The organism is Hydrogenophaga borbori, assembly GCF_003417535.1.
GTDB lineage: Bacteria > Pseudomonadota > Gammaproteobacteria > Burkholderiales > Burkholderiaceae_C > Hydrogenophaga > Hydrogenophaga borbori.
Map to the genome: position 1 here is coordinate 161260 of NZ_QVLS01000007.1, position 110394 is coordinate 271653.

At 69.9% G+C, this 110394-nt stretch carries 108 protein-coding genes (2 of these 108 cut by a window edge); 56 read left to right on the plus strand and 52 right to left on the minus strand.

The features are described 5' to 3' along the window. The 6 genes from urtA to DY262_RS13130 form a co-directional block, all read left to right on the plus strand. On the plus strand, positions 1–136 hold the end of the coding sequence (gene urtA, locus DY262_RS13105) for an urea ABC transporter substrate-binding protein (protein ID WP_116959497.1). It extends 1172 nt beyond the left edge of the window; only the last 136 of its 1308 coding nucleotides appear in the window; its start codon lies off the left edge, out of view; its stop codon occupies positions 134–136. 18 nt (positions 137–154) lie between these two features. Then, positions 155–1753 carry an urea ABC transporter permease subunit UrtB gene (gene urtB / locus DY262_RS13110; protein ID WP_181936494.1) on the plus strand — a complete coding sequence of 533 codons (1599 nt, stop codon included), beginning with the start codon at positions 155–157 and terminating at the stop codon, positions 1751–1753. Continuing rightward, positions 1750–2874: an urea ABC transporter permease subunit UrtC gene (gene urtC, locus DY262_RS13115; protein ID WP_425459294.1), complete on the plus strand. Its 1125-nt coding sequence runs from the start codon at positions 1750–1752 to the stop codon at positions 2872–2874. Before urtB ends, urtC begins: the two co-directional genes overlap by 4 nt. Continuing rightward, entirely contained in the window at positions 2871–3746 is an 876-nt protein-coding gene (gene urtD / locus DY262_RS13120) for an urea ABC transporter ATP-binding protein UrtD (RefSeq protein WP_116959499.1), read from the plus strand. The genes urtC and urtD overlap by 4 nt, the downstream gene beginning before the upstream one ends. A gap of 10 nt (positions 3747–3756) precedes the next feature. Next, entirely contained in the window at positions 3757–4461 is a 705-nt protein-coding gene (gene urtE / locus DY262_RS13125; protein WP_116959500.1) for an urea ABC transporter ATP-binding subunit UrtE, read from the plus strand. Between the two features lie 218 nt (positions 4462–4679). Then, positions 4680–4880, plus strand: coding sequence for a hypothetical protein (locus DY262_RS13130; protein WP_116959501.1), 201 nt, complete (start codon positions 4680–4682; stop codon positions 4878–4880). Positions 4881–4889: 9 nt separating this feature from the next. On the opposite strand, the gene DY262_RS13135 is transcribed toward DY262_RS13130, so the two are convergent. Genes DY262_RS13135 through DY262_RS13145 form a run of 3 tightly spaced genes read right to left on the minus strand, consistent with a single transcriptional unit; the run spans position 4890 to position 9653 of the window. Further along, entirely contained in the window at positions 4890–5858 is a 969-nt protein-coding gene (locus tag DY262_RS13135; protein ID WP_116959502.1) for a tripartite tricarboxylate transporter substrate binding protein, read from the minus strand. 41 nt (positions 5859–5899) lie between these two features. Further along, positions 5900–7486 carry an indolepyruvate oxidoreductase subunit beta family protein gene (locus DY262_RS13140; RefSeq protein ID WP_116959503.1) on the minus strand — a complete coding sequence of 529 codons (1587 nt, stop codon included), beginning with the start codon at positions 7484–7486 and terminating at the stop codon, positions 5900–5902. A 7-nt stretch (positions 7487–7493) separates the two neighbouring features. After that, positions 7494–9653, minus strand: coding sequence for a thiamine pyrophosphate-dependent enzyme (locus DY262_RS13145; protein ID WP_116959504.1), 2160 nt, complete (start codon positions 9651–9653; stop codon positions 7494–7496). A gap of 98 nt (positions 9654–9751) precedes the next feature. On the opposite strand from DY262_RS13145, the gene DY262_RS13150 reads away from it, so the two are divergent. Next, a complete protein-coding gene (locus DY262_RS13150) occupies positions 9752–10660 on the plus strand; it encodes a LysR family transcriptional regulator (RefSeq protein ID WP_181936495.1) in 909 nt (302 codons plus the stop codon). Between the two features lie 29 nt (positions 10661–10689). Here DY262_RS13150 and DY262_RS13155 read toward each other — a convergent pair whose 3' ends face one another. The 6 genes from DY262_RS13155 to DY262_RS13180 all read right to left on the minus strand — a co-directional run bounded on the left by DY262_RS13155 (position 10690) and on the right by DY262_RS13180 (position 18857). After that, a complete protein-coding gene (locus DY262_RS13155) occupies positions 10690–12360 on the minus strand; it encodes a response regulator (protein WP_116959505.1) in 1671 nt (556 codons plus the stop codon). A gap of 206 nt (positions 12361–12566) precedes the next feature. Then, positions 12567–13397: an urease accessory protein UreD gene (locus DY262_RS13160; protein WP_116959506.1), complete on the minus strand. Its 831-nt coding sequence runs from the start codon at positions 13395–13397 to the stop codon at positions 12567–12569. 166 nt (positions 13398–13563) lie between these two features. Further along, entirely contained in the window at positions 13564–14340 is a 777-nt protein-coding gene (locus tag DY262_RS13165; RefSeq protein WP_116959507.1) for an ABC transporter permease, read from the minus strand. Positions 14341–14347: 7 nt separating this feature from the next. Beyond that, positions 14348–15184 carry an ABC transporter ATP-binding protein gene (locus DY262_RS13170; protein ID WP_116959508.1) on the minus strand — a complete coding sequence of 279 codons (837 nt, stop codon included), beginning with the start codon at positions 15182–15184 and terminating at the stop codon, positions 14348–14350. Positions 15185–15247: 63 nt separating this feature from the next. Continuing rightward, positions 15248–16282: an ABC transporter substrate-binding protein gene (locus DY262_RS13175; RefSeq protein WP_116959509.1), complete on the minus strand. Its 1035-nt coding sequence runs from the start codon at positions 16280–16282 to the stop codon at positions 15248–15250. 298 nt (positions 16283–16580) lie between these two features. Further along, positions 16581–18857, minus strand: a complete 2277-nt coding sequence (locus DY262_RS13180; protein ID WP_116959510.1) for an NADP-dependent malic enzyme — start codon at positions 18855–18857, stop codon at positions 16581–16583. Positions 18858–19087: 230 nt separating this feature from the next. Between DY262_RS13180 and DY262_RS13185 the strand changes: the two genes are divergently transcribed. Further along, entirely contained in the window at positions 19088–19999 is a 912-nt protein-coding gene (locus tag DY262_RS13185) for a hypothetical protein (RefSeq protein WP_181936496.1), read from the plus strand. 2 nt (positions 20000–20001) lie between these two features. Beyond that, positions 20002–21372, plus strand: coding sequence for a hypothetical protein (locus DY262_RS13190; RefSeq protein ID WP_147326231.1), 1371 nt, complete (start codon positions 20002–20004; stop codon positions 21370–21372). 67 nt (positions 21373–21439) lie between these two features. Here the strand turns inward: DY262_RS13190 and DY262_RS13195 are convergent, their stop codons facing one another. The 4 genes from DY262_RS13195 to DY262_RS13210 are packed head-to-tail and all read right to left on the minus strand — an operon-like array spanning position 21440 to position 26106. Continuing rightward, positions 21440–22687, minus strand: a complete 1248-nt coding sequence (locus tag DY262_RS13195) for a M20 family metallopeptidase (protein ID WP_116959513.1) — start codon at positions 22685–22687, stop codon at positions 21440–21442. 2 nt (positions 22688–22689) lie between these two features. Next, the gene (gene uraD, locus DY262_RS13200; RefSeq protein ID WP_116959514.1) at positions 22690–24471 is read right to left on the minus strand and encodes a 2-oxo-4-hydroxy-4-carboxy-5-ureidoimidazoline decarboxylase; all 1782 of its coding nucleotides are present in this window, start codon (positions 24469–24471) and stop codon (positions 22690–22692) included. Positions 24472–24475: 4 nt separating this feature from the next. After that, positions 24476–25423, minus strand: coding sequence for an allantoinase PuuE (gene puuE, locus DY262_RS13205; protein ID WP_116959515.1), 948 nt, complete (start codon positions 25421–25423; stop codon positions 24476–24478). 8 nt (positions 25424–25431) lie between these two features. Further along, positions 25432–26106: a GntR family transcriptional regulator gene (locus tag DY262_RS13210; RefSeq protein ID WP_116959516.1), complete on the minus strand. Its 675-nt coding sequence runs from the start codon at positions 26104–26106 to the stop codon at positions 25432–25434. Between the two features lie 65 nt (positions 26107–26171). Between DY262_RS13210 and uraH the strand changes: the two genes are divergently transcribed. Beyond that, positions 26172–26525, plus strand: coding sequence for a hydroxyisourate hydrolase (gene uraH / locus DY262_RS13215; RefSeq protein WP_116959517.1), 354 nt, complete (start codon positions 26172–26174; stop codon positions 26523–26525). Positions 26526–26611: 86 nt separating this feature from the next. Here the strand turns inward: uraH and DY262_RS13220 are convergent, their stop codons facing one another. Further along, complete coding sequence (locus DY262_RS13220; RefSeq protein WP_245980973.1) at positions 26612–27166, minus strand: hypothetical protein; 555 nt, start codon at positions 27164–27166, stop codon at positions 26612–26614. Positions 27167–27319: 153 nt separating this feature from the next. Between DY262_RS13220 and xdhC the strand changes: the two genes are divergently transcribed. The 7 genes from xdhC (at position 27320) to DY262_RS13260 (ending at position 33579) form a co-directional block, all read left to right on the plus strand. Next, complete coding sequence (gene xdhC, locus DY262_RS13230) at positions 27320–28147, plus strand: xanthine dehydrogenase accessory protein XdhC (protein ID WP_116959627.1); 828 nt, start codon at positions 27320–27322, stop codon at positions 28145–28147. Positions 28148–28288: 141 nt separating this feature from the next. Then, the gene (locus tag DY262_RS13235) at positions 28289–29485 is read left to right on the plus strand and encodes a urate hydroxylase PuuD (RefSeq protein ID WP_116959519.1); all 1197 of its coding nucleotides are present in this window, start codon (positions 28289–28291) and stop codon (positions 29483–29485) included. A 98-nt stretch (positions 29486–29583) separates the two neighbouring features. Then, positions 29584–30690, plus strand: coding sequence for an S-(hydroxymethyl)glutathione dehydrogenase/class III alcohol dehydrogenase (locus DY262_RS13240; protein ID WP_116959520.1), 1107 nt, complete (start codon positions 29584–29586; stop codon positions 30688–30690). Next, the gene (gene fghA, locus DY262_RS13245) at positions 30690–31538 is read left to right on the plus strand and encodes an S-formylglutathione hydrolase (protein ID WP_116959521.1); all 849 of its coding nucleotides are present in this window, start codon (positions 30690–30692) and stop codon (positions 31536–31538) included. The genes DY262_RS13240 and fghA overlap by 1 nt, the downstream gene beginning before the upstream one ends. Positions 31539–31541: 3 nt before the next feature. After that, the gene (locus tag DY262_RS13250) at positions 31542–32198 is read left to right on the plus strand and encodes an HAD family hydrolase (RefSeq protein ID WP_116959522.1); all 657 of its coding nucleotides are present in this window, start codon (positions 31542–31544) and stop codon (positions 32196–32198) included. A gap of 12 nt (positions 32199–32210) precedes the next feature. Then, positions 32211–32591, plus strand: coding sequence for a Rieske (2Fe-2S) protein (locus tag DY262_RS13255; protein WP_116959523.1), 381 nt, complete (start codon positions 32211–32213; stop codon positions 32589–32591). Next, positions 32539–33579, plus strand: a complete 1041-nt coding sequence (locus tag DY262_RS13260; protein ID WP_116959524.1) for a S49 family peptidase — start codon at positions 32539–32541, stop codon at positions 33577–33579. The genes DY262_RS13255 and DY262_RS13260 overlap by 53 nt, the downstream gene beginning before the upstream one ends. Here the strand turns inward: DY262_RS13260 and galE are convergent. Both galE and DY262_RS13270 read right to left on the minus strand, forming a co-directional pair. Further along, a complete protein-coding gene (galE, locus tag DY262_RS13265) occupies positions 33567–34598 on the minus strand; it encodes a UDP-glucose 4-epimerase GalE (RefSeq protein WP_116959525.1) in 1032 nt (343 codons plus the stop codon). The two genes, DY262_RS13260 and galE, sit on opposite strands and share 13 nt — an antisense overlap. A gap of 8 nt (positions 34599–34606) precedes the next feature. After that, complete coding sequence (locus DY262_RS13270) at positions 34607–36037, minus strand: mannose-1-phosphate guanylyltransferase/mannose-6-phosphate isomerase (protein WP_116959526.1); 1431 nt, start codon at positions 36035–36037, stop codon at positions 34607–34609. A 121-nt stretch (positions 36038–36158) separates the two neighbouring features. Between DY262_RS13270 and galU the strand changes: the two genes are divergently transcribed. Beyond that, positions 36159–37046, plus strand: a complete 888-nt coding sequence (gene galU / locus DY262_RS13275; RefSeq protein ID WP_116959527.1) for a UTP--glucose-1-phosphate uridylyltransferase GalU — start codon at positions 36159–36161, stop codon at positions 37044–37046. A 14-nt stretch (positions 37047–37060) separates the two neighbouring features. Here galU and DY262_RS13280 read toward each other — a convergent pair whose 3' ends face one another. Then, complete coding sequence (locus DY262_RS13280) at positions 37061–37834, minus strand: SAM-dependent methyltransferase (protein WP_116959528.1); 774 nt, start codon at positions 37832–37834, stop codon at positions 37061–37063. Beyond that, positions 37831–38430 carry a Maf family nucleotide pyrophosphatase gene (locus tag DY262_RS13285; RefSeq protein WP_116959529.1) on the minus strand — a complete coding sequence of 200 codons (600 nt, stop codon included), beginning with the start codon at positions 38428–38430 and terminating at the stop codon, positions 37831–37833. Before DY262_RS13285 ends, DY262_RS13280 begins: the two co-directional genes overlap by 4 nt. 34 nt (positions 38431–38464) lie before the next feature. On the opposite strand from DY262_RS13285, the gene DY262_RS13290 reads away from it, so the two are divergent. The 22 genes from DY262_RS13290 (at position 38465) to nagZ (ending at position 57889) form a co-directional block, all read left to right on the plus strand. After that, on the plus strand, positions 38465–39031 hold the full coding sequence (locus tag DY262_RS13290) for a YceD family protein (protein WP_116959530.1): 567 nt from the start codon (positions 38465–38467) through the stop codon (positions 39029–39031). A 150-nt stretch (positions 39032–39181) separates the two neighbouring features. Further along, complete coding sequence (gene rpmF, locus DY262_RS13295; RefSeq protein WP_009518787.1) at positions 39182–39364, plus strand: 50S ribosomal protein L32; 183 nt, start codon at positions 39182–39184, stop codon at positions 39362–39364. A gap of 128 nt (positions 39365–39492) precedes the next feature. Then, the gene (gene plsX, locus DY262_RS13300) at positions 39493–40554 is read left to right on the plus strand and encodes a phosphate acyltransferase PlsX (RefSeq protein WP_116959531.1); all 1062 of its coding nucleotides are present in this window, start codon (positions 39493–39495) and stop codon (positions 40552–40554) included. A 9-nt stretch (positions 40555–40563) separates the two neighbouring features. Further along, positions 40564–41541 (plus strand): beta-ketoacyl-ACP synthase III, encoded by a 978-nt coding sequence (locus DY262_RS13305; RefSeq protein WP_116959532.1) that lies wholly within the window; start codon positions 40564–40566, stop codon positions 41539–41541. Positions 41542–41587: 46 nt separating this feature from the next. Further along, the gene (fabD, locus tag DY262_RS13310) at positions 41588–42538 is read left to right on the plus strand and encodes an ACP S-malonyltransferase (RefSeq protein ID WP_116959533.1); all 951 of its coding nucleotides are present in this window, start codon (positions 41588–41590) and stop codon (positions 42536–42538) included. 29 nt (positions 42539–42567) lie between these two features. Continuing rightward, entirely contained in the window at positions 42568–43329 is a 762-nt protein-coding gene (gene fabG / locus DY262_RS13315) for a 3-oxoacyl-ACP reductase FabG (protein WP_070397518.1), read from the plus strand. Between the two features lie 75 nt (positions 43330–43404). After that, positions 43405–43644: an acyl carrier protein gene (acpP, locus tag DY262_RS13320; RefSeq protein WP_070397519.1), complete on the plus strand. Its 240-nt coding sequence runs from the start codon at positions 43405–43407 to the stop codon at positions 43642–43644. A 7-nt stretch (positions 43645–43651) separates the two neighbouring features. Next, entirely contained in the window at positions 43652–44896 is a 1245-nt protein-coding gene (fabF, locus tag DY262_RS13325) for a beta-ketoacyl-ACP synthase II (RefSeq protein WP_116959534.1), read from the plus strand. 4 nt (positions 44897–44900) lie between these two features. Continuing rightward, complete coding sequence (locus DY262_RS13330; protein WP_147326232.1) at positions 44901–45350, plus strand: hypothetical protein; 450 nt, start codon at positions 44901–44903, stop codon at positions 45348–45350. Between the two features lie 54 nt (positions 45351–45404). Next, entirely contained in the window at positions 45405–46046 is a 642-nt protein-coding gene (rpoE, locus tag DY262_RS13335) for an RNA polymerase sigma factor RpoE (protein ID WP_070397522.1), read from the plus strand. Between the two features lie 27 nt (positions 46047–46073). Further along, positions 46074–46736 (plus strand): sigma-E factor negative regulatory protein, encoded by a 663-nt coding sequence (locus tag DY262_RS13340; protein ID WP_116959536.1) that lies wholly within the window; start codon positions 46074–46076, stop codon positions 46734–46736. Positions 46737–46747: 11 nt separating this feature from the next. Then, positions 46748–47824, plus strand: coding sequence for a MucB/RseB C-terminal domain-containing protein (locus DY262_RS13345; RefSeq protein WP_245980974.1), 1077 nt, complete (start codon positions 46748–46750; stop codon positions 47822–47824). Between the two features lie 35 nt (positions 47825–47859). Further along, complete coding sequence (locus tag DY262_RS13350) at positions 47860–49347, plus strand: DegQ family serine endoprotease (protein ID WP_116959538.1); 1488 nt, start codon at positions 47860–47862, stop codon at positions 49345–49347. A gap of 533 nt (positions 49348–49880) precedes the next feature. Next, a complete protein-coding gene (gene lepA, locus DY262_RS13355; RefSeq protein ID WP_116959539.1) occupies positions 49881–51689 on the plus strand; it encodes a translation elongation factor 4 in 1809 nt (602 codons plus the stop codon). Further along, entirely contained in the window at positions 51689–52666 is a 978-nt protein-coding gene (lepB, locus tag DY262_RS13360) for a signal peptidase I (RefSeq protein ID WP_416186967.1), read from the plus strand. The genes lepA and lepB overlap by 1 nt, the downstream gene beginning before the upstream one ends. Before the next feature lie 23 nt (positions 52667–52689). Next, on the plus strand, positions 52690–53037 hold the full coding sequence (locus DY262_RS13365) for a DUF4845 domain-containing protein (protein ID WP_116959540.1): 348 nt from the start codon (positions 52690–52692) through the stop codon (positions 53035–53037). 19 nt (positions 53038–53056) lie between these two features. Next, positions 53057–53740, plus strand: coding sequence for a ribonuclease III (rnc, locus tag DY262_RS13370; protein ID WP_116959541.1), 684 nt, complete (start codon positions 53057–53059; stop codon positions 53738–53740). 11 nt (positions 53741–53751) lie between these two features. Beyond that, positions 53752–54750, plus strand: a complete 999-nt coding sequence (gene era, locus DY262_RS13375; RefSeq protein ID WP_116959542.1) for a GTPase Era — start codon at positions 53752–53754, stop codon at positions 54748–54750. Positions 54751–54840: 90 nt separating this feature from the next. After that, positions 54841–55638, plus strand: a complete 798-nt coding sequence (gene recO / locus DY262_RS13380) for a DNA repair protein RecO (protein ID WP_116959543.1) — start codon at positions 54841–54843, stop codon at positions 55636–55638. Between the two features lie 12 nt (positions 55639–55650). Beyond that, positions 55651–56406, plus strand: a complete 756-nt coding sequence (locus DY262_RS13385; protein WP_116959544.1) for a pyridoxine 5'-phosphate synthase — start codon at positions 55651–55653, stop codon at positions 56404–56406. Next, positions 56403–56813 (plus strand): holo-ACP synthase, encoded by a 411-nt coding sequence (gene acpS, locus DY262_RS13390; RefSeq protein ID WP_116959545.1) that lies wholly within the window; start codon positions 56403–56405, stop codon positions 56811–56813. The genes DY262_RS13385 and acpS overlap by 4 nt, the downstream gene beginning before the upstream one ends. Beyond that, entirely contained in the window at positions 56810–57889 is a 1080-nt protein-coding gene (gene nagZ, locus DY262_RS13395) for a beta-N-acetylhexosaminidase (protein WP_116959546.1), read from the plus strand. Before acpS ends, nagZ begins: the two co-directional genes overlap by 4 nt. Positions 57890–57907: 18 nt before the next feature. Here the strand turns inward: nagZ and DY262_RS13400 are convergent, their stop codons facing one another. The 19 genes from DY262_RS13400 to DY262_RS13490 all read right to left on the minus strand — a co-directional run bounded on the left by DY262_RS13400 (position 57908) and on the right by DY262_RS13490 (position 76814). After that, positions 57908–58588 carry an LON peptidase substrate-binding domain-containing protein gene (locus DY262_RS13400; RefSeq protein WP_116959547.1) on the minus strand — a complete coding sequence of 227 codons (681 nt, stop codon included), beginning with the start codon at positions 58586–58588 and terminating at the stop codon, positions 57908–57910. Beyond that, the gene (gene accD / locus DY262_RS13405) at positions 58585–59463 is read right to left on the minus strand and encodes an acetyl-CoA carboxylase, carboxyltransferase subunit beta (protein ID WP_070397536.1); all 879 of its coding nucleotides are present in this window, start codon (positions 59461–59463) and stop codon (positions 58585–58587) included. Before accD ends, DY262_RS13400 begins: the two co-directional genes overlap by 4 nt. A gap of 38 nt (positions 59464–59501) precedes the next feature. Continuing rightward, complete coding sequence (gene trpA, locus DY262_RS13410; protein WP_116959548.1) at positions 59502–60311, minus strand: tryptophan synthase subunit alpha; 810 nt, start codon at positions 60309–60311, stop codon at positions 59502–59504. Beyond that, positions 60308–61579: a tryptophan synthase subunit beta gene (gene trpB, locus DY262_RS13415; RefSeq protein ID WP_116959549.1), complete on the minus strand. Its 1272-nt coding sequence runs from the start codon at positions 61577–61579 to the stop codon at positions 60308–60310. The genes trpA and trpB overlap by 4 nt, the downstream gene beginning before the upstream one ends. A 46-nt stretch (positions 61580–61625) precedes the next feature. Next, on the minus strand, positions 61626–62312 hold the full coding sequence (locus DY262_RS13420) for a phosphoribosylanthranilate isomerase (protein ID WP_116959550.1): 687 nt from the start codon (positions 62310–62312) through the stop codon (positions 61626–61628). 11 nt (positions 62313–62323) lie between these two features. Further along, positions 62324–63112, minus strand: coding sequence for a tRNA pseudouridine(38-40) synthase TruA (truA, locus tag DY262_RS13425; protein WP_116959551.1), 789 nt, complete (start codon positions 63110–63112; stop codon positions 62324–62326). Positions 63113–63163: 51 nt separating this feature from the next. Then, a complete protein-coding gene (locus DY262_RS13430) occupies positions 63164–65788 on the minus strand; it encodes a FimV/HubP family polar landmark protein (RefSeq protein ID WP_245980976.1) in 2625 nt (874 codons plus the stop codon). A 214-nt stretch (positions 65789–66002) separates the two neighbouring features. After that, the gene (gene asd, locus DY262_RS13435) at positions 66003–67133 is read right to left on the minus strand and encodes an aspartate-semialdehyde dehydrogenase (protein WP_116959552.1); all 1131 of its coding nucleotides are present in this window, start codon (positions 67131–67133) and stop codon (positions 66003–66005) included. Positions 67134–67378: 245 nt separating this feature from the next. Next, complete coding sequence (gene leuB / locus DY262_RS13440) at positions 67379–68449, minus strand: 3-isopropylmalate dehydrogenase (protein ID WP_116959553.1); 1071 nt, start codon at positions 68447–68449, stop codon at positions 67379–67381. A 10-nt stretch (positions 68450–68459) separates the two neighbouring features. Further along, positions 68460–69110: a 3-isopropylmalate dehydratase small subunit gene (gene leuD, locus DY262_RS13445; protein WP_116959554.1), complete on the minus strand. Its 651-nt coding sequence runs from the start codon at positions 69108–69110 to the stop codon at positions 68460–68462. An 11-nt stretch (positions 69111–69121) separates the two neighbouring features. Beyond that, positions 69122–69316 carry an entericidin EcnAB gene (locus DY262_RS13450; RefSeq protein ID WP_116959555.1) on the minus strand — a complete coding sequence of 65 codons (195 nt, stop codon included), beginning with the start codon at positions 69314–69316 and terminating at the stop codon, positions 69122–69124. A gap of 25 nt (positions 69317–69341) precedes the next feature. After that, on the minus strand, positions 69342–70763 hold the full coding sequence (gene leuC / locus DY262_RS13455) for a 3-isopropylmalate dehydratase large subunit (protein WP_116959556.1): 1422 nt from the start codon (positions 70761–70763) through the stop codon (positions 69342–69344). A gap of 124 nt (positions 70764–70887) precedes the next feature. Then, entirely contained in the window at positions 70888–72195 is a 1308-nt protein-coding gene (locus DY262_RS13460; RefSeq protein WP_116959557.1) for a citrate synthase, read from the minus strand. Further along, positions 72192–72503 (minus strand): FAD assembly factor SdhE, encoded by a 312-nt coding sequence (locus DY262_RS13465; protein ID WP_116959558.1) that lies wholly within the window; start codon positions 72501–72503, stop codon positions 72192–72194. The genes DY262_RS13460 and DY262_RS13465 overlap by 4 nt, the downstream gene beginning before the upstream one ends. A 23-nt stretch (positions 72504–72526) precedes the next feature. Continuing rightward, positions 72527–73228, minus strand: a complete 702-nt coding sequence (locus DY262_RS13470; RefSeq protein WP_116959559.1) for a succinate dehydrogenase iron-sulfur subunit — start codon at positions 73226–73228, stop codon at positions 72527–72529. A 22-nt stretch (positions 73229–73250) separates the two neighbouring features. Beyond that, positions 73251–75056 carry a succinate dehydrogenase flavoprotein subunit gene (gene sdhA / locus DY262_RS13475; protein ID WP_116959560.1) on the minus strand — a complete coding sequence of 602 codons (1806 nt, stop codon included), beginning with the start codon at positions 75054–75056 and terminating at the stop codon, positions 73251–73253. Between the two features lie 4 nt (positions 75057–75060). Further along, on the minus strand, positions 75061–75426 hold the full coding sequence (gene sdhD, locus DY262_RS13480) for a succinate dehydrogenase, hydrophobic membrane anchor protein (protein ID WP_116959561.1): 366 nt from the start codon (positions 75424–75426) through the stop codon (positions 75061–75063). Positions 75427–75446: 20 nt separating this feature from the next. Further along, positions 75447–75878, minus strand: coding sequence for a succinate dehydrogenase, cytochrome b556 subunit (sdhC, locus tag DY262_RS13485; RefSeq protein ID WP_116959562.1), 432 nt, complete (start codon positions 75876–75878; stop codon positions 75447–75449). A gap of 159 nt (positions 75879–76037) precedes the next feature. Next, positions 76038–76814 carry a GntR family transcriptional regulator gene (locus DY262_RS13490; RefSeq protein ID WP_116959563.1) on the minus strand — a complete coding sequence of 259 codons (777 nt, stop codon included), beginning with the start codon at positions 76812–76814 and terminating at the stop codon, positions 76038–76040. Positions 76815–77012: 198 nt separating this feature from the next. Here DY262_RS13490 and DY262_RS13495 point away from each other — a divergent pair, with 198 nt between their 5' ends. The 4 genes from DY262_RS13495 to acnB are packed head-to-tail and all read left to right on the plus strand — an operon-like array spanning position 77013 to position 82399. Beyond that, positions 77013–77999, plus strand: a complete 987-nt coding sequence (locus DY262_RS13495; RefSeq protein WP_070397552.1) for a malate dehydrogenase — start codon at positions 77013–77015, stop codon at positions 77997–77999. A gap of 15 nt (positions 78000–78014) precedes the next feature. Next, positions 78015–78791, plus strand: coding sequence for a trans-aconitate 2-methyltransferase (gene tam / locus DY262_RS13500; RefSeq protein WP_116959564.1), 777 nt, complete (start codon positions 78015–78017; stop codon positions 78789–78791). Further along, positions 78788–79765 carry an HpcH/HpaI aldolase/citrate lyase family protein gene (locus DY262_RS13505; RefSeq protein WP_116959565.1) on the plus strand — a complete coding sequence of 326 codons (978 nt, stop codon included), beginning with the start codon at positions 78788–78790 and terminating at the stop codon, positions 79763–79765. The genes tam and DY262_RS13505 overlap by 4 nt, the downstream gene beginning before the upstream one ends. Positions 79766–79798: 33 nt before the next feature. After that, positions 79799–82399, plus strand: coding sequence for a bifunctional aconitate hydratase 2/2-methylisocitrate dehydratase (gene acnB / locus DY262_RS13510; protein WP_116959566.1), 2601 nt, complete (start codon positions 79799–79801; stop codon positions 82397–82399). Between the two features lie 120 nt (positions 82400–82519). Here acnB and DY262_RS21620 read toward each other — a convergent pair whose 3' ends face one another. The 4 genes from DY262_RS21620 to DY262_RS13525 form a co-directional block, all read right to left on the minus strand. Then, on the minus strand, positions 82520–84169 hold the full coding sequence (locus tag DY262_RS21620; protein WP_147326233.1) for a hypothetical protein: 1650 nt from the start codon (positions 84167–84169) through the stop codon (positions 82520–82522). 49 nt (positions 84170–84218) lie between these two features. Continuing rightward, positions 84219–84683, minus strand: a complete 465-nt coding sequence (locus tag DY262_RS13520; protein WP_116959568.1) for a type III secretion system chaperone family protein — start codon at positions 84681–84683, stop codon at positions 84219–84221. 98 nt (positions 84684–84781) lie between these two features. Further along, positions 84782–85711, minus strand: coding sequence for a hypothetical protein (locus DY262_RS21625; RefSeq protein ID WP_147326234.1), 930 nt, complete (start codon positions 85709–85711; stop codon positions 84782–84784). Between the two features lie 192 nt (positions 85712–85903). Then, positions 85904–86731 carry a helix-turn-helix domain-containing protein gene (locus DY262_RS13525; protein ID WP_181936497.1) on the minus strand — a complete coding sequence of 276 codons (828 nt, stop codon included), beginning with the start codon at positions 86729–86731 and terminating at the stop codon, positions 85904–85906. A gap of 111 nt (positions 86732–86842) precedes the next feature. On the opposite strand from DY262_RS13525, the gene DY262_RS13530 reads away from it, so the two are divergent. The 6 genes from DY262_RS13530 to DY262_RS13555 all read left to right on the plus strand — a co-directional run bounded on the left by DY262_RS13530 (position 86843) and on the right by DY262_RS13555 (position 94278). After that, the gene (locus tag DY262_RS13530; RefSeq protein ID WP_116959570.1) at positions 86843–87256 is read left to right on the plus strand and encodes a hypothetical protein; all 414 of its coding nucleotides are present in this window, start codon (positions 86843–86845) and stop codon (positions 87254–87256) included. A gap of 105 nt (positions 87257–87361) precedes the next feature. Then, positions 87362–90088, plus strand: a complete 2727-nt coding sequence (gene acnA, locus DY262_RS13535) for an aconitate hydratase AcnA (protein ID WP_116959571.1) — start codon at positions 87362–87364, stop codon at positions 90086–90088. A 56-nt stretch (positions 90089–90144) separates the two neighbouring features. After that, a complete protein-coding gene (locus tag DY262_RS13540; RefSeq protein ID WP_116959572.1) occupies positions 90145–91071 on the plus strand; it encodes a S1C family serine protease in 927 nt (308 codons plus the stop codon). A gap of 28 nt (positions 91072–91099) precedes the next feature. Next, positions 91100–92101 (plus strand): AAA family ATPase, encoded by a 1002-nt coding sequence (locus tag DY262_RS13545; RefSeq protein WP_116959573.1) that lies wholly within the window; start codon positions 91100–91102, stop codon positions 92099–92101. Between the two features lies 1 nt (position 92102). Then, on the plus strand, positions 92103–93143 hold the full coding sequence (locus tag DY262_RS13550) for a DUF58 domain-containing protein (protein ID WP_116959574.1): 1041 nt from the start codon (positions 92103–92105) through the stop codon (positions 93141–93143). A gap of 79 nt (positions 93144–93222) precedes the next feature. Next, complete coding sequence (locus tag DY262_RS13555) at positions 93223–94278, plus strand: VWA domain-containing protein (RefSeq protein WP_116959630.1); 1056 nt, start codon at positions 93223–93225, stop codon at positions 94276–94278. 27 nt (positions 94279–94305) lie between these two features. Here the strand turns inward: DY262_RS13555 and DY262_RS13560 are convergent, their stop codons facing one another. Together DY262_RS13560 and DY262_RS13565 are read right to left on the minus strand one after the other, a co-directional pair. Beyond that, positions 94306–96285 (minus strand): hypothetical protein, encoded by a 1980-nt coding sequence (locus DY262_RS13560; protein ID WP_116959575.1) that lies wholly within the window; start codon positions 96283–96285, stop codon positions 94306–94308. 27 nt (positions 96286–96312) lie between these two features. Then, positions 96313–96783 carry a type III secretion system chaperone gene (locus DY262_RS13565; RefSeq protein WP_116959576.1) on the minus strand — a complete coding sequence of 157 codons (471 nt, stop codon included), beginning with the start codon at positions 96781–96783 and terminating at the stop codon, positions 96313–96315. Positions 96784–96907: 124 nt separating this feature from the next. On the opposite strand from DY262_RS13565, the gene DY262_RS13570 reads away from it, so the two are divergent. Both DY262_RS13570 and DY262_RS13575 read left to right on the plus strand, forming a co-directional pair. After that, a complete protein-coding gene (locus DY262_RS13570) occupies positions 96908–98122 on the plus strand; it encodes an FAD-dependent monooxygenase (protein WP_116959577.1) in 1215 nt (404 codons plus the stop codon). Between the two features lie 18 nt (positions 98123–98140). After that, the gene (locus tag DY262_RS13575) at positions 98141–99127 is read left to right on the plus strand and encodes a Bug family tripartite tricarboxylate transporter substrate binding protein (protein WP_116959578.1); all 987 of its coding nucleotides are present in this window, start codon (positions 98141–98143) and stop codon (positions 99125–99127) included. 48 nt (positions 99128–99175) lie between these two features. Here DY262_RS13575 and DY262_RS13580 read toward each other — a convergent pair whose 3' ends face one another. Together DY262_RS13580 and DY262_RS13585 are read right to left on the minus strand one after the other, a co-directional pair. Further along, positions 99176–100699 carry a hypothetical protein gene (locus DY262_RS13580; RefSeq protein ID WP_147326235.1) on the minus strand — a complete coding sequence of 508 codons (1524 nt, stop codon included), beginning with the start codon at positions 100697–100699 and terminating at the stop codon, positions 99176–99178. Between the two features lie 48 nt (positions 100700–100747). Beyond that, entirely contained in the window at positions 100748–101206 is a 459-nt protein-coding gene (locus DY262_RS13585; RefSeq protein ID WP_116959580.1) for a hypothetical protein, read from the minus strand. Positions 101207–101395: 189 nt separating this feature from the next. Here DY262_RS13585 and DY262_RS13590 point away from each other — a divergent pair, with 189 nt between their 5' ends. Continuing rightward, positions 101396–102082 (plus strand): hypothetical protein, encoded by a 687-nt coding sequence (locus DY262_RS13590; RefSeq protein WP_116959581.1) that lies wholly within the window; start codon positions 101396–101398, stop codon positions 102080–102082. A 6-nt stretch (positions 102083–102088) separates the two neighbouring features. Here DY262_RS13590 and kynA read toward each other — a convergent pair whose 3' ends face one another. From kynA to DY262_RS13620, 6 genes are all read right to left on the minus strand, one after another. Then, positions 102089–102940: a tryptophan 2,3-dioxygenase gene (gene kynA, locus DY262_RS13595; protein ID WP_181936498.1), complete on the minus strand. Its 852-nt coding sequence runs from the start codon at positions 102938–102940 to the stop codon at positions 102089–102091. 21 nt (positions 102941–102961) lie between these two features. Next, positions 102962–104326 carry a kynureninase gene (gene kynU / locus DY262_RS13600; RefSeq protein ID WP_116959583.1) on the minus strand — a complete coding sequence of 455 codons (1365 nt, stop codon included), beginning with the start codon at positions 104324–104326 and terminating at the stop codon, positions 102962–102964. A 50-nt stretch (positions 104327–104376) separates the two neighbouring features. After that, on the minus strand, positions 104377–105003 hold the full coding sequence (gene kynB / locus DY262_RS13605; protein WP_116959584.1) for an arylformamidase: 627 nt from the start codon (positions 105001–105003) through the stop codon (positions 104377–104379). Positions 105004–105097: 94 nt separating this feature from the next. Next, on the minus strand, positions 105098–105412 hold the full coding sequence (locus DY262_RS13610; protein ID WP_116959585.1) for a YkgJ family cysteine cluster protein: 315 nt from the start codon (positions 105410–105412) through the stop codon (positions 105098–105100). A 4-nt stretch (positions 105413–105416) separates the two neighbouring features. Then, positions 105417–106370 carry an ornithine carbamoyltransferase gene (argF, locus tag DY262_RS13615; protein WP_116959586.1) on the minus strand — a complete coding sequence of 318 codons (954 nt, stop codon included), beginning with the start codon at positions 106368–106370 and terminating at the stop codon, positions 105417–105419. An 8-nt stretch (positions 106371–106378) separates the two neighbouring features. Further along, a complete protein-coding gene (locus tag DY262_RS13620; RefSeq protein ID WP_116959587.1) occupies positions 106379–107578 on the minus strand; it encodes an aspartate aminotransferase family protein in 1200 nt (399 codons plus the stop codon). A gap of 271 nt (positions 107579–107849) precedes the next feature. Between DY262_RS13620 and DY262_RS13625 the strand changes: the two genes are divergently transcribed. Next, a complete protein-coding gene (locus tag DY262_RS13625; protein WP_116959588.1) occupies positions 107850–108170 on the plus strand; it encodes a DUF3579 domain-containing protein in 321 nt (106 codons plus the stop codon). 110 nt (positions 108171–108280) lie between these two features. On the opposite strand, the gene rpsT is transcribed toward DY262_RS13625, so the two are convergent. Then, positions 108281–108577 (minus strand): 30S ribosomal protein S20, encoded by a 297-nt coding sequence (gene rpsT, locus DY262_RS13630; protein WP_070397575.1) that lies wholly within the window; start codon positions 108575–108577, stop codon positions 108281–108283. A 120-nt stretch (positions 108578–108697) separates the two neighbouring features. On the opposite strand from rpsT, the gene murJ reads away from it, so the two are divergent. Both murJ and DY262_RS13640 read left to right on the plus strand, forming a co-directional pair. After that, complete coding sequence (murJ, locus tag DY262_RS13635; protein ID WP_116959589.1) at positions 108698–110263, plus strand: murein biosynthesis integral membrane protein MurJ; 1566 nt, start codon at positions 108698–108700, stop codon at positions 110261–110263. A 28-nt stretch (positions 110264–110291) separates the two neighbouring features. Beyond that, positions 110292–110394, plus strand: the start of a protein-coding gene (locus DY262_RS13640; RefSeq protein ID WP_116959590.1) for a SirB1 family protein. The gene runs 755 nt beyond the window's last position; only the first 103 of its 858 coding nucleotides appear in the window; the start codon lies at positions 110292–110294; its stop codon lies beyond the right edge, outside the window.

The window sequence follows — 110394 nt, forward strand, 5'->3', positions numbered from 1 at the left end:
GCGCGCCGACGGCCAGTTCAACGTGGTGTGGAAGACCCCGGGCCCGGTGGTGGCCGACCCCTGGAGCGACTACATCCCCGAGAACAAGGGCAAGAAGAACGTGCCCAGCAAGGCCGCCAAGGTGGCGTCCAAGTAAGCCGGTGGTGGAGGCCCGATGCGCGGTGTGATCGTCCGTTGCTGTGCCGCGCTGCTGGCCTGGTGCTGCCTGGCGGGACCCGTCCAGGCGCTGAGCGCGGCCGACGCGCTCGCGGTGGCGCGGGGCGACACGGACGACCGCATCGCCGCCATCCACCGCCTCGCCGGCTCGGCCGACGATCGCGCCACGGCCCTGCTGCGCGCGCTCGCCGCCGAGTCGCTGAAGTTCAGCGACTCCCAGGTCTTCATCGTCGAGGGCGAGCGCGCCCTCGACGCCCTCAGCGGCCAGCCCGCGGCGCTGCCCGACGCGGCCGAGGACGCGATGCTCAACAACCGCCTGCGCGGCGCGCTCGACACCGCCCTGGCCGGCATCGAGCTGTTCACTGCCGGTCCCGAGCGCCAACGCGAGGCCGCGCGCAGCCTGCAGCGCAACGCCTTCAACGACCCCGACCCCGAAGGCCTGCCCCTGATCGAGAAAGCCCTGGCCACCGGGCTGGACGCGGGGGCGCGCCAGTCGCTGGAGCTCGCGCAGGCGGCCCTGCAGCTCGCCAGCGCGGACCAGGCCCAGCGCCTGGCCGCCGCCCTCAAGCTGGGCGAGGCGCGCCAGCCCATCGTGCGCCCCTTGATCGAAGAGCGCCTGAAGAACGAGGCGAGTGCCGAGGTCCAGACCGCGCTGGCGGCGTCGCTCGCGGCCATCGACCGCCGCGTCGCCCTGGCCAGCGGCCTGGGCCAGGCGTTCACCGGCATCAGCCTGGGCAGCATCCTGCTGCTCGCGGCCCTGGGCCTGGCCATCACCTACGGGCTCATGGGTGTGATCAACATGGCCCATGGCGAGCTGATCATGATCGGCGCCTACGCCACCTGGCTGGTGCAGGGCCTGTTCCGCCAGTACCTGCCGGACTGGTTCGACTTCTACCTGCTGCTGGCGCTGCCCGCGGCCTTCGCCGCCTCGGCCCTGGTGGGCGCGGTGATGGAGCGCACCGTGATCCGTTTCCTCTATGGCCGCCCGCTGGAGACCCTGCTGGCCACCTGGGGCATCTCCCTGGTGCTCATGCAGCTGGTGCGCAGCCTGTTCGGCGCGCAGAACGTGGCGGTGGAAAACCCCAGTTGGATGAGTGGCGGCATCACCGTGCTGGGCAGCCTGAGCCTGCCGTGGAACCGGCTCATCATCCTGGCCTTCGCGGCGGCGGTGCTGATCGGCGTGTCGCTGCTCATCGCACGCACCCGGCTGGGGCTGTTCGTGCGCGGCGTGACCCAGAACCGGCCCATCGCGGCCTGCATGGGCGTGAACACCGCGCGCATCGACACCTGGGCCTTCGCGCTGGGCTCGGGCATCGCGGGCCTGGCGGGCTGCGCGCTCTCGCAGATCGGCAACGTCGGCCCCGACCTCGGCCAGGCCTACATCGTCGATTCCTTCATGGTGGTGGTGCTGGGCGGCGTCGGCCAGCTGGCGGGCACCGTCTATGCGGCGCTGGGCCTGGGCCTGATCAACAAGTTCATCGAAGGCTGGGCCGGCGCGGTGCTCGCCAAGATCGCGGTGCTGGTGTTCATCATCGTGTTCATCCAGAAACGCCCGCAAGGCATCTTCGCCCTCAAGGGCAGGAGCGTGGAAGCATGAGCCGGATGCCATCGCCGACCACCGTGGTGCTGCCCGCGCGCGCGCCGCTGCTCACGCGCGCGGGCTGGAGCGCCTTCCTGGCCGCGCTGCTCGCCGTGTGCGCGCTGGCGCCGGTGCTCAACCTGCTGCTGCCCGCGGGCCACCCGCTGCACCTGAGCGACTACATGGTGAGCCTGGTCGGCAAGATCATGTGCTACGCCATCTGCGCGCTGGCCATGGACCTGATCTGGGGCTACAGCGGCATCCTCTCGCTGGGCCATGGGCTGTTCTTCGCGCTGGGCGGCTACATGATGGGCATGTACCTCATGCGCCAGATCGGTCGCGACGGCCAGTACCAGAGCGAGCTGCCGGACTTCATGGTCTTCCTGGACTGGAAGGAGCTGCCCTGGCACTGGGCGCTGTCGGACAGCTTCCTCGCCACGCTCGCGCTCATCGTGCTGGTGCCGGGCGGCGTGGCCTTCGTGTTCGGCTACTTCGCCTTCCGCTCGCGCATCAAGGGCGTGTACTTCTCCATCATCACGCAGGCCCTGACCTACGCCGCGCTGCTGCTGTTCTTCCGCAACGAGACCGGTTTCGGCGGCAACAACGGCTTCACCGACTTCAAGCGCATCCTGGGTGTTCCCATCGCCACGCCGTCCACGCGCATGGTGCTGTTCGTGCTCACGGGCCTCACGCTGCTGGGCTGCTTTCTGCTGGCGCGCTGGCTGGTGCGCAGCCAGTACGGCCGCGTGCTGCAGGCCATCCGCGACGCCGAGAGCCGCACCATGTTCTGCGGCTACGACCCGCTGCCCTACAAGCTGAGCGTCTGGACGCTGTCGGCCGTGATGTGCGGCATCGCCGGCGCCCTGTACGTGCCGCAGGTGGGCATCATCAACCCCAGCGAGATGACGCCGGCCAACAGCATCGAGATCGCCGTCTGGGCGGCCGTGGGCGGGCGCGGCACGCTGATCGGGCCCATCGTCGGCGCCTTCCTGGTCAACGGCGCCAAGAGCTGGCTGACCGTGACCTTCCCCGAGTTCTGGCTCTACGTGCTGGGCGGCCTGTTCATCGCGGTGACGCTGTTCCTGCCGCAGGGGGTGGTGGGCCTGGTGAAGAAGCTGCGCCGGGGAGGCTCGGCATGACGCCCGACCTGATGCAGGCCGGCGCCGAGCGCATGCAGCGGTTCGCGGGCGTCCTGCCCTCGGGCAACACCGCCTCGGGCGGCCGCGCGGCAGGCTTCGCGCGCCCCCTGGTGCCGGGCGAGGTGGACGTCACGCACGGCCGCATCCTGTACCTGGAGGACGTGCACGTCGCCTTCGACGGCTTCAAGGCCATCAACGGTTTGTCTCTGGACATCGCGCCCGGCGAGCTGCGCTGCATCATCGGCCCCAACGGCGCGGGCAAGACCACGATGATGGACATCATCACCGGCAAGACGCGGCCGGACCGGGGCACGGTGTTCTTCGGCTCCACCATCGATCTGCTGCGCCACCGCGAGGCCGAGATCGCCACGCTGGGCATCGGCCGCAAGTTCCAGAAGCCCACGGTGTTCGAGCGGCTCAGCGTCTACGAGAACCTGGAACTCGCGCTGGCGACCCACAAGCGCGTCTGGCCGTCCCTGCGCTTCCAGCCCAATGGCGAGCAGCGCGACCGCCTGGCCGAGGTGCTGACGACCATCCATCTGGTTGAACACGTGGCGCGCACCGCCGGCGAGCTGAGCCACGGCCAGAAGCAGTGGCTGGAGATCGGCATGCTGCTGATGCAAGACCCCAAGCTGCTGCTGCTCGACGAACCCGTGGCCGGCATGACCGACGAAGAGACCGAGCGCACCGCGCAGCTCTTCCTCTCGCTCAAGGGCCGGCACTCGCTGATGGTGGTGGAGCACGACATGGCCTTCGTGCGCGCCATCGCCGCCACGGTGACGGTGCTGTGCGATGGCGCCGTGCTCGCCGAAGGCACGCTCGACGAGGTGCAGGCCGACGAGCGCGTGATTGAGGTCTACCTGGGCCGCTGAAGGACTCCCCATGCTCGACGCGAGAGACATTCACCAGGCCTACGGCGGCAGCCACATCCTGCGCGGCGTGAACCTGCAGGCCCGCGCGGGCGAGGTGACGGTGGTGCTGGGCCGCAATGGCGTGGGCAAGACGACGCTGCTCAAGTGCCTGATGGGCCTGGTGCCCCTCAAGAGCGGCGAGGTGGTGTTCGACGGCCGCTCCGTGCGCGCGGCGCCGCCGTACGCGCGGGCCCGCCTGGGCATGGGCTACGTGCCGCAGGGGCGCGAGATCTTCGCGCGCCTGACGGTGCAGGAGAACCTGCAGATGGGCCTGGCCACGCGCCCCCTGGGCACGCCCGTGCCGCCGCAGCTGTTCGAGCTGTTCCCCGTGCTCAAGCAGATGCTGGGCCGCCGCGGCGGCGACCTCTCGGGCGGCCAGCAGCAGCAGCTGGCCATTGCGCGCGCCCTGGCGAGCCGGCCCAAGCTGTTGATCTTGGACGAGCCCACCGAAGGCATACAGCCCAACATCATCAAGGACATCGGCCGCGTGATCCGCCAGCTCGCCACGCGGGGCCTGGACGGCGAGCCCATGGCCATCGTGCTGGTGGAGCAGTACTACGACTTCGCCGAGGCCCTGGCCGACCGCTACCTGGTGATGGAGCGCGGCGAGGTCATCGCCAGCGGGCCGGGCAGCGAGATGGCGGAGAAGGGCGTGCGGCAGCTGGTGGCCATCTGAGGCCGCGGCGCCAGCCCAGGGTCGGGGCCTGATCCGCTGGTTCGGCCAAGTCCTGGCCAACCGCGCCGCCGACGGGGTCTCTGCGCACAGGCCTGGGGCACGGGCGCACCATGGCACGGTCCCGGTGGGCGCGGCGCGCGGCGCATTCACCCGGACGTGCCCGCAGGAACGCCGCTTGCCGCGCGCATTGCCCATCAACCGTTGTGAGGGCCCCTGCCATGACGCACAAGTACCCACCCCCCGACCAGGCGCTGGCCGAGCACCCGAAGGATTACTCGGACCCGGAGCTCAAGGAATACACCGACGAGTTCGCCCAGGACATTCTCGACGAGGTCATGCCCATCATGCCGCTGGTGCTGCCGCTGATGGCGGTATTGCAAATGTTCATGCTGGCCTTCATTGCGGTGGTGATGGCCTGAACGCCTTGCTCAGTCCGCCGTGATCTTGCGTTCCTTGATGACCGCGCCGAAGCGCTTGGAGTCGTCCATGCCGCGCTTGCCGAACTCGGCGGGCGACAGCGGCAGGGCCTCGCCGCCGAGGTTGATCATCTTCTCGCGCACGGCGGGCGTGGCCAGGATCTTGTTGATCTCGGTGTTCAGCCGCGCGATGACGGCCGGCGGCGTGCCGGCCGGCGCGTAGAAGCCGAACACCGTGTCGGCGTCGAAACCCTTGAGGCCGGCCTCGTCCAGCGTGGGCACGTTGGGGAACAGAGGCGAGCGCTTGCTGCTGCCCACGGCCAGCAGCTTCAGGCGCCCGCTCTTGGCGTGCTGCAGGCCGATGCCCGGGTCGAAGGTGTAGTCGATCTGGTTGCCCAGCAGGTCGTTGAGCGCGGGCGCCGCGCCGCGGTAGGGCACGTGCACGGCGAACAGGCCGGCCTGGCTCTTGAACATCTCGCCGGCCAGGTGCGGCGAGCTGCCGTTGCCCGGCGAACCGTAGCTGAGCTTGCCCGGGCGTGCCTTCACGTAGGCGATGAATTCCTGGATGTTGTTCACCTCCAGCCCGTTGCGCGCCATCAGGTAGACCGCGATGCGCGCGGCCGAGGCCACGGGCACCAGGTCCTTCGCCGGATCGAAGGCCATCTTGGCGTAGAGGTGCGGGTTCACCGAGACCATGCCGCCCGAGGACAGCAGCAGGGTGTAGCCGTCGGCCGGCGACTTGGCCACGGCGTCGCCCGCCACGTTGCCGTTGGCGCCGGCGCGGTTCTCCACCACCACGGTCTGGCCCAGGGCGTCGGCCAGGGGGGTGGAGACCAGGCGCGCGATCTGGTCGGCCGCGCCGCCGGGCGCGAAACCCACGATCACCTTGACCGGCTTGTCGGGCCAGGCCTGCGCGAGCGCGGCGGGGGCGGCCAGCAGCGTGGCGGCGGCCAGGGCGGTGGCGGTGAGCAGGGATTTCATGCGGGTCTCCTGGATGTGCGTGTTGTGGAGGGGAACGGAACTCAGTGGGCCGGCTTCTTCAGGCGCGGGTTGTGGTGCCAGCGGATGGGCTGGGCCTTGAGCGGGCGCGCGGGCGCGCCGTGCTGCACCAGGGCGCGGTCGAGCGCGGTGCCGGCCTCGTCGGCCAGCGCGGCCTCGCGGGCCTGGGCCACGGCCTCGGCGGCGCCGGCCTTGGTGGCGTCGGACAGGTGGTCCACGATGTGCAGCAGGTTGTCCTTGCCGCGCTCGTTGGTGCTGCCGTAGCCCTTGATGAGCCGGCCGCACTTCGCCAGCTCCAGTCCCAGGCGCGCGTCGGCGCGCGCGCCGCGCTCCACGGCGGCCAGCCAGCGGTCCATGAGCGCCTGTTCGGTGGCGAAGCGGCTGCCCAGGGGGCGCAGGCGCTTGGTGGCGGCCAGCGCGCGCAGCGCGAGCAGGCCCAGCACGCCATGGCTGGACACCTTGAGCGGCAGCGCCCAGGGCGCCTGGCCGCGCTGCACGCGGCGCTGGTCCCAGGCCAGCACGCGGCGCGCGAGGGACTCGGGCAGCATGGCGGCGAACTCGGGCGCGCCGGGCTTGAAGTGGTCGTAGACCCGCAGCAGATCGCCGTTGCCGGCCTTGACCTCGCGGCGCACGCGCTCGGCGCGGCTGGCGCGGGCCTTGAGCTCGGCCACGCGCACGATGTCGTCGAAGGCCATCCACAGCGCGAGCCAGCGCGCGGCCTCGCGCGTGGCGGCGAAGCCCTGCGCGCCGGCCGGATCGCCCGCGCGCTCGGCGGCGAGCACGCGCTGCAGGCGCTCGAGGTAGCGCAGGCCGTAGGCGGCGTTCTGGTATTCAACCGCACGCGCGTGGCCCAGGGCCAGGATGTCGTGCAGCGCGGTGGGGAATGGCGCCAGCAGGGCGGGCGGCGTGGCGGCCGCGGGCACCGGCGCTTCGGCGTCGTCGTTCATCACCTGCTCGACCCAGCGCGCCTGTTCGCGCTGCGCGCTCACGGCGTCGAAGGCGAGGGCGAAGCCGCGCAGGCTGGCCTTGGCGTGGCCGCCGGCGCCGCCCACCACGGCCTCGTAGTCGGCGCGCGTGAAGGGCAGCAGGCCGCTGGCGGCGATGGCGCCCAGCATCACCGCGCTGACCACGGTGCCGGCCTCGCGCGTGAGCGCGGCCATGTCCAGCACGTGGTGCGCGCGGCTGTGCTCGCGCACCAGCGCCAGCAGCGGGGCCTCGTCGCGGCGGCCGTCGCCCATCACCATCTTCTCGGCGGTGGTGAAGGCGCGCGAGGACGAGGTGATGACCAGCGTGTGCTCGCCCGACGCCAGGCCGTTGCCGATCTGGCGGCCGGTCTCCAGCAGCTCGGAGGAGACCAGCGCGTCGAGCCGGCCCGGCAGCGGGTTCAGGCCGAACACCGGGCGGCGGCCGCGCAGCTCGGCCAGCGGCGTGGGAAAGACCTCGAGGTAGTAGGTGGTGGCGCCGGTGCGCTGGGCCACGCCGGGGATGCTGGTGGCCTGGGCCGCGTAGCCGGCGTGGCGCGCGGTGTCCACCAGCCAGTCGGTCAGCGTGCCGCCGCCTTCGCCGCCGAGGGCGCAGAGCAGGAGGGAAATGGGTTGGGCGGAAGACATGTCGGTATCAGGCGGCTTGCAACAGGCGGACGAAGGGCGCGCGAACGGCATCGAGCAGGCGCTCGTGCCACTTCGGGTTCTGCACCACCTCGGCGCGGTAGAAGGAAGGGCACAGCGTGGCCGCGTGCGCGTTGGCGCCGCACAGGCCGCAGCCCACGCAGCCGTCGATGACGGTGGCCACGGGGTCGACCTTCAGCGGATCGGGGTTGTCCTTGAGCGTGAGCGTGGGGCAGCCCGACAGGCGGATGCAGGCGTGGTCGCCGTTGCAGACGTCCTCGTCCACGCCGTACTTCACGCGCACCACGCGCTGGCCCTTCTTCAGCAGCCCGGCGATCCAGGGCTTGATGCGGCGCTGGCGTTCCAGCTGGCATTCGCCCTCGGCCACGATGACCTTGAGGCCCTGGAACTCGGTGGTGAAGGCCTCGGTGAGCGTGGCGCGCACGGTGTCCACCTCGTAGGTGTGCACGGTGCGCATCCATTGCACGCCCAGGCCCTTGAGCGTGCTCTCGATGGTCTGGTTCACGTGGGCCAGGCTTTGCGCCTTGTTGGGCGCGGCGGCCTTGGCCTCGTCGTCGGGCGTGGAGATGATGTCCTGCGTGCCGGTGGCCGAGGTGTAGCCGTTCTTGAAGATCAGCAGCACCGCGTCGTCGCCGTTGAAGAGAGCGCTTTGCACGCCGGTGAGCAGGCCGTTGTGCCAGAAGCCGCCGTCGCCCATCACCGACAGCACGCGCCGGCGCATCAGCGGCGAGACGCCCGCGCGGCTGGCCAGGCTCATGCCGTAGCCCAGGATGGAGTGGCCAAAGGAGAAGGGCTCGAAGGTGGCGAGCGCGTGGCAGCCGATGTCGCCCGCGATGTGCACCGGGCCCACGTCCTGCTGGGCCAGCTTGAGCGCCGAGAACACCGGCCGCTCGGGGCAGCCGATGCACATGCCCGGCGGGCGCGCGGGCAGGGCGCCGCCCACGGCCTTGGCCACGTCGGCGCGGCGCTGCGCGTTGCCTTGCAGCCAGGCGCGCGCCGAGCCCAGCGCGGCGGCATCGCTGGCCAGGTACTTCTCGACGAAGCCGGCCAGGCCTTGCGACATCACCTCGGCCGTGTATTCGCCGGCGCTGGGCAGCAGGTCCTTGCCGTGCAGCGGCGTGGCAATGCCGGCGCGGCGCAGCAGCGTGGCCAGCTCCTGCTCGATGTACTCGGGCTGGCCTTCCTCGATCATGAGCACGGCGCGCTTGTCTTCGCAGAAGCGCTCCAGCTGATCGGGCACCAGCGGGCTGGTGACGTTGAGCACCAGCATGGGGATCTTCGACTCGCCGAAGGCGTCGGCCAGGCCGAACTGCTGCAGCGAGCGGATGAGGGTGTTGTAGAGCCCGCCCTGCACGATGAGGCCGAGGTCTTTGTGTTCGCCCTCGAACAGCTCGTTCAGGCCGTTCTCGGCGATGTAGCGGCGCGCGGCGGGGATGCGCTGCTCGCCCTTGAGCTTCTCGTGGCGGAAGGTCACGGGCGGGTGGGCCAGGCGCATGTAGTCGAAGCCCGCCGGCTCCTGGATCAGCTGGCGCGTGGAGATGGCGGGCGCGAGGTTGTCCTTGGTCTCGAAGCTGCCGCGCACGTGGCAGGCGCGGATGCGCAGCTCCATGATGGCCGGCATGTTCGAGGCCTCCGACAGGCGAAAGCCGTGCTCGACCATGTGCACCATGCGCGCGAGGTCGGGCCGCGGGTCGAGCAGCAGCATGCCGCTCTTGAGCGCGTAGGCGTGGGTGCGCTCCTGGATCACGCTGGCGCCCTCGCCGTAGTCTTCGCCGACGACGATCAGCACGCCGCCGGTGACGCCGGGCGAGGCCAGGTTGGACAGCGCGTCGGCCGCCACGTTGGTGCCGACGATGGACTTCCAGGTGACCGCGCCGCGCACCGGGTAGTGGATGGACGCGCCCAGCATGGCCGCGGCCGAGGCCTCGTTGGAGCAGGCCTCCACGTGCACGCCCAGGGTGTCGAGGTAGGGCTTGGCCTGCACCATGACGTCGAGCAGGTGCGAGACCGGTGCGCCTTGGTAGCCGCCCACGTAGGACACGCCGGACTGCAGCAGCCCTTTGGTGATGGCGAGGATGCCCTCACCGTGAAATGTCTGGCCCGCGCCGAGCTGGAGGGATTGGATTTCCTCGCCAAATGAAACTTCCAAGGCCTGTGTCTCCGTGGGTTTGTCGTGTCGAACACGCGAGTATGGGCGCTCGATCGGCATCGATCCATACAATGAGCCGACTAACTGACATTAGATTCATGCATGTCAAAGACCTCGACCTGAACCTGCTTCGGCTGTTTGCCGAGGTGTACCGCGCGGGCAGCGTGAGCCGGGCGGCCGAGCGCCTGGGGCTGACGCAGCCGGCGGTGAGCCACGGCCTCACGCGGCTGCGCCTGCTGGTGAAGGACCCGCTGTTCACGCGCGCGCCCGGCGGGGTGCGGCCCACGCCGCGCGCCGTGGCCTTGGCCGAAGCGGTGCAGGACGCGCTGGACGCTTTGGAAGGCGCGCTCGGGCGCACCCGCGTGTTTGACCCCGCCACCTCGCGCCACCTGTTCCGTGTGCACATGAGCGACATCGGCGAGGGGCGCTTCCTGCCCGAGCTGATGGCCTGGCTGCACGCGCAGGCGCCCGGCGTGCGCGTGGCCACGCGGCCGGTGCCGCACGCGGCGCTGGCCGAGTCGCTGGACGCGGGCGCGATCGATTTCGCCTTCGGCTTCCTGCCGCAGGTTCGCGAGACGCGCCGCGTGGAGCTGCTGCACGACCGCTACGTGGTGCTGATGCGCGCCGGCCACCCCATGGAGGCCTCGCTGCGCAAGCTGCGTGGTGTGGCGCAGCTGCGCGCGCTGCAGCAGCTGGACTTCGTGGCCGTGCGCGCGCACGCCGACACGCTGCGCATCCTGCAGCGCACGGGGCTGCAGGAGCGCCTGCGCCTGACCACGGAGCACTTCATGGTGCTGCCCTCCATCGTGCAGGCCACCAACCTGTGCGGCGTGATGCCGCGCAACATCGCGCGCGGCTTCGTTCAGGCCGGCGGCTGCGCGGTGCTGGAGCCGCCCTTCGAGGGCGCCGACTTCACGGTCTCGCTGCACTGGAGCCACCGCTTCGAGGCCGACCCGGCCCACCGGTGGTTCCGCGAGGTCGCGGTCAAGCTGTTCGCCGAGTTCTGAGGGCCAGGCCCTCGCCTGGCCCCGCCGCCTCAGGCCGGCCGCGCGTCGAGCAGCCCGGCGCGTTCGGGTTCCCGGTAGCCCGTCGACAGCGCCACGCCACCCGGCGTCACGCCGGCGTGGTCGCCCAGGCGCAGCGGGCGGGCGCGGTAGCTCTGGCGCATGGCGTCCACGCGCTGCTGCAGGGCTTCTCGCGTGGCGATGCGATCGGCGTGCCGCTGCAGCACCTGGTGGGCCGATTCGATGAGCTTGGCGTTGCGCGTGCGCTCGGCGTCGGCCAGCAGCTGTTCCACCGTGCCGGCGGGGTCGCCCTTGAGGCTCATGCGCATGGCGTGTTCGGACAGGTGCAGCACGCGCGCGTGTCCCTGCCGCAGGGTCTCGGCCCAGGCCTCATGGCCCTTGGCCGCGCAGGCCAGCAGCTCGCTCATGGCGCGGCTGGTGCCAAAGCGCAGGGAGATGGCACCGATGGCGGTGTCGGCCCCGGCGGGCGCCGTGCCGCGCTGGGCCAGGCGAACCATCAGCGTGATCAGGTTGCAGGCGCTCTCGGTGTCGAAGCCGGGCGCGAGCACCTCGCCCATGAGGCGGACCGTGGTGTCCAGCGCGGCCGCGCCCAGCTTGTTGTGCAGGTTGTTGATGGCGGCGGCCACCTCGTGCAGGCGGCGCGGGCGTTCGGGCTCGAAGCTGCGCTCGGCGGTGCGCGCCAGTTGGTCCACGCAGCGCTGCAGGCCGCGCGTGTCGTTGTTGTCGAAGCGCGCCAGCGCCAGCAGCACCAGCGCCTGGGGGTCGAAGAGCTTGGAGTCCACGCCCAGGCGCGCCGCGCGGTCCAGCAGGGCCACGCCTTCGCCGCGGTCGCCGCCATAAAAGGCCAGCATGCCGTGCTTGAGCAGCCGGCTCACCGAATGCGGCGTGAGCCGCGTGGCCATGGCATAGGTGCCCAGCGCGTGGTCGAACTGGCCCAGCTCGAACTGGGCGCGGCCCATGACGTCATAAGCGTCGGCATAGGCGTCGTCGTCCACCAGCAGGCTTTCGATGGTGCTGACGGCCTTGGCAGGCACGCCCGATTCGAGCTGCGCGCGCGCCACGCCCAGGCGGGCCCAGGGCAGCGTCTTGGCCTCGATCACGGCCTCGTACAGGCGCTGCGCCTCGCCGATGTGGCCGGCGCGCAGCAGCAGCTCGGCGCCGATGCGCGCGGCATACAGCCAGTAGGCTTGTCGGGCTTCGAAGCGCGCCAGGCACAGCGCGGTGGCGTGGTCGAAGTCCTGCGCGTCGATGGCCGTGAAGATGGCGTGCAGCACCTGCTTGCGCTGGCGCGCGAGCTGGATGCGCTCGCCCAGGCTGGCGGCGGTGTGCGGCTTGAGCAGGTAGGCGTCAAGCGCCGACTCGGCCGCTTCGGCCACCCTGCTGTAGGTGGCTTCGGCGGTGAGCATCACGAACACCGTGTGGAAGGGCAGGATCTGGTGGCGGCGCAGGTCGTCCAGCAGCTCCTGCCCGGAGTAGCTTTCCTTGTCGAAGCGCTGTTCGCAGACCACCACGTCGTAGCGTTGCGCCTCCAGGCGGCGGCGCGCGTCGTGCACGCGCGCGCACTGCGCCACGTTGCCCACGCCCAGGTCCCGCAGCTGCGAAACGATGATCGCGCGCGATTGGGCGTTGCCCTCGATGACAAGGGCCGATGCGGTGTGCAGTGGGTTGGTGGTGACGTGCATGAAACGGCCCGGCCCGCAGGGGGCCGTGTGGGGATTCTGCGGGCTGGGGGCCGGGGCCGGTGCCGAAAAAAGCGCGGTGCGGGCGGCGCAGATGCCTCGATCGGTGCCGAGCGTCGCGGCAGAGGGCGCGGCGTGCGGGTGGGCGCCGGCTGCACCTGCCTGTCCAGGGCGTCCGATCTTGCGGCCGGGTCCCGGTGGGGCCGGTGTCAGACCCGCCAGATGCGGGGGGCCGTGCCGCCCAGCGACCAGGCGTGTTCGCGCAGCGCCGCCCAGGCGCGCTGCAAGGCCGCCATGAGCGGTTCGACCTGGGGCCCGAGCGCCCGTACCAGGAGCAGGCGCGGGTCGGGGCAGGTGGCGCCCGTCCGCACCTCGGGAGCCGCGCCGGCCAGGGCCAGGCGCACGCTGTCGAGCAGGGCCTCTCGCCGTGCGCTGGGCCAAGGCTCGCCGCTCGCCAGCCACAACGTGCCCAGGGCGCGTTGTCCGGCCAGGCCCAGGGGGCTGTCGAGCAGGCGGGTGTCGCTCGCGTCGATGCGCGCGCGCTCCAGCCACACGCCGGGCCACTGCAGCTCCTGCAGCAGGCGGCCCTGGTTGAAGGCCTGACCGGCGGCGGGCAAGCCCAGGGCACAGACGTCCCAGCCCAGGCACTCGCCGCCCGGGGCGATCTCCAGGGTGAGCGCGTTGCGCGCCTGGCATTGGGGGTAGGCGATGGCTTCCAGCGGCAGCCATTCGAGGCGCGCGCCCTCGTCCACGCGCAGTTGCACGCGCTGCGCGGCCTCAGCCCCATCGCTGCGGTAGAAGCGCGTGGCGCCGGGCGTGCTGATGAGCCCGTGGGCCCCGGCCTCGGCGTGCGCGGTGATGTCCAGCGTGTCGCCGCCGACCAGGCCGCCCGGCGGGTGCACGATCACGTTGTGGCAGACACCCTCGCCCTCGGGGTAGAGGCTTTTGAGGATGCGCAGCGGTCCGTCGTGCCGGTGCCGCAGCGTGGTGCGCGGACCGTCGCGGCGGTAGCTCAGGTCGAGGGTGGCGTGCCAGGGCATGCGGCGAGTGTAGGGGCGGGTACCGCTCCACGAGCGCTTTCAGGCAAGCGGCTTTCCGCTCCAGCGACGCCCCGCGCAGCGCGCTCTCCAGAGCGGCCCGCCGGGCCGCCGGTGCGGGAGCCGGTGCCCACGCGGCTCCTGGCGGTCAAGCTTGCCCGGTCGATCTTCAGCCGCCCTGCGAGCCCCGGTGCGCCCAGGCCGTGGTGTGCTTCTCGACGAAGCTGAACAGCTCGTACATGGCCATGGCCATCACGCCCACCACCAGCAGGCCGCTGAAGGCCAGCCCCATCTGCATGGATGAGCCGGCGGAGATCAGCAGGTAGCCGATGCCTTCGTTCGAGGCGGTCATCTCCGACACCGTGGTGCCCACGAAGGCCAGGGTGATGGCGACCTTGAGCGAGCCGAAGAAGTAGGGCATGGAGCGTGGCAGGCCGACCTTGGTGAGCACGTCCCAGCGCTTGGCGCCGAGCACGCGCAGCACGTCCTCCAGCTCGGGCTCCAGCGTGGCCAGGCCGGTGGCGATGTTGACCATGATGGGGAAAAAGCTGATGAGGAAGGCCGTGAGGATGGCCGGGCCCACGCCGATGCCGAACCACACCACCAGGATGGGCACGAAGGCCGCCTTGGGCAGGGCGTTGAAGGCGGTCATCAGCGGGTAGACCGCCGCGTAGGCCAGGCGCGAGCTGCCGATGAGAAAGCCCAGCAGCACGCCCACCACGATGGCGAGGCCGAAGCCGGCCATGGTGACCCAGAAGGTGCGCCAGGCGTGGCCCATGATGGTGGCCTTGTGCTCCAGCGTCTGTTCCCAGATGCGCGAGGGGCTGGGGAAGATGAACTCGGACACGCCGAAGCCGACCGTGATGAGTTCCCAGACCACGACGATCGCGATCAGCAGCAGCAGCGGCGAGAGGCGTTCGAGGTTCTTTCGTTGTTGGCTGGTCATGGCGCGCTCATTGGTTGATGACGGCGCCGGCCTTGCGCATGGCGCCGATGTGGCCGCGCAGTTCGTGCACGACGTCGGTGAAGTCCTTGGTGTAGGTGACTTCGAGCTCGCGCGTGCGCGGAATCTGAATCTCGCGCTTGACGACGAATCGGCCCGGGCTCTTGCTCATGCAATACACCGTGTCGGCGAGAAAGACCGATTCGCGCAGGTCGTGCGTGACCAGGATGACGTTGAAGCGCTGCGCTTCCCACAGGTCGCGCAGGGTGCACCACAGTTCCTCGCGGGTGAAGGCGTCGAGCGCGCCAAAGGGCTCGTCGAGCAGCAGCATCTTGGGCTCGTGGATGAGCGCGCGGCAGATGCTGGCGCGCTGCTGCATGCCGCCCGACAGCTCCCAGGGAAACTTCTGGCCCATGCCGCCCAGGCCCACGCTCTCCAGCAGCTTGAGCGCGCGCTCCTCGAACTCCTTGCGGCGGTCCTTGAACTGGTGGCGGTAGGGCTCGACGATTTCCAGCGGCAGCAGCACGTTGTCGAGCGTGGTGCGCCAGGGCAGCAGCGAAGGCGCCTGGAAGGCCATGCCCGAGATCTTCAGCGGGCCGGTCACGGGCTGGCCATCGATGCGGATGCTGCCCATGCTGGGCATCTTCAGGCCCGTGGTGAGCTTCATGAAGGTGGACTTGCCGCAACCCGAGGGACCGACGATGGCGATGAACTCGCCGCGCTTGACCTTCAGGTTGATGTCCTCGACGGCGAAGACCTTGCGGGCCAGCAGGTCCTCGTTGTAGGCGAGCCAGACCTGGTCGAAGTCGACGAAGGCGGCGTCGTGGGGCGGGGCGTTGGTCGACATGGGCTTCTTTCGTGAGAAGGGCCAGCCACCCGTTGGGGAGGCTGGCCCCGGTCCGCGCGGGCCTTACTTCTTGGCGGGCGGCAGGATGTCGAGTTCGGCCTTGCTGGGCAGCATGGAGCCGTTCCAGACCTTGGACGGGTCGACGCGGGTCTTGGTGGCGTAGGCGTCCGACACCTCGGAGGCCATCAGGGCCAGGCGGCCCGGCACGACCTGGCCGAAGCCTTCGCGGCGGGCGTCGGGGCTGGCCACCACGGCGTCGATGGCGAGCTGCAGGCGGCGCGTTTCCAGCGGCACGTTGATGATGCCGTCGCGCGCCTTCACGGTCTCGATGGTGGCGGCCGGGTTGGCCATCACTTCCTTGGCGCCCTTGGCGAAGGCCGAGAGGAAGGCCTTCACCGCGCCGGGGTTCTCGGCGATCAGCTTGGGCGTGGCGACGATCACGTTGCCGTAGAGCTTCACGCCGTGCTCGGCGAAGGGCAGGATCACCACGTCTTCCGTCTTGACGCCGCGCGCTTCCAGGTTGAGCAGCGAGGTGAACGAGAAGCCGGTGATGGCCTCGATGTCGCCGCGCACCAGCATGGTCTCGCGCAGCGGCGGGTCCATGGAGGTCCAGCTCACGCTGTTGATGTGGTTGGCCTTCTGGAAGATGGGGAAGCCCTTGCGGCCGGCGTCGAACACAGGCGCGCCGAGCTTGCGGCCTTCCAGGTCCTTGGGTTGGGTGATGCCGCTTTTCTTGAGCGCGAGCACCGCGGCCGGCGTGTTGTTGTAGACCATCATCACCGCGACCGGCTTGTTGGGCGCGTCGGGGTTGTTGGCATGGAACTCCATCAGGGCGGCCATGTCGGCGAAGCCCATGTCGTAGGTGCCCGAGGCCACGCGGGTGACGGCGCCGCTGGAGCCGTTGCCGGAATCGATGGTCACGTCCAGCCCGGCCTGCTTGTAGTAGCCCTTGGCGGCGGACTGCAGGAACAGGGCGGCGGGGCCTTCGAAGCGCCAGTCGAGCTGGAACTTGATGGGGGTTTGCGCGTGCGCGGCGCCCGCGAAGCTGGCGGCCAGCGCCAGGGCGGTGGTGGTCTGGAGGAAGCGGCGTTTGTTCATGGTTTCTCCAAGGCTGGCGAGTCGTCGTTGTGGATAGGCGCCGCTGGCGGAGGCCGGCGGGCCATGCGGAACGGATAGCAACATCGGTGCCAGTGCGCGGTCGCTGGCGGCGGGGTGGCCGTGGCCCCTTTTGCACACGAAATCTGTATACACATTCTCCGTGCGGGGTCGGATCGGGGTTATCCAGACATACCCTGAAATGGCACGCCCCACGGCGGTGTGGGCACCGCCGTGGGGCGCATTGTTACCCCGATGTGGTGCGCGGCGCCCTCGGGCCAGTCCCGAGGGGGCGCCGCGCTCAGGCCTGGGCCGCCGCCAGTGCCGTCATGTTGAGCACGCGGCGCACGGTGGCCGCGGGCGTGAGGATGTGCACCGCGCCCTTGACGCCCATGAGCACCGGGCCCACCGTGACGCCGCCGCTGGTGGTGGTCTTCATCACGTTGTAGAGGATGTTGGCCGCGTCCAGGTTCGGGCACACCAGCAGGTTGGCCGAGCCGGTGAGGCTGCTCTCGGCCAGGTAGGCGCTGCGGATCTCGGGCTGCAGCGCGGCGTCGCCGTGCAGCTCGCCGTCGCACTCGATGCCGGGGTGGGTGGCCACGAAGAGGTCGCGGGCGCGCGCCATCTTGCGCGCCGAGGCGCGCTTGCTGGAGCCGTAGCTGGAGTGCGACAGGAAGGCCACGCGCGGCTGGTGGCCGAAGCGCTGCACCGCGTGCGCGGCCATGCCGGCGATCTCGGCCAGTTCCTCGGCGCTGGGGTCCTCGTTGACGTAGGTGTCGGCGATGAACACCGGGCCGCGGTCGGTCATGAGGGCGTTGACCGCGGCGTACAGCTTGGCGCCTTCGCGGCGACCCAGGATGCTGTCGATGCGCTCCAGGTGCGTCATGTAGCTGCCCACCAGGCCGCAGATGAGGGCGTCGGCGTCGCCGAGCGAGATCATGAGCGAGCCGATGATGGTGTTGGAGCGGCGCACCGCGGCCTTGGCGACCTCGGGCGTGGCGCCCTGGCGGCCCATCAGCTGGTGGTAGTGCTCCCAGTACTGGCGAAAGCGCGGGTCGTCCTCGGGGTTGACGTTTTCCACGTCCACGCCCAGGCGCATGCGCAGGCCGGCCTTGGCGATGCGTGCCTCGATCACGGCGGGGCGGCCGATGAGGATGGGGTGGGCCAGGCCGTCGTCGATGGCCATCTGCGCGGCGCGCAGCGCGCGCTCGTCCTCGCCGTCGGCGTAGGCCACGCGCGCCTTCTTGGACTGGGCCTTGGCGGCGTTGAACACCGGCTGCATGAGGATGCCGGTCTGGTAGACGAAACGCCCGAGCTGCTGGCGGTAGGCGTCCATGTCGGCGATGGGCCGCGTGGCCACGCCGGAGTCGGCCGCGGCCTGTGCCACGGCGGGCGCGATGCGCAGGATCAGGCGCGAGTCGAAGGGCTTGGGAATCAGGTACTCAGGGCCGAAGCTCAGCTCCTGGCCGGCGTAGGCGTTGGCCACTTCCTCGCTGGTCTCGCTTTTCACCAGGTCGGCGATCTGGCGCACGCAGGCCAGCTTCATCTCTTCCGTGATGCGGGTGGCGCCGCAGTCGAGCGCGCCGCGGAAGATGTAGGGGAAGCACAGGACGTTGTTGACCTGGTTCGGGTAGTCGCTGCGGCCGGTGGCGATGATGCAGTCGGGCCGCACGGCCTTGGCCAGCTCGGGGCGGATCTCCGGCTCGGGGTTGGCCAGGGCCAGGATGATGGGCTTGGCGGCCATGGTCTTGACCATCTCGGCCGTCATCACGCCGGGGGCCGAGCAGCCCAGGAACACGTCGGCGCCGTTCACCGCGTCGGCCAGGGTGCGCTTGTCGGTGGCCTGCGCGTAGCGCTGCTTGGACTCGTCCATGCCGCCGGGGCGGCCCTGGTAGAGCACGCCTTTGGAGTCGCAGACGTAGATGCGATCGCGCGAGACGCCCAGGCCCACCATCACGTCCAGGCAGGCGATGGCGGCGGCGCCGGCGCCCGAGACGGCCACCGTGACCTCGCCGATGGCCTTGCCCACCAGCTCCAGGCCGTTGATCAGCGCGGCCGCGCTGATGATGGCGGTGCCGTGCTGGTCGTCGTGGAAGACCGGGATGTTGAGGCGCTCGCGCAGCTTCTTCTCGACGTAGAAGCACTCGGGCGCCTTGATGTCCTCGAGGTTGATGCCGCCCAGCGTGGGCTCCAGCGCGGCGATGATGTCCACCAGCTTGTCCGGGTCGCGCTCGGCGAGTTCGATGTCGAAGACGTCGATGCCGGCGAACTTCTTGAACAGGCAGCCCTTGCCCTCCATCACGGGCTTGCCGGCCAGCGGGCCGATGTCGCCCAGGCCCAGCACCGCCGTGCCGTTGGTGATCACGCCCACCAGGTTGCCACGGCTGGTGTAGTCGGCGGCCTTGTTGGGATCGGCCTGGATCTCCAGGCAGGGATAGGCCACGCCGGGCGAGTAGGCCAGGGACAGGTCGCGCTGGTTGGACAGCGGCTTGGTCGGGGTGACGGCGATCTTGCCCCGGCGGGGCGCGCGGTGGTATTCAAGCGCGGCGTCGCGCAAGGCCTGTTCGGCGGGGGTCATGCTTGTCTCCTCAATGGACCGGTTGCGAGCGCGGATTGTCGCAGGAGGACACGGCGGCTTCGGCCGGGTCTGGGCATGACCTCGCGCCGAGCTGACCCAGGGCAGCGCGTGACCCGCGTCACGGAGGGCAATGGCACGGCGGGTCCATGGTGCATCTGCACTATTCGACGGCACGGCTCCGCTCAATACGCTCGGGTGGTCCCAGCCCATCGAGAGCCATGCCCATGTTCATGAAGCCTTCCCACGCGCTGCGCGCGAGCCTTTTGCTGGCCTTGCCCTGGTGGTGCGGCCAGGCCCTGGCGTTCCCTGCACTGAAGGACGAGCCCTTGCAGCCGCTGATGGCGGCGGCAACCGCCGAGTACCAGCGGTACATGGCCCAGCCGGTCGCGCTGGCCGCGCCCACGGACGGGCAGGCCTGGCCTTGTGCCGTGTCCCAGGCCGAACTGGACGTGTTCGCGAACACCGTCGACTCGGACAACGACCCGGTGGCGAAAGCGGAGCTGGTGAACGACGCGCGCTCCGGCGGCCTGCCGCCCAGCAGGATCGTTTATGCCAACAAGGTGGTCACGCCGGTGCGCGCCCAATGTGAAGGCGGCAAGCTGTCCGGTCCCGTCGAGTTCTGGATCGAATACGACCAGACCATCGGCAGCGGCCAGATCACGCTCAAGTACCACAACCTCATCCGCGTGCGGGCCCAGGCCCTGCAGGGCCGGCCGGACGGCGCGGTGCTGGTGACGGGGACCACCTTGTCGCAGCAGACGGTGTACGCCGACCGGGCGACCGCGGACATGATGGCGGCGCAGCCGAAGCCCAAGATCTCCACCGTGTTCTTCATGGCCTTCACGGTGGCCGGGCCGGCGCCCAAGACCTCGGTGGCCATCGCCCGCACCACCGTCGATGGCGCGCTCAGCCTGACCACCCGCACGCGGTTCTCGCGCCCGGACGGGCAGGTGGTCGAGGACGGCTATGGGGCGTTCGGCGGCCCCGGGCACCACGATTCCCGCACGCTGCGGCGCAACGGCAAGTTGCACGGGCCCCAGCAGACCTTCGCCGGCATGATGGGGCAGTTCCCCATCGCGGCCTCGACGGTGTGCTGGCAGGAGGGGGAAAAGGTCCTGACCAACACCTGCCCGGCGGACTGAGCATGCGCCCATTGATCCACCTGTTGCTGGCGAGCCTGGTCGCGGGCTGTGCCAACCGAAGCTACACCGAAGCGGAATTCAAGCGCCCGGCCCACGCCGAGTGCATCGCGGGGGACTGCCGCAACGGCACCGGGACCCTGCGCTACCTCGATGGCACCGAGGTCACCGGGGCGCGCGTCAACGGCGAGCAGACGGCCGGCACCTACCAGATCCGCTGGCCCTGCCAGCCGGACAGGACGCACGCCCTGACCTACGACGCGCAGAAGCGCCCGGTGTCGGGCACGATCATCCGTACCTGCATCAAGGACTCGCTGGCCATGAGCCAGGCGCCGCGCGTGGCCTCGTTCTCCGGGACCTTCTTCGCCGTGAACAATCCCTTCACCCGGGAAACCGTGTCCTCGTACAAGAGCGGTACCTACACCGACACGCGCGGCATCGTCTGGGAAGGCGAGTTCGACTACATCCCCATCCGCGACTCGGTGGAACTGCCCGGCTACGGCAAGACCTTTCTGCGCTCGGGCGCCTTCGTCTTCGTCGGCGCCAGGATCGACACCGAGCTGGACGAGGTGGTCCGCGGGCTGTTCATCAGCGAGCCGACCCGGCCCGAAGCGGACATCCGGCTGATCCGCGCCCGCCCTGACTACCTGGAAAGCCTGCGCTCCACCTTCGTGGCGGACCGCGCCGCCAATGCGGCGGAACTGGCCGAGGAACAGCGCGCCAGCCGGGAGGCCTTCAACACCGTCCTGAACGTCGCGGCCGGCGCCGCCATCGTTTATGGCAGCGCGCGTGCCATGGCCGCGGCCGACCGCGCGACGCTCGACTCGATGACGGGACTGATCCGCGGCGGGCGCCCGCCCGCGGCACCCGGTGCGCGCACGCCCACGGTGGCGGCCGCAGGCCGTGCCCCCACGCCAGTCTCCGTGGCCGAGTTCCGCCGGCTTCAGGGGGCGGCCGACAACGCCGCCGCGGGCCGGCCCGCGAACGCGCCGTCGCGGCCGGCCGCGACGCCACAGGCCACGGCACCAGGGAACGCCACCACCCCGGCGGCGGGCCCCCGGAACGCCCAGGCGCCCGCGCAGAACGCCGGCGGTGGCCAGCGCGGCTACCCGGGCCTGCCCAAGGTGCGGACCGACCAGTGGGACAGCACGGTCACGGGCAAGAAGAACGCCGACGCCTGGTGCCCCAAGTGGACCAAGTCCATCCGCGACGGGTTTATTGGCAGCAAGAACGACTTCATCGGCATGGGGCCGTGCGGCTGCGAACTGGCGAAGAACTCGGTGTCCAACACCATGCCGGGTGTCTTCGTGGCGGAGTACTTCTGCAAGTTCGACTACACCTGGCGCCAGAACGTCCCGGACACCACCAGCCGGTAGGGATTGGTCGGCGGCGGGCCCGCCGGCGCGCCGCCGCCGGGTGCGGTCCCGCTGGTGAACGGCGCCCTCAGGCCCGCAGCAGGTCGTGCAGCGTGCGCGCGACGACCTTGGTGGCGCGGCGCAGGTCGTCCAGGCGCACGTGTTCGTCGGCGCGCTTGGCGTTGGACTCGCGCACGGTGCGCGGGCCGGCGCCGTAGATGACGCCGGGGATGCCGCGCTCGACGTAGAGGCGCACGTCGGTGTAGAGCGGCGTGCCGACGGCGGGGATGGGTTCACCGAAGACCTGCTCGCCATGCGTCTGCAGGGCCTTCACCAGGGCGGCATTGCCCGCCAGGGGCTTCATGGCGCGCGCCAGCAGCATGCGCTTGATCTCGACCCGCAGCGCCTTGCCGCCGCGCGGCGGGTCGAAGCTGGCCGCCGCTTGCGCGATGGTCTCGCGCAGCGCGGCCTCCACCTGCGCGGGGTCTTCTTCGGGGATCATGCGGCGGTCGAGCTTGAGCACCACCTTGCCCGGGATCACGTTGGTGTTGGTGCCGCCACTGATGAGGCCGACGTTGAGGTAGGGGTGGCTGATGCCCTCGACCTTGGAGCGCACCTGCAGGTAGTCGCGGTTGAGCGCGTACAGGGCATTCAGGATGTGGGTGGCGCCCTGCAGCGCGTCGGTGCCGCTGTCAGGGATGGCGGCGTGCGCCATTTCGCCCTGCACCGTCACCTCCAGCTGCAGGCAGCCGTTGTGCGCCACCACCACCTGGTAGCTGAAGCCGGCGGCGATCATCAGGTCGGGCTTGGTCAGGCCCTTGGCGAGCAGCCAGCCCGGACCCAGTTCGCCGCCGAATTCTTCGTCGTAGGTGAAATGCAGCTCCACGCCGCCCTTGAGTGGCGCGCCGAGCGATTCGAGCGCGCGCAGCGCGAAGGTGAAGCTGGAGAAGTCGCTCTTGCTCACGGCGGTGGCGCGGCCATACATCGCGCCGTCGACGATTTCGCCGCCGTAGGGGTCGTGGGTCCAGCCCTCTCCGGGGGGCACCACGTCGCCGTGCGCGTTCAGCGCGATGGTGGGGCCGCCTTCGCCGAATCGGCGGCGCACGATGAGGTTGGTGATGCTCTGCAGGCCGGCGGCCCTCACCTCGGCCTCGGGCACCGCGTGCTTCTCGGCGGCATAGCCCATGGGGGCCAGCAGCTCGGCGGTGCGCTCGGCGTGCGGCGCGTTGTTGCCGGGCGGCGAGTCGGTGGGCACGCGCACCAGTTCGCGCAGGAAGGCGAGCTGTTCGTCGAAGTGGGCGTCGATCCAGGCGTCGAGTTGGGTGTGGGCGGTCATGGTCAGGCGGTTTCTTTCGCGAGCTGCTCGAGGAGGTGGTCGAAGGCCAGCACGCTCAGTTCGATGTCGTCGCTGGTGCTGCTTTCCAGAGGGTTGTGGCTGATGCCGCTGTTTTCGCCGCGCACGAACAGCATGGCCTGCGGCATCACCTCGTGCAGCTTCATGGCGTCGTGGCCGGCGCCGCTGGGCATGCGGTGCACCGGCAGGCCCAGCGCGGCCACGGCCTTCTCCCAGCGGGCCTGCCAGTCGGGGTGGCTGGGGGCGGCGGACGCGGTCATGGTGCGCTCCAGGCGCTGGCCCAGGCCGCGGCGTTCACAAATGGCGCTGAGCTCGGCGAGCACGTCGCGCTCCAGCGCGTCGCGCTGGGCGTCGCTGGGCGCGCGCAGGTCGAGCGAGAACTGGCAGCGCCCGGGCACCACGTTGATGGAGCCACCGGGCACGTTGAGCAGGCCGATGGTGGCGACCGAGTCGCCGTCCTGGGCGGCGCGCCGCTCCATGTAGAGCGCGAGCTCGGCCACCGCGCAGGCGGCGTCGCGGCGGCGGTCCATGGGCGTGGTGCCGGCGTGGCTGGCCATGCCGATCACCTCGCCCATGTGGCGCACGCCGGCGTTGATGGAGGTGACCACGGCCAGGGGCAGGCCCATTTCGTTGAGCACCGGGCCCTGTTCGATGTGCACCTCGACGAAGCCCAGGTAGCGCGACGGGTCGCGGCGCAGCGCGCCGATGGCGTCCAGCGTGCCCGGCAGGCCGGCGGCGCGCATGGCGTCCTGCAGGCGCACGCCATCCGCATCGGTCTGGTCCATCCAGGCGGGGTTGAAGTCGCCGGTGAGCGCGCCCGAGCCCAGGAAGGTGGCCTTGTAGCGCTGGCCTTCCTCTTCCGAGAACGCCACGACCTCGACGCCGAAGGGCAGGCGCCGGCCGGCCCGGTGGAGGCGCTGCACGCAGGCCAGCGGCACGAAGATGCCGAGTCGCCCGTCGTACTTGCCGCCGTTGCGCACGGTGTCGAAGTGGCTGCCGGTGAGCAGGCGCTTCGCATCGGGCGTGGCGCCGTGGTACACGCCGACCACGTTGCCCACGGCGTCGATGGAGACCTCATCGAAGCCGCATTCGCGCATGCGCGCCATCAGCGCCTGCTGGCAGGCCTGGTGCGCGGCGGTGAGGTAGGTGACGGTGAGCTGGCCGCTCTCTTTGAACCCCGGGTCGCTGTGGCGCGCCAGGTCTTCGTGCCAGTCCCACACATGGTGGCCCAGCGCGGGTTCTGCGCCGAACTTGTCGGCCAGGCGAATCTCGGCGATGCGGTGGATATTGCGCAGGGCCTCTTCGCGCTCGAAGTCCACCGGGTTGTGCAGGCGGCGCTGGAAGGTGGCGATGATCTGCTGGCGCGTGAAGCCGCTGCCGCGCGGCCCGCGCACCGCCAGGATGAAGGGAAAACCGAAGCGCGCGTTGTAGTCGGCGTTGAGCCGCTGCAGCGCCTGGAACTCCTCGGGCGTGCAATGCGTGAGGCCGGCGCGGCTTTGCTCGCCCGTGCTTTCGCTGGTGAGGGTCTGGGCCACCATGGCCTTGCCGGCCAGTTCGGGGTGGGCGCGGATCAGCGCCAGCTGCTCGTCGCGCGTGGCCTGGGCCACCGCCTGCACCAGCGCCCACTTGAGCGCGGCCAGGCTGGCGAAGGGGCGCTGGGCCAAGGTGCGTTCCACCACCCAGGGCGAGTGTTCGTACAGGCCGTCGAGCAGGCGCAGGGCCTCGGCGGGCGCGGCGGCGTTGAAGGTGTCGAGCGTGAGGGCCATGGTGTCAGGCGGTGAGTGGGTGTTGGGCGCGCCAGTGGCGCGCGATGTCCAGGCGGCGCGCGACCCACACGCCGTCGTGCGACTGGACGTGGTCCAGGAAGCGCTGCAGCGCGGTGATGCGTCCGGGCCGGCCGAGCAGGCGGCAGTGCATGCCGACGCTCATCATCTTGGGCCGGTCCAGGCCGTTCGGGTCACCCTCGGCGTAGAGCGCGTCGAAGCTGTCCTTCATGTACTGGAAGAAGGGATCGGCGTGCGAATAGCCCTGCGGCAGCGCGAAGCGCATGTCGTTGCAGTCCAGGGTGTAGGGCACGATGAGCTGGTGCGCGTCGCTGCCGTCGCTCTTGCGCACCTTCATCCAGAAGGGCAGGTCGTCGCCGTAGTAGTCGCTGTCGTACTCGAAGCCACCGAAGTCGGCCACCAGGCGGCGCGTGTTCGGGCTGTCGCGCCCGGTGTACCAGCCCAGCGGGCGCTGGCCCGTCAGCTCCGTGAGGAGGCGCATGGCCTCGGCCATGTGGGCGCGTTCGGTGGCCTCGTCCACGTTCTGGTAGTGGATCCACTTGAGGCCGTGGCAGGCGATGTCGTGGCCAAGTTCGGTGAAGGCGGCGCAGACCTCGGGGTGGCGCTGCAGCGCCTGCGCCACGCCGAACACGGTGAGCGGCAGGCCGCGGCGCTCGAACTCGCGCAGCAGGCGCCAGACGCCGGCGCGCGAGCCGTACTCGTAGATGCCCTCCATGCTGATGTGCCGCGCGGGGTAGGCCGCGGGGTTGAACATCTCGGAGAGGAACTGCTCGGAGGCGGCGTCGCCGTGCAGCACGCTGTTCTCGCCGCCTTCCTCGTAATTGAGGACGAACTGCACGGCGATGCGCGCGCCGCCGGGCCAGCGGGCGTGCGGCACATCGCGGCCGTAGCCGATGAGGTCGCGCGGGTAGGGGGCGGTGGCGTCGTAGGTCATGGAGGCGCTCAGGACAGGGCGAGCGAGAGGTCGTTGGCGGGCCGGGGGCGGTCGAAGGCCAGGCTGGCCTCGACGTGCTGCAGGTGTTCTTCCATCAGGCGCACGGCCAGGGCCTCGTCGCGACCGGCCAGGGCCTTGACGATGGCGGCGTGCTCGTCGCACGAATCGGCGGCGGCCTCGCTGCTCTGGTACATGAGCGTGATGAGCGCGCAGCGCGAGATCAGGTCGCGCAGCAGGTCGGACAGCACGCGGTTGCCCATGAGCTCGGCCATGCGCACGTGGAAGTCGCCCAGCAGCTCGGTGCGGCCGGGCACGTCCTGCCGCAGCACGGCCTGGCGCTCCTGCGCCAGGTGCTCGCGCAGGGCGCGCAGGGTGGCCGGCGTGGCCTGGCGGACGAAGGCGCGGGTCATTTCCACCTCGAGCATGCGGCGCACGGCGAAGACCTGGCGGGCCTCGTCGGCCGAGGGCGTGGACACGAAGGCGCCGCGCGCGGGCTCCAGCCGGATGAGGCGGTTCTGGGAGAGTTGGAACAGGGCCTGCCTGACCAGGGTGCGCGAGACGCCGAAGTGATCGGCGAGTTTCTGCTCGGCGAGCTTGGTGCCTGGACGCAGCCGGTGTTCGACGATGGCGCGCGTGAGGGCGTCGACGATCTGGGCCGTGCTGGACGTTTCCATGCGCCGCATGATAGCCAGATTCGCGCCAAAGTGTATACACTTTCGGTCGACCAAATTCACAGGAGAACGCGGCCATGGGCTTGAGCACCCACGTACTGGACACGATGCACGGTTGCCCGGCGGCGGGCATGGCGGTGGCGCTCTATGCCACGCAGGGCGAGCAAGCGACGCTGATCAAGCGCTTCACGCTCAACGCGGACGGGCGCAACCCGGATGGCCCCTTGCTGGACAACGCCTCGCTGAAGGCGGGGACCTATCGGCTGGTGTTCGATGTGAAGGGCTACTTCGACGCCCGCGGCGTGGACCTGCCGGAGCCCCGCTTCCTGGACCGCGTGGCGCTGGATTTCGGCGTGGCGAGGGTGGACCAGCACTACCACGTGCCGCTGCTGGTGAGCCCCTGGGCCTACTCCACCTACCGCGGCAGCTGAGCCGCCGTGCCAGCCGCAGGGCCGGCGTGCCGCCAACAAGAAGGCCCGCACGAAGCGGGCCTTGAAAACGTCTCAAACCACGGAGATCACTTGTTGCGCTGTCCCTCGGTCAGCGTGTCGAGTTGGAAGTTGCCGCTCTTGTCCCAGAGCCACACGTCGGTGTAGGTGACGCGACCCATGCGCACCGGCGCCGGGAAAGGCGCCGCGGCGCGCACCGTGCGCTCGATCTCGCGCATCACGTCGGGCGCATGGCTGGGCGCCCGCATCCAGCTCACCTGGCGGACCTCGCCGATGTCGTCCACCTCGACCTGCAGCACGCCCACGGCGTGCAGCAGCGGCGGCAGCTGGCCCTTGTAGATGCGGTGGCCGTTGCGGGCGTAGATGTGGCGCGCGCCGTCCTTGCGGTAGTCGGTTGCCGAGGCGGCTTGCGAGATGAACTTGGGGGTGGGGCGCTGGCTCACGGGCGGTGGCGGCGGTGCGGGCACCGGCGCGGGTGGGGGGGGGGGGGGGGGGGGGGGGGGCAGTGGCGCCGCGCAGGCGGCCAGCAGGGCGGCAATCGTCAGGCCAGTCCAGCGCAGCGCGCGGGCCCGGGGGGCGTCGCAGCGGGCGGGGGCGGAGGGCTTGGTGTCTCGGGTGCTCATGCGTTTCTCTCAGCGGGGCCGGCCTCGCCATACCGCGGGGCCGATGGAGTGTATGTGCGAAATCGCACGCGGTGCCAATCACAACGGCCGATACTGGCGGCCCTTGGGTTTCTCTTACAGATCCATACAGCTTTGTCGACAGGGACGCCACACATGGCGGGTGAGTTGCAGACCTTCCTTCGCCGCTTGCGCGACGAGCCCGCCGTGCTGGTGACGGTGCGCGCCTCACGCGGTTCGGTGCCCCGCGAGGCCGGCACCTGGATGGCGGTGTTTCGCAACGACACCATCGACACCATCGGCGGCGGACACCTGGAATGGGACGCGATGCGCCGCGCGCGCGAGATGCTGGTGCGACGCGCGGTCCAGCCATCCGTGCAGTCGGTCACGCTTGGCCCCAGTCTGGGCCAGTGCTGCGGCGGGGCACTGGAACTTTCGTATCAACCCGTCGGCGCCGCCGACGCGCCGGCGCTGCGCGAGCGCCTGGGCACGGCCCTGCGGCCGGTGGCGCTGTTCGGCGGTGGGCACGTGGGCCGAGCGCTGGTGCGCGCGCTTGCGCCACTGCCCTTCGCCATCACCTGGATCGACAGCCGCGACGAGGTCTTTCCCGACCCGCTGCCCGAGGGCGTGGCGGCCGAGCACTCCGACCCGGTGCAGGCCGCCGTGCCGGCGCTGGCCAGCGGCTCGCTGGTGCTGGTCATGAGCTTTTCGCACGCCGAGGACCTGGACATCGTGGCGGCCTGCCTGCGCCGCCTGCGCGAACGCGACGATCTCGGCTTCATCGGCCTCATCGGCAGCCGCACCAAGTGGGCCACCTTCCGCCACCGGCTCACGGAGCGCGGCTTCAGCGAAGAAGAGCTGGCGCGCGTGACCTGCCCGATCGGCCTGCCCGGCATCACCGGCAAGGCACCGGCCGTGATCGCGGCGGCGGTGGTGGCGCAGTTGTTGCTGCTGACGCCGAAGACCTCCGCGAGCGGTGTTTGAGCCGCTACACTGCGGGCCTTCTGTGGTCGCAGCGGAGCCGGTGCAACGCACCGTGTATCGCGGCCCTCGGTCGGCTCAGAGCGCCCGCGGTGGTGAGTCGAAACGCCGGATGGCCCAAAACCATCCCTTGAACGAGGTGCCATGGAAACCTACCTGCTCGACTGGGCCAACCTGCTGTTGCGCTGGCTGCACGTCATCGTCGCCATCGCCTGGATCGGCTCTTCCTTCTATTTCGTTTTCCTCGACAGCAGCCTCACGCCGCCCGAGGACGAGGCGCTGCGCCGCGACGGCGCCACCGGCGAGCTGTGGGCCGTGCACGGCGGCGGCTTCTACCACCCGGTGAAATACGCGGTCTCGCCGCCGCAGTTGCCGGGCCACCTGCACTGGTTCTTCTGGGAAAGCTACTCCACCTGGCTCTCGGGCTTTGCGCTGTTCCTGGTGTCCTATCTGTGGAGCCCCAAGGTCTACCTGATCGACCCGCAGGTCTTCGACTGGTCGCCGGCCGCGGCCATCGCCACCGCGCTGGCCTTCCTGGTGGTGTTCTGGCTGGCCTACGACACCATTTGCCGCACCCTGGGGCAGACCAAGAACGGCGACGCCAAGGTGGGCGCGGCCGTGGCCGTGCTGGTGGCGGTGGCCGCGCTGCTGGCCACCTCGCTGTTCGCGGGGCGCGCGGCCTTCCTGCTGGTGGGCGCCATGATCGCCACGGCCATGAGCGCCAACGTGTTCTTCTGGATCATCCCGGGCCAGCGCAAGGTGGTGGCCGCGCTCAAGGCCGGCCAGCCGGTGGACCCCATCCATGGCCAGCGCGGCAAGCAGCGCAGCGTGCACAACACCTACTTCACGCTGCCGGTGCTGTTCGCCATGCTGAGCAACCACTACAGCTTCACCTACGCGAACCCGCACAACGGCTGGGTGCTGATCGCCATGATGGCCGCGGGCGCGGCGATCCGGCAGTTCTTCGTGCTGCGCCACGGCTTCAAGCTGGGCCGCAACCCGCACCCCTGGAAGTACGCGCTGGCGGGCGTGGTGGTGTTGATCGGCGTGATCGTCTGGCTCAAGCCCGCACCGGCCGCGCCGGCGGCCTCGCGGCCGGCGGTGAGCGCGGCCCGGGTGCAGGCCGTGGTGGCGCAGCGCTGCGTGATGTGCCACGGCGAGGCCCTGCAGTCCAAGGGCGTTCGGCTGGACAGCCCGGCCGAACTCCAGCGCCACGCGCAGGCGGTGTACCAGCAGGCCGTGGTCACCAAGGTGATGCCCATCAACAACGCCACCGGCATCACCGACGAGGAGCGCGCGCTGATCGGCGACTGGTTCCGCGCCGGCGCGCCCGCCGACTGAGCCGACCGGGCGCATGCCCGGCGCCGGGCTCGGGCATGGGCAGGCGGGTTAACCTCGCGGGTGTTCCCCGCATCTTTGACACCCGAGAGAGACCCACCATGAAAACGCGCGCCGCCGTGGCCTGGAAGGCCGGAGCCCCCCTCACCATCGAAACCGTGGACCTGGAAGGGCCAAGGGCCGGCGAGGTGCTGGTCGAGATCAAGGCCACCGGCATCTGTCACACCGATTACTACACGCTCTCGGGTGCCGACCCCGAGGGTCTGTTCCCCGCCATCCTGGGCCATGAGGGCGCCGGCATCGTGGTCGACGTCGGTCCGGGCGTGACCACGCTCAAGAAGGGCGACCACGTCATCCCGCTCTACACGCCCGAATGCCGCCAGTGCAAGTTCTGCCTGAGCCGCAAGACCAACCTGTGCCAGCTCATCCGCGGCACGCAGGGCAAGGGCCTGATGCCCGACGCCACCAGCCGCTTCAGCCTCGACGGCAAGCCCATCCTGCACTACATGGGCACCAGCACCTTCGCGAACCACACGGTGGTGCCCGAGATCGCGCTGGCCAAGATCCGCCCCGACGCGCCCTTCGACAAGGTCTGCTACATCGGCTGCGGCGTCACCACCGGCATCGGCGCGGTGCTGTTCACGGCCAAGGTGGAGGCGGGCGCCAACGTGGTGGTCTTCGGCCTCGGCGGCATCGGCCTCAACGTGATCCAGGGCGCCAAGATGGTGGGCGCCGACAAAATCATCGGCATCGACCTCAACCCCGAGCGCGAGGCCATGGCGAGGAAGTTCGGCATGACCCACTTCCTCAATCCCAAGGACCATCAGAACATCGTCGACGCCATCGTGCAGCTCACCGACGGCGGCGCGGACTACAGCTTCGAGTGCATCGGCAACACGAAGGTGATGCGCCAGGCCCTGGAGTGCACGCACAAGGGCTGGGGTCGCAGCATCATCATCGGCGTGGCCGAGGCGGGCGCGGAGATCAGCACGCGGCCCTTCCAGCTCGTCACCGGCCGCAAGTGGGAGGGCTCGGCCTTCGGCGGCGCGCGCGGGCGCACCGACGTGCCCAAGATCGTCGACTGGTACATGGACGGCAAGATCAACATCGACGATCTGATCACGCACAAGCTCAAGCTGGAGGACATCAACGAGGGCTTCGCGTTGATGAAGCGCGGCGAGTCGATCCGCTCGGTGGTGGAGTTCTGATGGCCGTGGAGACGCTGAGCGAGCACCGCTGCTTCGGCGGCGTGCAGGGCTTTTACCGGCACGAGTCGACCGCCATCGGCCTGCCCATGCGCTTCGGCGTGTTCCTGCCGCCGCAGGCGGCCAAGGGCCCGGTGCCGGTGCTCTTCTACCTCGCGGGCCTGACCTGCACCGAGGAAACCTTCGCCATCAAGGCCGGCGCGCAGCGCCTGGCGGCCAAGCTGGGCCTGGCCATCGTCACGCCCGACACCAGCCCGCGCGCCACCGGCATCGAGGGCGCCGACGCGGCCTGGGACTTCGGCCACGGCGCGGGCTTTTACCTCGACGCCAGCGAGGCGCCGTGGTCGCGCCACTTCCGCATGGAATGCTGGATCGTGGAGGAGCTGCGCGCGCTGGTGTTCGAGCGCTTCGCCCTGCGCCGCGACCGCGTGGGCGTGTTCGGCCACTCCATGGGCGGGCATGGCGCGCTCACGCTGGCGCTGCGCCACCCATCGCTGTTCCAGAGCGTATCGGCCTTTGCGCCGATCGCCGCGCCCACGCAATGCCCCTGGGGCGAGAAGGCGTTCACCGGCTACCTGGGCGAGGACCGCGCCCGCTGGGCGGAGCACGACGCCACCGAGCTCATCCAGGCGGGCAAGCGCTGCCCGCCGCTGCTGATCGACCAAGGCCGCGCCGACCAGTTCCTGGCGGCGCAGCTGCACCCGGACAAGCTGGAAGCGGCCTGCCGCGCCGCCGGCCAGCCGCTCACGCTGCGCTGGCACGAGGGCTACGACCACGGCTACTACTTCGTCCAGAGCGTGGTGGCCGATCACCTGCGGCACCACGCCAGGACCCTAGAAAAGCTGGGCTGAGCCATGGTCCGCCGCTACGACCTCATCGCCTTCGACTGGGACGGCACGCTCTACGACTCCACGGCCGTCATCGCGCAGAGCATCCAGCGCGCCGTGGCCGACGTGGGCGGCACCGTGCCCACGCGCGAGCAGGCCAGCTACGTCATCGGCATGGGCCTGATGCAGGCCCTGGCGCACGCCGCGCCCGACGTGCCACCCGACCTGTACCCGCGCCTGGGCGAGCGCTACCGCCACCACTACCTGGCCAGCCAGAACGACCTCAGCCTGTTCGACGGTGTGCTGCCGCTGTTGCAGGCGCTCAAGGAACGGCACCATTGGCTGGCCGTGGCCACCGGCAAGAGCCGGCGCGGGCTCGACGAGGTGCTTCGCACGGTGGAGCTGAGCGGCGTGTTCGACGGTTCTCGCACGGCCGATGAAACGGCCGGCAAGCCCAGCCCGCTGATGCTGCACCAGCTGATGCGCGAGTTCGGCGTCGAGCCCGAGCGCACGCTGATGGTCGGCGACACCACGCACGACCTGCAGATGGCGGTGAACGCCGGTTGCGCGAGCGTGGGCGTGAGCTACGGCGCGCACGAGCCCGACGCCTTTCACGCCCTGGGGCCACGCTTCGTTGCGCACTCGGTGGCCGAACTGCACGGCTGGCTGCTCGAACACGCCTGAGGCCTGACCCGCATGGCGCCCGGACCCGCCGACGACCTGCACCCGCTGTGCCACAGCCGCGACCTGGTCGATGGCGGCCAGGGCGTGTCCTTCGACGTCAACTACGCGGGGCAGACCTGCCGGGCCTTCGCCATCCGCTACCAGGGGCGTGCCCACGCCTACCTGAACCGCTGCACCCACGTGGCCATGGAGCTGGACTGGCGTCCCGACCATTTCTTCGACGACAGCGCGCGCTGGCTGCTGTGTGCCACGCACGGCGCGGTGTACGCGCCCGACACCGGCGAATGCCGCGGTGGGCCCTGCCGGGGCGGCCTGTTCCGGATCGAACTGGTGGAGCTCGATGGCGTGGTGCACTGGCGCTCCCAGTACCATCTCAAACCCGTGGAATTCTGAAAGCGAGCCCGTCGTGAACGAGGACTTCAACACCGCCGCCACCCCTCGCCCCGCCGGCGTGTCCTGGGAGCGCGAGGCCATCGAAAAGCTGCTGTTCGCCCAGCTCAGGGAGCAGCGCGCCGCGCGCCGCTGGAAGCTGTTCTTCCGCTTCGCCTGGCTGCTGGTGATCGGCGCCATCGTCTGGCTGGCCGTCAAGGCCGAGCACATGGCGGGCTCGCAGCCCAGCACGCCGCACACCGCGGTGATCGAAATCGAAGGCACCATCGGTGCCGGCGCCCAGGCCAGCGCCGAGAACGTGCTGCCCGCGCTGCGCCAGGCCTTCGAGGACCACGGTGCCCAGGGCATCGTGCTGCTCATCAACTCACCGGGCGGCAGTCCGGTGCAGGCCGGCATCATCAACGACGAGATCCGCCGCTTGAAGGGCCTGCACGACAAGAAGGTCTATGCCGTGGTGGAGGAAACCTGCGCCTCGGCGGCCTACTACATCGCGGCGGCGGCCGACGACATTTATGTCGACAAGGCCAGCCTGGTGGGCAGCATCGGCGTGCTGATGGACGGCTTCGGCTTCACGGGCCTGATGGACAAGCTGGGCGTGGAGCGGCGCCTGATGGTGGCGGGCCGCAACAAGGCCATGCTCGACCCCTTCAGCCCGCAGGACGAGCAGCAGAAGGCCTACCTGCAGGCCATGCTCGACGAGATCCACCTGCAGTTCATCGAGGTGGTGAAGCAGGGCCGCGGCAAGCGCCTGAAGGAAGACGCCGACACCTTCACCGGCCTGGTGTGGAGCGGCCAGCAGGCCGTGAACCACGGCCTGGCCGACGGCCTGGGCAACCTCGACTACGTGGCACGCGAGGTGATCAAGGCCGAGGAGGTGGTGGACTACACCCAGCGCGAGAACCTGGGCCTGCGCCTGGCGCGCCAGTTCGGCGCGAGCTTCGGCGAAGGGGCGTTCAAGGCGGCGCAGTCCGCCGGCATTCAGCTGCGGTAACCGTTCGGGTTCTCGCGCTGCCAGCGCCAGGCGTCGGCGCACATTTCATCGAGCGTGTGGCGCGATTGCCAGCCCAGCAGCTGGCGCGCCAGCGAGGGGTCGGCCCAGCACTGGGCCACGTCGCCCGCGCGGCGCGGGGTCACGCGGTAGGGCACGGCCCGCCCACTGGCCTTCTCGAAGGCGGCCACCACCTCGAGCACGCTGTGGCCGCGCCCGGTGCCCAGGTTCACGGTGAAGCTCTCGCCCCGGCCCAGCAGGGCCTGGATGGCGGCGACGTGGCCGCGCGCCAGGTCCATGACGTGGATGAAGTCGCGCACGCCGGTGCCGTCGGGTGTGGGGTAGTCGCCGCCGAAGACGTTGAGGTGCTCGCGCGCGCCCACGGCCACCTGGGCCACGAAGGGCATCAGGTTGTTGGGGATGCCGGCCGGGTCCTCGCCGATCAGGCCGCTCGGGTGCGCGCCCACGGGGTTGAAGTAGCGCAGGGCGCCGATGCGCCAGTGCGGCTGCGCGGTCTGCAGCGCCTGAAGCATGTCCTCGATGACCAGCTTGGTGTGGCCGTAGGGGTTGGTGTGGCTGCGCGCGAAGTCCTCGGTGATGGGCACGCGCACCGGGTCGCCATAGACCGTGGCGCTGCTGGAGAACACCAGCGTGGGCGGCTGCGACGGGTCTTCGGCGGCCACGGCCGACATGGCCTGCAGCAGACTGGTGGCGCCGCCCAGGTTGTTGCGGTAGTACTTCAGCGGATTGGCCACGCTCTCGCCCACGGCCTTGTCGCCCGCGAAGTGCACGACGCCCGCCGGGCGGTGGCGGCGCAGCACCTCGGTGAGCCAGGGCGTGTCCAGCACGTCGCCGCGCTCCAGCAGCAGGGCCTGCCCGGTGATGCGCTGCAGGCGCTCCATCACCACCGGGTGGCTGTTGGCAAAGTTGTCGAGCACGATGGGCGCGTAGCCGGCTTCGACCAGGGCCACGGCGGTGTGGCTGCCGATGTAGCCGGCGCCGCCGGTGAGCAGGATGTTCATGCGGGTGCTTATTGGGGTTTGGGCTCACGGCCGTAGACGTCTTCGAGTCGCACGATGTCGTCCTCGCCGAGGTAGGCGCCGGATTGCACCTCGATCATCTCCAGTTCCATCTTGCCGGGGTTGTGCAGGCGGTGCACCTCGCCGATGGGGATGTAGGTGGACTGGTTCTCCGACAGCAGGAACACCTCCTGCCCGCGCGTGACCTCGGCCGTGCCCTTGACCACGATCCAGTGCTCGGCGCGGTGGTGGTGCTTCTGCAGGCTCAGCGACGCACCGGGCTTGACGCCGATGCGCTTGACCTGGAAGCGCGCCCCCGTATCGATGCTGTCGTACCAGCCCCAGGGCCGCGCCACGCGGCGGTGCGCGGCGGCCTGCGGCACATCGCTCTTGGCGAGGTGGGCCACCACGTCCTTCACCTGCTCGGCGTGGTCGCGCTGGGCCACGAGCAGGGCGTCGGGCGTGTCGACGATGAGCAGGTCGTGCGTGCCCAGCGCCACCACGGGCCGGTGCGGCGCGTGGATGAAGGTGTTGGCCGCGCGCAGGGCATGGCCCTGGCCCTGCACGCGGTTGCCGTTGCCGTCGGCGGGCGCGAGGTCGGCCACGGCATTCCAGCTGCCCACGTCGCTCCACTGGCCCTGGAAGGGCACCACGGCCACGTCGTCGTGCGGCTCCATCACGGCGTAGTCGATGCTCTGCGAGCGGCAGGCCAGGAAAGGCTCGGCCGCCGGGCGCACGAAGCGGCAGCGGCCCACGGACTCTTCCTTGGGCGCGGCCATGGCCTGCTCGCAGGCGGCCCAGATGTCGTTCGCGTGGCGCTGCAGCGCGCCCTGCAGGGTGGCCGCGCTGGCCAGGAAGATGCCCGCGTTCCACAGCACGCCGCCTTGCAGCAGCAGCGCCTGCGCGGCCTCGGCGGCAGGCTTTTCGATGAATCGGGCCACGCCGCGGCTGCCATCGGGGCGCGGCTCGCCCTGGGCGATGTAGCCGTAGGCCGTGCTGGGGAAGGTGGGCATCACGCCGAAGGTGACGATGGCGCCGGCCTGCGCCGCGGCGACGCCTTGCCGCACGGTGTCGGCGAAGGCCACGGCGTCGGGGATGTGGTGGTCCGCCGGGCAGAACAGCAGCAGCTCGCTGCCGTCGCCATCGCGCAGGGCCTGCAGCGTGGCCAGTGCCATGGCGGCCGCGGTGTTGCGTGCGGCGGGCTCCAGCAACAGCGTGCCGCCCTGGCCGCCCGATTCGATGGCGTCGGCCACCAGGAAGCGGTGCTCGTCGGCGGCCACGCACAGGGGCGGCTGTCCGCTCCAGGCCACACGGTCCAAGGTAAGGCGAAGTAAAGATTTGTTGCCCACCAGCGGGACGAACTGCTTGGGAAAACTCTGGCGCGACAGGGGCCACAGGCGGGTGCCCGAGCCGCCACACAGGATGACGGGAGTGATCTGCATTCGTGTGTATCCGGGAAGACCGCGCGTGATGCTGCGGTGCAATGGCGTGCCGGGTCGCGGGCACGGGCCGTGGGTATTATGGTCAGCTTGTTTGTCAAATCGCTCGGGAGCAGTGCACGACATGACGACGATTCGTAAAGCCGTATTTCCCGTGGGTGGCCTGGGCACCCGGTTCCTGCCCGCCACCAAGGCCATTCCCAAGGAGATGCTGCCCGTGGTGGACAAGCCGCTGATGCAGTACGCCGTGGAAGAGGCTTACGCGGCCGGCATCCGCGAAATGATCTTCGTCACCGGCCGCAACAAGCGGGCCATCGAGGACCATTTCGACGTGGCATACGAACTGGAGACCGAGCTGGAGGCGGCGGGCAAGGGCGCGCTGCTCAATCTGGTGACGTCCATCAAGCCCGACGACATGGACTGCTTCTATGTGCGCCAGCCGCGCGCGCTGGGCCTGGGCCACGCGGTGCTGTGCGCCGAGCGCCTGGTCGGCGACGAGCCCTTCGCCGTGCTGCTGGCCGACGACCTGATGCTGGGCAAGGACCAGCTCAACGGCGGCGCTACCGTGCTGGCGCAGATGGTCAAGGCCTATGAACGCAGTCCGGGCACGGTGCTGGCCGTGCAGGACGTACCGCGCGCCGAGACCAAGCGCTACGGCGTGGTCGACGTGCACGGCGCGAACGCCGCGCTGGCCGAGGTCTTCGCCATGGTGGAAAAGCCCGCGCCGGAGAAGGCGCCGTCCACCCTGGCGGTGGCCGGACGCTACATCCTCACGCCGGCGGTGTTCGAGAGCATCCGCCAGCAGCCGCGCGGCGCCGGGGGCGAGATCCAGCTCACCGACGGCATCGCCGCGCTGATCGGCAAGGAGCGCGTGCAGGCCTACCGCTATGAAGGCCGGCGCTACGACTGCGGCAGCAAGGAAGGCTTTCTGGAGGCCACCATCGACCTCGCCCTGGCCAACCCCGAGCTGAGTGGCGCGGTGCGCGCGCACCTGCAGCGCGTGATGGGCTGAGGCCCGTCGCCCGTTCAGGGCCCGAAGAGAAACACGGCGGGCAGGTCCAGCGGCAGGTCGGCCGCCAGCGCGGGCTCGCGCCGCCAATCCGCCACGCGCGCGCTGCGGATGGCTTGCGTGGGCAGCGCCAGCCCGCAGGCCACGGCCAGGCGCGTGCCCGGCTGCAGGCTGTCGATCAGCGCGCGCAGCAGGGCCGCGTTGCGGTAGGGCGTCTCGATCAGGATCTGCGCCTGGCCGCTGCGTGTGGCCAGGGCGTCGAGTTCGCGCAGGCGCTTGGCGCGCGTGGGCGGGTCCTGCGCCACGTAGCCCACGAAGGCGAAGTGCTGGCCATTGAGCCCGCTGCCCGCGAGCGCGAGCATCAGCGACACCGGCCCCACCAGTGGGCACACCCGCAGGCCCAGGGCGTGCGCCGCGCGCACCACGCCGCTGCCGGGGTCGGCGATGGCGGGCATGCCGGCCTCGCTGAGCAGGCCGATGCCATGGCCCTGCAGCGCGGGCGCGAGCCAGTCGCGCGCCGCCCGGTCGTCCTGCGTGTGGTCGCCGCGCTTGTGCGTTTGCCGGGGCAATTCCAGGATGTGCTGTTCCTGCAGCGGCGCGGCCAGGCCCACGGCGGCGTCCACGCGCTTGAGGAAGGCGCGCGCGCTCTTGGCGTTCTCGGCGATCCAGTGCGTGAGCCGGCCGGCCACGGCCAGGGTCTCTCCCGGCAGCAGCGCCTCCAGCGGGTCCGTGGCCTCGGCCACGCCGAAGTCCAGCGGCGTGGGCACCAGGTAAAGCGCGCCCGGCGTCACGGCAGGCGCACGCCGGCGGCGCGCAGCATCTGGCAGGTGCGGATCAGCGGCAGCCCCACCAGGGCGGTGGGGTCGTCGCTGTCGATGCGCTCGAGCAGGGCGATGCCCAGGCCTTCGCTCTTGGCGCTGCCGGCGCAGTCGTAGGGCTGCTCGGCGAGCAGGTAGCGCTCGATCTCGCCGTCGTCCAGCTCGCGGAATGCCACGCGCACGGGCGCAATGTCCTGGCGCTCGAAGCCGCTGGCGCGGCAGACCACGGCCAGGGCGGTCTGGAAGACCACGGTCTGCCCGCGCATGCGGCGCAATTGCTGCACGGCGCGTTCGTGGGTGCCAGGTTTGCCCAGCGGCTCGCCGGCCAGATCGGCCACCTGGTCACTGCCGATGACCACGGCCTCGGGAAAGCGCTCGGCGACGGCGCGGGCCTTGGCCAGGGCCAGGCGCTGGGCGAGGGCGGCGGGTGCCTCGCCGGGCTGCGGCGTTTCGTCGACCTCGGGTGCGGCCACCTCGAACGGCAGGCCCAGGCGCTGCAGCAGCTCGCGCCGGTAGCGGGACGTCGATCCCAGGACCACGGCCCGGGCGGGGGAGGGGGTGTTGCTCATGGGCGTATTGTCGTGGCCTGCCTAGAATCGCCCGATGGCCAGCAAGCCCCCCGCTTCCGTTTTCAATCCGCAGCGCCTGGATGCGCTGCGCTTCGCCCAGGCCGGCGCCCGGCTCGAAGGCGATCCGCCGCTCACCGGTTTCGCGCGCCTCGCCAGCGACTTGCACCCGCCCGTCGACCCGAGCGAGCGCGTGCGCTGGCAGGCCCAGGGCGAGATGCGCGCCGGGCCGACCGGTGGTGCCCCGCAGGCCTGGCTGCACCTGGAGGCGCGCGCCCTCGTGCCCCTGACCTGCCAGCGCTGCCTGGCGCCGGTGCAGACCCCGGTGGAGGTGGACCGCTGGTTCCGCTTCGTGGCCGACGAGGCCACGGCCGAGGCGCTGGACGACGACAGCGAAGAGGACCTGCTCGCCCTGGAGCCGCGGCCCGGCCTGGTCGAGCTGGTCGAGGACGAGCTGATCCTGGCCCTGCCGCTGGTGCCCCTGCACGAGCGCTGCCCGCAGCCCCTGTTGGCGGCCGAGGAGCCCGCCGGTGGCGAAAAGGCGTCGGGCAGTGAGCGCCCGCACCCCTTCGCGGCGCTGGCCAAGCTCAAGGGCCGGCCGTGAGGGGGTCCCATCCGTATCCGGATAACTCGGGCTATAATGCTTGGCTTTGCGCCAGGGCGGGCCTGAAAGGCCGGGCAGCGTGCGGTTTCCACCCCGTGTCCCAGCCGATGACGCCCTCGAGTCCTCACCAACGCCTTCCAGGAGCCCAACATGGCTGTCCAGCAAAACAAGAAATCGCCCTCCAAGCGGGGCATGCACCGTTCGCACAACGCGCTGACCACCCCGGGCACCGCCGTCGAGCCCACCACGGGCGAAGTGCATCTGCGTCACCACATCAGCCCCAACGGCTTCTACCGCGGCCGCCAGGTGCTCAAGAACAAATCCGAAGCCTGATCCACGGGCTGCCTGCCGGGCGTGCGCGCGCGCGTCCGCTGGCCACGGAGACACGGGCCCGCATGCCGCATGCGGGCCTTTTTCATTAGAACGACGAGGTCGCCGCAAGCGTCCCGCAGGATGTCGAGATGATCACCATCGCCGTGGATTGCATGGGGGGAGACGTCGGGCCGGTCGTGACCATGCCCGCGGCCGAGGCCTTTCTGGCCGGCCACCCCCAGGCGCGCCTGCTGCTGGTGGGGCGCGCCGAGGACCTGCACGCCTGGTCCCGTCTCACGGGGCATGAGCGCTGCACCGTGGTGCCCGCCAGCGAGGTCGTGGACATGAGCGACCCGATCGAGGTCGCGCTGCGCCGCAAGAAGGACTCGTCCATGCGGGTGGCGGTCCAGCAGGTCAAGGACGGCCATGCGCAGGCCGCGGTCTCGGCCGGCAACACCGGTGCGCTGATGGCGATCTCGCGCTACCTGCTCAAGACGCTGGACGGCATCGAACGCCCCGCCATCGCCACCCAGATGCCCAATGCGCGCGGCGGCGCCACCACCGTGCTCGATCTCGGCGCCAACGTCGACTGCTCGGCCGAGCACCTGCTGCAGTTCGCGGTGATGGGCTCGGCCCTGGTGGCCGCCGTCACTGGGCGCGACGACCCCTCGGTGGGCCTGCTCAATGTCGGCGAGGAGGTCATCAAGGGCAGTGACGTGATCAAGCAGGCGGGTCAGTTGCTGCGCCACGCCGCCGCGGCGGGCGACCTGAACTTCCACGGCAATGTGGAGGGCAACGACATCTTCAAGGGCACCACCGACATCGTGGTGTGCGATGGCTTCGTGGGCAATGTGGCGCTCAAGGCGAGCGAGGGCGTGGCCTCGATGATCGGCGGCTTCATCCGCGAGGAGTTCACGCGCGGCCTGTGGCGCAAGCTGGCGGCCGTGGTGGCCATGCCGGTGCTCAACGCCATCCGCCAGCGAGCCGACCACCGCGTTTACAACGGCGCGGCCCTGCTGGGCCTGCAGGGCCTGGTGTTCAAGAGCCATGGCTCGGCCGACGCCTTCGCCTTCGAGCAAGCGCTGGCCCGCGCGTATGATGCCGCCTCCCGCGGCTTGCTGGACAACGTGAGACAACGCATTGCGCGTGCGCAGCCGCTGCTGTCGCCCGAGACGACCATCAGCGAGCGTGGCGGCATTCCGACCATCTGATTCCTCCGCATGAGCGCTTATTCCCGCATCACCGGCACGGGCAGCCATCTGCCGCCGCGCCGCCTGACCAACGACGACATGGTGGCCATGCTGGCGCCCAAGGGCATCGAGACCAGCGACCAGTGGATCATCGAGCGCACCGGCATCCGCGCGAGGCACTTCGCCGACGACGGCGTGTTCGCCAGCGACATGGGCGTGGCGGCGGCGCAGGCCGCGCTGGAAGCGGCCGGTCGCACGGCCAAGGACATCGACCTCATCATCGTCGCCACGTCCACGCCGGACATGGTGTTTCCGTCCACCGCCGCCATCGTCCAGCACAAGCTGGGCATCGCGGGCTGCCCGGCCTTCGACCTGCAGGCCGTGTGCAGCGGCTTCGTCTACGCCCTCACCGTGGCCGACGCGATGATCCGTGCCGGCACGGCGCGCAAGGCCCTGGTCATTGGCACCGAGGTGTTCTCGCGCCTGCTCGACTTCAACGACCGCACCACCTGCGTGCTGTTCGGCGACGGCGCGGGCGCCGTGGTGCTCGAGGCCTCCGACACGCCCGGCATCCTGGCGAGCGACCTGCACGCCGACGGCAAGCACGTGGGCATCCTGTGCGTGCCGGGGCACGTGTCGGGTGGGCAGGTCACGGGCCAGCCGCTGCTCAAAATGGATGGCCAGGCGGTGTTCCGGCTCGCGGTCACGGTGCTGGAGCGCGCCGCGCGCACCGTGCTGCACAAGGCCGGCCGCGTGGACACCGACATCGACTGGCTGATTCCTCATCAGGCCAACATCCGCATCATGCAGGGCACGGCGAAGAAGCTGCACCTGCCGCTGGACAAGCTCGTCGCCACCGTGGACGAACACGGCAACACCTCGGCGGCCTCCATACCGCTCGCGCTCGATCACGCGGTGCGCGGTGGCCGCGTGCGCCCGGGTGACACCGTGCTGCTCGAAGGGGTGGGTGGCGGCTTCACCTGGGGTGCGGTGCTGCTCGATTTTTGAACGAACGGACGGCGCCGCCGCGCGCCGTCGCAGACAGCTGAACAGAATGAAACCGTTTGCCTTTGTCTTTCCCGGCCAGGGGTCCCAGTCCGTGGGCATGCTCGACGCCTGGGGTGACCACCCCGCCGTCGTCGACACCCTGCGCGAGGCGTCGGACGCCTTGGGCGAGGACGTCGGCCGGCTCATCAAGGAAGGCCCCAAGGAGGCTTTGGGCCTGACGACCAACACCCAGCCCGTGATGCTGGTGGCCGGTGTCGCCGCCTGGCGCGCCTGGCGCGCCGAGGGCGGCGAGCTGCCCGCCGCCGTGGCCGGCCATTCGCTGGGCGAGTACAGCGCGCTGGTCGCCGCCGAGGTGCTCACGCTGGCCGACGCAGCGCCGTTGGTGCGCTTTCGCGCCGCGGCCATGCAAGAGGCGGTGCCCGTCGGTGTCGGGGCGATGGCCGCGATCCTGGGCATGGACGCCGAGCGTGTGAAGGCCGGCTGTGCCGAGGCGCAGGCCACCTTTGGCGCGGGCAGCGCCGAGGTGGTGGAGGCCGTGAACTTCAACGACCCGGCGCAAACCGTGATCGCGGGCAGCAAGGCCGCTGTCGACAAGGCCTGTGAGGTGCTCAAGGCCAACGGCGCCAAGCGCGCGCTGCCGCTGCCGGTGTCGGCGCCGTTCCACTCCAGCCTCATGAAGCCGGCCGCCGAGCGCCTGCGGGAGAAGCTGGCCGGCGTGGCGCTGGCGGTGCCGCGCTTCCCGCTCATCAACAACATCGACGTGGCGGTCGAGTCCGACGCCGACCGCATCCGTGACGCGCTGTACCGCCAGGCCTTCGGGCCGGTGCGCTGGGTCGAATGCGTGCAGGCCATGCAGGCGCGCGGCATTGGCACCCTGATCGAATGCGGCCCTGGCAAGGTGCTGGCCGGCATGACCAAACGCATCGACGCCAGCATCCAGGGCGCCGCCCTGTACGACCCGGCCACGCTGGCCGAGGCCAAGGCCCTGCTGGCCTGAACCCGCCCCCATTCCACAACGAGGTCGATATGACGGACGTGAAATTCGCGGGCCAGGTGGCCCTGGTCACCGGCGCCTCGCGCGGCATCGGCGCGGCCATCGCGCACGAGCTCGCGCAACAGGGGCTGATCGTCATCGGCACCGCCACCAGCGGCGATGGCGCGGCCAAGATCGACGCCGCGCTGAAGGCGGTGGGCGGGGCCGGCGCCGGCAGCCGCGGCGCGGTGCTCGACGTCAACGACGCCAAGGCCGCCGAAGCCCTCATCGACGAGATCGTCAAGGCGCACGGCGCGTTGCATGTCCTGGTCAACAACGCGGGCATCACGCGCGACATGCTGGCCATGCGCCTGAAGGACGAGGACTGGGACGCCGTGCTCGACACCAACCTCAAGGCCGTGTTCCGTCTCAGCCGCGCGGTCATCCGCCCCATGATGAAGCAGCGCTACGGCCGCATCATCAGCATCACCAGCGTCGTCGGCGCCTCGGGCAACCCGGGCCAGGCCAACTACGCCGCCGCCAAGGCCGGCCTGGCCGGCATGACGCGCGCGCTGGCGCGCGAGCTGGGCAGCCGCAACATCACCGTCAACTGCGTCGCGCCGGGCTTCATCGAGACCGACATGACCGCTTCGCTGCCCGAAGAGCAGCAGAAGGCACTGCTGTCCCAGATTCCCCTGGGCCACCTCGGCAAACCCGCCGACATCGCGCACGCCGTGGCCTTCGTGGCCAGCCCGCGCGCGGCCTACATCACTGGCCAGGAACTGCACGTCAACGGCGGCATGTTCATGGCCTGATGTCTCTCGGGGTCCCGGCCCCGTCCCCCCGGCTAAAATGCCGCCCTGCATTCCAACCCACCCTTTGAGGGACCTATGAGCGATATCGAAGCACGCGTCAAGAAAATCATTGCCGAACAACTCGGCGTGGAAGAAGGTCAGGTCACCAGCGAAAAAGCCTTCGTGGCCGACTTGGGCGCCGACTCGCTGGACACGGTGGAACTCGTGATGGCCCTCGAAGACGAGTTCGGCATCGAGATTCCCGACGAAGAAGCCGAGAAGATCACCACGGTGCAGCACGCCATCGATTACGCGCTGAAGCACCAGAAAGCCTGATCGCCCCATGAGCCGTCGTCGCGTCGTCGTGACCGGCCTGGGTTGCATCAGCCCCGTGGGCAACACGGTGGCCGACTCCTGGGCCAATCTGTTGGCCGGGCGCTCCGGCATCTCCACGATCACCAAGTTCGACCCGTCGAACTTCGCGTGCCGCATCGCGGGAGAGGTCAAGGGGTTCGAGCTGGAGTCCTACATGAGCGCCAAGGAGGCGCGCACGATGGACACCTTCATCCATTACGGCATCGCCGCGGCCCATCAGGCCGTGATCGATTCCGGCCTGCCCACGGGCGAGGCATTGGGTGAAGAGGCCGCCACGCGTGTCGGCTGCATCATCGGCTCGGGCATCGGTGGCCTGCCGCTGATCGAAGAAACCCACACCGAGCTGACCAACCGCGGGCCCCGCCGCATCTCGCCGTTCTTCGTGCCGGCCTCGATCATCAACATGATCTCGGGCCACGTATCGATGCGCTTCGGCTTCAAGGGCCCCAACATCGCCATCGTGACGGCCTGCACCACAGGCCTGCACAGCATTGGCGAGGCGGCCCGCAAGATCGAGTACGGCGACGCCGACGTGATGGTGGCGGGCGGCTCGGAGGCCACGGTGTCGCCACTGGGCGTGGGCGGCTTTGCCGCGATGCGCGCCCTGTCGACGCGCAACGACGACCCCACCGCCGCCTCGCGTCCCTGGGACAAGGACCGCGACGGCTTCGTGCTCGGTGAGGGCGCGGGCGTCATGGTGCTCGAAGAGTACGAACACGCCAAGGCGCGCGGCGCGAAGATCTACGCCGAGGTGGCGGGCTACGGCATGAGCGCCGACGCCGGCCACATGACCGCACCCAACATGGACGGCCCGCGCCGCGCCATGCTGAACGCCCTGCGCAATGCCGGCGTGAACGCCGACGAGGTCGACTACCTCAACGCACACGGCACTTCCACGCCGCTGGGTGACATCAACGAGTCGAACGCCATCAAGGCCGCGCTGGGCGACCACGCCAAGCGCATGGTCGTGAGCTCCACCAAGTCCATGACCGGGCACCTGCTCGGTGGCGCCGGTGGCATCGAGAGCGTCTTCACGGTGATGGCCATCCACCAGCAGCAGATCCCGCCGACGATCAACATCGTCAACCAGGATCCCGAGTGCGATCTCGACTATTGCGCCAACACGGCGCGCGACCGCCAGGTGAACGTGGCGCTGAAGAACAACTTCGGCTTCGGCGGCACCAACGGCACCCTGGTGTTCAAGCGGGTCTGATCGTTTGACCACCCGGCCCGGCGCCCCATCGGTTGCCTATCCGGTGGGGCGTTGCCGTTTCTGGGGGCTGTCCCTGGCGGTCCTGGCGCTGGCCGTGGCCCTCCTGGTGGCCTGGATGGCGGCGTCCCTGGCGCTGAGTACCTGGCTGGCACTGGCCGTGGCGGGCCTGGCCTGGATGGGCTGGGCCGCAAGCATGGAGCGCCGCCCGGTCGCGGGCGTGCTGCGCTTCAGCGGTGCGCCGGGGCAGGGTGCGGCCTGGCGCTGGTCGCCGGACGGCTCGGGCGACGGCCTCGCGCTCGACGCGGTGCGGGTGGCGCTGGACCTGCAAAGCCGCGTGCTGTTGCACCTGAGGGGTGCCGCCGGCGCGCCGGCCTGGGTGTGGGTGGAGCGCGACCGGGCGCCCGCCGACTGGCTGGCGCTGCGCCGCGCCCTGGTGTCCGATCGGCCGGTTTGACGCCCCGTCCGCGCCCCTGGAGACGGTGGGGGCATGGGGTATAGTCCCGCGCGCATGACAACGGAAGACCACACCGCTCCGCCGCCGCCCGACAGCGACGTCATGCTGGTGCAACGCACCCTGGCCGGCGAGCGCCGCGCCTACGATCTGCTGGTCCTGAAATACCAACGGCGCGTCGAACGCCTCATCGGACGCATGGTGCGCGACAGCGACCTGGTCCAGGACATCGCCCAGGAAACCTTCATCCGCGCCTACCGCGCCCTGGCCCAGTTCCGGGGCGATGCCCAGTTCTACACCTGGCTGTACCGCATCGCCGTCAATACGGCGAAGAAGCAGCTGATGGAACTGAAACGCGATCCGCTGGTCTTCCAATCGCAGCTCAAGGGGGGGGAGGACGATGAAACTTCCGCTCCGGAGCGCGAACTAAACGCCAACGTAGCCGACACCGAGACGCCCGAGGCGGTGCTGGCCAGCAAGGAAATCGCCAACGCGGTCAACGCCGCGATGGAGGCCTTGCCCGAGGAACTGCGCATGGCCATCACCCTGCGCGAAATCGAGGGCCTGAGTTACGAAGAGATCGCCCAAGCACTCGAATGCCCCATTGGCACCGTGCGTTCCCGCATCTTCCGGGCGCGCGAAGCCATTTCGGCCCGCATCAAGCCCTTGCTCGACCGGCAGTCGGGCAAGCGCTGGTGAGAGGCCTGTCACGCTGAGGTCGCCGCCATGAACCAGCCCACTTCCTTCGATTCGGCCCGCCCGGGCGCCGACCAGGTGTCGGCCTTGTGCGATGGCTACCTGGACGAGCGCGAAAGCGACGCCCTGTTCGCGCGCTGTCGCCTGGGCGACGAGGCCCTGGTGCAGTGGCGCGGCTACCAGCTCATCGGCGAGGTGCTGCGAGGCGATGGCGCGGCCCTGCCGGCCCGATCGCCCATGGATTTCCTGGCCGAGCTGAACCAGCGGCTCGACGCCGAGCACCAGCCCGCCGCGGACGCCGGGTCCCAGCCCGTGCGCGCCGTGCGTGGCGCGGCGGCGAACGACGCCCTGTTCCGCTGGAAGATGGTGTCGGGGCTGGCCAGCGTGGTGGCGGTCGCCGCCGTCGGCTGGACCGTGCTGGCCTCCGCGCCCAGCGGCCCGCAGGGGCCGGTGCTGGCCCAGGAGCGGGTGGCGCTGCCGCCCGCCACCCTGGCTTCGGCGGCGCCGCCGGCCGCGTCGGCCGGTGTGCCGTCCACGCGCCCGGTGATGGTGTCCACCTCGCAGGGCCCCCTCATCCGCGACCCGGCGCTGGAGCGCCTGCTGTCCGAGCACCGCCAGCACGGCGGCATGTCGGCCTTCCAGACCTCGACCGGTTTCATCCGCAACGCCACCTACGACGCCGACGCCCGCTGATGGCCGCGCCCATGACGACCGCCGCTTTCACCCCCGCCGTCCTGCCCTGCGCCCGTCGGCTTGGCGCGCCGCGGCTGCGCCGCTTCGGGGCCGCCCTGATCGTCTGGGCCTGCGCCGGTGGCTGGAGCGCACCGGCGCTGGCCCAGGGGGCCAGCGTGTCGCCGGGCGCGGGTTCCGCGCGCAGCGTCACCGAATGGCTCTCGCGCATGCACCAGGCCTCGCTCCAGCGCTCGTACACCGGCACGCTGGTCGTCAGCTCCGGCAGCGCGATGTCGGCCTCCAAGATCTGGCATGTGTGCGACGGCACGCAGCAGATGGAGCGCGTGGAGACGCTCACCGGCGCGCCGCGCACCACCATCCGCCGCAACAGTGAGGTCATCACCTTCGAGCCGGAAACGCGCACCGCCATGGTCGAGAAGCGCGAATCGCTCGGCGTCTTTCCCGACATGCTGCGCACGCCGGCCAGCGCCATCGCGCAGTTCTATGGCGCCCGCGAAGTGGGGTACCAGCGCGTGGCGGGCCACATGGCCGACATGGTGGAGATCGTGCCTCGCGATGAGTGGCGTTTCGGCTACCGGATCTGGTCCGAGAAGAAGAGTGGCCTGATCGTGAAGCTGCAGACGCTGGGCGCCCAGGGAGAGGTGCTGGAGCAGGTGGCGTTCTCCGAGCTGCAGCTCGACGCGCCCGTGAGCATGGACAAGCTCGCGCGCCTCATGAAGGACACGCGCGGCTACGAGGTGATCAAGCCCGCGCTGCGCAAGACCACGCCTCAGGCCGAGGGCTGGCAGTTGAAGGAGTCCATCCCGGGCTTCACCGCCATGAGCTGCCACACGCGGGAAGTGCCCGGCGGTCCCCTGCCGGCGGGCCAGGCCCCCATGCAGTGGGTGTTCTCCGATGGGTTGGCGTCCGTGTCGCTGTTTGTCGAGCCCTTCGACCCGCAGCGCCACGGCAACGAGGAGCAGCAGGTGGCCATGGGGGCCACCCACTCCGTCAGCCGCCGCGTCGGCGACCATTGGGTGACTGCCCTGGGCGAGGTGCCGCCTGCCACCCTGAAGCGTTTCGCCGACGCCCTGGAGCGCATCCGCTGAGACCGCCCTTGATCGACCACCGAAGAAAGCCGCCGATGTCCGTTGCCCGACTCCGTCCCTCCCTGCAAGCCCTGGCCCTGGCCGCCGCCTTCGGTGCGGCCGGGTCGCTGGCCTTGCTCACGCCGACCCCCTCGCTCGCCCAGGCGGCCGCGACCAACGCGCGCGGCCTGCCGGATTTCACCGACCTCGTCGACCTGGTCGGCCCGTCGGTGGTCAACATCCGCACGCTCGAGCGCGCCGCGGCGCGCGGCAATGCCGAGGGCGGCCCCGACGAGGAGATGCTGGAGTTCTTCCGCCGCTTCGGCATTCCGATCCCCCCGGGCGTGACGCCGCGCGGCCCGCGCCAGGGCCCGCCGTCCGACGAGGCGCGCCCGCGCGGCGTGGGCTCGGGCTTCGTGCTCAGCGCCGACGGCTTCATCATGACCAACGCCCATGTCGTGGACGGCGCCGATGAGCTGATCGTCACGCTGGCGGACAAGCGCGAATTCAAGGCCCGCATCGTCGGCACCGATGCACGCACCGACGTGGCGGTGGTGAAGATCGAGGCCACCGGCCTGGCGCCGGTGAAGGTGGGCGACATCAACCGCCTGCGCGTGGGCGAATGGGTGATGGCGATCGGCTCGCCCTTCGGCCTGGAGAACACCGTCACGGCCGGCATCGTGAGCGCCAAGCAGCGCGACACGGGCGACTACCTGCCCTTCATCCAGACCGACGTGGCCATCAACCCGGGCAACTCGGGCGGGCCGCTGATCAACATGCGCGGCGAGGTCGTGGGCATCAACAGCCAGATCTACTCGCGCTCGGGCGGCTTCCAGGGCATCTCCTTCGCCATTCCCATCGACGAGGCCGTGCGTGTGTCCAACGAGCTGCGCGCCAGCGGGCGCGTCACGCGCGGGCGCATCGGCGTGCGCATCGACCAGGTGGGCAAGGAAGTGGCCGAGTCGCTGGGCATGGCGCAGCCCAAGGGCGCGCTGGTGCGTGGCGTCGAGCCCGACTCGCCGGCCGCGAAGGCGGGCGTCGAGCCGGGCGACATCATCCTCAAGTTCGATGGCAAGGAGATCGACAAGTCGGTCGACCTGCCGCGCCTGGTGGGCAACACCAAGCCGGGCACGCGCAGCACCATGACGGTGTTGCGCCGGGGCAGCCAGCGCGAGCTGAACGTGGTGATCGCCGAGCTCGAGCCCGAGCGCCCCGAGGCGCGTGCCGCCGCCCCCGAGCCCAAGCCCGTGCCGAGCAACAACGCCACGCAGTCGCTGGGCCTGACGCTGGCCGAACTCGGCGCGGACGATGCCAAGGCGCTCAAGGTCAAGGGCGGCGTTCGCGTGATCGGCGTCACCGGCCCCGCCACCCGGGCCGGCCTGCGCGAAGGCGACGTGATCGTGGCGGTGGCCAACACCGAGGTGTCCTCGGTCAAGGACGTGGAGGCCGTGCTCGCCAAGCTGGACAAGTCCAAGCCAGTGAATCTGCTGCTGCGCCGGGGCGAATGGGCCCAGTACGCGGTGGTGCGCCCGCAGCTTCGGTGACGGGCCCGGGTGTGGAACGCCTTTCGGGTGGCTTGGGCCAATAACCCCCGCCCGTCCCCGGGCATCGGCGCCGTCTGTCGCCAGGTGTTTCGGGGACGCGACGCCCTCCCAAGCCCGTCCGACGGGTCGGTCATCAGGGAAGTTAGTAAGCACCAACAGAAATTCGGCCAGTCTTGACCGGATTCGCTAAAATCCCGCGCGTTGTTGACGGATTGAAGCCGGCGCGCGAGCACCCAATTCACGATGCGGGAGCCCAAAGGTTCCCGGTGGTCCTTGATCCACAGCCGTTGCACAGCTTGTACCCAGAGCCTGTGGATAAGCTGTAAACAACTGCCCTGTTGCGGCCCGGCGACAGGGTGGGGAAGCTTGGTGGCGGCTGTCTGCGGGGGGCTTTTTGCCTACAATGAAACCCCAACTATCGCAGTTGCCATTGATTGTTGGTTACGGGCGCGTCAGCAGCTGACGCGCCCTTTTTTATGGTCGCGCGCCCTGGCCCGGCGCGCGATGAACATGGTCCCTGGCCCGGCCTTCCGATGAACCACATCCGCAATTTCTCGATCATCGCGCACATCGATCACGGCAAATCGACGCTCGCGGATCGCATCATCTCCCGCTGCGGCGGCCTCTCCGATCGCGAGATGAGCGAGCAGGTGCTCGACTCCATGGACATCGAGAAGGAGCGCGGCATCACCATCAAGGCGCAGACGGCCGCGCTGCAATACAAGGCGCGCGACGGCCGCGTCTACAACCTGAACCTGATCGACACCCCCGGCCACGTGGACTTCTCCTACGAGGTCTCGCGCTCCCTGTCGGCCTGCGAGGGCGCCTTGCTGGTGGTGGACGCCAGCCAGGGCGTGGAGGCCCAGACGGTGGCCAACTGCTACACCGCGCTCGACCTCGGTGTGGAGGTGCTGCCGGTCCTGAACAAGATGGACCTGCCGAACGCCGACCCCGAGAACGCCAAGAGCGAGATCGAGGACGTGATCGGCATCGACGCGAGCGATGCCATCCCGTGTTCGGCCAAGACGGGCATGGGGGTCGAGGACATCCTGGAGGCCGTGGTGGCCAAGGTGCCGGCGCCGCGCGGCAACCCGGACGCCCCCCTGCGCGCCATGATCATCGACAGCTGGTACGACGCCTACGTGGGCGTGGTGATGCTGGTCCGGGTGGTGGACGGTCGCCTGCTCAAGGGCGAGCGCTTCAAGCTCATGGCCACCAACGCGGCCTACAACGCCGACAACCTGGGCGTGTTCACGCCGGCCACCCAGCCCCGCGACTCGCTGGAGGCGGGGGAGGTGGGCTACATCATCGCCGGCATCAAGGAGCTCGCGGCCGCCAAGGTGGGCGACACCGTGACGCTGGAAAAGAAGCTGCCCAACAACGCCGGCCCGGCGGAGCAACCGCTGCCCGGCTTCAAGGAGGTGCAGCCGCAGGTGTTCGCCGGCCTGTACCCCACCGAGGCCAACCAGTACGACGCCCTGCGCGACGCCCTGGAGAAGCTCAAGCTCAACGACGCCTCGCTGCACTACGAGCCCGAGGTGTCGCAGGCCCTGGGCTTCGGCTTTCGCTGCGGCTTCCTGGGCCTGCTGCACATGGAGATCGTGCAGGAGCGCCTGGAGCGCGAGTTCGACCAGGACCTCATCACCACCGCGCCCAGCGTGGTCTACCAGGTGGTCAAGGGCGACGGCGAGGTGCTGATGGTGGAGAACCCCTCCAAGATGCCCGACGCCGGCCGCATCGAGGAAATCCGCGAGCCCATCGTCACCGTGCACCTGTACATGCCGCAGGAGTACGTGGGGCCGGTCATGACCCTGGCCAACCAGAAGCGCGGCGTGCAGATCAACATGGCTTACCACGGCAAGCAGGTCATGCTGACCTACGAACTGCCGCTGGGCGAGATCGTGCTGGACTTCTTCGACAAGCTCAAATCCGTCAGCCGCGGTTACGCCAGCATGGACTACGAGTTCAAGGAGTACCGCCGCTCCGACGTGGTCAAGGTCGACATCCTGCTCAACGGCGAGAAGGTCGACGCCCTGTCCATCATCGTGCACCGCAGCCAGGCGCAGTACCGTGGCCGCGCCGTGGCGGCCAAGATGCGCGAGATCATCAGCCGCCAGATGTTCGACGTGGCGATCCAGGCGGCCATCGGGGGCAACGTCATCGCGCGCGAAACCATCAAGGCGCTGCGCAAGAACGTGCTGGCAAAATGCTACGGTGGTGACATCACCCGCAAACGCAAACTGCTCGAAAAACAGAAAGCTGGCAAGAAACGCATGAAACAGATCGGCTCCGTCGAAGTGCCCCAGGAAGCGTTCCTGGCCATCCTGCAGGTGCAAGACTGATGAAGTCCACGATGGGTGCGGTCACGGGGATCATCCTCGCGGCGTTCGGGCTCTATGCCGTGGCCTGGTACATGGGCGCGGTCGAGGGCAATTTTTCACTCCTGCTGCTGCTGGCGACGCTCGTCACCGGCGTCTACTGGGTGATCGACAAGCTGGTCTTCCTGCCGCAGCGCCGCCGCGCGGCCGACCAGCTCGTGATGGAGCACCACCAGCGCAAGGAAGCCCTGGCCAAGCAGGGCTTCAGCCAGATCGAGGGCGACATCGAACCGGCGCGGCAGCGGGCGCTGGCCCAGCCCTGGTGGCTGGATTGGACGGCGGGCCTGTTCCCGGTGATCCTGGCCGTCTTCGTGCTCCGCTCCTTCCTGTTCGAGCCCTTCAAAATCCCCTCGGGCTCCATGATTCCCACCCTGCGCGTGGGCGACCTGATCCTGGTGAACAAGTACCACTACGGCATCCGCCTGCCCGTGGTCAACACCAAGGTCTGGGACAACCAGGCGCCGCAGCGCGGCGACGTGGTCGTCTTCCGCTACCCGCCCAAGCCCAGCCTGGACTACATCAAGCGCGTGATCGGCCTGCCCGGTGACGAGGTGGCCTACCTGAACAAGCAACTCACGGTGAACGGCCAGCCCGTGCCGCGGGTGGCGCAGCCCGACTTCTTCGACAAGGACTCGATGCGCTACGCCAAGCAATGGCAGGAAAGCCTGGGCGGCAAGCAGTACAACACCCTCACCGAGGACAACCGCCCGGCCTTCGTCGACGGCGCCACCCAGTTCCCGTTCGCCGAGAACTGCCGCTACAGCGTGGAGGGCGCGGTCTGCAAGGTGCCGGCCGGCCATTACTTCATGATGGGCGACAATCGCGACAATTCGCTCGACTCGCGGTATTGGGGCTTCGTGCCCGAAGCGAATATCGTGGGCAAGGCCTTCTTGGTCTGGATGAATTTCGGCGACCTCGGTCGCATCGGACGATTCGAGTAAGAGCGAACCCTGAGGAGGAGCGCATGAAGCTGAAGCGGCAACAACGGGGCCTGACGTTCGTCGGCCTGATCATCGTCGGCACCCTGCTGGCGCTCGCGGGCATCGTGGCGGCCCAGGTGTTCCCCACCTACCTCGAGTACATGGCCGTGCAGAAGGCGGTGCAGAAGGCCTCGGCGGGCAGCACGGTGGCCGAGGTGCGCGACATCTTCGACAAGGCGGCCACGATCGACGACATCCGCACCATCTCGGGCAAGGACCTCACCGTGGGCAAGCAGGGCGACCGCGTGGTGGTGTCCTACGACTACGCCCGCGAAATCCACCTGGCCGGGCCGGCCTGGCTGGTCATGAAGTACAAGGGCAGCTCGCAATGAGCGCGGCCCGGTTGATGGTTTGAGCCCCGATCTCACCGCGCTGCAGGGCCGGCTGCAGCACCGCTTTGCCAACCCACGCCTGCTGGAGCGGGCGCTGACCCACCGCAGCTTCGGCGCCGACCACAACGAGCGCCTGGAATTCCTGGGCGACTCCGTGCTCAACCTGGCCATTTCCGGCCTGCTGTTCGAGAAGCTGGACGCCTTGCCCGAGGGCGATCTGTCCCGCATCCGCGCCAACCTGGTCAAGCAGGACACCTTGTTCGGGCTGGCCCAGGCGCTGGGCCTGTCGTCCGGCCTGCGGCTGGGCGATGGCGAGAAGCGCTCGGGTGGGCACAAGCGCCCCTCCATCCTGGCCGACGCCCTGGAGGCCGTGATCGGCGCCGTCTACCTCGACGCCGGTTTCGAGACCGCCTCGGCCCTGGTGCGGCGGCTGTACGGCGGCGTGGAGCTGAGTCACACCATGACGGCCCTGGGCAAGGACCCGAAAACCGAATTGCAGGAGTGGCTGCAGGGCCGCAAAATGAAGCTGCCCGTCTACCGCGTGGTGGCCACGCTGGGTGAAGCCCACAAGCAGACCTTCGACGTGGAGTGCACCGTGCAGGAGTCCGGTCACAGCGAGCGCGGCATTGGCGCCTCGCGGCGCGCGGGCGAGCAGGCCGCCGCCGCCGCCATGCTGCAGCACCTGATGGCCAGCGCGCGCTGACGAACCGATCCATGAGCCAGAAGACACCCGCCCCCCCGCCCGCCGACAACCTCGAGGCCATGCTGGCGCGCGCCCTGGGCAAGCCCGGCGCGACCGAGGCCGCTGAGCCCAGGCCCGAGGTGGCCGAGGCCGACAAGCGCTGTGGCTACGTTGCCATCGTGGGCAAGCCCAACGTGGGCAAGTCCACCCTGCTCAACGCGCTGGTGGGGCAAAAGGTCAGCATCACCTCGCGCAAGGCCCAGACCACGCGGCACCGCATCACCGGCATCCGCACCGAAGGCGCTTCGCAGTACATCTTCGTCGATACCCCGGGTTTCCAGACCCGCCATGGCAATGCGCTCAACCGCTCGCTCAACAAGACCGTGCTGGGCGCCGTGGCCGATGTCGACCTGATCCTCTTCGTGGTGGAGGCCGGCCGATTCAACCTGGCCGACGCCAAGGTGCTGTCGCTGCTGCCGCCGGACGTGCCGGTGATTCTGCTGGCCAACAAGCTGGACGAGGTGCACCGCCGCGGCGACCTGGCGCCCTGGCTGCGATCCATGCAGGAGCGTCACGCCTTCGCCGAGTTCGTGCCCATGTCGGCCAAGGCCGCCAAGGACATCCAGCGCCTGTTCACCATCTGCGAGAAGTACCTGCCGCAGCAGCCCTGGATCCACGACGCCGAGGACCTGACCGACCGCAGCGAGCGCTTCATGGCCGCCGAAATGGTGCGCGAAAAGCTGTTCCGCCTCACCGGCGACGAGCTGCCGTACACCTCCACGGTGATCATCGACCGCTTCGAGGAAGAGGGACAGCTGCGCCGCATCGCCGCCACCATCGTGGTCGAGCGCGAAGGGCACAAGGGCATGGTGATCGGCGACAAGGGCGAGAAGCTCAAGCGCATCGGCACCGAGGCCCGCATGGAGCTGGAAAAGCTCTGGGGCGGCAAGGTCTTCCTGGAGCTGTGGGTCAAGGTCCGCTCCGGCTGGGCCGACGACGAGGCCCGCGTGCGCTCCTTTGGATATGAATGAGCTCCCCCCGCTCCACCGCCGCGCGGGTCGCTGCCCCCCGCGGGGGCCGGTCTGCCTTGGGGCGGCCCGGTGGCAGGCCGATGCCTAGCGATGAAGGCCCGGGTAGCCGACGAGTCCGCGTTCGTCCTGCACCGCTACGACTGGAGCGAGACCAGCCTCGTGCTGGAGGTGTTCACGCGTTACCACGGTCGCATCGCCCTGGTGGCCAAGGGCGTGAAGCGGCCCACCTCGCAGTTCCGCCCCGTGCTGCTGCCGCTGCAGCCGCTGCAGCTGAGCTGGAGCGGCGATGCCGAGGTCCGCACGCTCAAGGCCGCGCAGTGGGTGGGTGGGCATGTCATGCCCACCGGCGAGGCGCTCATCGCGGGCAGCTACCTGAATGAGCTGCTGATGCGCCTGCTGGCGCGCGAAGACCCCTACCCGCGCCTGTTCGACTGGTTCGCCACGGCCGTGCACACCCTGGCCGAGCAGCCCGACGCGCGCAGCGTGGTGCTGCGCGCCTTCGAGCTGCTGCTGCTGCGCGAGACCGGCCTGCTGCCCGACCTGCGGCGCGAGGGCGCGACGCTGGCCCCCTTGAGCGAGGTCGGGCGCTACGTGTTGCAGCCCGAGTCCGGCCTGCGCCTGGCGCACGACGAGGACCACCACGCGCTGGACGCGGCGCGCTGGCGCGGGCTGCAGCAGGCGCTGGACGGGCCGGCCCCTTTCGTGCCCGTGTTGCGGGCCTGCGCCGAGATCGCGCCGACCCTGCGCATCCCCCTGCGCAACCTGCTGCTCTACCATGGCAACGTGCGCGTGTTCGGCACGCGCCAGCTTCTGCTCGATGTGCAGGCCCTGCGCCGCCGCCGCGGGCATGCCGCCGATGCCCCTTCCACCGATCCCACCGACTCCTGACTGGGCCTGAGCATGGTGCACAACCGGACCGCGCTGTCGGTCAACCTCAACAAGGTCGCGCTGGTGCGCAACACCCGCCACCTGGGCATTCCTTCCGTCGTCCGCGCGGCCGAGCTGTGTCTGCGGGCCGGCGCCGCCGGCATCACCGTGCACCCGCGGCCCGACGAGCGCCACATCCGCGCGCACGACGTGCACGAGCTGGCCGCCGCGCTCAAGGCCTGGCCCGGTCGCGAATACAACATCGAGGGCAACCCCTTCCACAACCTCATGGACTTCGTGCGCGCGGTGCGCCCGCACCAGGCCACCTTCGTGCCCGACGCCGAGGGCCAGTTCACCAGCGACCACGGCTGGCGCTTTCCCGGCGACGCCGAGCGCCTGCGCCCCCTGATCGCCGAATGCCACGCGCTGGGCGTGCGCGTGAGCCTGTTCATGGACGCCGAGGCCGACCAGATGGCCGCGGCCCGGGCGGTCGGTGCCGACCGGGTCGAGCTCTACACCGAACCCTACGCCGCCGCCTTCGGCACGCCGGCGCAGGACGAGCAGCTGCACCGCTTCGCGCGGGCCGCGCGGGCCGCGCTGGACGCTGGCCTGGCGGTCAACGCCGGGCACGACCTCAACCGCGACAACCTCACGCCCTTCCTGCGCCAGGTGCCGGGCGTGAGCGAAGTCTCCATCGGCCACGCGCTGATCGCCGACGCGCTGGAGCTGGGCTACGGGGCCACCGTCCAGGCCTACAACCGCTGCATCGACGGCGCGTTCGGCGCATGAGCATTTACGGCATCGGCACCGACATCTGCGACGTGCGCCGCATCGCGGCCACGCTGGAGCGCCAGGGCGAACGATTCGCCGGCAAGGTGCTCAGCGAGGCCGAGTTCGCCGTCTGGCAGCGCCGCAGCGCGCGCTGGCCGCAGCGCGGCCTGCGCTACCTGGCCACGCGCTTCTCGGCCAAGGAGGCTTTTTCCAAGGCCATCGGCCTGGGCATGCGCATGCCCATGAGCTGGCGCCGCTGCGAGATCGCCAACCTGCCCAGCGGCCAGCCCGTGATCGTGCTGCACGGCGAGCTCAAGGCCTGGTTCGAGGCGCGCGGCCTGCGCGCCCACGTGACCGTGACCGACGAAACCGACTACGCGGCCAGCTTCGTGGTCGTTGAGCGCACAACCCCCCCTTCGCCATGAACCACCACGCCCCCCTGATCATCGACGTCGCCGGCCTGACCCTGACCGACAGCGACCGCCAGCGCCTGGACCACCCCCTGGTGGGCGGCGCCATCCTGTTCGCCCGCAACTGGCGCGACCGCGCGCAGCTCACGCGCTTGTGCGCCGAGATCAAGGCGGTGCGCGACGATCTGCTGATCGCGGTCGACCACGAGGGTGGCCGCGTGCAGCGCTTTCGCACCGACGGTTTCACCGCGCTGGCGCCCATGGCGGCCTTCGGCGAGCGCTGGATGGCCGGCGGCGCCGACGGAGACGGCGCGATGCGCGCGGCCGACGCCGCCACGGCGGCCGGCTTCGTGCTTGGCGCCGAGCTGCGCGCCTGCGGCGTGGACCTGAGCTTCACCCCCGTGCTCGACCTCAACCACGGGGACAGCTCGGTCATCGGCGACCGCGCTTTCGCGCGCGACCCGCGCGTGGTCACGGTGCTGGCGCAGGCGCTGATGCACGGCCTGCGCCAGAGCGGCATGGCCAACTGCGGCAAGCACTTTCCCGGACATGGCTATGTGCGCGGCGACACGCACCACGAGGTTCCGCGCGACACGCGCTCGCTCAAGGCCATCCTGGCCGACGACGCCTTGCCCTACGGCTGGCTCAGCGCCTCGCTCAGCGCGGTCATGCCCGCGCACGTGATCTACCCCAAGGTGGACGCCCGGCCCGCCGGTTTCTCGTCGCGCTGGCTGCAGGACGTGCTGCGCGCGCGCCTGGGCTTCACCGGCGCGGTGTTCAGCGACGACCTGGGCATGGCCGCGGCGCGCCAGATCGAAGGCCGCGCGGTGCGCTTCGCCGAGGCCGCCACGGCGGCGCTGCAGGCGGGCTGCGACATGGTGCTGCTGTGCAACCAGAGCGTGGTGGACGGTGGCGCGCCGATCGACGAGGCGATCGACGAGCTTTCGCGCGCCGCGCTGCAGGGCGGCTGGACGCCGTCGCCCGCGAGCGAGGAGCGCCGCCGCGCGCTGCTGCCCCAGGGCCGGGCCACGGCCTGGGACGACCTGATGGTGGATCCGCGCTACATGCGCGCGCTGTCGCTGTTGCCTTGAGGCGCCCCGGGCGGGCGCTCAGCGGTCCAGCCCGAGCTTGTCGAGCAGGTCGGCCACGAGTTCGAGGCGCAGCAGCGGGTTGTCCAGCGCCATCAGCCGCTGCTTGAGCGCCAGCGGGGCGGGCACCAGTTCGCACCAGCGGTTGGCCACCCAGCCCGCGTCGTGCCAGTGGTACGGCGGCTGGATCGGCAGCTGGTCCTCGGCACCGGGTTGGCGCTCGCGCAGGTTTTCCAGCACGCGCTGGAGGCCGGTGGCCACCGAGACCAGTTCGTCCGGCACGGGCGCGGGGACGTCGGCCGGCAGCAGCTCGACGTCGGCCACCCACAGGCCGTGCGGCAGCCGCGTGCGGCGCGTGACGTTGAAGCGCTGCAGGCCCTGGCAGCGGATCATGTAGAGACCTGGCTGGGGTTTCTCCAGCGATTCGATGCGCGCGAGCACGCCGATCGGGTGGAAATCTTCCTTGGCGAAACCGTCGCCGCCGGGCGGGGCCTTGGGGTCGAGCCGGCGCACCTCGCTGCCTTCGCTCAGGCTCACCACGCCGAAGGGCGCGCCGGCCTTGTGGCAGCGGCCGATCATGTCGAGGTAGCGCACCTCGAAGATGCGAAGCGGCAGCCAACCGCCCGGGAACAGGACGGTCTGCAGCGGGAAGAGGGGCAGCTGGGCGAGCTTGAGCGCCTCAGCCGCCGGGCCGTCGCTCAATCCTCGACCACCGCGTCGGCGCTCTGGCGCTGCATCATGGCCAGCAGGCTGGCCACGGTGGCGCGCAGTTCGCGGCGGTCACAGATGAAGTCGACCGCGCCTTTGGTCTGCAGGAACTCGGCGCGCTGGAAGCCTTCGGGCAGCTTCACGCGCACGGTGTTCTCGATCACGCGCGGGCCGGCGAAGCCGATCAGCGCCTTGGGTTCGGCGATCACCACGTCGCCCACGAAGGCGAAGCCCGCGCTCACGCCGCCCATGGTGGGGTCGGTGAGCACGCTGATGTAGGGCAGGCCTTTCTTGGCCAGGCGCGTGAGGGAGGCGTTGGTCTTGGCCATCTGCATCAGCGACAGCAGGCCCTCCTGCATGCGCGCGCCGCCGGTGGCGGTGAAGCAGACGAAGGGCACTTTCTGCGCGATGGCCTCTTCGACGCCGCGCACGAAGCGCTCGCCGACCACCGAGCCCATGGAGCCGCCCATGAAGTCGAACTCGAAGCAGGCCGCGATCAGGCTGATGCCCTTGACGGCGCCGCCCATGACGATGAGGGCGTCGGTCTCGCTGGTGCTCTCCAGCGCTTCCTTCAGTCGCTCGGGGTACTTGCGGCTGTCCTTGAACTTGAGCGCGTCGACCGGCAGCACCTCCTGCCCGATCTCGTAGCGGCCCTCGGCGTCGAGGAAGGCGTTGAGGCGCGCGCGCGCACCGATGCGGTGGTGGTGCGAGCAGTGCGGGCAGACGTTCTGGTTCTTCTCGAGGTCGTTCTTGTAGAGCACGGCCTCGCAGCTGGGGCACTTCACCCACAGGCCCTCGGGCACGCTGCGGCGCTCGGTGGGGTCGGTCGGGGTGATCTTGGGGGGGAGCAGCTTTTCGAGCCAGGACATGCGGTTCTCCAGGGGGGAGTGAGGGGCGCGAGGCGGGATTATGCGTCCAGCGCTTTTCGGATGGTGCGCATGAACTGGACGGCCACGGGCACCACTTTTTCGTGCGGTTCGTCTTCTATGAGCTGGATGAGCTTGCTGCCGATCACCACCGCGTCGGCGGTGCGGCCGATGGCGCGGGCGGTGTCCGCGTCCCGGATGCCGAAACCCACGCCGACCGGGATGCTCACGTGCGCGCGGATGCGCGGCAGCATGGCCTCGACCTGCGAGACGTCCAGCGTGCCCGCGCCGGTGACACCTTTGAGTGAAACGTAGTACACGTAGCCGCTGGCCACGCGCGCCACCTGGGCCATGCGCTCGTCGGTGGAGGTGGGGGCGAGCAGGAAGATCAGGTCCATGTCGCGCGCGCGCAGGGCGCGGGCGAAGTCTTCGCACTCCTCGGGCGGGTAGTCCACCACCAGCACGCCGTCCACGCCGGCCTCGGCCGCGTCGTTTACGAAGGCGCCGGCGCCGTGCTTCTGGTCGTAGCGCTCCACCGGGTTGGCATAGCCCATGAGCACCACGGGCGTGGTGGTGTTGCGCTCGCGGAAGCGCTTCACCATGGCCAGCACCTGCGTCAGGCCGATGCCGGCGGCCAGCGCGCGGTCGCCGGCCTTCTGGATCACGGGGCCGTCGGCCGAGGGGTCGGAGAAGGGCACGCCGAGTTCGATGACGTCGGCGCCCGCGTCGGCCATGCCCAGCATCAGCTCGGGCGTGATGTCGGCGAAGGGGAAGCCGGCCGTGACATAGGGGATCAGCGCCTTGCGGCCCTGGGCCTTGAGGTCGGACAGGGTTTTTTCGATGCGGCTCATTTGTTCTGGCCTCCCTTGACGCTGTGGCCGCGCAGGGAAGGGCGGTCGTAGAAATCCACGCCCGAGAGATCGGCGACGGTACCGATGTCCTTGTCGCCGCGGCCCGAGAGGTTGACCAGGATGGACTGCGTGGGCCGCAGGGTCTTGGCGAGTTTCATGGCATGCGCCACGGCGTGGCTGGACTCGAGCGCCGGGATGATGCCCTCGGTGCGGCAGAGGTAGTGGAAAGCTTCCAGCGCCTCGGTGTCGGTGATGCCCACGTACTCGGCGCGGCCGATGTCCTTGAGGAAGGCGTGCTCCGGCCCGACGCCGGGGTAGTCCAGGCCCGCGCTGATGCTGTGCGTTTCGGTCACCTGGCCGTTGTCGTCCTGCAGCACGTAGGTGCGGTTGCCGTGCAGCACGCCGGCGCTGCCGCGCTGCAGCGAGGCCGAGTGCTTGCCGCTGTCCAGGCCTTCGCCGGCCGCCTCCACGCCGATGAGGCGGGTGCTGGCGTGCCCTATGTAGGGGTGGAAGATGCCCATGGCGTTGCTGCCGCCGCCCACACAGGCGATCACCGCGTCGGGCTGCTCGCCCGCGCAGCCGGCCTCGCGCAGCATCTCGGGCATCTGCTTCAGGCATTCCTCGCCGATGACGCTCTGGAAGTCGCGCACCATCATCGGGTAGGGGTGCGGGCCGGCCACGGTGCCGATGATGTAGAAGGTGTTGTCCACGTTGGCGACCCAGTCGCGCATGGCCTCGTTGAGCGCGTCCTTCAAGGTCTTGCTGCCGCTCTCCACGGGCACCACGGTGGCGCCCAGCAGCTTCATGCGGTAGACGTTGGGGCTCTGGCGCTTGACGTCCTCGCTGCCCATGTAGACCACGCATTCCAGGCCGTAGCGCGCGCAGATGGTGGCGGTGGCCACGCCGTGCTGGCCCGCGCCGGTCTCGGCGATGATGCGCGGCTTGCCCATGCGGCGCGCCAGCATGGCCTGGCCGATGGTGTTGTTCACCTTGTGCGCGCCGGTGTGGTTGAGGTCCTCGCGCTTGAGGAAGATCTGCGCGCCGCCCATCTCGCGGCTCATGCGCGCGGCATGGTAGACCGGGCTGGGCCGGCCCACGAAATGGGCGAGCTCGTGGTGGAATTCGGCCAGGAAGTCCGGGTCGTGCTGGTACTTCTCGTAGGCCGCTTTGAGTTGATTGATGGCGTGGGTGAGCGTCTCGCTCACGAAGCTGCCGCCGTAGATGCCGAAGTGGCCGCGGGCGTCGGGTTGCTGGTAGGGCGTCTGCATGCGAAATCCTGTGCGGTGAATGGCCCCCGCGCGACCCGGGAACGGGTCAGGATCGCTGCGGGGAGGGTGCTGGCGCCGCGTCGGCGGCGCGCACGGCGGCCACGAAGGCCTGCATCTTGTCGGCGCTCTTGATGCCCTTGGACACCTCGATGCCGGAGCTCACGTCAACGGCCCAGGGCCGGACGAGCCGAATGCCATCGGTCACGTTTGCAGGCGTGAGTCCACCAGACAAAACGAGGCGAGAGCTGGCGTTTAGTCGAGGGTGTGACCACGAGAAGGCCGTCCAGTCGAAGGATTGGCCGCCGCCGCCGAAACCCTCGACGTGGGCGTCGAGCAGGATGGCTTGGGCGGAGACGAAATCATCGGCGAATTGTAGGAGATCGAAGCGTTTGCCTGCCTCGCCGGCGGGAATGCGTGCCGCGCGCAGGTAGGGCCGGCCCGCGGCCTGCGCCTCGGCGGGCGTTTCGTCGCCGTGCAGCTGCAGCAGGGCGTGGGGCACGGCGCGCAGACCGCGCGCGATCCACTCGGGGCTGGCGTTGACGAACAGCAGCACCGGCGTGACGAAGGCGGGCAGGCGGCGCGCCAGTTCGCCGGCGCGCTCGGGGGAGACGAAGCGCGGGCTGGGCTCGTAGAGCACAAAGCCGATGGCGTCGGCCCCGGCGCGCACGGCCGCGTCCACGTCGGCTTCGCGCGTGAAGCCGCAGAACTTGATGCGGGTGCGGTGGGCGGACATGGATGGAAGGGCTAGGGCAGCCAGTCGAAGGCCGGCGTGCGTTCGGGCAGGCCCCAGGCGGCATCGTAGACCGGCCCGAGAAAGTACAGGCCGTCGGGGGAGAAGGTGGGCGCCGCGGCGTCGCGGCTGCGCGCGGCCAACACCTCGGCCATCCACCCGGGCGGGCGGTTGCCGCTGCCGATGGCGATGAGGCAGCCCATGATGTTGCGGATCATGTGGTGCAGGAAGGCATTGGCCTCGAACTCGAAGCGCCAGTAGGCACCGCGCCGGGCGATCTCGATGCGCCGCAGCGCCTTCACCGGCGTGTGCGCCTGGCATTGCGAGGCGCGGAAAGAGGTGAAGTCGTGCTCGCCGATGAGCGAGGCGGCGGCCTGGCGCATCGCCTCGAGATTGAGCGGTCGGAACACCCAGCCCACTTGGCCCTGCTCCACGCTGGGCCGCACGGGCGACTCGAGCAGCACGTAGGCGTAGCGCCGCGCGATGGCGCTGGCGCGCGCGTGGAAGGCCGCGGGCACTTCCCGCGCCCATTGCACGGCAATGTCGGGCGGCAGGAAGCTGTTGGTGCCACGCACCCAGGCGTATTCGTCGCGGTGCAGGGGGGTATCGAAGTGCACCACCTGCATGAGCCCGTGCACGCCTGCGTCGGTGCGGCCCGCGCACAGGGTGCTCACGGCGGGCAGGGCGCAGAACTGGGCGAGCGCGGCTTCCAGCTTGTCCTGGACGGTATTGCCGCTGGGCTGGCTCTGCCAGCCGTCGTAGCCGCGGCCGTTAAAGCTCACGCCCAGCGCGATGCGGAGCATCGGGCTGGGCGTGGGGGGGGGATCGGCGGGGGTGTCGGTCAAGCGATGGCGTCAGGTCGTCAGGTCGGCCAGGAAGGTGCTGGCCTTGGCCTTGAGCGGGCCGGACGCCTCGGCCAGCACTTCCTCAGCGAGCGAGCGCGCGCCCTCGAAGTCGCCGATGGCGCGGAATTCCTCGGCCAGCGAGAGCTTGGTCTCCAGCGGGTTTTCTTCCGTGAGTTCGCCCACGGGGGCCATGGTCACCGGCTCCTTGTGGCCGCTGTCGAGGTCGAGATTGAGCCCGTCGAGGTTGAAGTCCATCAGGTTGCCTGCGGGTGCGGGTGCGGGCGCCGCGGCATTGGTCAGGTCCAGATCGAAGCCGGGGGCGCTGATGCTGTCGGGCGCGTCGCGCAGGCTGGGCACCTCGATGTCGGCCGGCGTGGTGGCCGAGCGCTCGGTCTCGTGGGCGGGCGAAGGCAGGTCGAGATCGAAGTCCATGGCGCGCGAGGACGCGGCGCCGGCCGGCTGCACCGAGGGTGCGGTCAGGGCGTCGGTGGCGTCGAGGTCGTCCAGGTCCGACATGGCGGCCATGTCGGGGTGCTCGGCCGGTGCCGGGCGAGACGGCGGGGCGTCGTCCATGGGCAGGTCGAGGTCCAGGTCCAGCGGACCGGCGCCCGTGGAGGCCTGTGAATCGAGGTTGACCGTGCTGGGGCTGAAGGCGTGCAGCCCGCCGGCCAGGGTGGCGGCGGCGGCGCCGGCCTTGGCCACGGGCTTGCCGCCGGGGTGGTAGAGCGGGTTGGTGGGGTCGAGCTCGCGGCCGAGCTCGCAGGCACGCTCCCACTCGGGGCCCTCGCCCTGGGTGAGGCCGAAGGCCTCGCTCGCCACCACCTCGAAGGCACGGGCGTCGCGGCGCTTGGCGTAGATCTCCAGCAGCTTGGTGTGGATGGCGACGCGCGTGGGGGTGCTGCGCATGGCCTCCTTGAGGATTTCCTCGGCCTGCAGGTCGCGGCCATAGGCGAGGTACACATCGGCCTCGGCCACCGGGTCCACGTCGCCAGCGGCGTCGAGCTGGCTGGGCGAATAGACCATGGACGAGCCCGAGGCCATGGCCTCGGCGGTGTCGATGCGCTGGCCGCCGCTGGAGCCGAAGAACGAGTCGGGCTGCAGGCGGCTTTCCAGGAAGGAGCTGTCGACGTTGGCGTTGGCCTTGCGCTGTCGCACGCGCCACAGACCAAGGCCGGCCAGCAGCGCCAGCACGCCGCCCACCACGGGCAGCAGCAGGGGGTTCTCGGTGAGGCTGCTGAGGAAGCTGGGCTCATCGGCAGCGGGCGCCGGCACGGCGGGCGGGCTCGGGACCTTCACGGCAGGGGCCGGTGCCGTGGCTTCGGCCGGCGCGGGAGCGGGCGCAGGCGCGGCCGGCGCTTCGGCGGCCGGCGCGGGGGCCGTGCTGGGCGCAGGGGCCTCGGCGGCAGGTGCCGGTGCCGGGGCGGCGGGTGCCGCCGGTGCGGGCGACGCGGCGGCGGGCGCTGGCGCCGGGGTGGGGGCCGCAGGGGCCTTGGCCTGGTCGCCCAGCTTGGCGAGCTCCTCGATGTTGCGTTGCAACTCGGCGCTGCGCTGGGCCGCATCGGACGACTGGCGCTGCTGCGCGATCTGGGCTTCGCTGCTGGTGCCCGGTGTGCTGCCCGAGGGGCGGCTCAGCGTCAGGCGGTCGCTGGACGGCGCCGGGGCGCCCCGGTCCTGCACCTCGCTTTGCACGCGGCCAGTGGCTTCGCGCTGGGCGGTGTCGACCCGGGCGGCGGGCGCGGCACCGGCCAGGCGACGGCGGTACTCGTCGAAGTCGCGGCTTTGCGCGGCAATGGTCTGGCGGGCTTCACCGGCGTCGATGGCCGAGGCGCTGGCCTGCGAGGGGAGGTCGATGACGGCGCCCGCGCGGACGCGGTTGACGTTGTTGTCGATGAAGGCGCTGGGGTTGGCCTGCAGCATGGCGACCAGCATCTGGTCGAGCGACACGTTCGCCGGGCGGTGGGCCTGGGCGATGGCGCCGGCCGTGTCGCCGCGCCGTACCGTGACCTGGCGCGGCGCGTCGCTGGCCGGTGCGGCGGCAGGCGCTGGCGCCGGGCGCGGCGCGCTGGCCACGGGGGCCGGCGCGGAAGCTGCGGGGGCCGGCGCGGGCGTCGGTGCCGGTGCCGCGGCCGCCGGGGCGGGCGCCGCCGGGGCCGGTGCACTGGCGCGCGGTGCGATGGGCGCCGGCTGCGGCGTCGACGCGCGCAGGTTCGGCGGATCGAACAGCAGGGTGTAGTCGCGCACCACGCGGCCGGTGGCCCAGTTGGCCTCGAGGATCAGGTCGACGAAGGGCTCGTTGACGGCGTTCGGGCCGCGCAGGCGCAGGTAGGCGCGGCCATCGGCGCGGCGCTGCAGGGTGATTTCGAGGCCGTTGAGCGCTGGGTTCACGTCCACGCCGGCGGCGCGGTAGGTGGCGCCGGGGGCGAGCGTCACGCGCAGGCTGGACGCCTCGTTGGCATTGATTTCAGGGACGTCGATCTCGGCGCGCAAGGGTTCGCCGAGGGCCGATTGCACCGAGACCCGTCCGAGGGCCAGTGCCTGGGCGTCGTGGGCGCTGAACACCAGCGTGGTGACCAGCGCGGCGGCTGCGATGGCGTGCAGGTTGGCCAGGCCACGCCGACTTGTGCGGTCCGACACGGACGAGGTCAAAGGCAATGGGGTGTGTCGGGTGTGGGATGGCACTGGAACCTCGATGGGAAAAACCGAGAAATGACCATAGCATCAACGGATTACGGTTACAAGCTGAGAATCCGCTTGAGTTTGTGAGCCTACCGTTCGTCCCGCTGAGCCCCTCCGGTCTCGTTGCAGGTGTGCAACGAGACCAGGGGCGCCTGGCCTGGCGAGGCCCTGCTCAGGCCTGCAGCAGAATCCGCAGCATGCGGCGCAGCGGCTCCGCGGCGCCCCAAAGCAGTTGGTCGCCGATGGTGAAGGCGCCGAGGTATTGCGGGCCCATCGCCATCTTGCGCAGGCGGCCCACGGGAATGGTCATGGTGCCCGTCACGGCCACGGGCGTGAGGTCGCGCAGGGTGTCTTCCTTGGTGTTGGGCACCACCTTCACCCAGGCGTTGTCGGCCGCGATCATGGCCTCGATGTCGGCCAGCGGCACGTCCTTCTTCAGCTTGAAGGTCAGGGCCTGCGAGTGGCAGCGCATGGCGCCGACGCGCACGCAGAAACCGTCCACCGGCACGGCCGGGCTGCCAAAGCCTTCGCCCTGGCCGAGGATCTTGTTCGTCTCGGCCATGCCTTTCCATTCTTCCTTGGACATGCCGTTGCCCAGGTCCTTGTCGATCCAGGGGATCAGCGAGCCGCCCAGGGGCACGCCGAAGTTGGCCACCTCGGCGCCGCTGAGCGAGCGCTGCTTGGCGATGACCTTGCGGTCGATTTCGAGGATGGCGCTCTTGGGGTCGTCGAGTAGGGCCTTCACCTCGGCGTTGAGCGTGCCGTATTGCGTGAGCAGTTCGCGCATGTGCTGCGCGCCACCGCCGCTGGCGGCCTGGTAGGTCTGGGTGCTCATCCACTCGACCAGGCCCGCCTTGTAGAGGGCGCCCACGCCCATGAGCATGCAGCTCACGGTGCAGTTGCCACCGATCCAGTCGCGCCCGCCCTTGGCGAGCGCGTTCTGGATGACCGGCAGGTTGACGGGATCGAGGACGATGACAGCGTCGTCCTTCATGCGCAGGCTGGAGGCGGCGTCGATCCAGTGGCCCTTCCAGCCGGCGGCGCGCAGCTGGGGATAGACCTCGTTCGTGTAGTCGCCGCCCTGGCAGGTGATGACGATGTCGCAGCGCTTGAGCGCCTCGATGTCGTTCGCGTCCTGCAGTTTCGTCTCGTTCTTCGCCATCGCGGGGGCCTGGCCGCCCGCGTTGGAGGTGGAGAAGAACAGCGGCTCGATCAGGTCGAAGTCTTTTTCCTCGACCATGCGATCCATCAGGACCGACCCGACCATGCCGCGCCAGCCAACCAGTCCAACCAACTTGCTCATTGAGATACGCCCTTTCGTTGAAGTCATCGGGTCCAGACCAGACCGACTTGCCCGGCTCGTCTGGCCGGGAAGGGCGCACGACGAACCAGGCTGGATCAGCCCTTAATGGTCGTGGTTTTGGTGGAGATTGCGCGCACGGCCACACCCGCCGTGGCGGCGGATGCGATGTTCAAGGCGAACGGGCGGGCGGCAAACATGGAGCGCGATTGTAGTGGATCGTCGGGCGCGCCAGGCCCCGGCGCGCGTCAGCGCAGCGCCTTCACCACAGCGGCACCCATCTCGGCGGTGCCGACGCGGGTCGTGCCTTCGCTGTGGATGTCGGGCGTGCGCAGGCCCTGGGCGAGCACCGCCTTCACGGCGGTCTCGATGCGGTCGGCGGCCTCGGGCTGGTTCAGGCTGAAGCGCAGCATCATGGCCGCGCTCAGGATGGTGGCCAATGGGTTGGCCACGCCCTGGCCCGCGATGTCGGGCGCGCTGCCGTGGCTGGGTTCGTACAGGCCCTGGTTCTTCGCGTTCAGGCTGGCCGAGGGCAGCATGCCGATGGAGCCGGTGAGCATGGAGGCTTCGTCGGAGAGGATGTCGCCGAACATGTTGCCGGTGACCACCACGTCGAACTTCTTGGGCGCGCGCACCAGCTGCATGGCGGCGTTGTCCACGTACATGTGCTCCAGCTCCACGTCGGGGTACTGGGCGTGCACCTCGGTGACCACGTCCTTCCAGAACTGGAAGGTTTCGAGCACGTTGGCCTTGTCGACGCTGGTGACCTTCTTGTGGCGCTTGCGCGCGGCCTGGAAGGCGACGTGCGCGATGCGCTCGATCTCCGGCTTGCTGTAGCGCATGGTGTCGAAGGCTTCGTCGGCGCCGGGGAAGTGGCCATCGATGGCGGTGCGGCGGCCCCGCGGCTGGCCGAAATAGATGTCGCCAGTGAGCTCGCGGATGATGAGGATGTCCAGCCCGGAGATGACCTCGGGCTTGAGCGTGGAGGCGCCCACGAGTTCGGGGTAGCAGATGGCGGGGCGGAAGTTGGCGAACAGGCCCAGGTGCTTGCGCAGGCCCAGGATGGCCTGCTCGGGCCGCAGCGGTCGGTCGAGCTTGTCGTACTTCCAGTCGCCCACGGCGCCGAACAGCACGGCATCGGCCTGCTGCGCCAGTTGCAGCGTGGCCTCGGGCAGCGGGTGGCCATGGGCTTCATAGGCCGCGCCGCCGACCAGGGCGGTTTCCATTTCGAAGGAGAGGTCGAGCGCCTGCAGGACCTTCACCGCTTCGGCGACGATTTCGGTGCCGATGCCGTCACCGGGGAGAACTGCGATTTTCATGAATCAGGGGTCAGCCGTTGAGGGTGTGGGCCAGCCAGGGCTTGGTGGCCAGGCGCTGCGCTTCGTAGGCGGCGATCTTGTCCTTGTGGCGCAGGGTCAGGCCGATGTCGTCCAGGCCGTTGAGCAGGCAGTACTTGCGAAAGGGCTGCACGTCGAACGGGATTTCCTGGCCATTGGGTTCCACGACCACCTGGCGCTCCAGGTCGATGGTGAGTTCGTAGCCGGGGAAGGCGGCGACTTCGTCGAACAGGCGCGCGACCGTGGCTTCGGGCAGCACGATGGGCAGCAGGCCGTTCTTGAAGCAGTTGTTGAAGAAGATGTCGGCGTAGCTGGGCGCGATCAGTGCGCGAAAGCCGTACTGGTCGATGGCCCAGGGCGCATGCTCGCGGCTGGAGCCGCAGCCGAAGTTCTTGCGCGCCAGCAGCACCGAAGCGCCCGCGTAGCGCGGCTGGTTGAGCACGAAGTCGGGGTTGGGCTTGCGCACGGCCGGGTCCTGGCCGGGCTCGCCCTTGTCGAGGTAGCGCCACTCATCGAACAGGTTGGGGCCGAAGCCCGTCTTGCGGATCGACTTGAGGAACTGCTTGGGAATGATCGCGTCGGTGTCGACGTTCTCGCGGTCCATCGGGGCGACCAGCCCCTTGTGGAGGGTGAACTTCTGCATGTCGATGGCGCTTACTTGGAGATGTCCTGGATTTTTTCGCCGGCTTTCTCGATGCCGCGGCCCGTGGCCTGACCGGCTTTCTCGATGCCGCGCCCGGTGGCTTGGCCGGCTTCCTTGGCGTCTGCCTTGACGCCCTGCCAGGTGTTGCATGCCGCCAGCGAGAGCGACAGCGTCAGCGCGGTGACCATCCAGAGAGGGGATTTCATGCGGGTCTCCTGAAGTTGCGGTGGGTCAGGCGAGGGTGCGCACGTCCACGAAATGGCCGTGCACCGCGGCCGCGGCCGCCATGGCCGGCGACACGAGGTGGGTGCGGCCACCAGCGCCCTGGCGGCCTTCGAAGTTGCGGTTGCTGGTGGAGGCGCAGCGCTCGCCGGGCTCCAGGCGGTCGGCGTTCATGGCCAGGCACATGCTGCAGCCCGGCTCGCGCCATTCGAAGCCGGCGGCCTTGAAGATCTCGTGCAGGCCTTCGCGTTCGGCCTGTGCCTTCACCAGGCCGGAACCCGGCACCACCATCGCCAGCCGCACGTTCTTGGCGACCTTCTGGCCCAGCTTCTTGACCATGGCCGCGGCCTCGCGCATGTCCTCGATGCGGCTGTTGGTGCACGAGCCGATGAACACCTTGTCGACGAAGATGTCGTTCAGGGGCTTGCCGGGCTCCAGGCCCATGTACTGCAGCGCGCGCTCGATGGCGCCGCGCTTGCTGGCGTCCTTTTCCTTGTCGGGGTCGGGCACGCGGGCGTCGATGCCCAGCACCATCTCGGGCGAGGTGCCCCAGGTGACCTGCGGCACGATCTTCGTGGCGTCGAGTTCGACCACGGTGTCGAACGTCGCGTCGGGGTCCGAGTGCAGGCTGCGCCAGTAGGCGACGGCCTGGTCCCATTCCACGCCATTGGGCGAGAGCGGGCGGCCCTTGAGGTAGTCGATGGTCTTGTCGTCCACGGCCACCAGGCCGGCGCGCGCGCCGGCCTCGATGGCCATGTTGCACACGGTCATGCGGCCTTCCATCGACAGCGCGCGGATGGCGCTGCCGGCGAACTCGATGGTGTAGCCCGTGCCGCCTGCCGTGCCGATGCGCCCGATGATGGCCAGCACGATGTCCTTGGCGGTGACGCCCTTGGCCAACTGGCCTTCCACCTTGATCAGCAGGTTCTTGGCCTTCTTGGCCAGCAGGGTCTGCGTGGCCAGCACATGCTCGACTTCGCTGGTGCCGATGCCGTGCGCCAGCGCGCCGAAGGCGCCGTGCGTGCTGGTGTGCGAGTCGCCGCAGACGACCGTCATGCCGGGCAGTGTGGCGCCGTTCTCGGGGCCGATCACGTGCACGATGCCTTGCCGCTGCGACAGGAAGGGGAAGAACGCGGCCGCGCCGAACTCGGCGATGTTGGCGTCCAGCGTGGTGATCTGTTCCTTGCTGATCGGGTCGGCGATGCCGGCGTAGCCACGCTCCCAGCCGGTGGTGGGCGTGTTGTGGTCGGCCGTGGCGACGACCGAGCTCACGCGCCAGACCTTGCGGCCGGCCTGGCGCAGGCCTTCGTAGGCCTGGGGGCTGGTCACCTCGTGCACGAGGTGGCGGTCGATGTAGAGGACGGCGGTGCCGTCTTCCTCGGTGTGGACGACGTGTTCGTCCCAGATCTTGTCGTAGAGCGTGCGTCCCATGGCTTGTCTCACAGGGCCTCTGTGGGCCGGGCAAACATTTTAGGCGTCGGAGCGAAAAAAGACGCCCGCCGCGGCTGGATGCCGCGGCGGGCGCAGGGTCAGGTGAAGGGGCGCGGGGGCCGCGTCACTTCTTGACGCCGGGCACGTCGCGGCGCGGCGAGCCGGTGAACAGCTGGCGCGGGCGGCCGATCTTGTACTCGGGGTCGCTGATCATTTCGTTGAGTTGCGCGATCCAGCCCACGGTGCGGGCCAGCGCGAAGATGCCGGTGAAGAGGTTGACCGGAATGCCGATGGCGCGCTGCACGATGCCCGAGTAGAAGTCCACGTTCGGGTAGAGCTTGCGCTGCACGAAGTAGTCGTCTTCCAGGGCGATCTTCTCGAGCTGCTTGGCCAGCTTGAACAGCGGGTCGTTGCCCAGGCCCAGCTCTTCCAGCACCTCGTTGCAGGTTTCCTGCATGAGCTTGGCGCGCGGGTCGTAGTTCTTGTACACGCGGTGACCAAAGCCCATGAGCTTGACGCCGGAGTTCTTGTCCTTGACCTTCTCCATGAACTCGCCGACCTTGGCCACGCCGCCGTTGCGCTGGATGTCTTCCAGCATGTTCAGGCAGGCCTCGTTGGCGCCGCCGTGGGCGGGGCCCCAGAGGCAGGCCACGCCGGCCGCGATGGCGGCGAAGGGGTTGGTCCCCGAGGAGCCGCACAGGCGCACGGTGGAGGTGGAGGCGTTCTGCTCGTGGTCGGCGTGCAGGATGAAGATGCGGTCGAGCGCGCGCTCGAGCACCGGGTTGACCTTGTAGTCCTCGCAGGGCACGCCGAACATCATGCGCAGGAAGTTGCCGGCGTAGGACAGCTCGTTGCGCGGGTACATGTAGGGTTGGCCGACGCCGTACTTGTAGGCCATGGCCACCAGCGTGGGCATCTTGGCGATCAGGCGGATGGCCGCGATCTCGCGATGCTGCGGGTTATTGATGTCGGTGCTGTCGTGATAGAAGGCCGACAGGCCGCCCACCAGGCCCGTGAGCACGGCCATGGGGTGCGCGTCGCGGCGGAAGCCGCGCAGGAAGAACTGCATCTGCTCGTTGACCATGGTGTGGTTGGTCACGAGCTTGTGGAAATCGGTGCGCTGCTTCTCGTCGGGCAGCTCGCCGTTGAGCAACAGGAAGCAGACGTCGAGGTAGTCGCAGTGCGTGGCGAGCTGTTCGATGGGATAGCCGCGGTACAGCAGCTCGCCCTTGTCGCCGTCGATGTAGGTGATGGCCGACTGGCACGAGGCGGTGGACAGGAAACCCGGGTCATACGTGAACATGCCCGTCTGCGCGTACAGCTTGCGGATGTCGATGACGTCCGGGCCGATGCTGCCGCCGTAGACCGGCAGTTCGACGCTGGGGCTGCCGTTGGAGAACGTCAGGGTGGCTTTGTTGTCGACGAGTTTCATGCGGATTCCTCGGGTGATGGAGTGGAGCGGGCGGCGCGCAGCAAGGCAAGCACTTGCGTCACGTCGTCGCGGTCGATGGCCCCTTCGGGGGGCTTGCGGCCGAGCAGCAGATCGAGCAGGTCGTTGTCCGACAGCTCCATCAGCTGGCCCAAGGCATCGGCCTGTCGCACCGTCAGCTGGTGGGCATGGCGGGCGAAAAAGCGCTCGATGAACAGGTCGTTCTCGAGCAGTCCACGGCGGCACCGCCAGCGCAGCTTGCTGAGGCTGCGCTCGTCGAGCAGGTCGTCAACGGCGGCGGTGGCGTGCATGGCGGGTGGGACGGCGGGCGCGCTCAGACGGCGCGCAGCACCATCATTTCCTTGATCTTGCCGATGGCCTTGGTGGGGTTCAGGCCCTTGGGGCAGACATCGACGCAGTTCATGATGGTGTGGCAGCGGAACAGGCGGTACGGGTCCTCGAGGTTGTCGAGGCGCTCGCTCGTGGCCTGGTCGCGGCTGTCGGCGATGAAGCGGTAGGCCTGCAGCAGACCGGCGGGGCCGACGAACTTGTCCGGGTTCCACCAGAAGCTCGGGCAGCTGGTGGAGCAGCTCGCGCACAGGATGCATTCATACAGGCCGTTGAGCTCTTCGCGCTCCTCGGGCGACTGCAGGCGCTCCTTCTCCGGGGGGATGCTCTCGTTGACCAGGTAGGGCTTGATGCTGTGGTACTGCTTGAAGAACAGCGTCATGTCGACGATCAGGTCGCGCACCACCGGCAGGCCGGGCAGGGGCTTCAACACGATGTCGCCCTTGAGCGTGTTCATGTTGGTCAGGCAGGCCAGGCCGTTCTTGCCGTTGATGTTCATCGCGTCCGACCCGCAGACGCCTTCGCGGCAGGAGCGGCGGAACGAGATGGACGGGTCCACGGCCTTGAGCTTCATCAGCGCGTCGAGCAGCATGCGCTCGTGGCCGTCCAGTTCGACCTGGATGGTCTGCATGTACGGCTTGGCGTCCTTCTCGGGGTCGTAGCGGTAGATCTTGAATGTGCGAAGCATGTGGGGCTCTCCGGGGGCGTGCTCAGAACGTGCGAACCTTGGGCGGCACGGATTCGACGGTCAGCGGCTTGAGGTTCACCGGTTTGTAGCTCAGCGAGTTGTCCGCGCTGTGCCACAAGGTGTGCTTCATCCACTCGGCGTCGTTGCGGCCCAGCGGGAACTGCGGATCGTCGGCGGGGCGCTCGTAGTCGTACACGGTGTGCGCGCCGCGGCACTCGCGGCGGGCGGCGGCCGAGGTCATGGTCGCCTGGGCGCACTCGATCAGGTTTTCCACTTCCAGCGCTTCGATGCGCGCGGTGTTGAAGACCTTGGACTTGTCCTTGAGCTCGATCTTGCCCACGCGCTCGCGCATGGCGTTGATCTTCTGCACGCCCTCGTCCATGCCGGCCTGGGTGCGGAACACGCCAGCGTGCTGCTGCATGGCCGAGCGCATGTCGTTGGCAACGTCCTGCGCGTACTCGCCGCTGGTGGTGGCGTCCAGGCGGGCCAGGCGCGAGAGCGTGCGGTCGGCGCCGTCCTTGGGCACCGGCTTGAAGCCCTTGTTCTTGTCGTTGTACTGGACGATGTGGTTGCCGGCCGCGCGGCCGAACACCAGCAGGTCGAGCAGCGAGTTGGTGCCCAGGCGGTTGGCGCCGTGCACGCTCACGCAGGAGCATTCGCCCACCGCGTACAGGCCGTTGACCACCTTCTGGCCGCCCGCGCCGTCGGGCACGACGACCTGGCCATTGACGTTGGTCGGGATGCCGCCCATCTGGTAGTGGATGGTGGGCACGACAGGGATCGGCTCGCGCGTGATGTCCACGTTGGCGAAGTTCACACCGATCTCGTAGACCGACGGCAGGCGCTTGTGGATGGTGTCGGCGCTGAGGTAGCTGAAGTTCAGCATGACGTAGTCCTTGTTGGGACCACAGCCACGGCCTTCCTTGATTTCCTGGTCCATGCAGCGCGAGACGAAGTCGCGCGGCGCCAGGTCCTTGAGCGTCGGGGCGTAGCGCTCCATGAAGCGCTCGCCCTCGGAGTTGACCAGGAAGGCGCCTTCGCCTCGGCAGCCTTCGGTCAGCAGCACGCCCGCGCCGGCCACGCCGGTGGGGTGGAACTGCCAGAACTCCATGTCCTGCAGCGGGATGCCCGCGCGCGCGGCCATGCCCAGGCCGTCGCCGGTGTTGATGAAGGCGTTGGTGGAGGCCGCGAAGATGCGGCCGGCGCCGCCGGTGGCCAGCAGCGTGGTCTTGGCCTCGAGCAGGTAGACGTCGCCCGTTTCCATTTCGAGCGCGGTCACGCCCACCACGTCGCCCTCGGCGTCGCGCACCAGGTCAAGCGCCATCCACTCCACGAAGAAGGTGGTGCGAGCGGCCACGTTCTGCTGGTACAGGGTGTGCAGCATGGCGTGGCCGGTGCGGTCGGCCGCGGCGCAGGCGCGCGGCACGGCCTTCTCGCCGTAGTTGGCCGTATGGCCGCCGAAGGGGCGCTGGTAGATGGTGCCGTCGGGGTTGCGGTCGAACGGCATGCCCATGTGCTCGAGCTCGTACACCACCTTGGGCGCTTCGCGGCACATGAACTCGATCGCGTCCTGGTCGCCGAGCCAGTCGGAGCCCTTGATCGTGTCGTAGAAGTGGTAGTGCCAGTTGTCCTCGCTCATGTTGCCCAGCGAGGCGCCGATGCCGCCTTGCGCGGCCACGGTGTGCGAGCGGGTGGGGAAGACCTTGGACAGCACGGCCACCTTGAGGCCGGCGCGCGCCAGTTGCAGCGAGGCGCGCATGCCGGAGCCGCCGGCGCCGACGATGACGACGTCGAACTGGCGCTTGAGAAGGGATGCAGAGGCGGTCATGGCGTCAGAGTCTCCAGAGAACTTGAACGGCCCAGCCCAGGCAAGCCAGGAGCCAGACCAGGGTGAACACGTGCAGCACCAGGCGCAGGCCGGCGGGTTTGACGTAGTCCATCCAGATGTCGCGCACGCCGACCCAGGCGTGGTAGGCCAGCGCAATGAAGACGGCGAAGGTCAGGGCCTTCATCCACTGCGCGGCGAAGATCGCGGCCCAGCTGTCGTAGCCGAGCGGGCCGCTGGTGAACAGCACCTTCACCAGCAGCACGATGGTGAACAGGGCCATGAGGGCGGCGGTGATGCGCTGGGCGAGCCAGTCGCGCGCGCCGTAGTGGGCGCCGGTGACGACGCGCTTGGAACCGTAGTTGACGGACATGGTGTAGGACCTCCCGGCGATCAGTACAGGCCGAACAGCTTGGCGCCCAGCACCACGGTCAGGCCGATGCTCAGCACCAGGGTGACCACGGCGGAGGTCTTGCCGAACTGCTTGCTCACGGCGTCGTGGCTCACGTCCATCCAGAGGTGGCGCAGGCCGGCGATGAAGTGGTGCAGGTAGGCCCAGATGAGCGCCAGCACCACGAGCTTGAGCAGCCAGCCCGGCAGCCAGCCGCCGCCGGCGAAGGCGCTGGCGAAGCGCTCGAAGGAAATTTCGGACGACACCGAGGTGTCGAACAGCCAGACGATCAGGGGCAGGAGCAGGAACATCAGCAGGCCGCTGACGCGGTGCAGGATCGATACCCAGCCGGCCGCGGGCAGGCGGTAGGTGGTCAGGTCCTTGAACGCGTTGATGTTGCGGAACTCAGGCCGCTTGCGGGTCAACTCGGGCATGGGAAGGGCTTTCGTGGGGAAGGCTCTCGGGCGGGGAGAGGGATGTAACCCATTGGTAACCGGGGTCACCGGGGCGGGCAAATTCTATTGCAATGCACCAAGCGATGGACTAAGCCGGGCCCGCTATGCCCGACTGCGCCGTGGTGGTGCGCGGCGGAATCAGCTCAATTCATTGCGGTAGTGCCGGGCGTCGGTGCGGTACAGGCCGCGCCGCAGTTCCATGGGCGTGTCGTTGTAGGTATAGGACAGGCGCTCCACGCTGAGCAGCGGGTGGCCCTCGGGAACGCTCAGGCGCTGGGCGGCGTCGGCGTCGGCCGCCACCGCCTTGATTTTTTCGGCCGCGCGCACCATGCGCACGCCGAAGCGCGATTCGAACAGCGCGTACATCGGGCCGGTGTCGCTGGCCAGGGTGTCGAGCGTGAGGCCCTTGAACGGCCCGCCGGGCAGCCAGATTTCCTCCAGGATGGCCGGCGTGCCGCCGAAGGCCAGCACGCGGCGCACCTGCAGCACGGCGTCGCCGCTGCGCAGGCCCAGCGGGCGCGCCACCTCGGCGGGGGCGCGCAGGCGGCGGCAGTCGATGATGCGGCGCTCGGCCGGGCCCTGGTCGTCCAGCGTGCCTTGGTCGGGCAGCAGGCGCAGGAAGCGGAACTGGATGTGCTGCTCGGCGTGCGTGGCAACGAAGGTGCCCTTGCCCTGGCGGCGCACCAGCAGGTTGTCGGTGGCGAGTTCGTCGATGGCCTTGCGCACCGTGCCCTGGCTCACGCGAAAACGCGCCGCGAGTTCGAACTCGCTCGGGATCATGTCGCCGGGTTTCCACTCACCGGCCTGCAGGCTGCGCAGGATCAGCCCTTTGATCTGCTGGTACAGCGGGCTGAACGCCGGCGCAAGGGCGTCGGGGTCCGGGCTGGGGTCGGGGGAGGTGGGCGTGGTGGCCATGGGAGGGCGTGGTGGCGCCAACATGGGGTGTCGAATCATATCTTATATAAGACATAAGACAAATTGACCGCCTAGGGTTCACCCGGGTAAACTCGCCGACCGTCACCCGACCCGCCCAGCCCGCCCGCCACGCCTTGTCGGCGGGCACCGGCGCCTGCGGCTGCCACGCTTTCCAACCCCATCCCTGGAGTCTTCACCATGACCAAGAAGCCCGTTCGCGTCGCCGTCACCGGCGCCGCCGGCCAGATCGGCTACGCCCTGCTGTTTCGCATCGCCTCCGGCGAAATGCTCGGCAAGGACCAGCCCGTGATCCTGCAACTGCTGGAGATTCCGGACGAGAAGGCCCAGAAGGCGCTCAAGGGCGTGATGATGGAACTGGAAGACTGCGCCTTCCCGCTGCTGGCCGGCATGGAAGCCCACAGCGACCCGATGACCGCCTTCAAGGACACCGACTACGCCCTGCTCGTGGGCGCGCGCCCGCGCGGCCCCGGCATGGAGCGCGCCGACCTGCTGGCCGCCAACGCCCAGATCTTCACTGCCCAGGGCAAGGCCCTGAACGCCGTGGCCAGCCGCAACGTGAAGGTGCTGGTGGTCGGCAACCCCGCCAACACCAACGCCTACATCGCCATGAAGAGCGCGCCGGACCTGCCGCGCGAGAACTTCACCGCCATGCTGCGCCTGGACCACAACCGCGCGGCCAGCCAGATCGCCGCCAAGACCGGTGGCAAGGTCGGCGAGATCCAGAAGCTCACCGTGTGGGGCAACCACTCGCCCACCATGTACGCCGACTACCGCTTCGCCACCATCGGCGGCAAGGCCGTCAAGGACCTGATCAACGACCAGGTCTGGAACGAAACCGTGTTCCTGCCCACCGTGGGCAAGCGCGGCGCCGCCATCATCGAAGCGCGCGGCCTGTCTTCGGCGGCCTCGGCCGCCAACGCCGCCATCGACCACATGCGCGACTGGGCCCTGGGCTCCAATGGCCAGTGGGTCACCATGGGCGTGCCCTCCAATGGCGAGTACGGCATCCCCAAAGACGTGGTGTTCGGCTTCCCGGTCACCACCGAAGGCGGCAAGTACAAGATCGTCGAAGGCCTGGCCATCGACGAATTCAGCCAGAAGTGCATCGACAAGACCCTGGCCGAGCTGCAGGGCGAGCAGGACGGCGTCAAGCACCTCCTGTAATTCCCACCGCGCACGATGGCCGACTGGAACCCCGCGCTGTACAGCCGCTACGAGGACGAACGCACCCGTCCCGCGCGCGAGCTGCTGGCGCGCGTTCCGCTGGCCACGCCGCGTGGGGTGGTGGACCTGGGCTGCGGCCCGGGCAATTCCACCGAGCTGCTGGTGCAGCGTTTCCCCGATGCCCGCGTGACGGGCATCGACAATTCCCCCGCCATGCTCGAGAGCGCGCGCCAGCGCCTGCCGGGCGTGGCCTTTTCCCTGGCCGACATCGCCAGCTGGCGGCCCGAGGGCGCGCCCGACCTCATCTACGCCAACGCCGCCCTGCAATGGGTGCCCGGGCATGAGGCGCTGTTTCCCCGCCTGTTCGCGCTGCTGGCGCCGGGCGGTGTGCTCGCGGTGCAGATGCCGGACAACCTCGACGAGCCCAGCCACCGCCTGATGCGCGAGACCGCGGCCCAGCCGCGCTTCGCCGCGGCCATCGGCGACGCCAGCCGAGTGCGTGAACCGCGCCGACCCATCGCCAGCTACTACGACCTGCTTGCCGGGGACGCCGAGCGGGTGGACGCCTGGCACACGGTCTACCAGCACCGCATGGACTCGGCCGCCGCCATCGTCGAGTGGGTCAGCGCCACGGGGCTGCGGCCCTTCATCGATCCGCTGCAAGAGCACCAGCGCGCGGACTTCCTGGCCGACTACCAGGGCCGCGTGGCCGCCGCCTACCCCACCCGCGCCGACGGCCGACGGCTGCTGGCCTTCCCGCGCCTCTTCCTCGTGGCGCAGCGCCCGTCATGAGCCGCCCGCGCGACATTCTGCTGGGGCCCCAGGCCGGCGCGATCGCGCTGCCGGTCTGCGACCACTACAGCGGCGTCGAGGCGCGCATGCGCAAGAGCCTGGCGCTGCAGGCCGAGCTCACGGCCGAGTTCGGCGCCTGCGTGTTCGACGTCACCCTCGACTGCGAGGACGGCGCCCCGGTGGGCGGCGAGGCCGAGCACGCCGCGCTGGTCACCGAGCTGGTGCTGTCCGCCCCCGCCGACGCCCGGGTCGCGGTGCGCGTGCACGCGGTCGACCACCCGGCCTTCGAGGCCGACGTCGCCCGCATCGTCGGCCGCGCCGGCGCGCGGCTCGCGCACGTGATGCTGCCCAAGGTCGAGACCGTGGCCGATGTCGAGCGCGCCGCCGCGCTGCTCGACGCCGCCGGCGCACCGCAGCTGCCGCTGCACGCGCTCATCGAATCCCCGGCGGCGGTGCACCGCGCCTTCGACATCGCCGCGCACCCGCGCCTGCAGAGCCTGAGCTTCGGCCTGATGGATTTCGTCTCCGCCCACGGCGGCGCCATTCCCTCGGCCGGCATGACCTCCGCGGGCCAGTTCAGCCATCCGCTGGTGCTGCGCGCCAAGGTCGAGATCGCCAGCGCCTGCCACGCGCACGGCAAGGTGCCCGCGCACGGCGTGGTCACCGAGTTCAAGGACCTCGCGGCGCTGCAAAACAGCGCGCGCCGCGCCGCGCACGAACTCGGCTTCACCCGCATGTGGAGCATCCACCCCGACCAGATCCGCCCCATCGTCGCGGCCTTCGCGCCCGCCGCCGACGAGGTGGACGAGGCCGCCACCGTCATCGAGCGCGCCGCCGCCGCGGCCTGGGCCCCCGTGCAGGTGGCCGGCCGCCTGCACGACCGCGCGAGCTACCGCTACTTCTGGCAGGTGCTGGAGCGCGCGCAGCGCACCGGCCGCCGCCTGCCCGAGGCGGTGCACGCCTTGTTCACCTGATCTTTTTTTGCCTGTCCCCACGGAGAACCTGAGATGTCCAACTTCCTCGCCGACTACCGCGCCCACGCCGCCGAACGCGCCGCGCTGGGCATCCCGCCGCTGCCGCTGTCCGCGCAGCAGGTGGCCGAGCTGATCGAGCTGATCAAGAACCCGCCGGCCGGTGAAGACGCCTTCCTGCTGGACCTGCTCACCCACCGCGTGCCGCCGGGCGTGGACGACGCCGCCAAGGTCAAGGCCAGCTTCCTGGCCGCCGTGGCGCACGGCGACCTCAAGGTCGGCCTGGTGAGCAAAGCCAAGGCCACCGAGCTGCTGGGCACCATGGTGGGCGGCTACAACGTGCACCCGCTGATCGAGCTGCTCGACGACGCCGAGGTGGCCGCCGTGGCCGCCGACGGCTTGAAGAAGACGCTGCTGATGTTCGACTACTTCAACGACGTCGCGGCCAAGGCCAAGGCCGGCAACGCCAAGGCGCAAGAGGTGATGAAGAGCTGGGCCGACGCCGAGTGGTTCACCAGCCGCCCCGAGGTGCCGAAGTCCATCACCGTGACCGTCTTCAAGGTGCCCGGCGAAACCAACACCGACGACCTGTCGCCCGCGCCCGACGCCTGGAGCCGCCCCGACATCCCGCTGCACTACCTGGCGATGCTCAAAAACACGCGCCCCGACGCGGCCTTCAAGCCCGAGGAAGACGGCAAGCGCGGCCCGATGCAGTTCATCGACGACCTGAAGAAGAAGGGCCACCTCGTGGCCTACGTGGGCGATGTGGTGGGCACGGGCTCCAGCCGCAAGTCGGCCACCAACTCGGTGATCTGGGCCACCGGCCAGGACATCCCCTTCGTGCCCAACAAGCGCTTCGGTGGCGTCACGCTCGGCGGCAAGATCGCGCCGATCTTCTTCAACACGCAGGAAGACTCGGGCTCGCTGCCGATCGAGGTGGACGTCTCCCAGCTGGAGATGGGCGACGTGATCGAGGTGCTGCCCTACGACGGCAAGCTCACCAAGAATGGCAGCACCGTCGCCGAGTTCAAGCTCAAGAGCGACGTGCTGTTCGACGAGGTGCGTGCCGGCGGCCGCATCAACCTCATCATTGGCCGCAGCCTCACCGCCAAGGCGCGTGAATTCCTGGGCCTGCCGGCGTCCACCGTGTTCCGCCTGCCGCAGGCGCCGGTGGCCAGCAAGGCCGGCTTCACCCTGGCGCAGAAGATGGTGGGCCGCGCCGTCGGCCTGCCCGAAGGCCAGGGCGTGCGCCCCGGCACCTACTGCGAGCCGCGCATGACCACCGTGGGCAGCCAGGACACCACCGGCCCCATGACGCGCGACGAACTGAAGGACCTGGCCTGCCTGGGCTTCAGCGCCGACATGGTGATGCAGTCCTTCTGCCACACCGCCGCCTACCCCAAGCCGGTGGACGTGAAGACCCACCGCGAGCTGCCGGCCTTCATCAGCAACCGCGGCGGCGTGGCCTTGCGCCCCGGCGACGGCGTGATCCACAGCTGGCTCAACCGCCTGCTGCTGCCCGACACCGTGGGCACCGGCGGCGACTCGCACACCCGCTTCCCCATCGGCATCAGCTTCCCGGCCGGCTCCGGCCTGGTGGCCTTCGGCGCCGCCACCGGCGTGATGCCGCTGGACATGCCCGAGTCGGTGCTGGTGCGCTTCAAGGGCCAGATGCAGCCGGGCGTGACCCTGCGCGACCTGGTGCACGCCATTCCCTACGCCGCCATCAAGGCGGGCTTGCTGACCGTGGCCAAGGCCGGCAAGAAGAACATCTTCTCGGGCCGCATCCTCGAGATCGAGGGCCTGCCCGATCTGAAGGTCGAACAGGCCTTCGAGCTGTCCGACGCCTCGGCCGAGCGCTCGGCCGCCGGCTGCACGATCAAGCTCAACAAAGAGCCCGTGATCGAGTACCTGAACTCGAACGTCGTGCTCATGAAGAACATGATCGCCGAGGGCTACCAGGACAAGCGCACGCTGGAGCGCCGCATCCAGAAGGTGCAGGAGTGGCTGGCGAACCCGCAACTGCTCGAGGCCGACAAGGACGCCGAGTACGCCGCCGTGATCGAGATCGACCTGAACGAGCTCAAGGAGCCCGTGCTCTGCTGCCCCAACGACCCGGACGACGCCAAGCTGCTGTCCGACGTGGCCGGCACCAAGATCGACGAAGCCTTCATCGGCTCGTGCATGACCAACATCGGCCACTTCCGCGCCGCGGCCAAGCTGCTCGGTGGCCAGCGCGACATCCCGGTCAAGCTGTGGGTGGCACCGCCCACCAAGATGGACGAGAGCGAGCTCATCAAGGAAGGCCACTACGCCGCCTTCGGCACGGCCGGCGCACGCACCGAAATGCCGGGCTGCAGCCTGTGCATGGGCAACCAGGCCCAGGTGCGCGAAGGCGCCACGGTGGTGTCCACCAGCACCCGCAACTTCCCCAACCGCCTGGGCAAGAACACCAACGTGTTCCTGGCCTCGGCCGAGCTGGCGGCCATCGCCTCCAAGCTGGGCCGCATCCCGACCGTGGCCGAGTACCACGCCGAGATGGGCATCATCAACCAGGACGCCGCCAGCGTGTACCGCTACATGAACTTCGACCAGATCGAGGAGTACGCGGAAACAGCCAAGGGCGTGACGGTCTGAGACCGGGCGGCCGGCAGGCCGCGCTGAAACGGCAATGGCGCCACCTGAAAGGGTGGCGCCATTGTTTTGGCGGGTGCAGCGCTGCCGGTAGGGCCACGCCGCTTGGCCTCGACCCTAAGGTCACAAGGCAATCCCGCGCTTGGCGGCCACCGCTTTGATGGCTTTTTCATGATCGAGCGCAGCTGTGCTGATGATGTCCAGTTCGTCCATTCGGGCCAACTCGTCAGCGGTGGCGGCGCCCGCAGTCTTTTTCGGAAGCAGACTCGACCATTCCTTCACAGCTTGCGTGTGCCGCTGGTATTGGAGGTCTTTGCTCATCGACAGCAGGCTCCGCTGCGCTTGAGGATCCGTGATTCGCGCGAGCTGCCGCTCAAGGTCTGCAATGGCCGTGGTTTGTTCGGCCATCAGATTCCCTCTCAGTTGGCTCTTCTTTTGTTCGGCCGCCCGTGCCAGGTCGTGTTGGCGGTATGTCTCCTGCTGCGCCAAGCGATCGTCGGCTTTCTGGTTCTGCGGCTTGACCGGCCGCGATGGGACTGGCTGCGACCGCTGCTGCGGTTTGGCCGGCGGCGAGAGGACCGGTTGCGGTGTCGCGCCCTTGCGCTGCTGTTGATTGGCCAATGGTTGTGGCGATGCCTTCGGCTGGGGCGCAGGGACGGCGTCCTCCGTCACGGACATTTCGATCGTTTTTTGTGAATCCGTGGCCGACACTTCGGCGCTGGAATCGGCCCCGTCTTCATCGGAGGAGCTGCCGCCATCCGTGTCGGGGTCGTCGGTGCGCAGGGATCGGGGAATCTGCTTGCCCGAGCCGGAAATCGTGGCGTCGCCATCGCTCGGTTGGCTCTTGATCGAGCGCGAATCCGATTCCTCCATCTCCGAGTGCTCAAGTGAAGATGCCTTGCGACCGTTTCTTCGGGTCAGCGGGTCGAACGTCGGGCTGTCGTGAGGGGCCGATTGCTCTTTGTCGAGCTTCAACCTGGTGAGCTCGGCCTGCTTCGTCGCATCGGCCCGGCGCGCCAACGCAGACGCCTTGAGGGCCTGAATATCCAAAGGCGCTGCCGCGCTGTCGAGCAAACCGGCCGAAGCACCGATCTTTTGTGTCTCTTTCAAGGCGTCGATGCCTTGGTCGAAAAAGCGGTCGAGCAGCGGCTTGACGGCATCCGGCGACAGCCCTTGTTTCACACATTCCCGCAAGACAAGTTCATGCATGCCCAGGCAGAACAGGCCCCACTGGGTCTGTTGCTCTATTTGCAGCTGGGCTTTGTCGACAACGCTGGGCGTGACACTGGACGCGGCGCTGGGAGTCGGGTGCAGGTTCGGGGGGATGCCTGCGTCGGGTATATCAAAGGAGGGATTGGGCGTCTCGGGTGGCGTTGCCGGGCCGGGCCCGCCGGCCGCGGGACCCTGGCTCAGTGGAGTGGGGGAATCTGTTGGGCCGAATATCCGAGGTACGGCCTGCCCATCGGCGGTGAAGCCGGCATATCGGCCGGTGCCCCTGTCCTTGTCCAGCCAATCGAAGGGGTTCTCGCCTGGCGCAGGCCCCTCGAACGCCAGATTGGAGGCGTTGAGGTTGACCGGGGGTTGATGATGGTCCGCAAAAACCCGAGGGTCGCCAGGGGGAGCCGTATGGCTGCTGGCCGCTGGTGTCTCGACCGGTCGCGTTCGTTCCATGACGCCCTGGGACGAGCCTCGCGGCGGAACCTCTGGCGGGCGGCGACTGTTGGGGTTGTGCGCAAGCGCGGGAGAGCGGGTTCCGGTGGTTTTGGGGATCATGGGCAGTCAGGCTCAGTTATGGGGCGCGAGCAAGCGATGGGGTTCGGCATCAGCCCCAGGTCGCTGCGCCGCCCGGGCTCAGGACGGATGGCTTCGGGGTTGGGGGCGGCGTGTCGCTGTGCAGCTCCTCCCGCCACTCCTTGACCTGCGCCACCGTGGCGGTGATGAGGTCCGCCAGCCAGGCCGGCCCGTCGGCTTCCTCGCTCGGCGGCGTGGCGGTGAGGCACAGCAGCGTGGTCTTGCGCAGGGGGTGAAAGCCGAAGCGCAGGTTGGGGTGGTCGGCGGTGCTCAGCTGCAGCGCGAGCAGCCGCTCGTGCACCGGGGCGCGCTGCTCGGCCCCGAAGAGCGCGATCTCGGCCAGCAACAGAAAGTGCGGGCGCGGTTCCTTGTGCTGGATTTCGACGTGAACACCGTCCAGGGTGACGGTGTGGCCCTGGCCCAGGGCGAAGGGGTCGGGCAGGCCCAGTTCCAGGCTGGCGCGGTGGCACAAGGTGATCAACTGGTCGGTGTTCATGGCGGGCACCTGGGGTGGCGGTTCGGCTTGAGTGGCCGGTGCCGAGGGCGGGTTCCGGCCGCCCGTGCGGGGCGGCTCGGTCGGATGGCCGGTTCAGGTCATTTCCTGGACCGGCTGACGCGAACACCGGGCTCTGACCACCAGCGCTTGAGCGCCTCTCGCAGCCCGCCTTCCTTTTTCGTGGCGCGCCTGGCCGGCGAGTCCTGGCCGGTGCCAGTCGGCGTTGGCCGCGGCACATCTCCCTGGCTGGCGGAGCGCGTGCGCGCGAAGACGCCCGCCTTCCAGGTGGTGGTGGCGCCCCGTTGCGGGTCTGGCGGCACCGACGATGCCTTCGCCTGGGGCGGCGCGTGCCTGGCGTTCAGCGCCAGCAGTTCCTTTTTCAGGTCCGGATCGTTGTCGAGGTCGAAGTCGACCCCGTCGAACGCAGAGCGGTTGACGGGGGCTGTGGCCTTCGTGCCCGAGGAACCGTGGGGCGCGCCGCCACCGGGCGCCGTGCCCTCACGGCCGGTGCCGCGGCTCAGGGTGGGCGACAGTTCGCCGCGGGCACCTGCGGCAGGTCCGGCGAGCTTTCTCATGGTGGGGGGCAGCGGGTTGCTGTCGGCTTCGGCGAAGCGCTGCTGGGCGCGGGCGGCTTGGTAATGCTGCTCGAACTCCTGCTTGGCGTCTGCCCACGACGTGCCCTCCGGCGGCGAAAGGTCGAACGAAACGCCTTCAAAGGTGCTGGCTTCTTGCTGGAAGCGGAGCCGAAGTTCCGCTGGCGTGCCCGACCTGCCGCTGCCCGGCGGGCGCGCCGCCGCGCCGGTAGGGGCCCGCGGTGCGGAGGGCCGCGGGAGCCCCGCGCCGCCGAACCTCAGGTTGGACGCGTGCTGCTCGATGGGTGGCGACGAGGACGCGGCGCCGGGCGTGGTCGCGGGCCCGACGGGGGGCTGGGTGGCCGGTGTGGTGGGCGCGGGGCCCCGAGCGCCCCGGGGTGCTGGCGGCAACACCGTGGGGCGAACACCAGGGGAGTGGGTGAGGGAGACCGGCATAGAGACCTCGGGGGTGAAGAAACAGGGCGGACGCGCTGGGCGGGTCGGTCCCGCGTCGCTGCGCCCACTGGCGGTGCATAGGCCAGTGCTGTTTGGTCGGGTGCTTGCCGAAGGCGGTTCCAGCCGGCCACCCCCCCCAGGGCCCGACCAGATGGCCGAGTGCGGACGGCCAGCGCCGCGCCGCCCGATGGTTCAGGCCGTCGGCGCCATGGCGCGCAGCCGCTCGGCCGTGGCCTCGTCGGCCGGGAAGAAGGTCTCCAGCGCCAGTTCCTGCAGGGTGATGTCCACCGCCGTGCCGAACACGGTGGTGGTGCTGATCAGGTTCAGCTCTCCGAGCGGCGTGTCGAGGCGAAAAGGCATGAGCACGCCCAGGTGCTCGCCGGGCAGGGCGTGGTGGCCGTCGCCGTGGCCGCCGGCCGGGGCGGGCAGGGCGCGCAGTTCCTCGGCCAACTCGGCCAGGGCGGCGTCGCCGGTGGTGGCGATCTGCTGGCGCAGGCGCTCCAGCAGGTGCTCGCGCCACTGCGGCAGGTTGTGGATGCGCGGCGCCAGGCCTTGCGGGTGCAGGCTCAGGCGCAGCACGTTCACGGGCGGCTGCAGCAGTTGCGGCGCCATGCCTTGCATCAGCAGCGGCACCAGCCGGTTGTGCATCACCAGGTTCCAGTGCCGGTCCATGGCCAGCGCGGGCCAGGGCTCGTGCGCGTCCAGGATGCGCTGCACGGCGGCGCGCGCCGCCGCCATGGCCGGGTCGTCGAGCGTGCGCTCGCGGTACATGGGCGCGAAGCCGGCCGCCACCAGCAGGGCGTTGCGCTCGCGCGGCGGCACCTGCAGGCGCTCGGACAGGCGCATCACCATCTCGCGGCTGGGGCTGGCGCGGCCGGTTTCCACGCAGCTCAGGTGGCGCGTGGAGACCTCCGCCTGCAGGGCGAGCTCGAGTTGGCTCAGGCGGCGGCGCTGGCGCCAGTGGCGCAGGTGGTCCCCGAAAGGCAGGGGGGCGGCGTGGTGGGGGCGGTGGGCGTGCATGGCCGCATGGTAGGCCGGGTGGGGGCGGCGGCCATGACCTGGCAGGTCATGGACCCGCTGCGGGGTCGCCGACACGATGGGCGCCATGTTCAACCCCCTCAGGAGCCCCACATGAGCCTCTCGACCTTGCGCCTCTCCACCACCCACCTGCGCCGCGTGCTCGCGCTGGACGCCATCTCGGGCGCCGGCGCCGCCGTGCTGCACCTGGCCTTCGCCGGTTCGCTGGCCGGCTGGCTCGGCCTGTCCCAGGGCCTGATCACCGCCGCCGGCTGGGCGCTGCTGGCCTATGTGGCGCTGGCGGCCATCCTGGCGCGCCAGGTGGCGCCCGCGCGCGGACCGCTGATGGTGCTGATCGTGGGCAACGTCCTGTGGGGCGTCGCCTGCCTGGCGCTGGCCTGGGGCGGTGACAGCGGCGTGACGGCGCTGGGCCAGGCCTACCTGACGGTGCTGGCGGTGGCGGTGCTGGCTTTGGCCGACCTGGAGTTCCTGGGCTGGCGCGCGCCGGTCCAGCGCCTGGCGGTCTGATTCCAGCAGGCACCCCCGGGGCAAATCGCCGCCGCGCTTGCGGTGGCGCCAGAAGATCGCAGAATGGCCCTTGACCCGCATGGAACGATCTTCAGGAGCCACCGCATGGACGCCCCCACGAGCTACGCCCACCCCTTCGCCCAGACCGTCAAGACCTTCACCCCCGCGGCCGGCAAGACCGGCCGCCTCTATTCCCTGCCGGCGCTGGCGCGCGAGTTTCCCAACGTCAAGCGCCTGCCGCATTCCATCCGCATCGTGCTGGAAAGCGTGCTGCGGCACTGTGACGGCGAGCGCGTGACGCGCGAGCACGTGGCGCGGCTGGCCAACTGGAAGCCCCAGGCGGCGCGCACGGACGAAATCCCCTTCACCGTGGCGCGCGTGGTGCTGCAGGACTTCACCGGCGTGCCCCTGCTGGCCGACCTGGCCGCCATGCGCAGCACCGCCCAGCGCCTGGGGCGCGACCCCAAGCGCATCGAGCCCCTGGTGCCGGTGGACCTGGTGGTGGACCACTCGGTCATGGTCGACCACTACGGCACCAAGGACGCCCTGGACCTGAACATGAAGCTGGAGTTCATGCGCAACCTGGAGCGCTACGGCTTCATGAAGTGGGGCATGCAGGCCTTCGACACCTTCGGCGTGGTGCCGCCGGGCTTTGGCATCGTGCACCAGGTGAACCTGGAGTACCTGGCGCGCGGCGTGCACCTCAAGGGCGGGCTGTACTACCCCGACACGCTGGTGGGAACCGACAGCCACACCACCATGATCAACGGCATCGGCGTGGTGGGCTGGGGCGTGGGCGGCATCGAGGCCGAGGCCGCCATGCTGGGTCAGCCGGTGTACTTCCTCACGCCCGACGTGGTGGGTTTCGAGCTCACGGGCCGTCTGCGCGGCGGCGTCACCGCCACCGACCTGGTGCTCACCGTCACCGAGATCCTGCGCCGGCACAAGGTGGTGGGCAAGTTCGTGGAGTTCTTCGGCGAGGGCACGGCCTCGCTCACGCTGCCCGACCGCGCCACCATCGCCAACATGGCGCCCGAGTACGGCGCCACCATGGGCTTCTTCCCGGTGGACGGCAGGACGCTGGAGTACTTCCGCGGCACCGGCCGCAGCGCCGCCGAGATCGACGCCTTCGAGGCGTACTTCAAGGCCCAGGGCCTGTTCGGCGTGCCGCAGCGCGGCGACATCGACTACTCGCAGGTGATCACGCTGGACCTGGGAACGGTGGCGCCCAGCCTGGCGGGTCCCAAGCGCCCGCAGGACCGCATCGAACTCGGTCACGTGTCGCGCCGCTTCACCGAGTTGTTCAGCGCACCCATGGAGCAGGGCGGCTTCAAGCAGCCGCCGGGCAAGCTGGCGCAGGCCTTTCCCGCCGGCAAGGGTGTGGACGTGAAGAACGGCGACGTGCTGATCGCCGCCATCACCAGCTGCACCAACACCAGCAACCCGGGCGTGCTGCTGGCCGCCGGCCTGCTGGCCAAGAAGGCGGTGGAAAAGGGCCTCAAGGTGCAGCCGCACATCAAGACCTCCCTGGCGCCGGGCTCGCGCATCGTCACCGAGTACCTCACCAACACCGGCCTGCTGCCCTACCTGGAGCAACTGGGCTTCGCGCTGGCGGGCTATGGCTGCACCACCTGCATCGGCAACGCGGGTGACCTGGCGCCTGAGCTCAACGCCGTCATCACCGACAACGACCTGGTTTGCGCGGCGGTGCTGTCGGGCAACCGCAACTTCGAGGCGCGCATCCACCCCAACATCAAGGCCAACTTCCTGGCCAGCCCGCCGCTGGTGGTGGCCTACGCCATCGCGGGCACCGTCACCACCGACCTGATGACGCAGCCGGTGGGCACCGGCACCGGCGGTCAGGCCGTGTACCTGGGCGACATCTGGCCCACCAGCGACGAGATCCATGCGCTGATGAAGAGCGCCATGAACGGCAAGGCCTACCGCGACAACTACGCCCGCGTGAAGACCGAGCCCGGCGAGCTGTGGGAGCGCATCCCGGGCCTGAGCGGCACCACCTACGACTGGCCCAAGAGCACCTACATCGCCGAGCCACCGTTCTTCCAGGGCTTCGCGCTGGACGCGGTGGACGCCCAGCGCCCGGTGGCCGTGCACGGCGCGCGCATCATGGCGCTGTTCGGGGACTCCATCACCACCGACCACATCTCGCCGGCCGGCAGCATCAAGGCCTCTTCGCCCGCCGGCCTGTGGCTGCAGGCGCACAAGGTGCTGCCGGCCGACTTCAACAGCTACGGCGCGCGCCGCGGCCACCACGAGGTGATGATGCGCGGCACCTTCGCCAACGTGCGCATCAAGAACCTGATGATCCCGCCGCGGGCCGACGGCACGCGCGAGGAGGGCGGTTTCACCCTGCACCAGCCCTCGGGCGACAAGCTGCCCATCTACGACGCCGCCATGCGCTACGTGGCCGACGGCGTGCCCACGGTCATCTTCGCCGGCGAGGAGTACGGCACCGGCTCCAGCCGCGACTGGGCGGCCAAGGGCACGCAGCTGCTGGGCATCAAGGCCGTGGTGGCGCGCAGCTTCGAGCGCATCCACCGCAGCAACCTGGTGGGCATGGGCGTGCTGCCGCTGCAGTTCAAGCCGGGCGATTCCTGGGAGTCGCTGGGCCTGCGCGGCGACGAAACCATCGCCGTGGTGCCGCACCCCGAGCTGACGCCGCAGAGCGACGCCACGCTGGTGATCACCCGTCCCGACGGTCAGCGGCGCGAGATCACCGTCACCCTGCGCATCGACACGCCCGTCGAGGTGGACTACTACCGGGCGAACGGCATCCTGCCCTACGTGCTGCGGCAATTGTTGACCGCTTGAGCCGGTCGGCGCATCGCGGCATCATGTGACCCACAGCTTCTTCGTCGGGGGTCGCGATGCGAAAGACAGCGAAGTACAGCCCCTCGCGCCGCGCGGCCCCGCCGGTCGACGCGCGGCCGGGGGCGCAGGCCATCGAGCCGGCCGCCGCGGCGGCCGTGCCAGCGCGGCCCGTTCGCCGCTGGCGCGGCGCCCTGGCGCGCGGCGCGGCCAGCCCCCGCGTCATGTGGGCGGCCATCGCCCTGCTGTCCATCGCCCTGATCGTGCTGGTGTGGCAGCGCCAGGCGGGCGGCGCCGCCGCGCTCACGCAGAAGGACATCGACGCCGCCGTGCTGCGCACGCTCACCACCCAGGTGATGCCCTCGCCGGCCGCGCGCGCGGCCGAGAAGATCCGCCCCGCCGTGGTGCGTGTGCTGTCCTACGGCAAGGACGAGAAGGGCAAGGAGACCGAGCAAGGGGTGGGCACCGGTGTGGTGATCATCGACAAGGGCGTGATCCTGACCAACCTGCACGTGGTGCAGGGCGCCGACCGGCTCAAGATCACCTTCGCCGACGGCAGCGAATCGGGCGCCACCGTCACCGGGGCGCAGCCCGAGAACGACCTGGCCGTGCTGCAGGCCCAGACCATCCCCGACGACCTGATCGCGGCCACCCTTCGCTCCACCAACGACCTGAACGCCGGCGACCAGGTGGTGGCGGTGGGCTTTCCCTTCGGCATCGGGCCCTCGGTGTCGGCCGGCGTCATCTCCGGCTTCGACCGCGAGTTCAAGTCGCCCGAGGGCAAGCAGGTCATCGGCAACCTGATCCAGTTCGACGCCGCGGCCAACCCCGGCAATTCCGGCGGCCCGCTGGTCACCATGGACGGCGAGGTGGTCGGCATCGTCACCGGCATCCTCAACCCCACCAGCGCCCGCACCTTCGTGGGCATCGGTTTTGCCGTGCCCATCGAAAGCGCCGCCAGCGCCGCGGGCCTGCCCCCGTTCTGAGCCCCTCATCCACCGACCGGAGCCCTTCATGAGCGACACCAACGCCCCCGAGACTGCCCAGCTGATGGAGGAGATCCTCTATGAGGTCAAACGCGTGGTCGTCGGCCAGGACCGTTTCCTCGAGCGCGTGATGGTGGCGCTGCTGGCGCAGGGCCACCTGCTGGTGGAGGGCGTGCCCGGTCTGGCCAAGACGCTTACCGTGAAGACGCTGGCCGAGGCGATCCAGGGGCGCTTCAAGCGCATCCAGTTCACGCCCGACCTGGTGCCGGCCGACCTGGTCGGCACGCGCATCTACAACCAGAAGACCGGCGATTTCAGCACCGCGCTCGGCCCGGTGTTCGCCAACCTGCTGCTGGCCGACGAGATCAACCGCGCGCCGGCCAAGGTGCAGAGCGCGCTGCTCGAGGTGATGCAGGAGCGCCAGGTGACCATCGCGGGCGAGACCCACCCCGTGCCGCGCCCCTTCGTGGTGATGGCCACGCAGAACCCGATCGAGACCGAAGGCACCTACCCGTTGCCCGAGGCGCAGGTGGACCGTTTCATGATGAAGGTGCTGGTGGACTACCCGAGCGACGAGGAGGAGTACGTCATCGTCGAGCGCGTCACCGGTCCCGCGGTGCGGGTGAACGCGGTCGCCACCACCGAGCAGCTGGCCGCGCTGCAGGCGGTGTGCCGCGAGGTCTACGTGGACCCCTCGCTGGTGCAGTACGCGGTGCGCCTGGTGTCGGCCACGCGCAGCCCGGACAAGCACGGCATCAAGGACATGGCCGGTCTCATCACCTTCGGCGCCAGTCCGCGCGCCACCATCGGCCTGGTGGAGGGCGCTCGCGCCCTGGCCATGTTGCGCGGCCGCGCTTATGCCCTGCCCGAGGACATGGTCGACCTGGTGCCCGACGTGCTGCGCCACCGCGTGGTGCTGTCCTACGAAGGCCTGTCCGAGGGCCTCAGCAGCGAGGCGCTGATCGCGCGCATCATGAAACACATCCCGCCGCCGGCGCGGCCCCTGGAAGCCGAGAGGCGGGCGGCCTGACATGTTCAAGCGCCTGTTCGGCCAAGCCCCCGCCGTCCCGCCGGGCGACGCGGCGAGGTCGCCCGCCGCGCAGCGCGCCGATGCGCTGCTGCGCCAGTTGGAGTGGACCGTGCTGCGCCGGCTCGACGGCCTGCTGCAGGGCCACTACAAGACCCTCATGCGCGGCAGCGGCCTGGACCTGGCCGACCTGCGCGAGTACCAGCTGCACGACGATGTGCGCCACATCGACTGGAACGTCACCGCGCGGCTGCAGCAGCCGCACGTGCGGGTGTTCACCGAGGACCGCGAGATGGCGGCCTGGTTCCTGCTCGACCTCAGTCCCTCGGTGGACTTCGGCTCGGGCGAGCAGCGCAAGAGCGACGTGCTGCTGCGCTTCACGGCGGTGCTGGCGCGTCTCATCTCGGGCCAGGGCAACCGAGTGGGCGCCATGGTGTACGGCTCGCGCGGCCGCGCGCGGGTGGAGGCCATGCTGCCGGCGCGCGGCGGGCGCCTGCACGTGCTGCGCCTGCTGCAGATGCTGATGCCCGCCTCGACGGGGAAAGCGCCCGCGCCCGCCGGCACCGCCGCCACGCGCCTGGGCGACCTGCTGCGCGGCGCCGTCTTCACCGTGCGCCAGCGCAGCACCGTTTTCGTGGTGTCCGACTTCATCAGCCAACCCGGCTGGGAACGGCCGCTGGGCGAGCTGGCGCGCCGCCACGACGTGGTGGCCGTGCGCCTGGTCGACCCGCTGGAGCTGGAGCTGCCCGACCTGGGCCTGATCCCCATCCGCGACGCCGAAACCGGCGAGCAGATCGAGGTCGACACGAGCGACAAGGGCTTTCGCCAGCGCTTCGCGCGCATCGCCGCGCAGCGCGAGGCGCAGTTGCGCGACAGCCTGGCGCGCGCTGGCGTGGACACGCTGGAACTCGCCACCGACGAGGACCTGAGCGACGCGGTGCTGCGCTTCGTGGACCTGCGCGAGCGGCGCGTGCGCCACGGCGCGCTCGGACGGCCCATGCCCACGCAGCTGCCCCGCCGAACCCGAGAAGGAATGCGAGCATGAACACCGCACGGCCGCCCGAAGGGGCTCGCATCGCAGCGCATCGCGCGGAGGTTTTGCTATGAACGGATGGCTGCCGCCCGTGAGCTTCCTGTGGCCGCAGATGCTGTGGCTGCTGCTGGTCCTGCCGCTGCTGGTGCTGCTCTACCTGTGGCTGCTGCGCCGGCGCCAGCGCACGGCGCTGCGTTACGCCAACCTGTCCATCGTGCGCGAGGCCCTGGGCAAGGGCCCGGGCTGGCGGCGCCACGTGCCGCCGATGCTGCTGTTGCTGGCGCTGGCGGCCATGCTGCTGGCGGCGGCGCGGCCCTCGGCCAGCATCACGCTGCCGTCCACCCAGCAGACCATCATCCTGGCGATGGACGTGTCGGGCAGCATGCGCGCCGAGGACGTGGCGCCCAACCGCCTGGTGGCCTCGCAGAACGCGGCCAAGGCCTTCCTGGCCGAGCTGCCGCGCCACGTGAAGGTGGGCATCGTGGCCTTCGCCGGTTCGGCCCAGGTGGTGCAGCCGATCACCCTCAGCCGCGAGGACCTGGTCACCGCCATCGACAAGTTCCAGCTGCAGCGCGCCACCGCCATCGGCAGCGCCATCGTGGTCTCGCTGTCCGAGCTGTTTCCCGAGCAGCGCATCAGCCTGACCGACATGACCTACAGCCGCAACACCGACCCCTTCGCGCCGCGCGGCCGCTCGCTCGACCAGCCGCGCAACAACGAGGAGAAGGCCTTCCAGCCGGTGGAACCGGGCTCGTACGGTTCGGCCGCGATCATCCTGCTCACCGACGGCCAGCGCACCACCGGCGTGGACACGGCCGAGGCCGCCAAGATGGCGGCCGACCGGGGTGTGCGCGTCTACACCGTGGGCGTGGGCACGGTCGAGGGCGAGGTGATCGGCTTCGAAGGCTGGTCCATGCGCGTGCGCCTGGACGAGGACACCCTCAAGGACGTGGCGCGCACCACCAAGGCCGAGTACTTCTACGCCGGCACCGCCGAGAACCTGAAACAGATCTACCAGTCGCTGAGCTCGCGCTTGACGGTGGAGAAGAAGGAGACCGAGGTCTCCGGGCTGCTGGCCCTGCTGGCGGCGGGGCTGGTGGTGTTGGCGGCGGGGCTGTCGCTGGCGTGGTTCAAGCGGGTGCTTTGAAGAAGGGCCTTGGGCCCCGCGCTGTCGTCAATACTGGCGCAGCAGGTCGTCGTAGGCGGCCTGCAGTTCGGGGATGTGCGGCGAGCATTCCGCCATTTCCCGGGCGACGCCGGCCGCCACGAGCCAGAAGACCAAGCGCAGCAGCTCCACATGGGTGGCGGTGCTCTGCTGTTGCAGGCAGCGCATGCGTTCGGCGTTGTCGCCCGCCCAGAGGAATGCGTTGAGGAAGCGCCCCATGCCGTCGCTGATGAGGATGGTCGGGTTGGCCTGAACCGCTGCGGCGACGAGCTCGATAGGCCCCCACGCGATGGCGGGTGCCAGCGCCCTGGCTGGCGCGGCTTCCCCGGGCATGGGCAAGCCAGGGGCGTTGCGCCCTGGCGTGCGCCACGCAGGCCTGGCCCACAAGACCGATGCCTGTGCTTGCTCTTGCCGGGTCGACGGCTGCCGGCCCGCGCGGAAACGCGCCAGGAAATCGGGCGGCAGGAGCAGCGGTGACTTCAGCTGCTCGATGGTGTAGGGCGGGGGAACCATTGCCTCGGGCAGGTGATAAAACGCATCCTGACCGGCGTGCGCATTGAGCTTGGTGGCAATTCTGTTCAGCGCCCGGCGCACCCTGTTCGGCAATGGGACGCCAGCCCTCTTGTTGAGAGGCTGGTCCCTCCTGTATTGCTCGGATCGGAGCAGGTGGATGTGGCGCCAGGCCTGCTGGATGCACAAGACGCGGAAATCCCGGAGTTCAGGCGGCCATTCTTCGCCGCTGTTGCCCGAAGGCAGGGCGTCGGCCAATAGGTTGAAGCGTGCGTCGAGGTGGTGTGTGCTGCGTGGCAGGTGAAAATTGATCAGCATCATGCAGGCGAGAATGGATTTCTCCTGCGCGTACCGCGGAATTTCATCCATTGTTGCCAGGATGCGGTAAACCGCCTCCGTTCTAATGCCCGGCGAATCCGACAGCGGGTTCGTTTTCCCGTGGGCGGTGCCGAGCAGGAGGATGTGGAACGCTTGCGGGTAGTTGGCGCACAGGCTCAGGGCCAGCCCCGCGGACGAATTGCGTTGCCGGACATGGCGGCCGCTCAGCAGTGCTTCAATGGCGTTGAAGACGGCGGGCCGTGAGCGGGCCGGAGGGTGCGCGCGCCCTGTTTGAGGGGCGGTGACGATCGCTTGCGGTGCCTCGAGGGTTTCCGCATGTGCCCTTGCCAGGTCGGTGTATTCAAGGGCTGGTGCCGTTGGCATGGGGACGGCGCTGCTGTGGCGGATCGGTTCGAACAGACGGTCTGGCAATTCGACCTGCTCCAGTTGCTCCTCCGTCCATTGACATCCAGCGGGTGGGTTGTTTTTGTAGGCGTCGAGCTTGTTTGTGATTTGAGTCAGCGCGGCGGCCCATGCATCGGGCGTCGGGTATTTGTCGAGGTTCTTGAGAATTTTGCGGATGGCGTGGCGTGCTTGGCGCTGGCACAGCTCATGGTAGGCATTCAACTCTGCGGGCCAGACTTCTTCAGGTAGGGCCTTGGCCATTAATTGCAGGCAGCGGCCGCCATTCCGGATGGCTGGCGTCAAGTGCATATTCGCCAGGCACATGCAGGAATATATGGGGTGCCATTGGTGCGGCAATATGAACTCAATCTTTTCGAAGATTGAAAATTGCACGGCCAGCCGGCAGGGCTTTTCAAGCCCCCAACGGGGGTATCCGCCGCTGGAGGCGGCCAGGGTGAGCTTGAAACCTTGGGCGTAGCTGACGCATTTCGACCAGGCGCAGGTGTGATCCGATGGCCTGAGTTTCGCGAACGCCCCAAACAGCGCGGGCACCTGGAGCGCGGAATCCAGGGCAGCGCTCGCGTCGTGGGCGGCGTTGTCGGTCGGGGCCTCCTGTTGGTACCCCGTGACCGTGATGCCAGGGGGATGCGTCGGGTGGGGGACGCCGGCGCTCGCTCGTGGGCTGCCCATGCCCGATGGGTAGCCGGGGGAGCCAGTGGTGGTGGTGGTCGCGGTGGCGGTGGTGCGGCAGAGCATGGGACGCAGGGGGCTCGATGGAGCAGGTCAGACGAAGCGGCCAGAGAGGTCGTGCGCCGCGGCCATGGCGGAACGGGCGGCGAAGCCCTCGTTCGGGCGGGCGATGCCCTGATGTCCGCCCTCGGCCAGCAGATGGAGCCAGGCGCGGTGGCGCCGCGCATGGTCGTCCAGCCAGGCTTGCAGGCGATGGGCTTGCAGGCCGTGGCGGCACCACACATCCAGCAGGCAAAGGCGCTGCCAAGGCGGGTCCGTGGCGGGCATCGTCAGCAGCGAGCAGCGCATGTGTTCGAAGCCGCCATGGTTCAAGGTGTGATGCCAGGTGGCAGGTGCCACGTGCGCGGCGGGCAGACGGCCCGGTGAGCTCATCAGCGTGAGCCGGTCGTCATCGGCATCGGCGCTGAACCGCAGCAGAACGCCGTCGTCGCTGCGCAGCGCGCGTTCGTTGGGTGAAACGCCGTGAGGCGCGGGGCCGAAGAGCTGTTCGAGCATGAAGGACACGGCGTCTCCCGGTACACGGACGGGGGGCAAGGGCACGACGCTGTGTGGGGCGGGCGCGGGATGCGTTCCCCAGGCACCTTCGTTGCACGAGGCTCGATGAGGCCCAGCCGATACCATTCCCCGCATGAACCTTCCCTTGCTCGTGGCCGGCGCCGGCATCGGCGGACTGGGTGCGGCCCTGGCCCTGGCGCGCCAGGGCCAGGCCGTCACCGTCCTGGAACAGGCCCCTGCGTTCGGCGAGATCGGCGCGGGCCTGCAATTGGGGCCCAACGCGGTGCGCGTGCTGGCCGACTGGGGCCTGCTGCCCGCGCTGCGCGAGGCCGCCGCTTTTCCCGAGGCGCTGCGCGTGCGCGACGCGCGCAGCGGTCGCTCGCTGGGCCAACTGGCGCTGGGCGACGCCGCCGTGGCGCGCCACGGCCAGGCCTATGCCTGCCTGCACCGCGCCGACCTGCACGCGCTGCTGCAGCGCGCCGTGGCGCAGGAGGCCTGCGTGTCGTGGCGCCTGGGGGCGCGCGCCGAGTCCTGGCGGCCGAGCGGGCCGGGCGTGTCGCTCACCCTGGCCAGCGGCGATCAGCTGGCCGGCCAGGCCTTGATCGGCTGCGACGGCCTCTGGAGCCGCGTGCGCCAGGGCGGATTCGACGCCGCGCCGCCCCGCCGCACCGGCCACCTGGCCTACCGTGGCCTGATCCCCGCGGAGGCGCTGCCCGCCGCGATGCGCGATCCCTCGGTGGGCGTGTGGCTGGGCCCCCGGCTGCACGTGGTGCACTACCCCGTGCGGCGCGGCGAGGCCTTCAACCTGGTGGCCGTGGTGCAGGGCGAGGCGGGCGGGCTGGAGGCCAGCAGCTGGTCGCAGCCGGCCGAGGCCGGCGAGCTGAGCGCCGCGCTCGGCCCCATCGCCGGGCCGCTGGCCGACTGGCTGGCTGCGGTGCCCGGCTGGACGCGCTGGGTGCTGCACGACCGCGATCCGCTGCGTGGCCCCGCCGACATGGCGCGCGGCGCGGTGGCCCTGCTGGGCGACGCCGCGCACCCCATGCGCCCCTACCTCGCGCAGGGCGCGGCCATGGCCCTGGAAGACGCCTGGGTGCTGGGGCACCTCGCTCGGGGCGCCACGGTGGCCGACTGGCCCGAGCGCTTCGCGCGCTACGCCCAGGCGCGCTGGGCCCGCAACGCCCGCGTGCAGCGCCGCTCGCGCCGCAATGGGCGCATCTTCCACGCCAGCGGCCTGCTGCGTCTGGGCCGCGACACCGCCATGGGCGTGCTGGGCGAACGCCTGTTGGACAATCCCTGGCTCTACGCCGGCCCGGGCGCACCGCCCCGGCCCGCTTCCGCGAACCCCTGACAACCGCTGGAGACCCGCATGCCACTGAAGCCCACCACCCGACGCCAAGCCATCGCCACCGGTGCCGCGCTGGCCGCCGCCGCCGCGCTGCCCGCCGCCCTGGCCCAACCCGCATGGCCCAGCCGCCCGCTCAAGATCGTGGTGGGCTTCCCCGGCGGCTCCTCGCCCGACCTGATGGCCCGCACCCTGGCCGACCCGCTGCAGGGCCTGCTGGGCCAGCCGGTGGTGGTGGAGAACCGCCCCGGCGCCGGCGGTAACGTGGCCGCGGCCCAGGTGGCGCGCGCCGACGACGACCACACCATCGGGCTGATGATCAACGGCAACATGACAATCGCCAAGATCCTCAACCCCGCCACCACCTACGACCCGCTCACCGACCTCACGCCGGTGTCGCTGATCGCCGTGGCGCCGCTGCTGCTGACGGGCGCGCCGGGCACGCCGGCCGATGCGCGCGCCTTCCTGGAGGCCGCGCGCCGCAATGGGGACAAGTGGAACTACGGCACGCCGGGCATCGGCACGGTGGCGCACCTGGGCATGGAATTGCTGAAGTCGCGCGCCGGCCTGGGCGCGGTGCACGTGCCGTACCCCGGCAACCCGCAGGTGATGGCGGCCATGATCGGCGGGCAGATCCAGATGTCGCTGCTGCCGCCGGGCCTGGCCATGGCGCAGGTCAAGGCCGGCAAGCTGCACGCCATCGGCGTCACCTCGGCCGGCCGCAGCGCCGTGGTGCCCGATGTGCCCAGCCTGGCCGAGGCCGGCGTGAAGGACTTCCAGCTGGAGATCTGGAACGCCGTGGCCGCGCCCAACAGCCTGCCCAAGGCGCACGTGAACCGGCTGGCCACGCTGCTCACCGAGATCGTGCGCCGCCCCGAGGTGCGCGAGAAGATCCTGAACCAGGGCTGGGCCGTGGCCGGCACCTCGCCCGAGGGTCTGGCGCGCCGCATCAAGGCCGACACCGCCGCCATGGCCGACGTGATCCGGCGCAACAACATCCGCCCGAGCTGAGCGAGGGCTGGCGCACGCGGCCGATGCAGGGCGCGCGGGTGCGGTGGATCACCCAGGGCCGTGGAGCAGGCGGTCGATCAGGTTGGCCACCGCCTCGCGAACCAAGGGGGGCTGCAGGCCCACCTGGTTCATCAGCGTGAGGCTGAAGGGCACGTCCTGAGGCCAGGCGCTCACCTGCGACAAGGCGCCGACCACGGCCGTGGCCACCGCGTCCGGCATGACCAGGCCACGTTCGATGTAGTTGAGCGCCGTGTGCAGCGCGAGCTCGCCCGCCGCCGAGGGGTTCAGGCCGAGCATCAGGTTCAGCATGTCCAGAAATCCTTGTGCATCGTGGATGCTGGGCAAGGCCCTGGTCAGGCCTTGCCGGTTGGGACAGGTGGCAAACACCTGCAAGGCCTGTGCGACCGGTTGCCGCACGATGAGGCTGCCGCGCAGCACCATCGCGTGCAGTTCACCGGCGAAGCGCGCGGGTCCCCAGGTGGCCACGGGTTGCGGTGGAATGCCCCAGGAACGCATCGGCCCCGGGGCCGCGAGATCGGGGGAGGGCGGCACGGGCCTCATCGCGTGCCGGCCGACCCCCGCGGGCAGGGGCCGCTGCTCCCCCGTGGGCGACATGTTCTCTTCGTCTGCCTCGTCGACGGCATCCGCAGGCGTAGTTTCGGCGACGATGCGCTCATGGCGGCGCTTCAAGCTTGACGCGGAGTGAGTGCCCCGCAGCGGATACCGCACGCCGACCTGCCGGCGCAACGCCTCAATCGATACCTGTGGTGGGGAGCAAGGCTGGGCTTGGTACTCCATCAGCCGGCTTTCAATGCGAGTCAGTGCATCGAGCGCCTCGCTTGGCTGCTGCTTGAAATGCTCAACGTCTTCGTCTCGGATCTGTTGGATCGCCTGGCGGCCGCACTCGATAAGGACTTGCTGGTAAGGCCCCAGTTCATCGGTCGGGAACTGGGGCGGCAGTGCATTCGCGAGGTCGATGTAGCGCTTGGCCGCCCCCTTGGCGCTGCGCTCCACGCGCATTCGAACGAGACACAGACAGGCAAACGTGCCACGCACAGGTGACTTCAGGGGAAGCCGGGCCAACAACCCGAGCACCGACACCACCCGCGCGGGGGAGGGGCCGTTGCCGCGCTTCCCGGAATTGCTGGCCGCCAGCATCTCCACCAGGGCCTGCTCTACCGTCGCGCACTGCTTCAGCTGGCGGTGCGCCTGGCCTTTCTGCTTTTCGCTGATCAGGTGGAGGGCCTTCAGCACCGGCGGGAGGGCCCTGGTCGGCGTGGGTTGTTCGGGCGCGTTGTCATCGACCGGGGGCTGTGTGTCGAACGCCGAAGGCGAGGGGCCGAGCGCGAAGCCTTGCTCGAAGTCGAACCCCAGGTCGTGCTCCTGCAGCCAGCTCTGTGACGGGCTGGTGAAGTCGTCCCCGTCCGTGTGGTCGGGCTGGTACCCCGGCGTCGGGAACGGGCTTTGCGCCACGGTGTGCGGCGCCGGGTGCCGCGTGGGCGGGATCTGCGGTGGCAGGAAGACCGGGGGTGTGTTCCGAGCGGGAGTGAGCGGGGCGGGGAGGCGATTCATGGCGATAGAGGGGGCGTGAACAGCGGCAGCGATGGCGCGCCGCGTCGGTCAGGCGTAGGGGTGGGGCAGGATGGCCCAGTGATCGGGCGTGAGGCGCGTGCCGTCGATGGCCCCGTGGTCCTCGGTCCCGTCCGCGGCCAGCGCCGCGCGCCAGAGCCGGTGGCGCCGGCTGTGTTCGTCGAGCACCTCGGCCAGGGCCTGCGGTGGCACGGCGTGCCGTGGCCAGACATCCATCAGGTGCACGCGGACGCTGCCCGCGGGCACCACCAGCGACAGCCGCAGGCCCGGGCGGCGCGGGTGCGCCAGCGTGTGGTGCCACAGGCTCCGTGGGGTGCCCAGCTCGGTGCCGGGCGGCAGGTGGCCGGGCGAGCTGAGCAGCATCACCTGGTCGTCGCCCGCGTTGCTCGTGAGACGCAGTGCAATGCCATCGTCGCTGCGCAGCCGCCGCCGGTGGGCGGGGGTGCCGGGGGGCGCGGGACCCAAAAGCAGTTCGAGTGAGGTGGACATCGGCCGGTATAGCAAGCGGTGTGACAGCGCTGCCGGCTCTGTGGCGCAGGGCCGGCCGGGGTTCCGGAGCGGGGCCGCGGGCGCGTGTTATGCCCATTTCTGCATAGGGGAGAAAGCGGAGCCGGCGGCCTCGCCGGCTGATCTAAGCTTCGGTCTGCTGCCTTTGCGGGCGGCGCAAAGGAGGCGGTCATGGGTGCGTACGACGACACCGTGCCTGGCCCGGTGGGCTGGACGACCGAGAGCGCCCGAGAGCGGGCACACGATGTGGCGGACACCTTGCTGGCGCAGGCCCGCGAGTCGCTGTCCGTGGGCGACACCGAAGGCGCGACGCAACGCTTCCTGCGGGCGGCCAGCCTGTTTTCCGCGCAGGGGCTGTCGGGCGATGCCGAGGCCGCCCGGCTGGCGGCCGTGGCCGCCCTGATGAACCACGACCCCCGGCGGGCCGACGAGCTCTGGCAGGGCCTGGCGGCGATCGGCGACAGCTCCGGCGACGCCGCCGCGCGGCGCGGCCTGCTGGGCGCGCGCCTCTCGCGGGCCCTGGGCGAGCGCGCCGAGGCCCTGCAGCGCCTGGACATGGCGCGCCGGGGCGCGCTGGAGATGCGCGACGCCATCACCTACCTGGACGCCGTGAGTCAGGCCGCCGCCGTGCACGTGGAGCGCGGCGAGCCGGCTCAGGCCTATGAGCGGCTGGCCATGGGCTGGGCCACGCTGGTGGACCTGGTGGGGCGCGAGGCGGCGGCGCGCTGGGTGCAGCCGCTCATGCTGGAGCTGCGCGCGGGCCTGGGCGAGGCGGTGTTCCGGCGCGCGCGCGCCGACTGCGAGCGCGCCTGGCGGGGGCCGCCCAACCCCGTGGACAGCCTGCGCGGGCCGCTCTGAGCGGCCTCAGAGGTCGGTGCGCAGGCGCCAGATCTCGGGGAACAGCACCACGTCGAGCATCTTGCGCAGGTAGCTCACGCCGCCGGTGCCGCCGGTGCCGCGCTTGAAGCCGATCACGCGCTCCACCGTGGTGACGTGGCGGAAGCGCCAGAGCCGGAAGGTGTCCTCCAGGTCGGTGAGCTCTTCGCCGAGCTGGTACAGGTCCCAGTGGGCCTTGGGGTCCCGATAGACGATCAGCCAGGCCTGCTCCACGGCGTCGCTGGCCTCGTAGGGCTGGGTCCAGTCGCGCTGCAGGTGGCTCTGTGGCACCGGCAGGCCGCGCCGCGCGAGCAGGCGCAGGCACTCGTCGTAGAGCGAGGGCGCTTCGTAGGCGGCGCGCACCGTGGCCAGCCGCTGCGGGTGGTGGGCGTGCGGCTGCAGCATGGCGGCGTTCTTGTTGCCCATGGCGAACTCGATGCAGCGGTATTGGTGGCTCTGGAAGCCGCTGGAGCGCGCCAGGTAGGGACGCAGCGCGCTGTACTCGGGTGGCGTCATGGTGGCCAGCACGTCCCAGGCGTGCACCAGCTGTTCCATGATGCGGCTGACGCGCGCGAGCATCTTGAAGGCCGGCGGCAGCTCGTCGCGCGCGATGTGGGCCACGGCCGCGTGCAGCTCGTGCAGCATCAGCTTCATCCACAGCTCGCTGGTTTGGTGCTGCACGATGAAGAGCATCTCGTCGTGCGCGGGCGACAGCGGCTTCTGTGCGTTGAGCACGGCGTCGAGCTGCAGGTAGTCGCCATAGCTCATGTCGCGGCTGAAGTCGAGCTGGGCGCGCTCCTCGCGCACCACGTCTTCGGGGCGTTGGGGGGTGTCGTTCATGGGGTCGTGCGGGCAAGGCATTCAGGTCACCGCGTGCTGGCGATTGAACTCGGGCCGCTGCCACTCGCCGCTCTGCAGCACCTCGCGCAGGTGCTCGACGGCGTTCCACACGTCCTCGAAGCCCAGGTACAGCGGCGTGAAGCCGAAGCGCAGGATGTCGGGGTGGCCCGCGCCGTCGCCCGCGCGGTAGTCGCCGATCACGCCGCGCGCGATCAGGGCCTGCACGATGGCATAGGCGCCTTCGCCACCGGCGCCGGGCCGCCCCAAGCCGGTGGGCGCCCCCTCGGGGGGCAGCGACCCGCGCAGCGGTGGAGCGGGGGGGCTCACGGTGATCGAGAGGCAGACCTGCGAGCCGCGGCGGGCGTGCTCGCGCGGCGTCACCAGCGACAGGCCGTGGCCCGCGCAGCGTTCTTCCACCAGCGCGATGAACAGGTCGGTGAGCGCGAGCGACTTGCGGCGCAGCGCCGCCATGCCACCCAGGGGCTCGGCCGCCAGCACGGTGGCCACGCCGCATTCGAGGGCGGCCAGGCTGATCATGGGCTGCGTGCCGCACTGGTAGCGCACGATGCCGGGCGCCGGCTGGTAGTCGGGCGTGAAGGCGAAGGGCTTGTCGTGCCCCCACCAGCCGGCCAGCGGCTGCCAGCAGCGCTCGGCGTGCCTGGGATTGACCCAGACGAAGGCCGGCGCACCCGGGCCGCCGTTGAGGTACTTGTAGCCGCAGCCCACGGCGAAGTCGGCGTCGGCGCCGCTCAGGTCCACGGGCACCGCGCCGGCGCTGTGCGCCAGATCCCAGACCACCAGGGCGCCGGCGGCGTGCGCCGCCTGGGTGATGGCGGCCATGTCGTGCATGGCGCCGGTGCGGTAGTTCACGTGCGTGAGCATCAGGATCGCCAGCTTCTCGTCCTTCAGGGCCTCGGCGATCTCGTGCGGCTCCACCAGCACCAGCTCCCAGCCTTTGTCCTTGCACAGGGCCTCGGCGATGTAGAGGTCGGTGGGGAAGTTGCTGCGTTCGCTGACGATGCGCCAGCGGCCGGGGCGGGTCTCGGCGCTGATGCGCTGCGCGGCGCTGAGCGCCTTGAACAGGTTCACGCTGGTGCTGTCGGTGGCGATGGTGGTGCCCGGCGCGGCGCCGATCAGGCGAGCGATCTGGTCGCCCACCTTGCGCGGCATCTCGAACCAGCCGGCGCTGTTCCAGCTGCGGATCAGGTCGCGGCCCCATTCGCGGGTGACCACCTCGGCCACGCGCGCGGGCGCCGAGCGCGGCATGGCGCCGAGCGAGTTGCCGTCGAGGTAGATCGTGTCCGCCGGGATGTCGAAGAGATCGCGCAGCGCGCGCAGCGGGTCTTTCGCGTCGAGCGCGCGGCAGTCTTGTCGGGTGGTGGTCATGGTGGTGGAAAGGCCGTCGGGGGCTCAGGCCAAGCGGGACAGGGCGGGGGTCAGAGCGATCGCAGCACCGCGCGCACGGGGGAGGCGTCGGCTGTGCTGAGCTTCAGGGGCAGGGCGATGAGTTCGTAGTCGCCTTCGGGCACGCCGTCGAGCAGCAGGTTTTCCAGCACGCGCAGGCCGCGGCGGCGGATCACCTGGTGGCTGTCCAGCGTCTTGCTGCTCGCCGGGTCGATGCTGGCGCTGTCGATGCCGATGAGCACCACGCCGAGGTCGGCGAGTTGCTCCACGGTCTCGGGCGCGAAGGCGGGCAGGTCCTGGTCGAAGGCGTCCTGCGGCATGCGGGCGTAGGCGCGCACCAGCACGCGCGGCGGCGGGTCCGTCAGCGCGTGCGCGAGGTGCTCGGGCCGGATCAGCGGGCCGGCACCGATCGCGTGGATCACGCGGCAGGGGCCGATGAAGGCGTCCAGCGGCACCTCGCCGATGGGCGCGCCGTGCGGGTCGTAGTGCAGCGGCGCGTCGGCGTGCGCGCCCACGTGGGGGGAGAGCGTGATGGCGCTGACGTTCACCGGGCAGCCCGGGCCGATGCTGGCGACCCACTGCTGCGCGTACGCGGTGTCACCGGGAAAAACCGGTGTGCCCGCGTGAACGGGAGGGGAAATGTCCCAGAGCGTTTTCATGGCGCGGCGAAGGTAGCACCGCAAAAATACCCGTGGTGTCGGTTATTGCCAACAGCTGACGGAAAACTTCAGGTCTGAAGTTTCGGGCCCGTGTTCACGCCGCGCCGTCGAGTGGCGGCAGCTGGTGCCGCGCGCGGGCGCGGGCGCAGGCCTCGCTGCCTTCCTCGAATTCGCGGCAGGGGGAGGGTCGCCACTCGTAGATGCCGCAGCTGGCTTTGTGGCCCACCCGGCCGGTCAGCGCCGCGCAGCGCGGCGGCGAATGGTCGGTGCCGCGCAGGCGCATGGTGTGGCCCGTGAGCTCGACCGCCAGGCCAGCGGGCACGCCGCCGCCCATGTCCTCCATCTCGTGGACCGAGAAGTCCACGCGAAAGCACGCGCAGCAGGCGCCGCAGCTCGTGCAGGCCGACATGGCCTCAGGCCACGCGGCCCAGCAGCAGGTACTCCATCAGGGCCTTCTGCGCGTGCATGCGGTTCTCGGCCTCGTCCCAGACCACGCTCTGCGGGCCGTCGATCACCTCGGCGGCGACCTCCTCGCCGCGGTGCGCGGGCAGGCAGTGCATGAAGAGCGCGTCGGGCTTGGCGAGTTGCATCATGGCCTCGTCCACGCACCACTGGGCGAAGGCCTGGCGGCGCACCTCGTTCTCGGCCTCGAAGCCCATGCTGGTCCAGACGTCGGTGGTCACCAGGTCGGCGCCGCGGCAGGCCTCGCGCGGGTCCTTGAATACCTTGTAGCAGCCGCGGTTGCTGATGCCGGCGAGCACCGGGTCGACCTCGTAGCCGCCCGGCGTGCTCACGTGCACGGTGAAACCCAGCAGCTCGGCCGCCTGCAGCCAGGTGTTGGCCATGTTGTTGCCATCGCCCACCCAGGCCACTACCTTGCCGCGGATCGCGTCCAGGGGCTTGCCGCTCGGCGCGGGGCGGTATTCCACCAGGGTGAACAGGTCGGCCAGGATCTGGCAGGGGTGGAACTCGTTGGTCAGGCCGTTGATGACGGGCACGCGCGAGTGCGCGGCGAAGCGCTCGATCTTGGCCTGCTCGAAGGTGCGGATCATCACCAGATCGACCATGCGGCTGATGACGCGCGCGCTGTCTTCGATCGGCTCGGCGCGGCCGAGCTGGCTGTCGCCGGTGGTCAGGTGCACCACCGAGCCGCCCATCTGGTACATGCCGGCTTCGAAGCTCACGCGCGTGCGCGTGCTGGCCTTCTCAAAGATCATGGCCAGGGTGCGGTCGGGGTCGGCGAAGGGCTGGTACTTTTCGACCGCCTTGAACTTGCGCTTGATGAAGGCCGCGCGCTCGAACAGATGGGCGTATTCCTCGGCGCCCAGGTCCTTGAACTGCAGGTAGTGGCGGATGCTGGTCGACATGGGCGCGCTCATTCCGCCAGGAAGGCCTTGACCAGCGGCACCAGGATGGCGGCGATCTCATCGGCCTCGGCCGTGCTGAGGATCAGCGGCGGCACCAGGCGGATCACGCTGTCGGCCGTCACCGACAGCAGCAGGCCGGCGTCGGCCGCACGCTGCAGGATGGCGCCGCAGGGCTTGGCCAGCTCGATGCCCAGCATCAGGCCCTGGCCGCGGATGTCCTTCACGCCGGCCACGCCGGCCAGGCCCTTGTCCAGGGCGGCGCGCAGGTGCGCGCCCACGCGCTCCGCGTTGGCCAGCAGGCCTTCCTCTTCCATGATGCGGATGGTCTCGACGCCCGCGCGCATGGACAGCGGGTTGCCACCGAAGGTGGTGCCGTGGTTGCCCGGCTGGAAGATGTTGGCCGCCTTCGGGCCGGCCACGACGGCGCCGATGGTCACGCCCGAGCCCAGGCCCTTGGCCAGGGGCATCACGTCGGGCACGATGCCGGCCCACTGGTGGGCGAACCACTTGCCGGTGCGGCCCATGCCGCACTGCACCTCGTCGATCATGAGCAGCCAGTCGCGCTCGTCGCACAGGGCGCGCACATCCTTCAGGTACTGCGCGCGCATCGGGTTGATGCCGCCTTCGCCCTGGATGGTCTCGAAGAACACCGCGACCACGTTGGGGTTGTTCGCGGTGGCCTTCTTCAGCGCCTCGATGTCGTTCGCGGGCACGCGCACGAAGCCTTCGACCAGCGGGCCGAAGCCGGCCTGCACCTTGGGGTTGCCGGTGGCCGACAGCGTGGCGATGGAGCGGCCGTGAAAGGCCTTTTCGTAGACCACGATCTCGGGGCGCTCGATGCCCTTGTCGTGGCCGTACTTGCGCGCCAGCTTGAGCGCGGCCTCGTTGGCCTCCAGCCCGGTGCTGCAGAAGAACACGTTGGTGAGGCCGGAGCGCTCCACCAGCATCTGCGCCAGGCGCTCCTGGTCGGGCACGTGGTAGTAGTTGCTGCTGTGGATCAGCTTGGCGATCTGGTCCTGCAGCGCGGGCACCAGCTTGGGGTGGGCGTGCCCCAGGGTGTTGACGGCGATGCCGGCGAGCCCGTCGAGGTATTCCTTGCCGTTCGTGTCCCACACGCGGCAGCCTCGGCCGTGCGACAGCGCGATCGGCAGGCGGCCGTAGGTGTTCATCACGTGGGGCGAGGCGACGGGTTTCAGCGCGGCGTTCATGCGGGGACTCTCCGAGGGCGGGCCAGAAAAAAGAAATCGGCTCAACGCCTGCGGGGCAGGTGGGGAGCCGTTGAAGCGCGATTGTAGGCACACGTTTTGCACAGGATCGATGACGCCTGGGCATCGGTGCCATGTCCGGCCGGGGGTCTCCGGGGTGTCACAAGTCTTATATAAGATATAATTCTTGGCTGCCCTCCCGGCCGGCGATCCCGGTCGCCGCGAAGGCCCGATTCCCGCACGAGCCCTCCATCCGAGGCGTACCCTCCACCCGATGGCCGCACCCACGCCCAAGCAAGTGTTCATCCAGGGCATCACCCGCGATGGACGCACCTTTCGCCCGAGCGATTGGGCCGAACGCCTCGCCGGCGTCATGAGCGGCTTTCGCCCCGGCGGCGTGCAACCGGGCAGCCACCTGAGCTATTCCCCCTGGTGCGTGCCCACCGTCGTCAACGGCATCAAGTGCGTGGTGGTGAATGGCGAGCTGCGCGAGGCCGAGCCCATGGCCTGGGATTTCTGCCTCAACTTCGCGCGCGACAACGACCTGCAGGTGGCCGAGGCCTGCCTGCTCCCCGAGCCCCCACCCAAGACCTGACAACGAGCGGGCAACAAAAAAGCCGTCTGACGACGGCTTTTTTGCTTTGCTGGCAGCGCACCCGATTCAAACGGCAGGCCCCGAGGGGCCCGGGCGGCTGGAGGTGGGGCTCAGGCCGCGGCGGCCAGGCCCTTGACCTTCGCGGACAGGCGGCTCTTGTCGCGAGCGGCCTTGTTCTTGTGGAAGATGCCCTTGTCGGCGATGGTGTCGACAACGGCCTGCATCTTGGCGAACAGCTCGGTCGCCTTGGCCTTGTCGCCGGCGACGACGGCCTTCTCGACGTTCTTCACCGCGGTGCGGTACTTCGAGCGCAGCGAGCTGTTGGCGGCGTTGAGCTTGACGTCCTGGCGCGCGCGCTTGCGGCCCGACGCCAGGCGGGGGTTCTTTTTCTTCGGCTTGGTGGCCATGGTGTGTTCCTAAAGAGTTTGTGGATGTTGCCAGCAAAGCCCGCGATTATAGCCCGGTCCCCCCGGCGGCCCCAGACACTCCCGTCGGCTGCCGGTTAGGGCCCGCTTACACTCTGCGCCGTGTCGCTGTTCAAGTCCGCCTCCCTCGTCTCCCTGCTGACCCTGGCCTCGCGCATCACAGGCCTGGTGCGCGAGCTGCTCATGGCGGCCACTTTTGGCGCCAGCGCCATGACGGACGCCTTCAACGTGGCCTTCCGCATCCCCAACCTGTTGCGGCGGCTGTTCGCCGAGGGCGCTTTCAGCCAGGCCTTCGTGCCGGTGCTGGCCGGCACCCGCGCCCAGGAGGGCGACGAGGCCACCCGCTGCCTGGTCGACCAGATCGCCACCGTGCTGGCCTGGGCGCTGCTGGCCACCTGCGTGCTGGGCGTGCTGGCCGCGCCGGTGCTGGTCTACGCCATGGCGGCCGGTCTCAAGCAGTCGCCCGAGGGCTTCGAGGCCGCCGTGGTCATGACGCGCTGGATGTTCCCCTATATCGGCTTCATGTCCTTCGTGGCGCTGGCGGCGGGCATCCTGAACACCTGGAAGCGCTTCGCGGTGCCGGCGGTTACGCCGGTGCTGCTCAACCTGTCCATGATCGCCGCCGCCTGGTTCGGCGCGCCCTGGTTCGAGCGCCTGGGCCTGCCGCCCATCTACGCCATGGCCGGCGGCGTGCTGCTGGGCGGGGCGCTGCAGCTGGGCGCGCAGGTGCCCGCGCTGCGCCGCCTGGGCCTGTGGCCGCGGGTGGGGCTGGGCTGGGCCGCGCTCAAGGCGGCCTGGAACCACCCGGGCACGCGCCGGGTGCTCACGCTCATGCTGCCGGCGCTGCTGGGCGTGAGCGTGGCCCAGCTGTCGCTGCTGATCAACACCCAGATCGCCTCGCACCTGGCCGTGGGCAGCGTGAGCTGGCTCACCTACGCCGACCGCCTGATGGAATTCCCCACGGCCATGCTGGGCGTGGCCCTGGGGGTGGTGCTGCTGCCACAATTGTCAGCAGCACAGGCCACGGGCGACACTGATCGCTACAGTGGCCTGCTCGACTGGGGCCTGCGCCTGGTGGTCTTGCTGGCCGTGCCTTGCGCCGTGGCGCTGCTCACCTTCGCCCAGCCGCTGGTCGCGGTGCTGTACCACTACGGCCGCTTCGGCACGGCCGACGTGCAGCAGACCGCCACGGCCCTGATGGGCTACGGCGCGGGCCTGATCGGGCTGATCGCCATCAAGGTGCTGGCGCCGGGCTTCTACGCGCGCCAGGACATCCGCACGCCGGTGAAGATCGCCATCGGCGTGCTCGTGCTCACGCAGGCGCTCAACCTGGTGCTGGTGCCGCACCTGGCGCACGCCGGGCTGGCGCTGGCCATCGGCCTGGGGGCGCTGGTGAACGCGGCTTTCCTGCTGATCGGCCTGCGCCGGCGCGGCGCCTACCGGCCGGCGCCGGGCTGGGCGAAGTTCGGCCTGCAGGTGCTGGCGGCCAGTGTGTTGCTGGCGGTCTACCTCACCTGGCTGTCGGCCCGGGTGGGCTGGCTGGGCTTCGAGGGGGCGGCCCTGCAGCGCGTGGGCCTGCTGACCCTGGGCATCGTGGGGGCGGGCGCCTTGTATTTCGGGGCCTTGGTTCTCTCGGGCTTGAACTTGCGCCAGTTCGTCCGACAATAGCCGGACCGCACCCGCCGGCGCTCTGTCCATGGCCCTTCCGTACGAGTTCACCGCGCCCACGCCCCTGAGCTACTTCGCGTCGCTCGTGCGTGACGACGAGGCCCTGCCGCTGTTCGAGGCGGCGGCCGCGG

Excerpts from the sequence above, each read along its gene's own strand:
- urtB (WP_181936494.1), top strand. The coding sequence starts at position 155 with ATGCGCGGTGTGATCGTCCGTTGCTGTGCCGCGCTGCTGGCCTGGTGC.
- urtC (WP_425459294.1), top strand. The coding sequence starts at position 1,750 with ATGAGCCGGATGCCATCGCCGACCACCGTGGTGCTGCCCGCGCGCGCG.
- urtD (WP_116959499.1), top strand. The coding sequence starts at position 2,871 with ATGACGCCCGACCTGATGCAGGCCGGCGCCGAGCGCATGCAGCGGTTC.
- urtE (WP_116959500.1), top strand. The coding sequence starts at position 3,757 with ATGCTCGACGCGAGAGACATTCACCAGGCCTACGGCGGCAGCCACATC.
- DY262_RS13130 (WP_116959501.1), top strand. The coding sequence starts at position 4,680 with ATGACGCACAAGTACCCACCCCCCGACCAGGCGCTGGCCGAGCACCCG.
- DY262_RS13135 (WP_116959502.1), bottom strand. The coding sequence starts at position 5,858 with ATGAAATCCCTGCTCACCGCCACCGCCCTGGCCGCCGCCACGCTGCTG.
- DY262_RS13140 (WP_116959503.1), bottom strand. The coding sequence starts at position 7,486 with ATGTCTTCCGCCCAACCCATTTCCCTCCTGCTCTGCGCCCTCGGCGGC.
- DY262_RS13150 (WP_181936495.1), top strand. The coding sequence starts at position 9,752 with ATGCATGTCAAAGACCTCGACCTGAACCTGCTTCGGCTGTTTGCCGAG.
- DY262_RS13155 (WP_116959505.1), bottom strand. The coding sequence starts at position 12,360 with ATGCACGTCACCACCAACCCACTGCACACCGCATCGGCCCTTGTCATC.
- DY262_RS13160 (WP_116959506.1), bottom strand. The coding sequence starts at position 13,397 with ATGCCCTGGCACGCCACCCTCGACCTGAGCTACCGCCGCGACGGTCCG.
- DY262_RS13165 (WP_116959507.1), bottom strand. The coding sequence starts at position 14,340 with ATGACCAGCCAACAACGAAAGAACCTCGAACGCCTCTCGCCGCTGCTG.
- DY262_RS13170 (WP_116959508.1), bottom strand. The coding sequence starts at position 15,184 with ATGTCGACCAACGCCCCGCCCCACGACGCCGCCTTCGTCGACTTCGAC.
- DY262_RS13175 (WP_116959509.1), bottom strand. The coding sequence starts at position 16,282 with ATGAACAAACGCCGCTTCCTCCAGACCACCACCGCCCTGGCGCTGGCC.
- DY262_RS13180 (WP_116959510.1), bottom strand. The coding sequence starts at position 18,857 with ATGACCCCCGCCGAACAGGCCTTGCGCGACGCCGCGCTTGAATACCAC.
- DY262_RS13185 (WP_181936496.1), top strand. The coding sequence starts at position 19,088 with ATGAAGCCTTCCCACGCGCTGCGCGCGAGCCTTTTGCTGGCCTTGCCC.
- DY262_RS13190 (WP_147326231.1), top strand. The coding sequence starts at position 20,002 with ATGCGCCCATTGATCCACCTGTTGCTGGCGAGCCTGGTCGCGGGCTGT.
- DY262_RS13195 (WP_116959513.1), bottom strand. The coding sequence starts at position 22,687 with ATGACCGCCCACACCCAACTCGACGCCTGGATCGACGCCCACTTCGAC.
- uraD (WP_116959514.1), bottom strand. The coding sequence starts at position 24,471 with ATGGCCCTCACGCTCGACACCTTCAACGCCGCCGCGCCCGCCGAGGCC.
- puuE (WP_116959515.1), bottom strand. The coding sequence starts at position 25,423 with ATGACCTACGACGCCACCGCCCCCTACCCGCGCGACCTCATCGGCTAC.
- DY262_RS13210 (WP_116959516.1), bottom strand. The coding sequence starts at position 26,106 with ATGCGGCGCATGGAAACGTCCAGCACGGCCCAGATCGTCGACGCCCTC.
- uraH (WP_116959517.1), top strand. The coding sequence starts at position 26,172 with ATGGGCTTGAGCACCCACGTACTGGACACGATGCACGGTTGCCCGGCG.
- DY262_RS13220 (WP_245980973.1), bottom strand. The coding sequence starts at position 27,166 with ATGAGCACCCGAGACACCAAGCCCTCCGCCCCCGCCCGCTGCGACGCC.
- xdhC (WP_116959627.1), top strand. The coding sequence starts at position 27,320 with ATGGCGGGTGAGTTGCAGACCTTCCTTCGCCGCTTGCGCGACGAGCCC.
- DY262_RS13235 (WP_116959519.1), top strand. The coding sequence starts at position 28,289 with ATGGAAACCTACCTGCTCGACTGGGCCAACCTGCTGTTGCGCTGGCTG.
- DY262_RS13240 (WP_116959520.1), top strand. The coding sequence starts at position 29,584 with ATGAAAACGCGCGCCGCCGTGGCCTGGAAGGCCGGAGCCCCCCTCACC.
- fghA (WP_116959521.1), top strand. The coding sequence starts at position 30,690 with ATGGCCGTGGAGACGCTGAGCGAGCACCGCTGCTTCGGCGGCGTGCAG.
- DY262_RS13250 (WP_116959522.1), top strand. The coding sequence starts at position 31,542 with ATGGTCCGCCGCTACGACCTCATCGCCTTCGACTGGGACGGCACGCTC.
- DY262_RS13255 (WP_116959523.1), top strand. The coding sequence starts at position 32,211 with ATGGCGCCCGGACCCGCCGACGACCTGCACCCGCTGTGCCACAGCCGC.
- DY262_RS13260 (WP_116959524.1), top strand. The coding sequence starts at position 32,539 with ATGGCGTGGTGCACTGGCGCTCCCAGTACCATCTCAAACCCGTGGAAT.
- galE (WP_116959525.1), bottom strand. The coding sequence starts at position 34,598 with ATGAACATCCTGCTCACCGGCGGCGCCGGCTACATCGGCAGCCACACC.
- DY262_RS13270 (WP_116959526.1), bottom strand. The coding sequence starts at position 36,037 with ATGCAGATCACTCCCGTCATCCTGTGTGGCGGCTCGGGCACCCGCCTG.
- galU (WP_116959527.1), top strand. The coding sequence starts at position 36,159 with ATGACGACGATTCGTAAAGCCGTATTTCCCGTGGGTGGCCTGGGCACC.
- DY262_RS13285 (WP_116959529.1), bottom strand. The coding sequence starts at position 38,430 with ATGAGCAACACCCCCTCCCCCGCCCGGGCCGTGGTCCTGGGATCGACG.
- DY262_RS13290 (WP_116959530.1), top strand. The coding sequence starts at position 38,465 with ATGGCCAGCAAGCCCCCCGCTTCCGTTTTCAATCCGCAGCGCCTGGAT.
- rpmF (WP_009518787.1), top strand. The coding sequence starts at position 39,182 with ATGGCTGTCCAGCAAAACAAGAAATCGCCCTCCAAGCGGGGCATGCAC.
- plsX (WP_116959531.1), top strand. The coding sequence starts at position 39,493 with ATGATCACCATCGCCGTGGATTGCATGGGGGGAGACGTCGGGCCGGTC.
- DY262_RS13305 (WP_116959532.1), top strand. The coding sequence starts at position 40,564 with ATGAGCGCTTATTCCCGCATCACCGGCACGGGCAGCCATCTGCCGCCG.
- fabD (WP_116959533.1), top strand. The coding sequence starts at position 41,588 with ATGAAACCGTTTGCCTTTGTCTTTCCCGGCCAGGGGTCCCAGTCCGTG.
- fabG (WP_070397518.1), top strand. The coding sequence starts at position 42,568 with ATGACGGACGTGAAATTCGCGGGCCAGGTGGCCCTGGTCACCGGCGCC.
- acpP (WP_070397519.1), top strand. The coding sequence starts at position 43,405 with ATGAGCGATATCGAAGCACGCGTCAAGAAAATCATTGCCGAACAACTC.
- fabF (WP_116959534.1), top strand. The coding sequence starts at position 43,652 with ATGAGCCGTCGTCGCGTCGTCGTGACCGGCCTGGGTTGCATCAGCCCC.
- rpoE (WP_070397522.1), top strand. The coding sequence starts at position 45,405 with ATGACAACGGAAGACCACACCGCTCCGCCGCCGCCCGACAGCGACGTC.
- DY262_RS13340 (WP_116959536.1), top strand. The coding sequence starts at position 46,074 with ATGAACCAGCCCACTTCCTTCGATTCGGCCCGCCCGGGCGCCGACCAG.
- DY262_RS13345 (WP_245980974.1), top strand. The coding sequence starts at position 46,748 with ATGACGACCGCCGCTTTCACCCCCGCCGTCCTGCCCTGCGCCCGTCGG.
- DY262_RS13350 (WP_116959538.1), top strand. The coding sequence starts at position 47,860 with ATGTCCGTTGCCCGACTCCGTCCCTCCCTGCAAGCCCTGGCCCTGGCC.
- lepA (WP_116959539.1), top strand. The coding sequence starts at position 49,881 with ATGAACCACATCCGCAATTTCTCGATCATCGCGCACATCGATCACGGC.
- lepB (WP_416186967.1), top strand. The coding sequence starts at position 51,689 with ATGAAGTCCACGATGGGTGCGGTCACGGGGATCATCCTCGCGGCGTTC.
- DY262_RS13365 (WP_116959540.1), top strand. The coding sequence starts at position 52,690 with ATGAAGCTGAAGCGGCAACAACGGGGCCTGACGTTCGTCGGCCTGATC.
- era (WP_116959542.1), top strand. The coding sequence starts at position 53,752 with ATGAGCCAGAAGACACCCGCCCCCCCGCCCGCCGACAACCTCGAGGCC.
- recO (WP_116959543.1), top strand. The coding sequence starts at position 54,841 with ATGAAGGCCCGGGTAGCCGACGAGTCCGCGTTCGTCCTGCACCGCTAC.
- DY262_RS13385 (WP_116959544.1), top strand. The coding sequence starts at position 55,651 with ATGGTGCACAACCGGACCGCGCTGTCGGTCAACCTCAACAAGGTCGCG.
- acpS (WP_116959545.1), top strand. The coding sequence starts at position 56,403 with ATGAGCATTTACGGCATCGGCACCGACATCTGCGACGTGCGCCGCATC.
- nagZ (WP_116959546.1), top strand. The coding sequence starts at position 56,810 with ATGAACCACCACGCCCCCCTGATCATCGACGTCGCCGGCCTGACCCTG.
- accD (WP_070397536.1), bottom strand. The coding sequence starts at position 59,463 with ATGTCCTGGCTCGAAAAGCTGCTCCCCCCCAAGATCACCCCGACCGAC.
- trpA (WP_116959548.1), bottom strand. The coding sequence starts at position 60,311 with ATGAGCCGCATCGAAAAAACCCTGTCCGACCTCAAGGCCCAGGGCCGC.
- trpB (WP_116959549.1), bottom strand. The coding sequence starts at position 61,579 with ATGCAGACGCCCTACCAGCAACCCGACGCCCGCGGCCACTTCGGCATC.
- DY262_RS13420 (WP_116959550.1), bottom strand. The coding sequence starts at position 62,312 with ATGTCCGCCCACCGCACCCGCATCAAGTTCTGCGGCTTCACGCGCGAA.
- truA (WP_116959551.1), bottom strand. The coding sequence starts at position 63,112 with ATGCTCCGCATCGCGCTGGGCGTGAGCTTTAACGGCCGCGGCTACGAC.
- asd (WP_116959552.1), bottom strand. The coding sequence starts at position 67,133 with ATGAGCAAGTTGGTTGGACTGGTTGGCTGGCGCGGCATGGTCGGGTCG.
- leuB (WP_116959553.1), bottom strand. The coding sequence starts at position 68,449 with ATGAAAATCGCAGTTCTCCCCGGTGACGGCATCGGCACCGAAATCGTC.
- leuD (WP_116959554.1), bottom strand. The coding sequence starts at position 69,110 with ATGCAGAAGTTCACCCTCCACAAGGGGCTGGTCGCCCCGATGGACCGC.
- DY262_RS13450 (WP_116959555.1), bottom strand. The coding sequence starts at position 69,316 with ATGAAATCCCCTCTCTGGATGGTCACCGCGCTGACGCTGTCGCTCTCG.
- leuC (WP_116959556.1), bottom strand. The coding sequence starts at position 70,763 with ATGGGACGCACGCTCTACGACAAGATCTGGGACGAACACGTCGTCCAC.
- DY262_RS13460 (WP_116959557.1), bottom strand. The coding sequence starts at position 72,195 with ATGAAACTCGTCGACAACAAAGCCACCCTGACGTTCTCCAACGGCAGC.
- DY262_RS13465 (WP_116959558.1), bottom strand. The coding sequence starts at position 72,503 with ATGCACGCCACCGCCGCCGTTGACGACCTGCTCGACGAGCGCAGCCTC.
- DY262_RS13470 (WP_116959559.1), bottom strand. The coding sequence starts at position 73,228 with ATGCTTCGCACATTCAAGATCTACCGCTACGACCCCGAGAAGGACGCC.
- sdhA (WP_116959560.1), bottom strand. The coding sequence starts at position 75,056 with ATGACCGCCTCTGCATCCCTTCTCAAGCGCCAGTTCGACGTCGTCATC.
- sdhD (WP_116959561.1), bottom strand. The coding sequence starts at position 75,426 with ATGTCCGTCAACTACGGTTCCAAGCGCGTCGTCACCGGCGCCCACTAC.
- sdhC (WP_116959562.1), bottom strand. The coding sequence starts at position 75,878 with ATGCCCGAGTTGACCCGCAAGCGGCCTGAGTTCCGCAACATCAACGCG.
- DY262_RS13490 (WP_116959563.1), bottom strand. The coding sequence starts at position 76,814 with ATGGCCACCACGCCCACCTCCCCCGACCCCAGCCCGGACCCCGACGCC.
- DY262_RS13495 (WP_070397552.1), top strand. The coding sequence starts at position 77,013 with ATGACCAAGAAGCCCGTTCGCGTCGCCGTCACCGGCGCCGCCGGCCAG.
- tam (WP_116959564.1), top strand. The coding sequence starts at position 78,015 with ATGGCCGACTGGAACCCCGCGCTGTACAGCCGCTACGAGGACGAACGC.
- DY262_RS13505 (WP_116959565.1), top strand. The coding sequence starts at position 78,788 with ATGAGCCGCCCGCGCGACATTCTGCTGGGGCCCCAGGCCGGCGCGATC.
- acnB (WP_116959566.1), top strand. The coding sequence starts at position 79,799 with ATGTCCAACTTCCTCGCCGACTACCGCGCCCACGCCGCCGAACGCGCC.
- DY262_RS21620 (WP_147326233.1), bottom strand. The coding sequence starts at position 84,169 with ATGATCCCCAAAACCACCGGAACCCGCTCTCCCGCGCTTGCGCACAAC.
- DY262_RS13520 (WP_116959568.1), bottom strand. The coding sequence starts at position 84,683 with ATGAACACCGACCAGTTGATCACCTTGTGCCACCGCGCCAGCCTGGAA.
- DY262_RS21625 (WP_147326234.1), bottom strand. The coding sequence starts at position 85,711 with ATGCCGGTCTCCCTCACCCACTCCCCTGGTGTTCGCCCCACGGTGTTG.
- DY262_RS13525 (WP_181936497.1), bottom strand. The coding sequence starts at position 86,731 with ATGCACGCCCACCGCCCCCACCACGCCGCCCCCCTGCCTTTCGGGGAC.
- DY262_RS13530 (WP_116959570.1), top strand. The coding sequence starts at position 86,843 with ATGAGCCTCTCGACCTTGCGCCTCTCCACCACCCACCTGCGCCGCGTG.
- acnA (WP_116959571.1), top strand. The coding sequence starts at position 87,362 with ATGGACGCCCCCACGAGCTACGCCCACCCCTTCGCCCAGACCGTCAAG.
- DY262_RS13540 (WP_116959572.1), top strand. The coding sequence starts at position 90,145 with ATGCGAAAGACAGCGAAGTACAGCCCCTCGCGCCGCGCGGCCCCGCCG.
- DY262_RS13545 (WP_116959573.1), top strand. The coding sequence starts at position 91,100 with ATGAGCGACACCAACGCCCCCGAGACTGCCCAGCTGATGGAGGAGATC.
- DY262_RS13550 (WP_116959574.1), top strand. The coding sequence starts at position 92,103 with ATGTTCAAGCGCCTGTTCGGCCAAGCCCCCGCCGTCCCGCCGGGCGAC.
- DY262_RS13560 (WP_116959575.1), bottom strand. The coding sequence starts at position 96,285 with ATGCTCTGCCGCACCACCGCCACCGCGACCACCACCACCACTGGCTCC.
- DY262_RS13570 (WP_116959577.1), top strand. The coding sequence starts at position 96,908 with ATGAACCTTCCCTTGCTCGTGGCCGGCGCCGGCATCGGCGGACTGGGT.
- DY262_RS13575 (WP_116959578.1), top strand. The coding sequence starts at position 98,141 with ATGCCACTGAAGCCCACCACCCGACGCCAAGCCATCGCCACCGGTGCC.
- DY262_RS13580 (WP_147326235.1), bottom strand. The coding sequence starts at position 100,699 with ATGAATCGCCTCCCCGCCCCGCTCACTCCCGCTCGGAACACACCCCCG.
- DY262_RS13585 (WP_116959580.1), bottom strand. The coding sequence starts at position 101,206 with ATGTCCACCTCACTCGAACTGCTTTTGGGTCCCGCGCCCCCCGGCACC.
- DY262_RS13590 (WP_116959581.1), top strand. The coding sequence starts at position 101,396 with ATGGGTGCGTACGACGACACCGTGCCTGGCCCGGTGGGCTGGACGACC.
- kynA (WP_181936498.1), bottom strand. The coding sequence starts at position 102,940 with ATGAACGACACCCCCCAACGCCCCGAAGACGTGGTGCGCGAGGAGCGC.
- kynU (WP_116959583.1), bottom strand. The coding sequence starts at position 104,326 with ATGACCACCACCCGACAAGACTGCCGCGCGCTCGACGCGAAAGACCCG.
- kynB (WP_116959584.1), bottom strand. The coding sequence starts at position 105,003 with ATGAAAACGCTCTGGGACATTTCCCCTCCCGTTCACGCGGGCACACCG.
- DY262_RS13610 (WP_116959585.1), bottom strand. The coding sequence starts at position 105,412 with ATGTCGGCCTGCACGAGCTGCGGCGCCTGCTGCGCGTGCTTTCGCGTG.
- argF (WP_116959586.1), bottom strand. The coding sequence starts at position 106,370 with ATGTCGACCAGCATCCGCCACTACCTGCAGTTCAAGGACCTGGGCGCC.
- DY262_RS13620 (WP_116959587.1), bottom strand. The coding sequence starts at position 107,578 with ATGAACGCCGCGCTGAAACCCGTCGCCTCGCCCCACGTGATGAACACC.
- DY262_RS13625 (WP_116959588.1), top strand. The coding sequence starts at position 107,850 with ATGGCCGCACCCACGCCCAAGCAAGTGTTCATCCAGGGCATCACCCGC.
- rpsT (WP_070397575.1), bottom strand. The coding sequence starts at position 108,577 with ATGGCCACCAAGCCGAAGAAAAAGAACCCCCGCCTGGCGTCGGGCCGC.